The organism is Bacillus cereus group sp. MG9 (assembly GCF_040459995.1).
GTDB classification, from domain to species: Bacteria; Bacillota; Bacilli; order Bacillales; family Bacillaceae_G; genus Bacillus_A; species Bacillus_A mycoides.
Genome location: NZ_JARVHC010000001.1, coordinates 4,004,926 through 4,120,268 on the forward strand (window position 1 = coordinate 4,004,926; position 115,343 = coordinate 4,120,268).

Here is a 115,343-nt window from a genome sequence, read left to right on the forward strand (position 1 = left end):
TAACGCTGGTTTACTAGAATTACGCAAGGCAGCTTGTAACTTTGTAAAGGACAACTACAATTTACATTATTCACCTGAAAACGAAACCATTGTTACAATCGGTGCTAGTGAAGCGATCGATGTTGCATTCCGAACTATTTTAGAACCAGGAACGGAAGTAATTTTACCTGCTCCTATTTACCCTGGTTACGAGCCGATTATTCGACTATGTGGTGCAACTCCTATTTTTATAGATGTTCGTGAAACTGGATTTCGTTTAACAGCTGAAGCTCTGCGAAATGCAATTACAGAACGAACAAGATGCGTCGTTTTACCGTATCCTTCTAATCCAACTGGTGTTACCTTATCAAAAGAAGAATTAGAAGATATTGTATCTATCTTAAAAGATAAAAATATTTTCGTTCTTTCCGATGAAATTTATAGCGAACTTGTATATGAAGACAAACACACATCTATCGCTCATTTCCCAGAAATGCGTGATAAGACTATTGTCATTAACGGCTTATCAAAATCACATTCTATGACCGGTTGGCGTATCGGACTTTTATTTGCTCCAGAATATTTAGCAAAACACATATTAAAAGTTCATCAATACAATGTTACATGTGCTACTTCAATCGCTCAGTATGCTGCAATCGAAGCTTTAACAGCTGCTAAAGATGCACCGAAGATGATGCGCTATCAATACAAAAAACGCCGTGATTACGTGTATAATAGACTCATTCAAATGGGTTTAACGGTTGAGAAGCCAACAGGTGCATTTTATTTATTCCCATATGTTGGACATTTAACATCTTCATCATTTGATTTTGCACTTGATCTTGTAAAAGAAGCTGGGCTAGCCGTTGTTCCTGGAACCGCATTTTCCGAATACGGTGAAGGCTACCTTCGCCTTTCCTATGCTTACAGTATCGAAACTTTAAAAGAAGGCTGTGACCGTTTAGAAGCCTTTCTAAAGAAAAAAGCTAAGAGTTAAACTCTTAGCTTTTTGTTGCATAATGATCACAAGTTTGACGCTTCAATAATTTATGCGGAATAATAATGCATTTTGAAGTAGATTCAGAATGCTCCACCTTATCAACTAAAGCTTTTGCCGCTTCATACCCTAATTGATAAATATTCACATCAACTGTCGAAAGTGGTGGACTAGCAATTTCTGATAATAAAGCATTGTTAAAGCTTACAATCGAAACATCTTTCGGTACAACAAATCCTTTTTTAGAAAGCGCACTTAACACGCCAAGTCCAATTAAATCATCCGTTGCCATAATTGCCGTCGGTGGTTGCTTTAGTCCCATTAATTCCTCAACAGCCTGTTGACCACTCTCTCTTGAAAAATCAAAGTGTAAAATATACTCTTTCGGCAATAGAATATCTGCTAGTTTCAAAGCATCACTCATCCCCGCCAAACGATCTCTCGTTACAAGTAAATCTGATCCACCGCCGATGAATGCGATTTGTTTATGGCCTAATGAAATCAAATATTCCGCTACTTCTCTTGCAGCTGTATAATTGTCATTATCTACATATGTAATTTCATCTTTTCGATCATATGGTTTTCCAATTAAAACAAACGGGAAGTTTTGGTCATGCAAGTATTGAATAATCCGGTCATTTTCTCTTGAATATAAAAGAATAATACCACCGATTTGACGCCCTTGTACCATTTTTACAACACCATTAAAAATTTCATCTTCCGTTTCACCAGTCGACATATAAAGCGCATACCCTTCCACATGTGCAAATGAACTAATTCCTCTTATAACTTCTGGGAAAAATGGATTTTGAAAAGCTTTACTTGCAGAACTCGGCATAACAAGACCAAGTGTCTTCGTCGTTTGGTTCGCAAGGTTTCTTGCATTTAAATTTGGATGATATCCTAATTCACTCATTACTTTTCGAACACGGCGCTTTGTCTTTTCACTTATACTTGGATTATCAGCAATTACACGAGAAACAGTTGATGGTGCTACGTTCGCCTTCTTCGCCACATCTTTAATTGTAACTGTCATAAAAATCCCCTCCTTTCACTTCTCTGCCATTTTCATATATTTTATCTTGCACCCGTTGCAAGTCATAGGAAAAGTCATAAACTGTCATTTATTTATTCTATCTTGCAAAACTTATCATATTCTCCCTCTCCATGTATTGTAAGGGATATAGCTCTTTTTTCCTATACTATAATATACTATTTATTTCACTTCTTTTCATATGCGATGTCAAATCTCTTTTCATCTCTCTATAATTTTTTTATAGAGAGATGAAAAGAAAAATGGGACATAATGTCCCATTTCTCATCCTTTCGTACCTCCAGCTGTTAAACCAGAAATAAAGTATTTTTGTAGTGATAAGAATAAAATCGAAATCGGGATTGCAATTAATACGGAACCAGCCGCAAACGTCGTAAATTCATTACCAAATTTCTTCGCTACCATTTCATAGAGTCCAACTGCTAAAGTGTAATTTTCCGGCGTGCGTAAAATAATACTTGCTAAAATGAAATCTGTAAATGGACCGATGAAAGTGAATAATGCTACAACCGCTACGATTGGCTTTGCAAGCGGCATAATGATTTGCCAAAAAATACGGAAGTGTCCTGCTCCATCCATGCGGGCTGACTCATCCAACTCTTTCGGAATCGTATCAAAATACCCTTTCATAAGCCAAGTATTCATTGGAATTGCTCCACCTACATAAATTAAAATTAATGCAAGATGTGTATCAATTAATCCTGTTAACTGTGCTAATACATATAGTGCGATTAACGCTGCAAAGTTCGGAATCATTTGTAGAATTAAAAATGTTAATAAACCATTTTTTCTTCCGACAAAACGATATCTCGAAAATGCATAAGCAGTAAAGCTAATTGCTAACACCGAAAAAATCATCGTCATAACACTAACTTTTAACGTATTTTTATACCAAAGTAAGTAATTACTTGAATCAAGATCAAGTAGCTTACGATAATGATCTAACGTAGCATTTTTTGGAATAATGCTAGAACCAGACAAACTATCTCCTGGATTAAACGATGAACCAATAATCCATAGTAATGGATAGAAAATAATCGCACACATTATGAAGATAACCAAATAACTTAATGAAAGACGTAACATCTTTTGTCGTTTAATATTCATTTACATCATATCCTCTTCTTGGAATGATTTTGTTCTCTTAAATTGCCATAACGCAACTGTAATAACGATTAACGATAAAATCATTGTAAGAGCTGCTGCTTTTCCGTACTGCGCTGAAGTCATCGTTAACTTATAAATCCATGAAATTAAAATATCCGTTCCACCTGCATCTTGCCCCGCTACAGCAGGACCTCCGCCATTAAATAGATAAATGATACTAAAGTTATTAAAGTTAAACGTATATTGTGTAATTAAAATTGGTGCTGTTGCGTATAAAACAAGTGGCAATGTAATTTTACGGAACTGTTGCCAAGCAGTTGCTCCATCTACTGTAGCAGCTTCATATAATTCTCCTGGAATCGATTGCAATATACCTGTTGTCATTGCAAAGACGAATGGGAAACCGAGCCACGTTTGGATCATAATTAAAGCAATCTTCGCCCAAAACGGATCTGTCATCCAAGCAATCTTTTCAATCCCGAATAAAGCTAATACTTGATTATTAATTGCTCCAAATGTTTCATTAAACATACCCGAGAAGACAAGAATAGATACGAATGCTGGAACAGCCCACGGTAAAATGAAAATTGTTCGAATAATTGCCTTACCTTTAATACCAGGCTGATTTACGATAATCGCTAAGAAAATACCAAGTGCAACTTGTAATGTTGTTGCAACAAATGTCCAAATGACAGTCCAAGAAAATACACTTAAAAATGTCTCTCTCCACATTGGTAATGTGAAAATATCAATAAAGTTTTTAAAGCCCACCCAATCTACTAATTTAGCTGGAGGAGAGTGATATAAGTCATAGTTCGTAAATCCAATTAAAATTACAAAAATGATTGGAAATACAACTACAAAGATTAGTAATAGAAATCCTGGTGAAACCATTAAATATGGAAAACCTTGATCTAATAAGTTACGGTATTGCTCTTTTACAGAGTTTAATGGGGTTCCTATATCACGTTTCTTCCCGTTTTGATATGCATCATATAAATTAAATCCATATATTCCGAGTCCAAACACGATGACGATAAGTGCCAAGATCCCTTCCACTAATAGAAAGACAGAATGGTCACGTGGAACTTCTGTACCGAGTGTTACAATTCCCCATAATCCCATATTTAATAAATCAGTAAATGCTACAATAAATGAACCTGTTAATACTAGAAAAATAAGGCCTTTTACAAATTGTTTATTATACATTTGGCCTATGCCTGGAATGATTGATAACATGGTTGCCATTTTCCTATGTTTTGAACCTTTTAAGCCGTTTGCTGGTTCCATAGATGTTTGCATGTTCCTTCCCCCTTTTTTCTGGGAGAGAATTCGTGCCTCTTATAGTAGAGGCACGAATTTCACCTTATTTTTTATTGCTGTGGTTTGCCTCAATATTCCCTTTAATTTGCTTCACTGCATTATCAAGTGCTGCTTTTGGTGCTTCTTTATCTGTAACTACTAACTGAAGCGCGTCTCCAGCTGGTTTCCATACTTCTTGCATTTCTGGAATATTCGGCATTGGAATTCCATTTTCTGATTGAGTTGCAACTGCTTTTGCAGCTTCATTATCTTTAATAATTGGATCTTCCATTACTGATTTTACTGGAGGAATCTCTTTTGTCTTCTCAAATCTAATTTTTGCGTTTTCTTCATTTGTTACCCACTCAGTGAATTTTGTAGCTAAATCATTTTGTTTAGAGAAGCTTGTTACATGCCATCCTTTTACCCCAACAAATGTTTTCATCGGTTGACCATTTGGTAATTTTGGCATTGGAGCAACACCATAATCAATTCCGTTCTTTTCCATCGCTTGGAACGCCCACGGTCCGTTCATAATAGATGCTGCTTTTCCTTCATTGAATAATCCATCAGCAGCAGGTCCACCAGATTCACCGATAATACCTTTCGGGAATAACTTTTCTTTGTACCATTTTTGAAGATATTCAGCACCTTGTACTGCTCCGCTATTATTTAATCCAACATCACTTGCATTTGGCTTTCCGTCTTTCTCACCAAATACATATCCGCCCATACCTGCCATAAACGCGTTAGCAAAGTAGAAGTTATCTCCTAATGTTAAAAATCCGTACTTGCCATCCTTCGTAAAGTCTTTTGAGAAGTTAAATAGCTCGTCCATCGTTTCTGGAGCTTTTTGCATTAATTTTTTATTGTAAATAAAAATTGGTGTTTCAATTGCTTTTGGTAAACCATATAATTTCCCGTTGTATGTTTGTGCCTTTATTGATAAGTCAGTAAATTTACTCTTCACAGCATCATCTGCTTTTACTTCAGAAAGTAAGCCTTCTGTTACTGCATTTCCGATTTGATCGTGTGGCAATGTTACAACATCTGGTCCCGTCCCCGCTGGTCCATCAAGGCGTAACTTCTTCACTTGATCTGTCATTTGCATTTCAACAACTTTTACTTTTACTTTATATTTTTCCTCAAAGCTTTTCACTGCTGGTTCTAAACCAACACCTTTTTTATCATCTTCCCAAACGAGAAGATCATAGTCTTTCTTCGCTTTACTTTCCTCTTTTTTTCCTGAATCTTTCGGTCCACATGCAGATAACATGCCAATTGACAATGCTGAAATCGTTAATAGTGATAATGCTTTCTTCATCCCAAAAACCTCCCTAAATTGTCTATGTACCTCTTTAATTGAAAACGTTTGCATTTAATTGTTTAATAGAAGCGCAAACAATATCTAAATCTATGAAAACGTTTGCGCTATTTGTCTATCATTATACATCCTTTTATTCATTTTGCAAATATTAATTTTCAAAATAATCTTATCACACTCTTTATTCATTGACTTTACATAAAATGAATACTACTCTTATAAGCAATATTAAAGTTATGTGGAAGGCAATCGTTTGCAACATAATCTTTATTATTTCATTTACGGGAACTATATGTATAGAGATATTAAAGGGGGATTTTCTATATGCTCAAAGAAGCGATCTATCATAGGCCAAAAGATAATTATGCATACGCTTACGATGAAAAAACAATTCACATCCGAATACACACAAAAAGAGATGATGTTCACAACGCCGCTCTCATCTACGGGGACCCGTACGAATGGCAGGACGGGAAATGGATTACAGCAAGTACACCGATGAAAAAAACTGGATCTACTGAGTTATTTGATTATTGGTCCGTTTCAATCAAACCAAAATTTAAACGCTTACGTTATGGATTCGAATTAAAAAACGACGTAGAAACTTTTATTTATACAGAACGAGGATTTTTTTCTAATATTCCAAATGACGATGTCGGTAACTTTTTCTGCTTTCCATTTGTTCATGCAAAAGACGTTTTCAGGGCACCATCCTGGATTAAAGACACAGTATGGTATCAAATTTTCCCAGAACGATTCGCTAACGGGGATAACACATTAAATCCAGCAAACACACTCCCTTGGGGAAGTACCGAACCAACTCCAACTAATTTTTTCGGCGGAGATTTTGCTGGTATTATTCAAAACCTTGATTACCTTGTGAAGCTTGGAATTTCCGGAATATATTTCACTCCTATTTTCAAAGCTCATTCGAATCATAAATATGACACAATTGATTACATGGAAATCGATCCACAATTTGGGACGAAAGAAACTTTCAAAGAACTCGTTCAGGCGTGTCATAAACATGGTATAAAAGTAATGCTCGACGCTGTTTTTAATCATAGCGGGTACTTCTTTGATAAATTTCAAGACGTGCTGGAACAAGGTGAAAATTCCGCCTATAAAGATTGGTTCCATATTCATGAATTTCCAATCATAACCGAGCCACTTCCTAATTATGATACTTTCGCATTTACACCGTATATGCCTAAATTAAATACAGCACACCCAGATGTAAAAGAATATTTACTTGAAGTAGGGCGTTATTGGGTAAGAGAATTCAATATAGACGGTTGGCGCCTTGATGTAGCAAATGAAGTCGATCACAGTTTTTGGAGAGAATTCCGAAGTGAAATAAAAGCATTAAATCCTGAAGTATATATTTTAGGTGAAATTTGGCACGATGCACTCCCATGGCTACAAGGTGACCAATTTGATGCTGTAATGAGCTATCCTGTTACAAACGCTCTACTTTCTTACTTTGCTAACGAATCCATTCATGCAAGTGAATTTATGAAACAAATTACCGATTCTCTACATTCCTACTCTATGAATGTAAATGAAGCGGCATTTCATTTATTAGACAGTCATGACACACCTAGAATTTTAGCAACATGTAACGGGGATAAAAATAAGTTAAAGTTACTCTATGTATTTCACCTTTCTTTCATCGGTTCTCCTTGTATTTATTACGGCGATGAAATCGGTATGGATGGTGGAATGGACCCTGACTGCCGCAAATGTATGATATGGGATGAAAAAGAACAAGATACTCTTTTATTTACACATATACAAACATTAATTTCATTACGGAAACAACATAAAGCATTTGGAGGAAATGGTACTTTTCAATTCATTGAGGCAAATGATGAACATAATTATATTTCTTATACAAAAACATATGAAGATGAAACTATCTTTTTCGTTTTAAATCCTACTAACAGTGAAGTTACAACTTCACTCCCTCTTCATATTACCAGGAAGAAAATAATTAACATTTATACAAACGAAGAATTTTCAGCGGAAGCAAGTGTATTACAAGTTACACTTCCACCGTATGGATTCTCTATTTTAAAATGGTAATAGTAAAAGCCTTATGCCAGGGTGGCATAAGGCTTTTCTTATTTCAATTTAAATACCATTGCTTCATATGGTCGTAATGTAATGTTTTCTATCAATACATTTTCTACATCATAATTGTGTATTAATAACTCTGCTTCACTATAAATAATGTCCTCAGGCAATTCAAATACACATTCATCTGCAGTAAAGTTTGCAATCACCAGAAGCTTTTCTTCTCCATATGTTCTTACATAAGCAAAAATAGAAGGGTTATTTTCTAATATTAAATCATATGTTCCATACACAACTATTTCATTGTTTTTACGTAATTCAATCAATTTTTTATAGTAATAAAAAATCGATTCTTCATCTTGGATTGCCTGTTTCACATTAATCTCTTTGTAGTTAGGATTTACCGCAATCCAAGGCTCACCCGTTGTGAATCCAGCATGTTCTCTATCATCCCACTGCATCGGAGTTCTAGCATTATCTCGGCCCTTTATATATATAGACTGCATCACTTTATCTATATCTTCGCCGCGCTCTATAACTTTCTCTTTATACATATTTAGTGTTTCAATATCTCGGTATTCATCAATTGATTCAAATCGAACATTTGTCATTCCGATTTCTTCTCCTTGATAAATATATGGTGTCCCTTTCATCATATGAAGTACTGTCGCTAACATTTTCGCTGATTCAGTATGATAAGCTCCATCATTACCAAAACGAGATACAACGCGAGGCTGGTCATGGTTATTCCAATAAAGGCTATTCCATCCTGTTTGTTCTAATGCTTTTTGCCACTTTGTTAAATTTTGTTTCAAAGTAAGAAGTGAGCATGGTTTTACATCCCATTTCCCACCTTCTCCGGAATCTAAATCCATATGTTCAAATTGGAATACCATTTGTAGTTCTTTTCTAGCTTCCCCTGTATACAATTTAGCCTCTTCTGTCGTTACACCAGGCATTTCCCCAACCGTCATAATGTCATACTGAGACAATACGTCTTCATTCATTTCATGCAAATACTTATGAATGTTCGGACCGTTCATAAAATGTTTATGCCCTGAAACATATCCTTCTTCATCCGTTTCAACAGCTGGTAAGCCATCTTCTTTAGAAATAAAATTAATAACATCCATACGGAACCCATCAATTCCTTTTTCTAACCAAAACTTCATCATGTCATAAACATCTTGTCTTACCTTTTCATTATCCCAGTTTAAATCTGGCTGTTTTTTAGAAAACAGATGTAAATAATATTCATCTGTCATCTCATCATATTGCCATGCAGATCCACTAAATGCTGCTCCCCAGTTATTCGGCTCTTTCCCTTCTTTTCCAGGGCGCCATATATAATAGTCTCTATATTTATTATCTTTCGATTTACATGATTCAATAAACCAATTATGTTCATCTGAAGTATGATTAACAACTAAGTCCATCATAAGTTTCATATTACGTTTATGCATTTCATGTAATAGTTCATCCCAATCTTCCATTGTTCCGAACTCGTTCATAATTTTACAATAATCACTTATATCGTAACCATTATCATCGTTTGGAGATTCATAGACTGGTGATAACCAAATTACATCAATACCTAATTCTTTTAAGTAGTCTAGCTTCGCAAGAATACCACGAAGGTCACCTATACCATCACCATTACTATCCATAAAACTACGAGGATAAATTTGATATACTACACTTTCTTTCCACCATTGTTTTCCCATTATGCTACCCCATTTCATCTATACTATTGATTCTTTTTTCTTTTTTTTAAGGCGCAAACGTTTTCATTACTGAATGATAACAGATTCTATCCAAATTTAAAATAGCGCTTACAATATTTATTTTCTTTTTCTAATAAAACATGTGAAACTTATTATATATTCATAGGAATAATGAAAACGTTTTATTTTTTTATAGTGTTTTTATTTCTTTTTTGAATCTATTCGTTTATAATAAATTCAAAGAAAACGTTTGCATAAACTTTCTAGGGGGAAATATCATGGCAGAACTTAAATTAGAAAATATTTATAAAATATATGATAATAACGTAACAGCCGTAACAGATTTTAACTTACACATTCAAGATAAAGAATTTATCGTATTCGTTGGTCCTTCTGGATGCGGAAAATCTACAACACTACGAATGGTAGCTGGACTTGAAGATATTTCAAAAGGAGAATTTTCAATTGATGGTAAGCTAATGAACGATGTTCCTCCAAAAGATCGAGATATCGCAATGGTCTTCCAAAACTACGCTCTTTATCCACATATGAGTGTGTATGATAATATGGCATTTGGATTAAAACTTCGAAAAATACCGAAAGATGAAATCGACCGTCGAGTGAAACATGCAGCTCAAATTTTAGGACTTGAACAATATTTAGATAGAAAACCGAAAGCTTTATCAGGTGGACAACGTCAACGTGTTGCATTAGGTAGAGCAATTGTTCGAGACGCAAAAGTCTTCTTAATGGATGAACCATTATCAAACTTAGACGCTAAACTACGTGTTGCAATGCGATCAGAAATTTCTAAATTACACCACCGCCTTGGCACAACGACAATTTATGTAACACATGATCAAACTGAGGCAATGACAATGGCTTCACGCCTTGTTGTTATGAAAGACGGCAAAATCCAACAAATTGGAACTCCAAAAGAAGTATATGAAACACCTGAAAATATTTTCGTTGGTGGTTTTATCGGTTCACCTGCAATGAATTTCTTCCGTGGAAAATTAACTGAAACCGATTTCGTTATAGACAGTTCACTAAAGTTTAAAGTATCTGAAGGAAAAATGAAGTTATTACGCGAACAAGGCTATGTAAATAAAGAAATTGTTTTAGGTATTCGTCCAGAAGATATTCATGATGAACTATTATTTTTAGAAGCTTCACAAGCTACTACTTTCACAACGAAAATTGAAGTTGCAGAGTTGTTAGGGGCTGAATCCATTTTATATATGAAACTTGGAAATCAAGATTTTGCAGCACGTGTTGATGCAAGACATACTTTTTCACCTGGTGACCAAATTAAACTTGCTTTTGATATGAATAAAGCACATTTCTTTGATAGCCAAACCGAACAACGTATTCGTTAAAAAATAAAGTTCTATAATAGAACATACAAAAAAACCGTCCACATATATACTGGGGGCGGTTTTCCATTATTATACTAGGGCTTCTATTGTATGAAATGATTGTCCTCTCGTGCTAATAATACCAAAAACAGGTAAATCACTAAGCACCACTTCTTCTTGCTGTTTCATAAAAGATGACGTTAATTGTTTTATCTCTATCCAAACGTCATTAATACAAAGTACATTGGAATCGTTCTCTTGTTGGCGAGAAAAAATAGAATCTATTTTATATAGACCAGCATTTTGAAAAAGCATATCAATACGACTGTATGCCTCCATAGCAAAACTAATAACACGTTGCCAATCTCCTTGTTTCCCCATATCGTAGGATACAAAAAGTGCTTCTCCGCCTAAATCCGTAATTTCCTCGGCTGTTGCTTGTCCACTTTCTTGATCAATGTCCGTCACAATTACTTTTGCGCCTTGCTTAGCCAACAAAAGAGCTGTACTACGTCCAATACCGATGCCACCACCAGTTACAATGGCAACTTTTCCTGCAAGCTTCATTTTCATTACCCCTTCTATATGTCTTACCGTCATTCAGTATACTCCTTTATTAGATTAGTCCGCAAGCAGGAAAAGTTTACTCCACAACTTGTAAGCGATTACTTTTCTGTTTCTTTTTTTTTCTTACTATTATATTGATCGAAGGTTAAACCAATAAAAATAAGAATTCCCCAAAATATTAAGCTACCTCCAGTCATTCCAAATCCCCCTTTTTTATATAACGATATTATTTATATCCATTATATCATTCTCTTAATTTTCAATCTATTCAAAACGAAAATAGGATGTTTGAATTAGCTACAGCTTCTTTAAACATCCTTCCGTAATATGGAAGGTACTATATAGGAGATATCCACCCTATATCAATTCCATTTATCTAATTTTATGAAAAAATAAGAGAATGATGAAATTTTTCACGAAATTAAAAATAAGACTTTTTATATACAAACGATAAAAAGTCTTATTTCATTAGTAGCACGTATAATCTAAATATTAATTATACAAGACTCATCACTTTCGTCTTTGCAATTAAATCATGGAAGCCACAATTATCTTTGCGGAATAACATCATATATACATTGCATATTAATGGAACTCCAAGTAATAATATGCTTGGTAATAATAATACCAAAAATCGTATTATTAATGTTTGTAACGTTAGTTTTTCACTTGTTAACGAGATTATTTTTGTTCTTGTTACCTTTTTACCAAGTGTAGAACCGTTCCAAAGAAAAGGTAACAGAATAAAATTTATAGCCATTAATACGAAAACAAGTGTAAGGTCATATCTATAGTCACCTAAACTTATATTAAAACGATCAAAAATAGCACTATAGTTTCCTGTAATAATAGCTACTACTGCACCGTACGTAACCGAGATTAAAAACATGTCAATAAGGGAAGCACCTATGCGATTCATTACAAGCGCTGGACGATGCATCTTTAACTTCATTTTGTGTCGACTCCTTCATATCCTTCTTTACCCGTTTCATCGTACCACTTCTAAAAAACATTGTAAACTGGCGTTTCGCTTACTTTTCTTGTACAATGTGTTACAACAGCATTATAAAGGAGGTTCCCATATTGAAAAGATGGATAATCCTATTTGCCGCACTCTTATTAACAGGTTGTGCAGGCAATACAAACCATTTAACTTATACAATTAACGATGAATATGAACTCATCCATACTTCTGGAGATGCATTTGAACTTTTCCCCTCTCAGGATGCTGTATATGCTACACAATACATCCCTGCAAAGATTACAGAAATTGCTTGGGACGATAAATACATTATCACAAAACAAATTGAGGAAAAATCAGATCCAAATAATCCTGACGCAGCAATTACAAATAAAAAAAGTGAACATTATTGGATTATCGATGTAAAGCATAATAAACGATTCGGTCCTTATAATGAAAAACAATTTAACGAGCAAAAAGATGCTTTTAAAATTACAGTACCTTTTCAAAGTGTAGATTCATATGTGAAAGAACTAAAAAAACAGTCAGCATAACTTTTTATGCTGACTGTTTTCGTTTAAATACACACCTTACTTAGAAAATGAGATATTGAAAGTTTGTGGCTCTTTAACAGCTTCATGAGTATCTCCCACTGCTAAATCATCTGTCGTAAACTTAATATCCTTTACCTTCTCTTTTCCATCATCGAGTATTAAACCGATAATTCCTTCTCGTGTCTCACCAGGTTTATAATCTTCCCTTGATACACTCTTTGTGCCTACAAGTGTGTCTTCTTCATATAAAAAGTTTTGAGTCGCTACATTAAAATGCTGTTTGTCATTAATAATAACATCATTCATAGAGAAGAATTGCATGTTCTTATTTCCACTATTCTCTACCTTATATGTAATTTCAACATACCGAATCGTATCGCTAATCTCTGTTCCACTTAACGATGCATATAATTCAGCGTCTTCTTGACTCACTTTATCTCCCAATCTACGCTTTACTTCTTCAGGAGTTAATGCAGTATACACTTTCAATGTATTTTTTGCATCTTTGCTCATTTGTGATAATGAGATAACTTTAACGTCTTGTACGTGAATTTTCATTGGGGCTACTTCAAATGTCTGATTCACAGAATGCATCTGTTCTAATTCAAATGTCCCCCACCCTTTTTCTTTCACTTTTTGTCCTACTTTTTTAAGCTCACGCCCACCATACTCTTTTGTTTCTGGAATAGATTCTTTCTTTTTAGGTTCTGCCTTCTTTTCTTCTTGATGGAAGCAACCACTTAACATAAGAAGAAAACTACATAAAACAAAAATACTTTTCCATGCTTTCATGATTTAATTTCTCCTAACACTATCATTCATTAAAATATATTAGTCCCTTGATTTGTAAACTATAGAAACAATAAGAAGTCCACAAAACGAACTTGTCAGTCCAGATACTATTATACCTCCTATTTGGAAAATATGAAAATAGGGGTCTAATAACGCGTGCACGATAAATATAATGGCCGCCACAACGATAGATGAAGCCCAATATTTCTTTTTTTCCGAAGTTAAACTAGTATCTTGATCAGTTTCCCTTCTATATTTCCATAGCACATATATTAGTAATAGTAGACCAAAACACGTACTCCCATGCTGTAAAAATTTATAAATTGGAATACTATATACTTCTTGCTGTAACAACGGTATTTTCACAACAAAATAGCCTGTCTTATGAGTAAAGGCATCCCAAACGACATGCGTCACCATACCGAATAAAGCAGAATAGCAAAATACAAAAAAGTCCTTCCAAGTATATAGCCCCCACTTCGCATCTACTACATATTTATAGTAACTAGCAAAAGGCTTAGGTAAATGTGTTATAAACGGTCCTTTTAAAATACGATGATATGCATATGCTAATAAAAAAACGAGTGGTAAATTCAAATAGAAGAAACCAGCCCATGTATGGCCAATAATACCGTATGGCCTAAAATATAAAAAATATTCAAAATCAGGTGTCATACTACCTAATATAAGAGCCGTCACCGAAATATAACTAGAATGTTTCTTAGCAAAAGGGAGAACAGCTGCTGGATGTGCAAATGTAAACGGCATATTAATACTCCTCTTCATATTTCTAATAGAATATCATCTATCATAACGAGAGAATTAATCTTGATGCAATGTTTATTTTCACATTGGAATATGATAGTTTACGTGTTATAATCCACATAAAATATTCAGAAAATAGGAGGAGCTCACGTGTCGTTAACACTTGTATTTTTTCTTGTTCTGTCTACCTTTTTTTAAGTACATACATTGGCTTCTTTCTATGGAAGCACTTGAAAATTATAAAATATATGCCTGCTCTCTTTGGCTTTATGAGCGTTCTTTTCATTTTCATATGGAAGAGAATGACTTTCGGCTGGGAAGGGCTCGGTTTTGGCGCACTTCAATATACAATATTACTAGCAAGTTGTATTACATTTGTATTTGCTGCTTTTTTAGAAACAAAATCCCTTATGAATTGAGGTTTATATATTGATTGAAACACCCTTTTTAAAAAGCGTCTCATTACAAAAAGAAAATATCCCTAGCTTTTCCGCATATCCATACTGCTTACCGGCTATACGAACATTACAATCACTCCTTTTCCATCCGAATGTAACATTCATTATTGGAGAAAACGGAACGGGTAAATCAACATTACTCGAAGCGATTGCAGTTGCTTTAGGTTTTAATGCAGAAGGTGGAACGAAGAACTTCCGTTTTAACACGCACGATTCACATTCATCTTTACATGAATACATTCGAATTTCAAAAAGTTTCAATACACCAAAAGACGGTTTCTTTCTTCGCGCTGAATCATTTTATAACGTTGCTTCTTACATTGATGAAATGGATAACGATCGAGAAGGACTTGGGGAAAAAATTATTAATTCCTATGGTGGCATCTCACTACACAAACAATCACACGGCGAATCATTCTTCTCATTATTTATGAATCGTTTTTCAGGACAAGGTTTATACATTTTAGATGAGCCTGAGGCAGCTTTATCCCCAATGAGACAACTTTCAATGCTCATTCGCATGCACGAACTAGCTGAACAAGGTTCACAATTTGTTATCGCAACGCATTCTCCCATTTTAATGGCTTATCCTGAATCTACTATATACTCTTTAACTCAAGAAGGGATTCACGAATCGACATTAGAAGAAACGGAGCATTACCAAACGACGAAACTTTTCTTTGAAAATCGCGATCGATTATTTCATCACTTATTTGAGTCATAAAAAAAGAGGCAGCAATAGCTGCCTCTTTTTTATAATGCTTCTATAAATAAAGCTACTCCAATACCGCCTCCAACGCATAGAGAGGCAATACCTTTCTCTAATCCACGTCTTTTTAATTCGTGAATTAAACTTACAGTAATACGAGCTCCTGTACAACCAATTGGATGTCCAAGTCCTACACCACTACCGTTTACATTCACTTTCTCACGGTCTAACCCTAACTCTTTCTCTACAGCTAAATATTGTGCAGCGAAAGCTTCATTAATTTCAAGTAAATCTGCATCTTCTAATGACCAATCTACTTTTTCTAATCCTTTACGAATTGCTGGTGCTGGTCCAATACCCATAATTTTCGGATCTACACCCGCTACTGAGTATCCAACAATTCGAGCTAACGGTTGTAATCCCTTTTCTTTTGCTTTTTCTTCGCTCATTAATACTAGAACTGCACTTCCGTCATTAAGACCAGATGAATTCCCTGCAGTTACTGATCCGTCTTTACGGAAAGCTGGTTTTAATCCTGCTAATTTTTCCGCTGTAATATCTGCACGTGGATGTTCATCCTTCGCAAATACAACTTCTTTTCTACGTTCTTTTATTGTAATAGGAACAATTTGATCGTCAAAGTATCCAGACTCCATCGCTTGCAACGCTAATGTATGACTACGAAGCGCAACTTCATCTTGTTCCTCTCTTGTAATTTCATATTGTTCAACTAAATTTTCCGCTGTTTCACCCATCATAATATGGTGAATCGGATCTTCTAAAACTTCCCACACCGTATCACGAATTTCTCCGTGCTGTAGACGTTGTCCCCAGCGGTGTTGTTTTAATGCATAAGGGCTCGAGCTCATTGCTTCTACTCCACCTGCAACAACAATATCACTTACACCTAATTGGATTTGCATTGCAGCAGACATAATTGCTTGCATACCTGAAGAACATTGACGTTGAATTGTATAACCAGTAACTGTGTCAGGAAATCCTGCCGCTAATGCAGCTGTTCTTGCCGTATTTGCTTCATCAGTTCTTTGAATACAATGACCTAAAATTACTTCATCAACTTCATGTGGCTCTACTCCGCCTCTTTTTACAGCTTCCTGAAGTACAGGAACAGCTAATTCTACTGGTGTTATATTTTTTAGTGCTCCTCCGAAAGTTCCAATTGGTGAACGAACTGCAGCTGTAATGACAACATTATGCATTTTGTACTTGCCCCTCTCTTATGTACCCTAGTAAGTTTGTAGGTGAAATTCCATAAGTTGTATGTCTAAAATTATCATACTATAAACATACCAAAAAATCAAAATATTTAATATAATAAAAATAGAAGGAATTAACCTTCTATTCTGTCAATGCGTATAAGAATTTTTGTAATATCTTCTCTGTCGTTTCATTCAATTTTGGTAACTTATCTACTGGAAAATATTGAAGTTCTAACCCTTCATGATCGAGCTTTAATTCTCCGCTTACATGATGTGCCTGATACAGATGAATCACATTAAAAATTTCATCTCCATTTGGATAACGGAAATAAACTTCCTTTCCTGAAAGAACGCCAAGAAATTGCATAATTTTCGCGTTTAGTCCCGTCTCCTCGAATAATTCTCTACGAGCAGTTTCTTCTGTCGTTTCTCCCAGTTCCATTGCCCCACCAGGTACGCCCCAATCATATGTATCTGAACGATATTGAAGCAATACTTCTTGATTATCATTTAATATAATAATTGCTGATCCTACTAAAATAAGTGGTCTTGTACCAACTACTTTGCGTAACTCTTCAATATACCCCAATATGTAAACTCCCCTTTCCTCACCCTTCCTTATCATAACAAAATTCTCTTTCTTTTGTTGCTGTAATTTTCAATAAAAAAGGAAGCTTCCACTTCCTTTTTTTACCGTTATCCTGCTATTTGCGGGCGGTAAGACCCCTACCTCAAAATTCAGCGAAAGTAAAGAAGTTAGGTGGGGATCGGGCTGCCCATAAAAGCCCTATTGGTGAGGGCTGATAATCAGTGGGCGATGAACAAAACCCCCACTGATTAAAGTTTCACTTTATTTCTTAAAGCTTTCGTATTTTACAACTTCAAAAGCTTCTTCAATTTCCTCATTATGATAATGGACATATGTAAAACGCCCTAATTCTACTAACCTAGCTATTTCTTGCAATGCTTTATGCTGATCATATGTTTCTTCAATTGTAATATGTACATAAAACTTCATTAATGGATGTTCATATAAAGGTTCTCCCACCTCTACATATACATCTTCAATCCCTTGCACAACTCTTACATAGCTCGCAAATTGATACAGAGCTTCTCTGTCTGAAACGATTTTTAATGTATACATATATTCTCCCCCTTTTCTTTACTATATCAAAAAGCAGACCATACTACGTTATAGAACTATGAAATTTTTTCGACTTATAGTCTATATATTCGTGTAATAAACAAGGCGTTTATCCATACATAGGACCTTTCCCCCACATATATTATAGAAAGAATTTTTTCATTTGAGGTGTTCCTTATGAATTCATACGTTAATATATGTGTTTGCATTACTCCAGGCGCCGATATTTCTGACGACCGTATTGCAAAAGATTTAGCAGTTGCAGAATCAATTTGGCATCCCATTACATTTAAAATTAAAGAAGTAATTGTACTAAACGAGCTTTTCCGTTTTTCTAATCGGGAAATTAGTTATAAAAACTCCATTCAAAGTCAGGAAAAATTATCATCTTTTTTTCAAACTTGTGTTAACGAAGCTCCTGAATGCGACCTTTATATTTGTTATATTGGTAGTGATTATTTCAAAGAAACCGCAGTAATCGCTTGCGCTTACTCTTTAGCGAAACAACAACAACTTACTGGTTACATCGTTTTAACAAACTCAGCTGCTCCAATGAAAAATATATACACCCTCGCTCACGAAATTGGTCATATTTTATTTACAAGACGAATTCATGGAAAACTTACGCACGCAGATCCCCACTCTCCAACCGGTTCTGAACATCACCATTCACCATCGAACCTTATGTACCCTATAGTCCCTAGCCCTAATAACGTTCACATCAATTCATTATTAACAAATGAACAAAAAGCGCTCTCTTTACAAAGTCTCTTATTACAAAGAAAAAAACAGTAACGATCTTGTTACTGTTTAAAGCAATTTATTCCAATCAACAAACGATATACCGGCTGCAAAGGATACACTATACACCTAAACCGAATCCCTCTAAAAATCAAAATATAGTATTTCTTTGGAAATAATTTTTTGTATATCCAGAGCAGCCACTTTCCTATTAATTTAAAAAGATACATTCAGACTTATCCCCTAATAAAATATTAAAATAGTCATCATATATTTTTTTCATGAAAACAGTATAGTTGATCCTAGAAATCAAATCCCTCATATACATATAAATAACTGTCCCTCTTGTTTATTCGTATACTTCTTTTTTTTCTAATTTTATATGAATTTTTAAAAGCATATAAATAACAATGAAAAGAATTATTTGTTGTACATACATTCCAATAATACTCGATACATCTATCATTATAAATACATATTCTAATACAATTGGAACTAGTAAATACGACAAAGTAAACCAACCACCAAATTTAATATTTGTAACAGCCGCTAAAAGAACTACTATACCAACAAGCATGAAGCTTTCTGTACTAGTAAACTTAATAAATGTTGTACCATAAAACTTATTTAATAATGCAATACTAAAAATTAATAAAAACCATATCGCACCGCTTATATACATAATTAAAAATTCAGTTCTTTTACGCTTAAATGATGCTGTTCTCATCCCCCATATTAATACAATAATTCCTACAAAAATCATAATTGGATAGCCAATTAACTCAATTAAAGAATAAGACAAACGATGGTCGGCTGCACTAAAGAATACGCTCTTCATCATCGTGAAAGCCAATAAATTTACAATAAAGTAAAGTAATAATTTATAATTACCTTTTCTATCTATATCCATCTCTTTCGCAAGTTGATTAGCATATTCTTTTGGAGCATGACCGAATATATCACTTACCGTCTTACCGTTCTTCTCACCTTCTATTAGATGTAGTTCCGCATCTTCTAAAAAGAATTTAATATCCTTCTCACTTATTCCTTTTACTCTTAAATAGGCTCCTGTGTTTTCCAAAAAAGTTCGTGACTCATGAGAAAGCATCGCATTCCCTCCTTCCAAACTACTAGTTTACACTTTTTCTCTCTTCAATTTTTAAAGACCATCTCATTAATCCATATATACTTCCATACATAAGTAATATCTTTGCAATTCCCCAAAACACATTTTTTTCTTCTAATTCTTTAAATATAAACATAATCGCTAAAGGAACAATTAGCACCAAAACACCCATCCAACCAAGGACATACACTTCTCCAACAAAAAGTAATAAAAAGATACTTGCTGCTAATATATATGTTTGCATTGTCGATAATTGCAAAATAGGTGTACCGTACCATTTATCAACAAACATCAATAATACTAATAATAAAATGGGAACCATTACTATTATGTAAATAATCCCGAACTCTACAAATTTATTTTTAAAAGAAGACATTCTAAACGCAACAATGGTTCCAATAATCGTAATGATTAAAACGATAGGATAGCCAATTAACTGTATATTCGTTAGTGTAAATTGCTGATTCGGATTATTAAATAAAATATGAGTTAATATCCAATACCCGCCAATACCAATTATCATGGCAAGAATACTCTTTATACTCCCGCCTTTATCCTTCTCCATTTCTTTCGCTAATTCTTCCGCATATTCTTTTGGTGAATCACCGAATATATCGCTTACCGTCTTTCCCTCTTTCTCACCTTCTATTAAATGAAGTTCTGCATCCTCTATAAAAGCGTCCACATCTTCTTCTTTAATTCCTTTTGTTATTAAATACACTTTCGTATCAATTAAAAACTTTTCTCCCTCTTTAGAAACTTGCATTAAAGCCCCTCCCTTATTTAACCGTTTCTCTTCTATTCGCCTTCATCATAATTTCAAGGAAGATTAAAATAAACAAACTTCCGTATAAACATATAATTTGAAATAACATTGGCACGAGATCTTCTGATGTAAATGTTTTAAACACTAACATAATAGAAAGCGGAATGATTAAATATAAGTTTTTAAACCATCCTTCAAAATACATATTTATCGCTACTGTGATAATAAAAATCCCACCACCTAATATATAACTTTGCACTTGAGTGAATGTAACCATCTTTGTAGGATATAACACATCCAATATCGTAACCGCTCCTAATAAAAACATTGGCGCTATCATGACTAAAAACCACATTGAAAACCATGTTTTTGTAAAGCTTGTTACAAAGGTCATTTTACGAAGTAGAAAATTAGGACCCATTACAGCTACAATCAATGTAAAACTATAGCCAATACATTGAATAAGCGAAATCTGTAAAATCCCATTATTAACTATTAAAATAGAAGCAATAATCCAAAACGAAACGATATTCATAACCGTAAATCCAATTTGCTTCCACGTTTCCTGTCTATCTCTTTCCATCACTTTTACAAGTTCATTGGCATATTCTTTCGGTGAACTTCCGAAAATTTCTTCTACACTTTTTCCGTCACTCTCACCTTCTATTAAATGCAACTCTGCATCTTCTATAAAATTTTCAATATCGCTTTCTTTCACACTCTTTGCCGCTAAAAATAATCTCATTTCTAATAAAAAATTTCGCGCTTCATTTGATAACATTATTTTTTTCTCCCCTTCCCTTCAAGTAGACGCTCTACACTACTTTGCATCGCTTCCCAGCGATCCATAAATTCATCCAGTGCTTCCTCGCCTTTTTCTGTTAATGTATAATATTTTCGCTTTGGACCAGATGGAGATTCCTTCATTACACTTGTTATTAATCCTTCCTTTTGCATTCGTATTAATAACGGATAAATACTTCCCTCACTCGCCATTGTGAAACCATACTTCGCTAATCTTTCACTCATTTCATAACCGTATATTTCACCTTCAGAAATAATAGCAAGTAAGCATCCTTCTAAAATCCCTTTCAGCATTTGACTTGTCGACATATTTCAAATCCTCCCACTATCTTGTTTTACAAGATAGATAAGCGTAAGTATCTTGCTTTACAAAATAGTATAGCAAACGCTACTTTGCAAAACAAGATAGCTAGCAATATTTTTCCAAATGTTTGCAGGAATTTTATTATCACCTCTCTAAATAGAGCAATAAAAGAACTTTTATTATGAAGGAGTGTTTTTCATCATGGTTACAAATCGAGTTGTCTTTTTAACAGGTGCTGCGAGCGGTATTGGTTATGAAATGGGAAGTGCTTTTGCCAAAGAGGGTGCTAAAGTTGTGATTAGTGATCGCCTTGAAGATCGTGCAAAAGAAGCTGCTGAACAATTGCAAAAAGAAGGCTATCAAGCCATTGGTTTAAAATGTGACGTTACATCTGAAGAAGAAATTACAGCAGCACTTTCTCAAACAGTTCGTCATTTCGGTTCATTAGATGTATTAATTAACAACGCAGGAATGCAACATGTTTCACCGATTGAAGATTTTCCAACTGATAAATTTGAGCTTCTTATTAAAATTATGCAAATCGCTCCATTTATCGCCATCAAACATGCCTTTCCGATTATGAAAAAGCAAAAATATGGTCGTATTATTAATGTTGCTTCGATTAACGGACTTGTTGGATTCGCTGGAAAAGCTGCCTATAATAGTGCGAAACATGGTGTAATTGGATTAACAAAAGTTGCTGCTTTAGAGGGAGCAACTCATGGAATTACTGTAAATGCTCTTTGTCCCGGATATGTTGATACCCCTCTTGTACGAAATCAACTACAAGACTTAGCAACTACGCGAAATGTACCACTTGAAAATGTTTTAGAAGATGTCATTTATCCTCTTGTACCACAGAAACGTTTGCTACAAGTACAAGAAATTGCTGATTATGCTATGTTTTTAGCGAGTGAAAAAGCAAAAGGTATCACTGGTCAAGCAGTTGTTATCGATGGTGGCTATACTGCTCAATAAAAATAAAGTTTGCTCACGAAGAGCAAACTTTATTTTACTTTCTATCGCGAGGACCTTCCTACTTTAGTAATTGTTTAGGAAGTTTCTCGATTGCAACAATTACCCCATCTAATTTACTTTCAATACGATGAAGTAAATATAATGTTACAACAATCGGAAACCCTACATTACCTATCATCCTGATCCACTCTTCCATCTTTCTCTCCCCCTTTCATTATATAAATAAGAGTGAGAAATACATTTAGGCATAAAAAAACAAGCTATTATGTATTAGCTTGTCTTTCAAATAATGATGCAATTTCCCGTTTATAATCTCCACGTATGATGCCTTTTTCAGTAATAATCCCCGTAATTAATTCATGCGGTGTTACATCAAATGCAGGGTTAAATACAGGCGTTCCAAGTGGCGCCACTTGTTTCCCAAAAATTTTCGTAACTTCTGTTTCATCTCTTTCTTCAATGACAATTTCAGCACCTGTTTGTTTCGTAGTATCAAATGTAGATAACGGTGCTGCAACGTAAAATGGGATACCGAAATACTTTGCTAATATAGCTAAATTTAATGTTCCTATTTTATTGGCAGTATCACCGTTTTCAACGATTCGATCTGCCCCTACGATAATCGCATTAATTTCTTTCGTTCGAATTGCATGTGCTGCAGTATTATCCGTAATAAGCGTTACATCAATGTCTGCTTGTTTCAATTCCCATGTCGTTAAACGGCCACCTTGTAAAACCGGCCTCGTTTCACACGCATACGCATGTAAACGCACACCCTTCTCTTTCCCAATATAAAATGGGGCTAATGCTGTTCCATATCTAGCAGTTGCAATACTTCCAGCGTTACAAATTGTTAAAATTTTATCACCGTCTTTAAAACATGTTAAAGCATGTTCTCCAATACTTCGGCACACCATTTCATCCTCTTGCTGAATATGAAGCGCTTCTTCTTCTAATATTTTTTGAGCTTCTTTTATTGTAGTAATCTCTCGAATAGATTCTCTCATACGATCGATTGCCCAAAATAAATTGACTGCTGTCGGGCGTGATGTTCCTAAATAGTTACAATCTCTATTAAACTTCTTCTGAAACTCATAGATATTTATAGCATCGTATTTCTTTGCCGCAAGCGCCAAACCAAACGCAGCTACAATTCCAATTGCAGGCGCTCCTCGTACTTCTAACATAATGATACTTTTCCATACATCTTCAATATTCGTTAATGTTTTGTATTCAGTGACATGCGGCAACTTTGTTTGATTTAATACTGCAATTGCATCGCCTTTCCAACTTACAGATCTCGGAATAGTAATAATTGTACTCATGCTTTTACGCCTCCAACTGTCTGTTGAAATAATGTTCGAAACAGTTGAATATCAGCACACTTGGCTTCATATTTTATTAGTTCTCTACCTAAGGATAACGCTTGTTTTTTAGCTTGAATTCTATTTTCTTTATTTGCTATCCCATCTAAATCCGCTACATGAGCTAAGCCAATTGTTCTACGAATCAGTTCACATCCGGCAAATCCGACGGCATCAGTAAAGATATTTTGCAAAATAATTGGTAACCATTGTTTTTCTTTCGTATATGCTTCTACACCTTCTCCAATCCATAACTTCGTAAAGTTTTCTACAAAATAACTCCATGTCTTTTCTATATGGAAAAATAGTACATTTCTCTTTTCTTCTTCTCTAGATAAAGCATTTAATAATAGATTTGCAATAAATTGACCGATATCAAATCCAAATGGACCGTACGTTGCAAATTCTGGATCGATCACTTTCGTTTCAGAAGGTGATGAAAAAATACTACCAGTATGTAAATCACCATGAATAAGCGCTTCTTTTCTCGTTAAAAACTTATATTTATATTGTGCTACTTTTAGTTTTAAAGTTTTGTCACTCCAAAGTTCATCAATCACTGACTGTAAATCTGACTCATAATCATTCGTATCATAATGTCCAAATGGATCCGTAAAAACTAAATCTTCTGTAATTTTACTAAGGTCTGGATTTACAAATGTACCTTCTAGTACCCTTTTCTCTTCTGACTGTAAACCGAAATCTGAAGTATAAAACAAAACATGTGCTAGAAAACGACCGATATGCTGGGATAAAAGTGGATATCCTTCTCCATCTATTAATCCTTTTCTTGTAATTGTTAGTCTTGATAAGTCTTCTATTACTGTAACTGCTAACTCTTCATCATGACTGTACACTACCGGAACATAATCTGGCACATACTTCGCAAAAATTTGTAATGCTTTACTTTCAATCGTCGCTCTTTTTATAGACAGTGGCCAGCTCTCACCAACTACTTTCGCATATGGCAGTGCTTGTTTTATTATAATAGACTTCTCTCCATCATCTAATTTGAACACGTAATTTAAATTTCCATCTCCAATTTCATGACAAACTACATTTGCTTTCTTTTCAAAATAACCGTGTTCTTTCGCATATTGTATAGCTGTTGTTTCAGTTAATGAATAATATCCCATCGTCTTCTCCTCCTTTTCATTCAGAGGTTTTTCTAAAATAGAAAAACCCCTTTCCACAAAGAAAGAGGTTTGAAGTTTATCTTCTCCCCTCTTATCTGCCAGAAAGTTTACTTTCTGCTGGAATTAGCACCGTGCCTTTTGGCGTCATAAACGCCCCATTTCACAATGGTATTACGGTCGGTTGCTGGGCTTCATCGGGCCAAATCCCTCCACCTGCTCTTGATAAGAGTTTTATAATTTTTAGAATTTTTAACTTTATGATAAAGACTATACCAAGAATAAAAATCACTTGTCAACATTTTATTTGTATAATTCTGGACGACGATCTGCAAAAACCGGAATTCCTTTACGTACCTCTTTAATTTTCTCGAATTTAAGTTCTCCAAATAAAATTGATTCCTCTTCATTTGCCTCTACCACAACTTCACCCCAAGGATCCACAATTAGAGAATGACCTGCAAACTCATTATTCGGATCCTTTCCTGCTCTATTGCACGCAACAACATAACACTGATTTTCAACTGCTCTCGCCTGTAAAAGCAAACGCCAATGTGCTAAACGTACTAATGGCCATTCTGCTACAACAAATAAAACTTTTGCACCTTTAGCAGTATGAACGCGCATCCACTCTGGAAAACGAATATCATAACAAATTGTACCAGCACACTCTACATCATCTAACTTAAATTCACCTGTCTCATTACCAGCAACTAAATATTTATGTTCATCCATCAGCTGAAATAAATGTACTTTACTATATTCATTGACTAGATTCCCTTCATTGTTTACAACATACATTGTATTTGTAACCCCTTGCTCTGTTTGCTTTGCTATGGAACCACCAACAATATGTACACCATATTGCTTCGACCATTCTTTCAACTTTTCTTTCGTTTCTAATCCATCCGTATCTGCAATTTCAGAAAGTCTCGTTAAATCATATCCTGTTGTCCATAGTTCTGGTAAGACGATAACATCTGGTCTTTCTTTCATCGCTTCACTTATTTTTTTTTTAGCGTTCTCAATATTTTTTTCTACATCTCCAAAGACAATATCCATTTGAATACATGCGACTTTCATTTTTTCAGCCCCATTCTCATTTTTTTCTTTACAAAATACTGGAAAGATTATATCATTTGTCACTAGAATTGTAACAACTTTCAAAAGAGGTGGAAAGTATGAAATTATTTCAACCTTCTGAGATAGTAACATCATTGCCAACACAATTTTTCGCTTCACTTGTTGCAAAAGTTAACAAAGTCGTTGCAGCTGGTCACGATGTTATTAATCTAGGTCAAGGTAATCCAGATCAACCAACACCGCAGCATATCGTTAAAGCTTTACAAGATGCTGCTGAAAAGACCATTCATCATAAATATCCGCCATTTCGCGGACACGAAAGCTTAAAAGAAGCCGTGGCAACATTCTATCAACGTGAATATGATGTAGTAGTAAATCCAAAAACTGAAGTTGCTATTTTGTTTGGCGGAAAGGCTGGATTAGTAGAATTACCAGTTTGTTTTACAAACCCTGGTGACACTATTCTCGTTCCAGATCCAGGCTATCCAGATTATTTATCAGGAGTTGCTTTAGCAAAAGCACAATTTGAAACAATGCCGCTTATTGCAGAAAATAATTTTTTACCGGATTATACAAAAATTGATGACTCTGTTGCGGAGCGAGCAAAGTTAATGTTTTTAAACTATCCAAATAACCCTACCGGTGCTACTGCATCAAAAGATTTTTTTGATGAAACCATTCATTTTGCTAATAAACATAATATATTAGTTGTTCACGATTTTGCTTACGGTGCTATCGGATTCGATGGTCAAAAGCCTGTTAGTTTCTTGCAAGCAGACGGAGCTAAAGATACAGGTATTGAGATTTACACTTTATCGAAAACTTTCAATATGGCTGGATGGCGTATTGCTTTTGCAGTAGGAAATGAAAGTGTCATCGAAACTATTAACCTATTGCAAGATCATATGTATGTTAGTATTTTTGGTGCAGTTCAAGATGCTGCCCGCGAAGCACTATTAGGCTCGCAGTCTTGTGTGGTAGATCTTGTTAATAGTTATGAATCTCGGAGAAATGCTCTTATTTCAGCTTGTCACTCAATTGGTTGGAAAGTAAACATTCCAACAGGATCATTCTTTGCATGGCTTCCTGTTCCAAAAGGATATACATCTGAGCAATTTTCTGACATTTTACTAGAAAAAGCACACGTTGCAGTTGCTCCTGGTGTTGGATTTGGTGAGCACGGCGAAGGGTATGTCCGTGTTGGTCTCTTGCATACAGAAGATAGATTACGAGAAGCAATTAATCGAATTGATAAATTAAATTTTTTCAAAAAGTCATTGACAACATAAAAAATATCTGACAAAATTCAGTTATCTTAAAAATTTAAACATTTCTAAATACTTCTTATCAAGAGCAGGTGGAGGGACGAGCCCGACGAAACCCGGCAACCGATCTACAATTGTAGACACGGTGCTAATTCTCGCAGCGTTACGCTGACAGATAAGGAGCTGGTTGTAAAAAAACCTCTCCTTAGCTGAGAGGTTTTTTTATTTAACTAGGAGGGTATAACAATGAGCGGAATTATAGCGACATATTTAATCCACGATGATTCTCACAACTTAGAAAAGAAAGCAGAACAAATTGCAATCGGTTTAACAATTGGTTCATGGACTCATTTACCACACTTATTGCAAGAACAATTAAAACAACATAAAGGCAATGTCATTCATATTGAAGCGTTAGACGAACAAGAACATATTAACTCTTACCTTGGCAAAAAAGTATCACGTGGACTCATTAAAATTCATTATCCATCGCTGAACTTTAGCCCTGACTTACCAGCCATTTTGACAACAACATTTGGAAAACTTTCGTTAGATGGGGAAATTAAACTAATTGATTTAACATTCTCAGACGAATTAAAGAAACAGTTCCCTGGACCAAAATTTGGAATTGAAGGCATCCGAAACCTTTTACAAGTTCAAGATCGACCTCTTCTAATGAGTATTTTCAAAGGGATGATAGGACGGAATATTGGATATTTAAAAACTCAACTACGCGATCAGGCAATTGGAGGCGTAGATATTGTAAAAGATGATGAAATTTTATTCGAAAACTCATTAACACCACTTACAAAAAGAATTGAATCTGGGAAAGAAGTTTTACAATCTGTATACGAAACTTACGGGCATAAAACTTTATACGCAGTAAATTTAACAGGTCGAACTTATGATTTAAAAGAAAACGCGAAACGTGCGGTGGTAGCTGGAGCAGACATTCTTTTATTTAATGTATTTTCTTATGGATTAGATGTACTGCAAGCACTTGTAGAAGACGATGAAATTCCAATCCCTATTATGGCACACCCTGCTGTAAGTGGCGCATATTCATCATCGAAACTATACGGTTTCTCTTCTCCATTACTACTTGGAAAATTACTACGTTACGCTGGTGCTGATTTCTCTTTATTCCCATCACCATACGGCAACGTTGCATTAGAAAAAGAGGAAGCTCTTCTCATTACAGAAGCATTAACTGAGGAAGACCACTATTTCAAGAAAAGTTTTTCTGTTCCATCTGCTGGAATTCATCCTGGTTTCGTTCCCTTTATTTCACGAGATTTTGGTAAGGATGTTGTTATTAATGCCGGCGGCGGGATTCATGGGCATCCAAATGGAGCTCAAGGTGGTGGCAAAGCTTTCCGTGCTGCAATTGAAGCTACTTTACAAGGTAAACCACTCCATGAAGTGGATGAAATAAATTTGCATAGTGCACTACAAATATGGGGAAATCCTTCTCATGAGGTGAAATTATGAGTATTCAAGTATTTTGTGATTTCGATGGTACGATTACAAATAACGATAATATCATGTCCATTATGGAAAAGTTCGCACCACCAGAAGCAGAGGAAATAAAGCAAAAAATTTTATCGCAAGAACTTTCTATTCAAGAAGGTGTTTCTCAATTATTTCGATTAATACCTATTAATCTACACGATGATATTATTCAGTTTTTACAAGAAACTGCTGAAATCCGTACAGGTTTTCATGAATTCATACAATTTATTAATGAAAATAACATTTCCTTTTACGTTATATCAGGTGGAATGGATTTCTTCGTCTATCCACTCTTACAAGGAATCATTCCAAAAGAGCAAATTTACTGTAATGCAACTGACTTTTCAGGAGAATTTGTTGAAGTTAAATGGCCGCACCCTTGTGACGAGCAATGTCAGCATAGTTGCGGTCTCTGTAAATCATCATTAATTCGTAAACTAAGCTCTAAAGATGATTTTCATATTGTGATAGGAGATTCCATTACTGATTTACAAGCAGCAAAACAAGCAGATAAAGTATTCGCCCGTGACTTCCTTATTACAAAATGTGAAGAAAATCATATTGCTTATACATCCTTTAACACATTTCACGATATTCAAGTCGAATTACAACATTTGTTGGAGGTGAAATCATGAAACAACTTTTTCGTCAATGGTATGACTTAAGTGAAATAAAAAAAGAATTAACAACTCGGAATTGGTTTCCAGCAACGAGTGGAAATATTTCTATAAAAGTCAGTCATGATCCACTTACTTTTCTTATTACAGCAAGTGGTAAAGATAAAACAAAAACTACTCCAGATGATTTTCTATTAGTAGATCATCTAGGGGTTCCCGTATTAGAGACTGAATTACGCCCTTCAGCAGAAACAATATTGCATACACATATTTATAACAATACGAATGCCGGGTGCGTACTTCATGTTCATACAACTGATAATAATGTCATCACAAATTTATATAGTGATGCAGTCACCCTTCAAAATCAAGAAATTATTAAAGCTCTCGATATTTGGGAAGAAGGTGCAACGATTAACATTCCTATTATCGAAAACCATGCCCATATCCCAACGCTTGGAGAAAACTTCCGAAAGCATATACAAGGAGATTCGGGAGCAGTATTAATCCGTAACCATGGTATTACCGTATGGGGCCGAGATAGCTTTGATGCAAAGAAAAGATTAGAAGCTTATGAGTTTTTATTCCAATTTCATATAAAACTATTATCAATTCAAGGAGGCGTTTCTAATGGCGCAAATTCGTATTCATGAAGTAAATACTCGTATCGAAAATGAAGTGGAAGTATCTAAATTTCTACAAGAGGAAGGCGTTTTATATGAGAAATGGAACATCTCTAAGCTTCCTACTCATTTAAATGAAAATTATTCGTTAGCAGATGAAAACAAGGCTGAAATATTAGCTGTGTTTTCAAAAGAAATTGCTGATGTTTCAGAGCGCAGAGGTTATAAAGCATATGATGTGATTTCACTTTCAAATAGCACACCTAACCTTGACGAGTTATTAATTAATTTTCAAAAAGAACACCATCATACTGACGATGAAGTTCGCTTTATTGTCAGCGGTCATGGCATCTTCGCTATTGAAGGAAAAGATGGTCGATTCTTTGACGTTGAACTCGAGCCTGGTGATCTTATATCTGTGCCTGAAAATGCAAGACACTATTTCACCTTACAAGATGATCGCCAAGTTGTAGCTATTCGTATTTTTGTTACAACAGAAGGTTGGGTTCCAATTTATTAAGGTAGCTAGTTGAATAAAAGAACTTGGAACCCCTTTTCCAACCTTTTATTCACTCTACATATATACATCCTCCTATGGAACAGGCTTATTTCATAACATTGAAGTAAGCCTGATTTTTTATTTACTAAAATGATTTGTCCCTTTCGTTTGTTCAAATCAAATATCTCGAATCACAATTCCACTTTATCAAGTACATTCCGGAATATTTTTTGAACATTTATTGAACTTTTTTTGAATTTTTTCTGAAAATTCTGTTTTATGTATGATATACTACAACTAATAAGAAGGAAATGAATATTGCAAACAGAGGGGGATAATCATGAGTTTACTTATCGCACTTATACTAGGAGTTACATGCGGAGCTATTCCTGTCATTTTAGGAGCTATTATGGAAGAATTAGAAGTTGGTGTTTTAGGTTTTGCTGCATCATGTGTAAGCGCTTTATTTTTTGGTTTATATGGTGCTATTCCTGTTTCTATTCTGTGCGCATTTTATATACTACGCCATGCTCGCGCAAAACAGCTCGGCCCTAATCACATTGCCCAAGTTATTCCATTCCCAATTGAACGATGCCGCCGCGCTTCCAGCCTATAAAGTGAAACTTTAATCAGTGGGAGTTTTACTGCACACAAATAGCGGGATAAATTATCCAACTTAAATATTATGCCTGCCTAAATAAATAAAAAGTCCTCAAATGAGGACTTTTTATTTATTTTCTTCTAGAAATTGAAACAATTCTTGCAAATGAAGTGCATCTTCACTGTAGCTAACGGATACATGACATGTCCCTTCAATCTCAGCATGCATATAAAGGACAATTCCATCCCGATCATATTTCAATGCCAAATAAAACTCCATTTCCTCTAACATCTTTTTCGAGCTTCGGATAACATAATGTCCTTTCTCATCTCTTCCATATTCAAAATCTGGTCCAAAATCGTATTTTTGTTTAAAAGCTTCTTTTTGCTTATCATTAATCTGTACACAAGTTGCTCGCTGCACAGCATCAATCATCTCGTCAAACTTTTGGAGATCCATTCCATTTACCCCCTTATATACTTTTTGTATAATACTTGTGTTCCGCTATTCTCTTTTCCATCTGCGATTAGCTCTTCATACAATTCCTTCGCTAGGGTTAAACCCGGTACTGGTAATTGTAATTTTTCAGCTTCATCTAAAGCAATCTTCATATCTTTCATAAAATGCTTTACATAAAAGCCAGGTTCAAAATCTCCTTTTAACATTCGAGGAGCTAAATTACTTAATGACCAGCTACCTGCTGCTCCTGTCGAAATACTCTCTAATACTTTATCTGCATTAAGTCCAGCCTTTTTCGCATATGCTACCGCTTCACATACTCCTATCATGTTAGAAGCAATTGCTATTTGATTGCACATTTTTGTATGTTGTCCACTCCCAGCAGGGCCTTGCAACTGAATATTTGTTCCTAGTTTTTCAAATAGAGGTAAGCAAATATCATATATTCTGTTCTCTCCACCGACCATAATTGCTAGTCTTGCTTCTTTAGCCCCAATGTCCCCGCCAGATACTGGTGCATCTAATGTATATATATTCTTGCTTTTTGCAACTTCATTAATACGTTTTGCCAATGTTGGTGTAGATGTTGTAAAGTCAATTGCTATCGTACCTTCATTTGCATGTTCTAAAATTCCATCAATCCCAAAGTACACTTCTTCTACATCATGAGGATAACCAACCATCGTCATAACAATATCAACTTGCTTTACTAACGCTTTCGGTGTATCACACCAAGTCGCACCCTCTTGCACTAAAGAATCCGCTTTTTCCTTCGTTCTATTATATACATATACTTTATAACCACTTTGCATTAAATGGTTGACCATACTTTTTCCCATTACACCAATACCAATGAAACCTATTGATAAATTTTTATTTTCCATCTTCTCATCCCCTTTGTTCTAATAAATCATTTACCATCTTTCGGAACTCTTTATTAAAATCATCATCCATACTATTTTTCACATTTGAAAATAAAATAACAAAAGTTCCTTTTTCTTTATTAAAATTATTGAAAGTGTTCCAACCAGATAGTACACCATGGTTATGGAAATAATCTGGATATATGTAAAAGCTAAATGCATATTTTCTTTCTTGTGAAGGTGTAAACATCGCTTGTATACTTTGTTCAGAAAGAAGCTTTCCATTTATAATCGCTTCATCTAATTTTTTCATATCCCCTACTGTCGTATACATCTCACCCGATCCATATAACCAGTCCACCCCTAATTTTTGTGCTAGTACAAGCTCTTGATCTTTCTTCACATACCCCTTCGTGAAGTTTTTATCTCCAGGCACCATATTTCCCATACCTGATTCATGCATCTCGGCCTTTGTAAATATATTTTCTTTTACATAGTCTCCTAAAGGCTTTTTCGTTATATTTTCTATAATATAAGCGAGCACCATATAATTATAATCCGTATACTTCCAACCTGTTCCTGGTGGAAACTCTAATTTTTGACTTCCAATCCAAGTTACTAAATTTATACGTGAAGCTACATTAACCTTCCCTTTCCCATTTTCCGGTAAACCAGATGTATGCGTTAATAAGTGATATAACGTGATGTGTTTATCTGCTGGAAATGAAGGAATGTATTTATTTACATTATCTTGGATATTTAACTTCCCTTGTTCTTGTAACTGTAGAATGGATGTAGCAACAACTGTTTTCGTAATAGAACCGATACGATATTTTGTTTGAGGCGTATTTTCTATTTTATTTTGAACATCAGCATATCCATATCCTTTATTCAATATAACATGCTCTTTATCTGTCACCAAAACTGTCCCATTAAATTGCTTTCCTACTAAATACTGATCTAACTTTTGAGATATACTAGCATAATCAATTTTTTGTACTTCTTCTATATTATCCTGTACCTCTGACTCAATAGCAGGAGTTACCTTTGTTGTTAATACTGCTTGTTCCTTTGGATCGGGATAGAGAAAATAGTATACTCCGCCGCAAACTACAGCAGACAGTGAAGCCATAACCATTATTTTTTTTATCATATTGTTCCTCCGTAATTACTTCATGTGAACTACCCACCACTTAGTCTCTCTTGCGAGCTTACTTGAAGTGGGAGCTTCTCGGTTAAAATGGTCCCCCATATTCTATTATCAAGTAATAAAAAAAAATCGCAACAATTTGTTGCGAAAAATCACATTTTTTCTTTTCTATATATACATACTTGATTTTTCCCATTTTTTTTCGCTTCATATAACGCAATATCCGCTCTTTGCATTAACTCTTCTCTTGTAATCCCTTGCTCATATAACGCAACTCCAAAACTCGCTGTTAATTTCGAAATTCCAGAGAAATGCTTTGTTTCAATGAAAAATCGCAATGATTCCGCAACTTGAAATGCTTCTTTTTCTACCGTATTTGTCACTAATATTATAAATTCCTCTCCTCCCCATCTTGCAAATACATGTTGATCTTCAACTTTAGATTTCATAAGATCTGCAAGTTGTACTAATGCTAAATCGCCAAAATCATGACCATATGTGTCATTTACTGATTTAAAATTATCTATATCAAACAAAATAAGTGCAACTTTTTCATCATTACGTAATACATTCTCCCACTCTGTCTCCAATATTTGTTGGAATTTCAAGCGATTATATATTTCTGTCAATGAATCTATCATAGCCAATCTTTCTTGCTCTTGATAGATTTCATCTAATTCTGTAATCTCTGTGCATTTTACTATAAATCGCGATAAATCTTCTGGTAATGGTGTCGCACGTAATAGAAAAGTAAATGCTTCTCCTTCATAATTGTACATTTTAATTCTTCTTCCATTTGATAAAGTATCATCCAGCCATGTTATATCGTGAGTCGTCGAATAATATCCGTTCTCTCTAATAAGATGTTCTGCAAACACTAAATGTTGTTCACGATACGTAAATAAATTATCATGTCCGAAGAATTGTAAAAAATTCGTATTACAATCAACAATCTCATCATCTTCTACTATAAATAATAAATCATTTTGAAAATCAAACATCGTTTGAAGCAATTCTTGTTGTAAACCTACTTGCCGCACTAAAGAAAGTTGATATAAACTCTTATTCACTTCCTCTAGTACCACTTGTGGAGTTACTGGTGCTATAACAATATTACGTATTCCTAACAGTAGTAAATCTGCAAACTGATTGTCTATCTGTTGATCCCAAATGATAATGAATGTGCTCTGTGAATTATATATATTCTTTATATATTTTATTTGAGCAAAATCTGTTACATACATAATTACAATATGTGGTCTAGTTCTATGAAACAATATTTCTCCTTCTTCAAAACTATTTGCTATAAACATACATTTTGGATGGACGTTTTCTATCGTTTGTTGATGTGTACATCCATCTTCTATATAAAGGACATTCAACTGAAGATCTTGTAATACATTTTGGAAAACAGTATTCTCTAATAAAAAATGTAGTATGTTCATCACTAGTCTTCACTCACTTCATATATCTTGTTTTACTGAATTCCTCACAATCATTTTATAAAGAATTGTGAGGAACTCATATTAACAAGCTAATTGAGAATGTTATCTTCGCTTATCTGCTCTGGAAATTCCTTTTTTAGTGTATGATTATATGAATTGTATCGTTTGTATGAATGCCCTGCCTTACTATTTAAAACTTGACAATTAAAATAAAGGTATTATATTCTTAAATTCAATAACTTACAAAATGTAAGTAGAGTATATTACATTTATTTTATATTAAGTTGATATGTAATTTGGAGGATATATAATGACAAACAATGACTTTTTTAACGTTTTATATGAACGCACATCTACACGTGCATTCAACCCTGAAAAAGAAATTTCATCTACAGAGTTACATGAAATTTTAAAAGCAGCTGCGCAAGCACCTTCTGCTTGGAACTTGCAACACTGGAAATTCCTTGTTTTCCAAGGCGAAGATGTACAAAAACGATTACACCCAATTGCTTATAACCAACAACAAATTCTTGATGCTTCTGCCGTAGTCGCTATTTTAGGTGATTTAGAGGCATATAAAAATGTTGAACCTGTTTACGGTCCAATTGTAGAACAAGGATTTATGAAAGCAGACGCAAAAGAGCGCTTAGCTAAAAATATTGAATCTGCATATACTCGTGAGCAATACCCACGAGATGCTGCCTTTTCAAATGCTGCTTTAGCAGCAATGCAACTTATGCTTGCTGCTAAAGCAACTGGCTGGGATACTTGCGCAATTGGTGGTTTCAACCCACAAGCACTAATGGAAGAATTTAATGTTTCATCTCGTTACGTACCAATTATGCTTATTACAATTGGTGAATCAACTTTAAAAGGTCACCCTGCACCGCGCATGAACGTAGAACAAGTAAGTGAATGGGCGAAATAATAAAAACGAAGGTAATTTCATTACCTTCGTTTTTTTATATCCTGTCACACATCCGTAATATTACAATGTATTATTCGACATCTACACATAGAGAAATTGTAATTTTTACGCTATCACCATAAACAAATATGGCGTTTTGTGTCGAAATTTGTTAAAGCATTGAAATATAACCGTGTATTTTTGTTACAATTGTGATACAATGATAACAAATAGATAACAAGAGAGGGATTTTCATTGAGTTCATACGGAAGCTTTATCGCACTTTTGAGTTACATAGTAACTGTACTACTGCTATATTTTATTGGCGATGCTGCAAACATATCAGTGTTACAATTCCCTAAAGAAGAAGCGTTACAATTAGAAGCAGAAAAACATACTGCACGATCCATTGCACCACTACTCTTAGCTCTTCCTGTATATATCATCGTTTTATATAAAAGCAAAAAAGTGTAAAGGCTACCTAATTCATTCATTTCGGTGGTCTTTACATTTTTTTGTGACATTTCCCCTATTTTAAACATCATTCCATACTAAATACCCATCTAGTCATTTAAAATGAGAAAATCCCCTAGAAAAATTTCCATTATCTGTCCAGTCACTAACTACCGAACTTACATAGATTATAAGTGTGAAGGGGGTGATGAGGATTATGTTTGGATCATTTGGATGCTGTGATAACTTTAGAGACTGTCATCATCGTGAAAGAGAGTGTGACCATCGCGACCATCGCGATCATCGCGAGAAAGAGAAAGAGGTAAAACCACAACAAACAGCTGTATGTAACGTACTTGCTAGCATTTCAGTTGGAACAGAGCTTTCTCTTTTAAGCATTAGAGGTAACGGAACATTCAATAATGTAATTTTTGAAGGTTTCGCTAACGGTGTTGCTCTTTTCTCTGCTTTAGCTCGTAATGACAAAGACAACAAAGATAACAATAAAGACGATAAGAACAATCAAAATCGAAATACTTTTACTGGCATTTTACGTGTTTGCCCAACTGATATCGTTGCAATCGCTATCTAATTCTGTTCTTTATCCTCAATAGCCGCAAAATAAGATATACTTTTCTCATAGAAAAAACCTGAGACCGATTTCAAATCGACTCAGGTTTTTTTACTATTATATGCTTTTAACTAATTCAACAACTTCTTCAGCAGTTGACATTGTTAATGCTTTTTCTGCTAATGTTTCCATTTCTGCTTTTGACAACTTGCTTAGTTGTGTTCTTGCAGGAAGAATAGATGTTGCACTCATACTGAACTCATCTAAACCTAAGCCTAATAATAATGGGATAGCAAGTGCATCTCCCGCCATCTCACCACACATACCAGCCCATTTGCCTTCTTTATGAGCAGCATCGATAACCATTTTTACAAGACGTAAAATAGATGGGTTATATGGTTGGTATAAGTAAGCTACACGTTCGTTCATACGGTCTGCAGCCATTGTGTATTGGATTAAGTCATTTGTTCCGATAGAGAAGAAATCAACTTCTTTGGCGAATTGATCTGCTAATACTGCTGAAGCTGGAATTTCAACCATCATACCAACTTCAATAGAATCAGAAACAGTTGTACCCGCTTCTACAAGTTTTGCTTTCTCTTCTAATAAGATTGCTTTCGCTTGACGGAACTCATCAAGAGTTGCAATCATTGGGAACATAATTTTTAAGTTACCGTATACGCTAGCACGAAGTAATGCACGAAGTTGTGTACGGAACACATCTTGCTCATCAAGACATAAGCGAATTGCACGGTATCCTAAGAATGGGTTCATTTCTTTTGGTAAATGTAAGTATGGAAGTTCTTTATCTCCACCGATGTCAAGTGTACGAACAACGACTGGTTGATCTTCTTTTACACCTTCAAGAACTGCTTTATACGCTTCGAACTGCTCTTCTTCTGTTGGAAGATTGTCACGGCCCATGTATAAGAATTCTGTGCGGTATAAACCAACGCCTTCTCCGCCATTATCGATAATACCTTGTACATCATTTGGTGTTCCGATATTAGCAACAAGCTCAACGTGATGTCCATCACTTGTTACAGTTGCTTGGTCTTTTAATTTTGCCCATACAACTTTTTGCTCTTCAAATTTCGCTTTCTTTTCTTCAAAAGAACGAAGAGTTTCTTCAGATGGGTTTACAATTACTTCTCCATCTAAACCGTCAATGATTACGATATCGCCGTTTTGGATTTTCTCCATAACAACTTTCGTACCAACAACAGCTGGAATTTCCATAGAACGAGCCATAATTGCAGAGTGAGATGTACGTCCACCGATATCAGTTGTGAAACCTTTTGCATACTTACGGTTTAACTGAGCTGTATCAGATGGTGTTAAATCTTCAGCAATGATGATTACTTCTTCAGAAATTGTACCAGGGTTTGAGAAGTTAATTCCTAGTAAATGTGCAAGAACACGTTTTGTTACGTCGCGAATATCCGCAGCACGTTCTTTCATGTATTCGTTATCCATGTTTTCAAACATAGAAATAAACATTGATGCAACTTCATCCATTGCAAATTCAGCATTTACTTTTTCGCCATTTACTTTATCTTTTACTGGATTTACTAATTCTGGATCATTTAATACTAATAAATGTGCTTCAAAGATAGCAGCTTTATCAGCACCTAGCTCAGCAAAAGCATGGTCCTTAATAGCTTCTAGTTCAGATTTTGCTTTCTCAAGCGCAGCGTCTAAGCGTGCAATTTCAGCAGCTTCGTCTGTAATTGATTTCTTTTCAATGTTAAATTCAGGATTCTCAAGTCTGAAAGCCTTTGCAATAGCAATCCCACTTGATGCAGCGATCCCTTGAATGTTAAGAGTCATTATTCTCCTAATCCTTCGTTTTTCATAGTTTCTTCGATAGCTGCTAGTGCTTGAGCTGCATCATCACCATTTGCAGTGACCTTAATTTCCGCGCCTTGTTGAATTCCTAAAGACATAACACCCATGATTGATTTTAAGTTAACGTTTTTTCCGTTATACTCTAAGTTGATGTCAGAACCAAATTTGCTTGCAGTGTTTACAAGTAGAGTTGCTGGACGAGCATGAATTCCTGAGTCGCTAGTTACTTTAAAGATTTTTTCCATGATAATTTATCTCCTTCAAATACAGTATTTTTTTAGTTGTATAGACGTGAGTACTACATCATCTATTGTATATAATAGGCGATGTTCGGTCAACCACATCGCCTATTATAATTATAAACATTTTGCGTCAAATCCCTACTGAATGTCAATAATAGCGTTTTCGCCCTTCTTAACATTTCCATCTTTTTTCAATTCGACTTGTTGTCCTTGTTGTAAATTCGTAAAGACGATTGGTGTAATAATAGATGGTGCATTTTCTTTTACAAATGCAAGATCTACTTTTAATAATGGTTGTCCTTGCTTCACTTTATCACCTTGTGCTACAAGCGCTTCAAAGCCTTCACCATTTAATTTTACAGTATCAATACCGAAGTGGATTAAAATTTCTTTTCCGCCTTCAGACTGAATACCAATCGCATGTTTTGTAGGGAATACATTTACAATCTCACCATTAACCGGAGAAACTACTGTTCCTTCTGTTGGCTCAATCGCAAATCCATCTCCCATCATTTTCCCTGAGAATACTTGGTCAGGTACTTCTGTAATCGGTAAGATTTTCCCTTCAATTGGTGAAACGATTGTTTCATTTTCATCAACCTGTTGAGGAGCTTCTTCCACTTTTATAGGCGCTTCTTTTTCAACATGAGGTGTACGACCTGACATAATATCATGAATTTGTGATTTTAATGTGTCAGATTTCGGTCCGAAAATAGCTTGAATGTTATTTCCAACTTCAAGTACACCGGCTGCTCCAAGCTCTTTTAAGCGGTCTTTATTTACATTTTTTTGTTCGTTAACTTGAACGCGTAAACGAGTAATACAAGCATCTAACGAAGCAATGTTTTCTTTACCACCAAGTGCTACTAATACTTCACGTGGAAGTTCTCCTGCTTCTGTTTTCCCTGCGCCTTCATTAGCATTCGCTACTTCACGACCAGGTGTTTTTAAGTTCCATTTACGGATTGCGAAACGGAATCCGAAGTAGTAAATAACTGCTAGTACAAGACCAACAATAATTACCCACCACCATGCCGTACGACCTGGTAGTACACCGAATAATATGAAGTCAATTAAACCACCAGAGAATGTCATACCAATTTTAACACCTAAAATTTGCATTGTCATAAATGATAGACCAGCGAATACTGCATGAATTCCGAATAATACTGGTGCTACGAATAAGAATGAAAATTCAAGCGGTTCTGTAATACCTGTTAAGAAAGATGTTAATGCAGCAGATCCTAAAATACCAGCTGCTAATTTTTTATTTTCCGGACGTGCTTCATGGTACATTGCTAAAGCTGCTGCTGGAAGACCGAACATCATGAACGGATACTTACCAGTTGTAAATGTACCTGCTGTTAATTCTACGCCGTCTTTTAACTGTGCCATAAAGATTTTTTGGTCACCACGGATTAATTCGCCAGCTGCATTTGTATACTGACCGAATTCGAACCAGAACGGTGAATAGAAAATATGATGTAATCCAAATGGAATTAATGAACGTTCGATTAAACCGAATATAAATGCTGCTATCGTTCTATTTGCATCAATCATTTGATGTGAGAACGTATTTAAGCCACCCTGAATGTATGGCCAAATAAAGCACATGATAATACCTACCACTAAAGAGAATGTTGCAGTTGCGATTGGTACGAAACGCTTACCTGCAAAGAAACCTAAGTATGATGGTAATTCAATGTTAAAGTATTTATTATAACAATATGCCGCTACTATCCCGACGATAATACCACCAAACACTCCTGTTTGCAGCGTTGGAATTCCTAATACGTTTGCATATGCTGGATCTGAAAATCCAATTTTCACTGGATCTGTTCCAGTGCTTGTTACTTTCACTAGTTTATCTACTTCTAAGAACACACTCATCGTTTTGTTCATAATTAAGTATCCGACGAACGCTGCTAAACCAGCTACTCCGTCTCCACCAGCTAAACCGATCGCTACCCCAACTGCGAATAATAGCGCAAGGTTAGCGAAAATAATATCGCCAGATTGTTCCATAATTTTTGCAACCATTACGAACCAATCTGCTTTTAAAGCAGGGATAACATTTGTTAGTTGTGGATTTTGAAATGCATTACCAAATCCAAGTAAAATACCTGCTGCCGGTAAAATCGCTACTGGAAGCATAAGCGCTTTTCCGACTTTTTGAAGAACACCAAAGATCTTCTTAAACATGGAAACCCTTCCTCTCTTATCTATATTGATACTTTTCGACAAACGCCAAAAAGGCATGAGGAAAAAAAAGATAGAACGATAGCTATACAAAGGGTAGTATGTCCCTTTCTTTAGCTTACATTCCCAACTTTTCTCCACTCATGCCTGATCGAATCAGTAACACGTGTCAAAAATAGGATTACGTATAAGTTCACTATAATTAAAGCAAACGTTTTCGTTATTTACCTTAATGTGTTTGTCGAATTTTGTATAACTTTGCAATAGTTATTATACATAACTATTGTAAGCGATTCAATCATTTTTTTTAACGTTTTCATTTTAGACAAAAATATATGTCTTTTTACACATGTTCTGCTTTCACTAATCGTTGTAAATGCATCGTTAAATAAATACTCTCCGCTTCATAAACAGGAAGTTGTAATTCGTTCTGCATTACTTTGACTAGCTTCCATGCCAAATTGTAACAAACTGGATATTCTAATTTTAATAAATCAGCAAAACTTTGTGCTTCTTCTACTTTTTCTCCTTTTTTCACCCGTTCAATAGCATATTGTAAATGGCGAATAAGGCGTAAATAATGAATGCTTTCTTGGTCTAATGTAATTTGTAGGTTTGTCTCAATTAAAGACACAAGTTGTGCAATAAGACGAGAATTTTGATTAACAGAAGATAAATCAGAGTTTGTAAGCGAGCTATAAATATGGAGTGCGATAAAGCCAACTTCTCCTTCTGGCAATGTAATTTGCAAACGAGAATTTAAAAGTTTCACAACTCCTTCAGCAATTTCATATTCTTCTGGATATAGCATTTTCGTTTCAACTAAAAAAGGATTATCTATTGTAAGTCCTTGTTTCAGCCTTTTAATTGCAAAAGAAATATGATCTGTTAAAGCGATATGAATATGTTCATTTAATGGAGACTCCGCTTTTTCTTGAATGTATAACATAATATCATTCATCAATTCAATTAGCTTTTCACTCACATGCGGCACTAAAAGTTTGTATTGTTCTCGATCACGTTCATTTTTTAAAACAAACATTTTCTCAATTTGTTCTTGCTCCAACACATCTTCAGCCTTTTTTCCAAATCCAATTCCTTTACCGATCACTACTACTTCCTTGTGTTCAGGATGGCTAGCAATGATGACATTATTATTTAAAACTTTTTTAATTTCTAGATAATTACTCATATAACACCACCCTCGTACTTAAATAGCCTACTTTTATGTTACAGAACATTCTTCTTTGTCGTCAATGTAAAACATCTACCATTTGATAAAAATTCATTTTTTAGACATGTTTGTATATGATGCGTATAATGTAAGAGCAACTGTACATAGAAAGGAGATAGCAACATGATTAAAATGTTTGTAAGTGATATTGACGGTACAATGATGCAGCATGGAGGTCTGATTGATGAACAGGATGTTGCGGCACTTCGCAGTCTTGCTGAGCAAAATGTTATTCTTTGCTTCGCTTCTGGACGACTTGATAATGAAATCGCAGACTTAATGAAAGCTGTAAATACAAATTTCCATCGTATTAGTGTAAATGGTGTGTTTGTATACACTAATGAAAATAAGCAACTATTATCCGCAAATTTTGATTCCAGCATTCTTCCTGATTTACTAGCTATGACAAATCAAGACCCTTATTTCCGTTATGTAAGTGATGAGCATAATTACTATATTGAAGAAAAGACACCTTTTATTCATGAACTCGAAAAACAAGTAGCAATGACTTCTGTTGAAGAACCAAATTTATTACAGAAAATCGATGATACAATTTTTCCAAATAAAATTTCTATCGGTGGAACAAAGGAAAACTTACAACTCCTTCAAAAAAAGATCGATGAAAAATTCCATGGAAAAGTTAGTACTTTCATTTCAGCTGAACAATGTTTAGATGTAATGCCACCTAATATTAGTAAAGGTTCTGCTATTTCTATTTTATTAAAAGAATTTCAAATACAACCAGAGGAAATTGCTTGCATAGGGGATTCTTATAATGATATTCCAATGTTCTCTTTAACTCCTCACAGTTTTGCTATGTCTCAAGCAGATGACGCAGTAAAAGAGCACGCTCACTATGTAGTAAATACGGTTAAAGATGCTGTTAACCACGTAATTGCTCATAATAAAAATACGACTCACTCCTTATAAGGATGAGTCGTATTTTTATTTCTTTACATGTTGAAAACATCAAAGTTCACTGTACTTCACAAACTGAAATATATTACTTGTTACGTGCGATGTTCGTAATAAACTTGTAACGATCCCCACGATAAATACATTTCACATACTCTAACGGTAACTCACCTTCTGCATATGACCATTGACGCATTACAAGTACAGGCGCCTTTTTAGGAATATGCAGATGTTCAGCTTCATTATCCGTTGCAATTGAAGCTTCAATTGATTGAGTAGCGCGAACAAGCTTAAAGCCCAGTTTTTTCTCTAAATGTTCATATAAAGATTGTTGTAATATTTCTTCGTTAATATCTTTCACAAGAGTTGGCGACAAATATGTCGTCTCAAATGCAATCGGTTCGTCATCAGCTAAGCGCGTACGTCTCACTTCATAAACCGATTCTCCCTCTTGTATTCTCAGCCGGTCTGCTATTTTAGCAGTAGCTGGAACTAGGCGGAAACTTAATAACTGGCTGCTCGGTTTCATACCACGAGATATCATATCTTCTGTGAATCCCGTCATTCCTTGCAACTTTTGCTCCACTTTCGGAAGTTGGACGAACGTTCCAATCCCACGTTTCCGGTATAAATAACCTTGTTCCACTAAGTTATTAATCGCCTGTCTGATTGTCATACGACTCACTTCGAACTTATCACAAAGTTCATTCTCAGATGGAATTTTATCTCCCGGCTTCCATTCGCCTTCCTCAATTAGCTGTTTCACCCACTCTTGAATCTGATAATAAATCGGAAATGGTGAATACTTGTCGATGTTCATCAGCAATCGCCTCACTGCATAAAGATAGAGCTTCTGGATCTGCGATTACGGTTACATTCGGATGACGTTGTAAAACTGTAGCAGGACACGCCTCACTATATTCACCTTGCAATAATTCTTTAATAGCTTCTGCCTTTTTAGATCCCATAGCAACAAGAAGAATTTGTTTCGCTTTCATAATACTTCCAATTCCCATTGTAATCGCATGAGTCGGCACATCTTCTTCATTTTCAAAGAAGCGAAGGTTTGCTTGGCGTGTAGATTCTGTTAATTCTACAATGTTAGTTGGAGAATTAAATGGTGTTCCTGGCTCATTAAATCCGATGTGACCGTTTTCACCGATTCCAAGAATCTGTAAGTCAACTGGGTTAGCTACTAGAATGCCTTCATAACGCTTGCACTCTTCCTCTAAATCACTTGCCATCCCATTCGGTACATAAGTTTGTTTAAATGGAAGATGATCAAACAACTGTTCTTGCATGAAATAGTGATAGCTGTTTTTATCTTCGTGTGGTAAATTTACGTACTCATCTAAGTTTACAGTGGTTGCATGACTTGTATCAAGTTTATTTTTTCGCATTTCTGCATAAATACCTAATGGAGAGCTTCCTGTAGCCATTCCTAAAGTTGGATTTTCTTTTGATTTTACAACCTCTTTAATTAACTTATAACCTGCTTCTGCTAATTCTTCTGGAGTTTTTACAACTAGAATATTCATCTAATTACTTCCCTTCCTTCATATGAATTCCTAAACGAACCGTATCATATACATGTAATTCTTCAGTCATAACAACAAAGTCTGCATCTTTACCTACCGCTAACGCACCTTTATTATTTAATCCAAATTCTTCTGCTTGGTTAACTGATGTCATTAACACTGCCTCCTCGATTGAACATCCTGTAAATTCAATTACATTTCGGAAAGCTTGATCCATTTTTAAAATACTACCAGCTAACGTTCCATCTTCTAATCGGGCACTGCCATCTTTTACATGTACTGGCTGTCCGCCAAGCTCATATAATCCTTCTTCAAGACCTTTTGCACGCATTGCATCTGTAATGACACTTACTTTTTTCGGTCCTTTTAATTTATATGCTAATTTCACCATATCAGGGTGAATGTGAATACCATCTGTAATTACTTCAACCATTACATCTGGATTTAATAACACATGACCAACAACTCCTGGTTCACGATGATGTAATCCACGCATTTGATTGTATAAATGTGTTGCATGTGTAATTTTTCTATTTTTCAGTTGTGCATCAATTGCATCTGTATGCCCCATTGTGCCAACAACACCTGTTTCAGCAAGATACTGTTCAAACTCTAACGCACCTTCTTCTTCCGGTGCATATGTTACTAATTTAATTAGATTGCCGCTTGCTTCCTGCCATTGTTTAAATTGCTCGATACTCGCAGGAACAATATGTTCAAGTGGTTGTGCACCCGCACGTTTTTTTGAAACATATGGTCCTTCTAAGTGAATATATTCGAAATGTGCTCCTTTGTCTTTCGCTTCCTTCGCAGCACTTAGCGCCGCTTCAATCGCTTCTGGAGCTTGTGTCATTGTTGTTGGGAAGTAAGTTGTAACTCCTTCTTTTAACATTTCTTTACCAAGAGTTACTAATCCATCGCTATTTGCATCCATCGCATCAATATCGTATCCACCATGAATATGAACATCAATCATACCTGGAATCACAATCTTTCCTGCCACATCTAACACAGTTTCATTTTCTTGTGATACATATTGAGCCATCAAACCAATTTCTTTAACTGTTTCTGTGTAACGAATAAACCCGTTTTCCACTACTTCTTTACCTGTATAAATTTCGGCATTGATGACAACTTGCGTTTTCATTTTCATCGACCCTTTCCCATGAAATACCTACTTATTATTATTACCTTATTCGCCTAATTCCATCTTAATATACACACAAGTAGTTGTCTATACATTCTAATGAAATTTCCTCTTCGTTCAGTGAAAAAAGGAAATTGATTTCTTTTTCATTCTAATATATATTATCCATTTTTACCAAAATGGATAATAACCTCTTATATAATTAGTTACTTAAGTAATGGCATAAGACCGCTTGCCCCCATAGTAATATGTTCACCATCTGTTTCTATTTCCACAGTTCGCTTGTTTGTTCCATATATCATTATACCACGCTGTTTTAATCGTCTTACTACACTCTGATGAGGATGCCCATACGGATTTCTACTCCCGTACGAAAGAATAGCGAATTGTGGATCTACTTTTTTTAAGAATGTTTCACTCGTTGAAGTATACGAGCCATGATGCCCAACTTTTAATACATCTGCATGTACATCAAATTGCTTTAATATTTCATTTTCCGTCCGTATATCAGCATCACCCATTAATAAAAAGTCCGCTTTACCATATCGAATCTTTAACACAATTGAGGACTCGTTATTCTCGTCTTTCGATTTACCATTGTTTAATACTTGTATAGAAACATGTGGATCTAACGGTATGTATTGTCCTTCCTTCACTGAAATGAAAGGTATGCCCCTTTTTTTAATATTATTCCGATACGTATGATAAGTAAATGAACTATATGTTTTTCCACTATCTAATACGAGTGAAACCGGCATTTGTTCTACAATTGGAATAAGCCCCCCTATATGGTCCATATCAGGATGAGTACTTACAATCACATCTAAATGATTAATTCCTTTTTCAATTAGTTTTTGAATAATAACCTCTCCCGCTTCATAAGGGCCCCCATCTATTAACATCGTTTGACCATTTGGCAATGTAATAAGTGTCGCATCACCTTGTCCAACTTTTAAAAAACTCACTTTCATTTTACCAAAATGTTGCCGATGCATATGTATAGAAGACGCAGTATGAATAGACATCATATATCTTTTAGCCGATGCGCTGTTTAACGAAAAACATAATAAAACAGAAACCAACAATAGAATACTCCGTACACCTTTCATAACTCGTCTCCTTTTTTCATTTAGTATGGCACGCTCTGTAATTGATATACAAAAAAAGCTTAGCAAAATGCTAAGCTTTTATTTTGATAATTCCTGTAAAGAACCAAAGAATAAATCTGCTTCATTCATTTGTTCATTTTCTTCCGAAAGAGGTGGTAAATCATCTAATGTTTTCAATCCAAACGTATCTAAAAATTCTTTCGTCGTTCCGTATAAAATAGGGCGCCCTGGTCCTTCCGCTCTTCCCGTTTCTTTTATAAGTAAGTGTGAAACTAACGTTTGTAATGCCTTGTCCGTTTTCACACCTCTAATCTCTTCCATTTCTGTCCTTGTAATCGGTTGACGGTACGCAACGATTGCCAACGTTTCAAGAGCTGCTTGAGAAAGTGAAGCCGCGGTTGGAGTATCTATTAATTTTTGATAGTACGAAGCATGTTCTTTCTTTGTTGCAAAACGATACACTTTTGCATATTGTACAATTTGCAAACCGCGATTCGATCCTTCGCATTCTTTTTGCATTTCCTCTATACTGTTTAGTACTTCTTCCACTTCAACTTCCAGAACTTTAGCTATCTGTTCCGGATAAATCCCTTCGTCACCTGCAACAAATAAAAGCCCTTCAATAATCGCTTTTTGTTCTTTTCTATCCATTTTACGAACTCCTTCCTCCTATTTCCCATAAAAAACACACATAAAAAAACCGAATCACAGTAAATGCGTTCGGTTCAATATTTCTTCTCTCGTTCCAAACGATACATTAAAACCTAACATGAGATAAAATATTTCTATCCCATCTTCACATCAACTCTATACGGATTTATTAGAGCTTGATACGAAAATTTCATCAAAATTATGTTCCTGCTCAATTATGATTTGTTGATTTTTCATTAGCTCAAGAACCGCTAAAAATGTTACAACCATTATTTCACGTTCTTCATCAGCAAACAAATCATAAAAGCTTTGACGACCGCCTCTTACTTCTAATTGTTGTAGAATATCAGTCATTCGCTGTGCAATTGGTATTTCTTGACGAGTAATTCGCGTTGTTACGGGGTTTTTTGCTTTTTTACGACGCATTAGCTTTTGAAATGCCGCTAACATATCATATAACGTAACATCAAGAGGTAAGCTTGTCTCCTCTTCTTGTTGAAATGATGTAAAATCAATTGGCGGACGTGTATATAGCTGTGCTCTTTCTTGTTCTCTTTCTTTTAACTCAGTAGCAACTTGCTTATATTTCTTATATTCAATTAACCTCTCCATCAATTCTTGACGAGGATCATCTATAAAGTCTTCACCGTTATCAGGTACATCTTCTTCTTGTTTCGGTAACAACATTTTACTTTTAATTTGTAATAACGTTGCAGCCATTACTAAATACTCACTGGCAACATCTAATTGTAATTCTTTCATCGTATGGACATAAGATAGATATTGCTCTGTAATTTTCGCTACAGGAATATTATATATATCAATTTCGTAACGATTTATTAAGTGTAACAATAGATCTAAAGGCCCTTCAAAAGCCTCTACTTTAAAATTATACTGCACAAAGCATCCCACCACATTTTTTCTATAACACCATAAGTATAGAGCATACTCATGTTCTATCCAACCTTTTTAAGAAATTTAATTAAAAATAGACCTATGCCCATGTCATAATGCCCACCGCTTCATATGATAACAATGTAGTAAGAACAATGTAGGAGGTCAAAAAACTATGGGTCACGTTGATTGCGGTTTTAGCGGTGGGTTCGCATTACTTGTTGTACTGTTCATTTTACTAATCATTGTAGGGGCAGCTTGCTTCTGCTAATAGGACGCAATAAAGCGACTAGGGATATTTCCCTAGTCGCTTATTGTTAATATTTCTATGATAAACTGTACATATAACCGTTAGACAGGAGCGAATAAAATGTATCCTACCGAGTACGTACAATTTTTAATTCATTTTCACGGAGACTATGATTATTTTGAATGTCATGAAATATTAGAAGAGTATTGGAAATTAAAACCTAGAGGCGAACGCGACAATTACTTAGTCGGTCTCATTCAAATTGCTGTTTCCTTATACCATCACAGACGATCCAACTGGAATGGTGCAGAGAAGATGATGAAAAGCGCAATAGCACTTTTAGAAAAGAACAGTACATCTTTACATCAATTAGGAATAGATCATAAACAACTTATGTTCTTATTAAATGAAAGATTACACTCTATCCACAAAAAGGAAATTTTTGCGCCGTTATTTTTACCCTTATTAGACGTATCGTTAGAAAAACAATGCATACAGTTATGTAAGAAACAAAACCTCTCTTGGAAAGATGTGAACGTCATTCCTGGTGAATACATCATAAGTAAGCACACATTGCGTGATCGAACAGAAGTCATTTCTGAGCGACACGAGCAACTACAAAAAAGAAAGCAGAGATAATAAACTACTTATCCCTGCTTTCATGAATGTATATTTTGTTCAAGCTCTTTACACTTTTTGCAAAAACTTGCTGTTTGCTCATTTCCGCAAATTGTAAACTCAAGAAATTTACTCTTAAGCTCTTGAACCATCTTCGTCCCAATCCCCATATGACGGTGAGACGGATTCACGCTCAAATGCTGAATTTCCAATACCTGATCTTCTTTTTTTATAATCCCCATTATCCCAACAAAATCTTCATTTTGTTTCCACAAATACAATTGCCAATCCTCTTTCGCTTCATATTCTTTCATTGTCAATTGTAATGTTTTCACATCTTTTTCAGTTGGCATAAATGAAAGAAGCCCCATTGCAATTTTTTCATAACTTTTTTTAAAACGAATTAACATAACCCTTATCCCTTCTTACAAAAGTTACAAACTATTTATCCCCTCAATCACTCTTTTCATATCACATTCATTCTACAATATTTTTACCAGAGTGAGAAGGGGCTGAAACAACTTGATAATCATACAAAGCGTTAAGAAGAAAGTCAAATATATGTTTCCACGCTATTTCTTTCTATTACACCGCTCAAAAAAGAGACAATACTATATAGGAACTAAAAGGAAAATCCCTTTCTCATCACATTTCACTTATTAACCATTTTTGAACAAAGTAGTTCTACTAAAAGCAATATGTTAAGAGAAATACATTTATTGAAGCATATAATTCGTACTCCATCCTATGTATTTTGTTAAAAGTTTGTTCTCATGAACAATATAATTTAACGTTAGTAGCCGTCCTATTTGTGTCATATACTTTAAAATATATACCAATCCCTGTTTATAGGAAATAAAAAAAGAGAGCAAAATCGCTCTCTTTTTCTCGTAACTTATTCTTCCCAAACTTTAACTTCTTTCATTGCATCGCCTTGACGCATGTTTAATACCGTTTCAATACCGCTTGTTGCTTTACCGAATACAGTATGTACGCCATCTAAATGCGGTTGTGGCTCATGAACAACAAAAAATTGGCTACCACCTGTATTACGACCAGCATGTGCCATAGAAAGTGATCCAACAAGATGTCTATGAGGATTTCCATCAGTTTCACATGGGATAGAGTAACCTGGGCCACCTGCACCTGTGCCTGTTGGGTCTCCACCTTGGCTTACGAAGCCAGGAATAACGCGGTGGAATGTCACACCATCATAAAATCCTTGCTCTGCTAATTTTTTAAAGTTTTCTACTGTTTTTGGTGCCTCTTCTGGGAAAAATTCTAAATCGATTTTTTCGCCATTTTCCATTAATATGTATCCTAAAGTTTTCATATGTATATGTCTCCTTTCAACTATCTCAGCACTATATTACCATATTCATGACGAGAAACAAAAAGAATCCGACAATCTGCATACTTCTTTTTTGAAATGTGGAAGAAGCTAGGTGACAAATAAGAAAAATATACTATAATAACTGTGTTGCCCGAAAATTTAAGAAAGAGAAAGGGAGCGATTTTTCGTGAAAACGAAATTACTAGCTCTGCTATTAGCTGTAGCCGTATTTATTATGCCAACAGCTTCATTTGCAGACATCATTGAGGGAGAATCAATTGTTACACTAGGAGAAAACTTATCTGAACAACAGAAACAAGATCTTTTGAAAGAAATGAAAGCACCAAAAGATGCACAAATTATTACTGTATCTAATGCGGAAGAACATAAATTTCTAGAGGGCATCGTTCCAAAAGCGCAAATTGGTACGAGAGCAATTTCCTCTTCTATGATTACATACACAAAACCAGGGTCAGGTCTCATTGTACGCTCAAAAAACATTAATTCGATAACAGATGCAATGTACACAAATGCACTTATTACAGCAGGTGTGAAAGATGCAGAGATTCAAATTACTGCACCATTTAAAGTTTCAGGAACTGCTGCTTTAACAGGTTTAATGAAGGCCTATGAAACAACATCAAACAAAGCCATTCCTGAAGAAGTAAAAAAAGTAGCCAATGAAGAAATGGTACAAACAGCCCAGCTTGGTGATAAAATCGGCGAAGAAAAAGCAGTTCAACTTGTTGCAAAAATTAAAGAAGAAATTGCAAAAGAACAGCCCAAAACCACTGAAGATTTACGTTCATTAATTAAAAAAATTGCTGATCAACTTGGCATTACATTAACAGATGAACAGTTGGATAACTTAGTATCGTTATTTGATAAAATGAAAAATCTTAATATCGATTGGAACCAAGTTGGTAGCCAATTAGAAAAAGCAAAAGACCATGTGTCTGCCTTCTTAGGATCTGATGAAGGGCAAAGTTTCCTAGATAAAGTAAAAGATTTCTTCTCTAGTATCATTGATTTCGTTAAATCTTTATTCAAGTAAAAAAGAAGCTCGCCAATGACGAGCTTCTTTTTTATACAAGTAACGGTAATTTCATAATAGCTTCTTCAACCGAACGGACAACATAATTTGCTTTCTCCTTCACATACGGATGAGCATGATGGAGGGTGAAGGAGTGCGGGGTTACTTCAAACATAGAAATATCATTGAAAGAATCTCCAATACATGCAACTTCATTTGCTTCAATTTGTAAATGTTCCATTAATCGCTTCAGAGCGCTTCCTTTACTTACACCTCTTGGCATAATGTCAACATATCGCTTACCCGATATAAAGACTTCCGCTTCGCTATGAAATGTATCTCTCAACTCTTGATCTAATGCTACAATTTTTTCTTCTTCGCCAAAAACAAATAATTTCGCAGGATGTACAGTCTTCCCAAATTCCTCTTCTAACTCTTCGATTTCAGCAATATGCACTCCCATATACTCTTCAAAAGTATGGTGATGTTCATTCTTCCTTTTTGTATATCGCTGCTCATTTGCACAAACAATATCTGCTAGTCCCTTTTTATGTATATATCGATATATTTCCTGGGCAACCCCATCTTCAAAACTCGATTCATGAAATACTTTTCCATCCGGTAGTATCACTGTCGCTCCATTTAAACTAGTTGTGTAATACGGGAACGAAAACCTTTTTACCGCCTCATCAATTCGGTGAGTAAAACGGCCAGAGGCAAAACAAATATTTGTCCCATTTTCAGCTAGCCAACAAAGCGCTCGTTCATCTTCTTTTTGCATATCATTCATATTGTAAACGAGTGTATCATCTAAATCACTTACAAATAGTTTAATCATGTCCTCTTCCCCTTCCATACACAATATCTACTCTAATTGTACAAAAAAAATGTTTGATTTTTGTTAAAAAAACAATAAATTTTCAATAAAAAATAAGCGGAGCATAATCCCGCTTATTTTTGTCTTCGCACATTTTGAGGTCTTACAATACTTGGACGAACCTTTAAACTAGACATAGTTGGACGAAGTAAAATTTTCGTTAACGCGCCCCAATCAAACGGTAAAAACGGCCATAAATACGGTGTTTGCAAGCTTTTTATAGATGTTAAAAATAGAATCAATATCGTCATTCCAATGACAAATCCCATTTCATGAAATATGCCTGTTAAAATAATGACAAACAATTTCCCAATCTTATTCCCAAGCCCTAACTCATAACTTGGTGTAGCGTATGCTCCAATCATAGAAACTGCTACGTACAAAATAACTTCTGGTACAAACAAACCTACATCAATTGCAATTTGACCAATTAATATAGCTGAAATTAATCCTGCTGCCGACGACAATGATGTCGGTGTATGAATGGCGGCCATTCTTAAAAATTCGAGTCCGACTTCCGCCATCAAAATTTGTAATAAAATCGGTAAATGCGTCATCTTATTTGGTCCAATGAAAGCAAGACTTTCCGGTAAAAGAGTCGGATCAAAAACGAAAACTAGCCAAAATGGCAGTAAGAATAGCGAAAATATAACACCTACAAAACGTACCCAACGTAAAAATGTACCTACAGCTGGATTTTGTCTAAACTCTTCTGCATGCTGTAAATGGTGAAAATATGTTGTTGGAGTGATCATAGCACTTGGTGATGTATCAACGAGTACTAACACATGTCCTTCTAACAGATGATTTGCTGCTACATCTGGTCTCTCTGTGTATCGGATAAGCGGGAATGGATTATAACCTTGTTTCACTACAAATTCTTCTACCGTTTTATCCGCCATCGTAATCCCATCTACTTCAATATTATTTAATTCTTGTTTTATAATCTTCACTAAATCTGGATTTGCAACATCTTGTACGTATGTAATACAAATATCCGTTTGCGATCTATCCCCTACTCGAATCATTTCATTTCGAAGACGTGGATCGCGTATTCTTCTACGAATTAACGCTGTATTTACAACGATATTTTCAACAAAGCCATCCCTTGCACCACGCACTACCTTTTCTGTATCTGGTTCTGTCGGTGTCCGGCCCGGATAACTACGAACATCTATTGCGAACGCTTCAGTTTCACCTTCCACAAATATAACAATGAGTCCTGATAATACTTGGAGCATTACATCATCCATCGTTTTTACTTTACTTACTTGTTGATGAATTAAACGATTCTCTAAAAGCTTTACTGTATCTTCTTCTACATCCCTTATTTCATTTGTATCCACCGCTTCTTCTAAAATAGGGATAATATAATTCGTATCACAAAGTCCATTTACAAATAACACACCAATTTCTTTATTTAAAATTTGAAATTTACGAATACCAACATCGTATGTAACACCAAGTCCAACTGTTTGCTTTAAATAATTTTCATTATCACTTAAAAAAGATGAAATCGGGATATTCACTTTTTTAGGCTTCGTCATAAAAGCCACTCCTTTCCAAAATTAATTGAATCGCTTTTCTAGTAATAGGTGATCCTCTCTCCCATTCATCATTTCCGCACATCTTGCCAATATCACCGACCCCCACTATGACAGGAACATTCAGACCATCTAAACAATAAATCGTATCCCCACTAATCCTGCCAATTTCACCATCTGGGAGTCCAAATTTATCAACGCCATATTCTGTCAAATTCCCATTCCGATCTACACTTACATCTACACGCGCCCATTCCCAATGATGTGTATTAGATGCTACTGCTAAAATACCGAGTACATCAACTTGTTTATGTGTTGCGACATACTTTAACGCCTTTTCACCAGATCCTTCTCCTATAAATCCGCTGTCATCAAACATGACAAATACAGGGTCATATGGCGTTTGCATAATAAGCTCAACAACTTTCTTCCCTGTCAATTTGGTCGGATTACTTTGCGATGCTGAAATACACCTCCCCCCAAATTCCTTTGTTAACAGCTCAATTGTCCGCTTTGCATATTCATCTCCATCTGTGACCAAAACAACCCTTCGTCTCATTTGATTTATCCTTTCGGTTTACATATAAGTGCAACAAAAAATGAAAATAATATCGCTGCTGAAATCCCCGCAGACGTTAAGCTAAACATACCGATTCCAATTCCTAAATATCCATGTTTTTCTGCCGCATGCATTGCCCCGTGCAATAGTGAGTGTCCAAAACTTGTAATAGGGACTGTTGCCCCAGCACCTGCAAATTTTATAAGTTTATCGTACAATCCGAATCCGTCTAAAATAGCTCCGGCGACTACAAAAGTTGCCATTAAATGTGCCGGTGTTAACTTTGCGAAATCTAGCAACACTTGTCCAATTACACAAATAGCTCCTCCTACAAGAAATGCATATATAAAATCCACAATTCACTCTCCTTTAACGCTTTCAAACACAACACCATGCGCAATCGTTGGAATCGTTTCCTTCTGTTGTATCATCATGGGGCTTAATAGAGCTCCAGTTGCAACGACAAAAATTCTTTGTAAATTCCCTTTTTGCATTTCACGCAATAAATGGCCGTATGTTACAACAGCTGAACAAGCACAACCACTGCCCCCTGCAAACACTTCTTCTTGATTTGAATTGTAAATCATTAATCCACAATCATTGTATACATTCCCCAAATCATACCCTTCCTCAAGTAAAAGTTGTTTCGCAATTGGTGTCCCAACAGCCGATAAATCACCAGTAACAATAAGATCATAATCAGCTGCACTTCTTCTCAAATCTTCAAAATGTTGTTGAATTGTATGAGCAGCAGCTGGTGCCATCGCTGATCCCATATCTAAAGGATTAGCAATTCCTAAATCTTGCACTTTACCAATTGTTGCTGCTGTTATTTTAATTGCACTCTCCTCATTGCTAATTAATATTGACCCTGCTCCGGTAACAGTTGAGTTTGCTGTCCCTGGCTTTTGTCCTCCGTATTCTGTTGGGGAACGAAATTGCCTTTCAGCCGTCGCATTATGACTACTTACTGTAGCTAAAATACGATTCGCAAATCCACCATCTATAAAAGCTGATCCAATCGCCAAAGTTTCCATTGACGTCGCACAAGCGCTGAACATCCCTAAAAAAGGAATACCATACTCACGAGCAACATAATTTGCTGTCACTGTTTGGTTTAATAAATCTCCCGCTAAAAAGAAATCAATTTGCGATTTTTTTATATTCCCTTTTTGCATCGCTTGTTGAATTGAGTCTGACATTAACCTTCGTTCAGCAAGTTCCCAGTTTTCCTCTCCGCAATGTAAGTCAGAATATGAAATATCAAAATCCTTTCCAAGAGGGCCTTCAGCTTCTTTCGGACCGACAGCAGTACCAGTTGCATTCACGAAGATATCATTTTGAAATACCCACGTTTGCTTTCCTGTCAATCTCATACCCACCCCTCCTTTAAGACATTAAAATTTGAAATGTATATCTTATTAATCCGATAATGTATGCACCGACGACTCCAAATACAATGACACTTCCTGCAAGCTTAAAAATGTTAGTAGCGATTCCTAGAACAATCCCTTCACTCCTATGTTCTAGTGCGGCACTCGCCATAGAATTCGCAAATCCAGTAACTGGTACTGCTGATCCCGCTCCAGAAAACTGCCCGATTTTATCATATACACCACACCCTGTTAAAATCGCCGACAATAAAACAAGCGTTGCAACTGTCGGATTTCCTGCCTCTTGTTCACTAAAGTGAAAATAATGTATATAAAATTTCATCAATATTTCTCCGACTGTACAAATGAGCCCACCTACAAGAAATGCCTTCACACAATTTAGCAAATAGTTTGGCTTTGGATGGTACTCCTTCACTTTATTTATGTAATCATCTTTCAGTTTTCGCCTTGTCATATATATTGCCTCCTACTTTACGAAATAAATCCAGTGAAACAATGAGCCTATTACTTTTCCAAGTACAAGAGCAACGAGTAAAACAACAATTTTCCCCTCTACCCCGACTCGTTTCGCTAAAATAGGTAAAACATTTAATACTTCTGTTAATGCCGCAGCAAGCATTCCAATGAATGTGCCACAAAATAACCCTAATATTACAAGCCAATATTGCGATGTTTGAAATGTAATGTTTTTCAAACTACACCAAGCCCCAGTTAAAGTACCCGCAATGACAGCCCACTCAAAATATTGAATATGCTTTCCACTTCTCGTTAATTGAGCTAAGCGCGGGATAATACCGAGAACAGCTAAAAAGGCAACATATCCGCTACCTACTGCAATCCCGCCAGCTAAACCAATTAATATAACAAACCCACATTCAATCATCGGCAAGCTGTTTCGTGTTATCCTTGTTTTCATTAACAATTACATATTGATCAAGCGACTGCTGATATTGAAACATCTCAACTTCTAACGGACTAGGCTCTTCATTAATTCGCTTTTGAAATACATGATTAAAAAATAAAACCATACCTAATCCAAGACCTACTGAATATGGAACTTGAAATAATAGTGGTTGCTCCTTAAACTCTCCAGTAATCATGTAATATAACCGTTGATGTACTTGTTGCATACTTACATCTTCATGGAAATAAATGATCGCAAGGGCCGCTCCAATGAAAAGTAACAACCATACAAGTCCGAAGAAAACCGGATGCACTTTCTTTTTTTCGTATATAATTTCAACAAGAGTTTGTCCAGAACCAAGTAAATTAATTTGTATGTGAGCCGCTTTTTGTTGAATAATCTCAATCACTTTCATAACATCAATTACAACATGCGTCTTATCATGTGCTGTTATTTTGTAGACTATCTCATTTTGTAACGACTCAACTACAAAAGAATCTCCGGCAAGTTGAGCAACATCGCTCAGCTTTACTTCATACGTAGGAGACACTTTTAAGCGATTGCGCATTTTAATATAAATTGTTCCTTCCAATTTCCATTCACCCCTTCACTCTTCCTCGTAGTTGTAGTATGGTTATTGAATTTTTTTCTAATACAATTTTTTCATAAAAAAACATCTGTACCGCTTCGGTACAGATGTTTTTAGCTTATGCCTTTTTCTTAAATAAATTTGCAATACTTAATGCAAGTCCTCCCCAAATGACTACCATACCTATAACCATCATCATAATCGCTGATCCACTCATCATGAAACACCTCGGTCCTTCCATTCTTTTTCAAGCTGGACAGAGTCTGAATGTATTTGTGCATTCCATTTTTTCAGACCAATAACTAACGCGACTAGAAGGAATGCTGCCGCTATCGACCAACCATACGTTACAACAAACTCTGTTGGATAACCTCCGTAGTTCTTTTTAATGTTTTGGATTGTACCATCAATTAACATATACCCTAACATAAGTGGAGTAATAACGAGTAAACTCACTCTCCAAAACGTTCCTAACTTTATATCAGATACAAAGTTTGCATGATTTTGATAAACTGGTAAACGGCGCAAGATTAGTCCTATTGTAACTACTTCAACGAGTGCAATTGTAATCAATCCAAAATTGTTAGCGAAGTAATCAACAACATCTAGGAACATAAGTCCACCACGTGTTGCAAAAACAAGAGAAACTAATACTAATAGCGTTCCCATAATTCCAATCGTCTTTTGACGACTCAAGCTGAATTTTTCAGATACAGCGGCAAAGCATACTTCTGCAAGTGAAATGAGTGATGTAATTCCAGCAACAGTTAGAGATAAGAAGAATAATACACCAAATAACGGCGACATCGGTAACTCATTAATAATTTGCGGGAATACTACAAATGCAAGTCCTACACCAGCACTAGCTACTTTATCAACCGGTACCCCCATGTTATTCGCCATAAATCCAAGAGCTGCAAAGACACCAATACCTGCCAATAATTCAAATCCTGAATTTGCAAATCCTGTAATAAAAGCATTATTTGTTGTATCTGAGTTTTTCGGTAAATAACTAGAATACGTAATCATAATTCCGAATGCTAAAGATAAACTAAAGAAAATTTGACCGTAAGCAGCAAGCCATACTTTCCCATCAAAAATACGACTCCAATCTGGTTTAAAAAATGCATCTAGCCCCTGCATCGCACCTTCCATCGTCACTGCACGAACAACGATAATAAGGAACATAACAACTAGTAAAGGAATAAAAATACGGTTAACAACTTCGATTCCTTTTTTAACTCCTTTAAACGCAACACCAAGCACAATAATCCAAACGAGAGCTAACGGAATTAATACTTCTGGTACGAGCCCCCCGAATTGTCCTGGCTTATCTGCAACATGTAAATATTCTTTAAATAAAAATGATTGCGTGTCTTTCCCCCATGCTCCAGTAATTGCAAAGTACGTATACGAAATAGACCAAGCAATGATTACAGCGTAATATGTTGAAACAATAAATGTCACACACATTTGCCACCACCCAATAAATTCAGCACGTCGATGAATACGGAAGAATGTAAGTGGCGCCGAACCACGATGACGATGCCCAAGAGCAAACTCGAAAGCTAACAATGAAATACCAGTCGTTAATAATGCAAATAAGTACGGTAAAAAGAATGCGCCTCCCCCGTTTTCATACGCTGTATAAGGAAAACGCCATATATTCCCTAGTCCAACAGCGGAACCGATTGCTGCAAAAATAAATCCAGCCCTAGTTCCCCATTGTTGCCTCGTTTCCATGTTTCCTTCCCCCTTTGTGACAAGTTCATACTTGGATTATAGTTTAAATTAACTAAATTATCAATAAATTCTGTAAATTTTTAGCGATAGTTGGAATCTTCTCCTTTTCGTGACAATAAAAAAAATCGAATAGATAGCTATTCATCTATTCGATCTTTCATCTGTTTTAATATTTTCTTTTCAAGTCTTGAAACTTGTACTTGCGAAATGCCTATGCGCTCCGCTACTTCTGATTGGGTTTGGTCTTTATAATAGCGCAAATACACAATTAGCCTTTCTCGTTCATCCAATTCTCTAATTGCTTCTTTTAAAGCAATTTTATCAAACCATTTCGTTTCCGATTGATCTGCAATTTGATCTAAAATAGTAATTGGATCTCCGTCGTTTTCATACACAGTTTCATGTATCGACGAAGGAGCACGACTCGCTTCTTGCGCCAGAACAACTTCTTCCGGCGTTAGTTCAAGAGCCTGTGCTACCTCATTAATCGTTGGAGCCCTTCCAAATTCTTTCGAAAGCTCGTCTCTCATCTTTCGGACTTTGTTTCCTGTTTCTTTTAAAGATCTACTTACTTTCACTGATCCATCGTCACGTAAAAATCGTTGTATTTCACCGATAATCATTGGAACTGCATATGTTGAAAATTTCACGTCGAAAGATAAATCAAATTTATCTACCGATTTTAAGAGTCCAATACATCCAATTTGAAATAAATCGTCTGGTTCGTATCCTCGATTAAGAAATCGCTGTACAACCGACCATACGAGACGCATATTACTTTGAACGATTGTATCTCTCGCTTGTTGATCTCCATCTTGACTTTTTTGAATTAACGCTTTTAGCTCGTGGTCCTTTAACTGAGGTTTCTTCTTCTCATTTCTGACCTCTATGTCCATTGGCTATTCTCCTTAATTGCATAGAGCGTTACTATTTGATAAGTATTTTGTCAAATGGATTGTTGTCCCGAAAGATTCGTTTGAAATAACTTCTACTTCATCCATAAAATTTTCCATGATAGTAAATCCCATTCCGGAACGCTCTAATTCAGGTTTAGTTGTAAAAAGGGGTTGTCTTGCTTCATCTAAGTTAAAGATACCAATCCCTTCATCTCGAATCGTGAGTTTCACCATCGCTTCTTCCAAAATCACTGAAATATAAACAACACCTTCTGCATTTCCTTCATACCCATGAATAATTGCATTTGTAACCGCTTCTGACACAACTGTTTTAATCTCTGTTAGTTCTTCCATCGTCGGGTCTAATTGCGCAATAAAAGCAGCTACCGTAACACGAGCGAATGATTCATTCTGACTTAACGCTGAAAATTGAAGGTTCATTTCATTTCTCATCTACGCCACCCCCAACGTCGCGAGCGCATGCGCTTCACTTTCTTCTAAACGAACAATTTTGAATAGACCTGACATTTCAAATAAACGTTTAACGGGCGGTGAAATTGCACAGACAACCATCTCTCCACCTAATCCCTTTACATGTTTATATCGGCCTAATATAACGCCTAAACCAGAACTATCCATAAATGTTAAGTTCTCTAGGCTCAAAATAATATGATGAACACCATGTGTCTCAATCATATCTGTGACTTTCGTTCGCAACTCTTCAGCAGTATGATGATCTAACTCGCCCTCTAGCCTCACACATAAGACGTCACGTTTTACTTCTAAATGCATGGAAAGACTCACACGATTTCCTCCTTATGCTCAAACTTTACTCATTAACATAAGATTTTCGTGATATAAAATCAGAATCCTTCCTACTGACAAAAGAAGAACTATTTCGTCATAAAGTGAAACCTTTCAGCAATTATTTCAGTAAATACGAACAGAAAAACATCAAAATTCCCGCCGCTATTTTGATGTTGAAAACATCCCAAAACTTCTTTTAAATAACTCCCACCAGCTCGCTGCCTCAACATCTTCTTTCGCTACAATTGTTTGTTTTAATAAAACATCTTTATCTCTTTTAATAACAAGTGTGCCAAGTGCATCACCTTTTTTAATCGGTGCCTTCACTTTCTTTTCAGCAATCACTTCTTGTTTAACTTTGTCCATATTTTCGCCCTTCTTCATAAGAAGAGACACATTGTCTGACGCAACTAAATCTACTTTTTCTTCCTTACCTTTTCCTACTTGTACAGTCTTAATTTTCTCACCACGTGTATACAATTTCTTTGTCATGTATTGTCCAAATGCATAATCAAGAAGCTTCGTTACTTGATTGTTCCGCTCTTTTGATGTAGGTGCTCCCATTACAACTGAAATAACACGCATACCATTTTTCTCAGCCGATGCCGTTAAACAATATTTCGCTTCTGTCGTAAAGCCTGTTTTCACTCCATCTACTCCAGGATAAAAACGTACTAGCTTATTCGTATTAACAAGCCAAAACTTCTTATCCGTATTTTCACGTAAATAGTCTTCATATTTACCTGTGTATTTTCGAATAAGTGGATACTTCATCAACTCTTTCGCCATAATAGCCATATCATTCGCTGTAGAATAATGATCTTTGGCCGGAAGACCTGTCGGATTTTGAAAATGTGTATTTTTCAATCCTAGATCTTTCGCTTTTTTGTTCATCATATTTACGAAACCTTCTTCTGAACCAGCGATATGCTCAGCTACTGCAACAGATGCATCATTTCCAGATGCAATTGCAATGCCCTTTAACATTTCATTTACAGTCATCTCTTCCCCAGGTTCTAGAAAAATTTGTGATCCGCCCATTGAAGCTGCGTGTTCACTCGCTCTAACTTTATCGTTTAGTTTTAGTTTTCCTTTTTCAACTTGTTCCATAATTAATAGCATTGTCATAATCTTTGTCATACTAGCAGGTGGTAACTTTTCATTCGGATTTTTATCAAACAAAACTTTACCTGTATCTTGCTCAATTACGATCGCTGACGACGCTTGTTCCGCTAACTTCGGCGCGGCTTCTTCTGTTTTCTCCTGCTTCGTTTTCTCAGATTGTGCGAAACTAACTGAAGTACCAGAAAGCAATAACATGAAACAAACAAGTATTCCAAAAACTCGCTTCATGACTAACCCTCCATTCTATATCAAACTTATTTTTTCCAATTTATACATTTTTAATACCATATTTTTCTATTATTTTCAGTTGACAAATAAATTCATTGCCTATATTGTATTAAGTGTATTACACGTAGTAGTACACTTAATACTCATCAGGAAGGAGACATTGCTCTTGCATATTCAACTTGATCCAAGAAGCAACACTCCGATATGGGAACAAATTGTTCAAAATATAAAAGAGCTCGTACTAAAAAATATGTTAGCTCCAAGTGATAAACTTCCTTCTGTACGCGAGCTTGCTTCTTTACTCGTTATAAATCCAAATACAGTAAGTAAAGCTTATCAAGAATTAGAGCGACAAGGGATTATTGAAACATTACGAGGAAAAGGAACATTTGTAGCCCAATCGATTACCCCAACATTAGACGAAAGGAAAATCGCTATGGTTGAAAAGCAATTTCATCAATTATTACTAGAAGCCTCTTATCTTGGGATTACGAAAGATAAAATTCATGATTGGATAGATTCATACTACAAGGAGATTGGAGGAACTACAGATGTTGAAAGTGACAAGCTTGAAGAAAACAATTGATAACCAAACGATTTTAGAAGATGTTTCTTTCACATTACAAAAAGGTAGTATCGTCGGATTGCTCGGAAGAAATGGCGCAGGGAAAACAACTTTATTACGAACGATGGTCGGCATTTTAGACCCCGATGAAGGAACTGTTACATATGAGGGTACAGATGTTCATATGCATCCTGAAATTAAACAAAGAGTTGTATACGTTCCAGATTCTACTAACATACTGAACGGATATACAGTGAAGGAAATCGTAAAGTTTTATAAAGCGGTTTATACAGCATTCGATGAACAGTATTTTTATGAAATATTAGAACGTTTTAATTTACCAAACAAACGTATTCGTAGTTACTCAAAAGGAATGAAAGCACTGCTTGCGATCATTTTAGCTTTCGCTGCAAAAGCAGAATATGTCATTTTAGATGAACCGACAAACGGACTTGATCCTATCGTTAAAAGACAGATTCTACAATTTCTCGTTGAAGAAGTAGCAGAAAAAGAAATTACAATTTTCATCTCCACTCACCATTTAGATGAAGTTGAAAAAATTGCCGATACAATCATTATTTTAAAAGGACATACAGTAGATTCTATTACATCACTAGATGATGCAAAATCACGATTTGCCAAAATACAAGTTGCTTATGAACGTTCATTACCTCAAAAACTAGAAAACTTAAGCAATATTAAAATATTAAACCAAACAGGAAAAGTATATACAATCTTAATTGAGGAAAATGTGGCTACAACACTGGAGAAGTTTTATAAAGAGCAACCAATACTCATTGAAGAATTATCAATGTCACTTGAAGATGTCTTCGTTACGACACTTGAGGAGGATGGGTATGTTTCATAAGGCGTTGTGGATGTGGAATTGGAAGCGTGGAAAATACGCTGCGTTACTATTTTTCTTTAGTTCACTTTATTTTTTATCTTTCAGATACTATAGGGAAGCTCAACTACAACTTGCTAATTATTATAAATTGCAAGAAAAGGGAACGTTCTATTACTATTATGCTTTTTTGTCAAATACAGGTAATAGTTTTTGGCTAACTATTCTTATTATTTGTTTAGCTTGTCTATTAATAGGATGGGAACGTAGCAACCAGTCTAATACCCTACTTATGGAAATGCCATTTACAAGAAAAAATATTTTCTTCTCTAAATGGGCTTTCGGTTCATTCTGGATTATAGGGTCTCTCCTTATGAACTGGATCCTTATGTACATTATTTATAGAACAACAATTCATTTTGAGTATCAAACATTCAGTCCATTTCATCGATACTTTCTTTATGCGATTGTTTCTTATGTTGCAGTCTATACAGCTGCATTATGTATCGGTACTTTTACTGGGAGCATTGTTTCGCAAATCTTTTTTTGTATTCCATGGCTGCTAATGGGACTTACATTTACTTCATTATTGTACAATTTTACAATAAACCATTTACAGGCTACAGATAATAGAAATACCAACTTGTATCAACAGCTTGATGAAATCAATCGAAAGACAAATATAGTTGCACCGATATATAACTTCACAATCTATTACCAATATAATCCAGAATCGCACAAAAAAGAAAATGACCCAACTACTTTAAGAGATCCAGCATCTTATACGTATTATTCGGCTAAATCAGTGTTAGTCCCTATTTTGTATACAATATTTTACTTACTACTTGGCGCATATTTATATACACGATCGCCTAATGAAAACACTCAAAAGATATTTATTTTCCAAAAACATTTACGAATATGGATATGGGGAACAACCATTTACTTTGCATTACTAGGTGGCTATAAAATAAATCAATTTAGTTTCTTATTTAACTACTATATCGGTTTGTTTCTCGCTGGAATCATTACTTATGTTGTATTATCACGCCTAACAAATTATAAAGTTTTTTAAAGGAGAGATCCTATGTTTCAAAAAGCACTATGGCTAAGAACGTATCAACAAAGTAAATATGTTGTATGGTTATTTTGGCTCGTCAGCTTCTATACTTTGTCATACAAATACTATATAACATCGATTGAACAAGAATACCTTCTGAAGATGCCAAAAGAAGGGGAATATGTATATCATTACAATTTTGGTTTATCACTTATGGACCCTGTCATCTTTCAAGGTAGCGCACTTATCATTCTGGCCTGTACGTTAATCGGTTGGGAAAGGCAAAATAACTCCATTGATTTCCTTTGGTCTATGCCTTTTAAACGTTCCCACCTTTTTATGACAAAATGGTTGTTTGGTACTTATAACATTGTAGCAGCTGTTAGTATAAACTGGGGACTATTTGCTATTATGAAAAAGTTGACTTTTCATAATAAATATCAAGTATTTTCCCCATTTCATTCTTATTTTATATACATGTTAATTGTATTAATTGCTATTTATACACTTGCCTTGTGTATAGGAACAATAACTGGGAATGTTATTTCGCAAGGATTTCTCACTGCAGCTATATTCATGTTCCCATTATTACTTCCACCACTTATCTCGGGAGTCATCGCTGTTCACTCAAATGTTGACTTTCATGAGAACAATGGCAATATGCATCGTGTTATGGAAAACATACGGATTTCTGGTCCAGTAGAAGAGTTTACTATTCGCTTTAATTACGATCCTCAAAGCGCTTTTACTGATGAGGATGGAGTGCGTCATAATGAACCAAACTTTACAAAAATCCCTTCAGCAAAATTATTGATTGCACCTATCACATATATCATTATTTTATTACCACTCGGTATATATTTATATGTTCGTTCAGTCAATGAGCTAAATGGAAACTTCCTCCTATATCCGAAGTTACAAAAAATAATTATGAGCATTGGTATTTTCGTTATAGGAATAGTTGGTGGTTTAGTCTTAAGTGGAGACAAATCATTACTTAATTTTTACATTGGACTTTTTGGATCAAGCATAATTAGCTATTTTCTTCTATCCAAACTATTGAAATGGAAGTTCTCTTGGAACGCTAAATAAACTCATCATTATCACAATTTTGTACTGGAGGGATTACATGTTTCATAAAGCTTTATGGCTCCATCATTACAAGCAAAGTAAGTACATTCTTTTACTCTTTTCTTGTAGTAGTTTTTGGTTTTTACCTATTAGCTACTTTAATGATTTACAGGTTCAACCAAACGAAGATGGCTATTTCTACTATAGTTTAAATGGGGATACTCTTATCATCCCCTTCATTCCAATTTTCATATTACTCGCCTGTTCATTAATCAGTTGGAAAAGACAAAATCAAACAGACTATCTGTTATTTGCAATGCCATTCACGAGAAAAGAGCTTTTTCTTTCTAAGTGGCTGTTCGGGACAATCGCAATTCTATTCATAATGAGTCTTAATGGCATCTTAATTTATTTCATCCTAAAGATTAATCTTTTTAGCCAATACCAATCTTTCGGGCCAATGCGTACATTATTATGGTATGTTACCATTACATGGATTGCGATTTTTACAATAGCTATTTTTATCGGAACAATTGCTGGGAATGTTATTTCACATAGTATATTAAGCTTAGTTTTCATTATATTACCATCTGGATTAGGCATGTTACTTTTTCATTTTGCTTGGATTCACACAAATGTATCTACAACTGAATTTTCCCTTAAGAAAGCGAATTATGCATCATATATAGAGAATATTGAAGTTTTTGCACCTACTAATAATACTTATATATCTTATACATTTAATCCAAAAGTAAAAGAAGTAGACATTAATAATTTAAAAGAATCAGTTAAGGAGCACCATCAATTTCAACCTATCTGGAAGCTTATCACTCCGATTCTATATATTCTCATCCTTTTACCATTAGGAGTATTTTTATATGATCGGACCCCAAATGAAAATAACGGTAAAATATTACTATTCACTAAACTAAATGGTTTATTTATACCGTGTGTTACAATATGTTTTGCTCTATTAGGAGGCCGGATAACAGGTGGAAAAAGTGATCCGCTATTAAGTTATTACGCTGGGTTCATAATAATAGGACTATTTAGCTATATAATACTTCACTATTTGATAAATAAAAAATTTTTACTTCATACGAAATAACCTCCTCACTAAAAGGAGGTTATTTCACATTCTCTCTCCTATCTCCATACACCCTCTCTTCTTTCATCCCAAATCCATCACCATTTTGCACAATTTGCTCTGTCGGCGCGACTACACTTTCAGCAATTTTCCATTCGCCGCGCTCTTTCACAAATACTTGCAGAAAATAGTTCATACCATTTAATTGATATGCATTTTCTTTTTTCACATTATAGTGCACCGCAATGTAATACACTTGAATATTTTCTTTTCCTGCTTTTGATACGTATTGCGATAATCTTGGAATATACATTGATGCTTTCTGAAATGGCAAGTGCTTCGCTTTAATGAGCGATGAACTTGTTACGTTACGCAATGTGTCTTGATTACGAACATTATCGCTATGATGAAATAATACTGCGTTTTGCATAGAACGAACCCATAATTTCGAATATAAGACAGTATTATCGTTTTCAATGTATTTCACTTCTTTTTGCACGACTTGAATTGGAGTTTCAGCGTATAAAAATGTATTAAAACAAAAAAAACTTCTTAATAAAATGGTAAGTCCAGCAATATATTTCATAATCTTTCCTCCGATCTGTTTAATTAAAGTATCGGAGTTTCAAAATATTTTTATTCAAAAGAAAAAGGATAGGAAAGCTCTCGCTTCCTATCCTCATTTATTATAATACGCGGCCAAATAGTTCTAAAACCATTTCTATCTCTTGGTCGCTCCAACCTTTAAATTTCTCTTTATAATATTCTTTACGCACAGCTTCAAGCTTTTCAGTTACTTCTCGTCCGTTTTCAGTAATTTCTAAGTATACGATACGACGGTCCGAATTTGAACGTTTTCTTTCAACAAACCCTTTTCGCACGAGACGATCTGTTACAGCTGTAATATGACTGGAGGTTACGTTTACTTCACTCGCAATTTGCGAAGCCATCTGTGGACTTTTTAAAAATAACGCACGTAATACAGAAAATTCATTATATGGCATATGCTCTGAAAAACGTGTATTAATATCATTTTGTAATAAACGTATCATCTTTCGAAATGATGCAGATAAATCTAAAATCAGTGTTTCTCTATTTTCGTTCACTAGCCTCGTCCCTTTTTTATCATATTTACACATATTATAATCTATAAATACCTATATTGTATATGCTTTCTTCCCTCAACATTCTCATTTATGTAACTTTTTTCATAAGATTTTCTTTTTTGTTCACACATATACATATAAAAAAGGATGGTGAGCATAAATGCAAAGTGGAATGAATCCGTATTTACATAATATCCGTACGACAAATACTGGTAAAGAAGCTACTATTACTGTACAAGGAGAAGGCATTATAAAGGCAAAACCAAATGTTGTCATATTAACACTGGGCATTCGAACCGATAGTAAAAATGTAAAACAAGCGCAAGAAGAAAATGCAGTGCAATCGAAACAATTGCTTGATGCACTCAAACAGCTAGGTATTGCCGATAAAGATATAGAAACTATTTCTTATACGATTACTCCTCAATACGAATATGTAAATGATAAAGCATTACTACAAGGATACCGTGTGGAGCATTTGTATGAAATTACCGTTTTAAATGTGCAAAAAGCAGGGGAAGTATATGATATAGCCGTTACGAATGGTGCAAACGTAGCAAAAGGATTACGTTTTCGAATATCTCATCCAAATAAATATTATGAGCAAGCTCTCATTCAAGCTCTGCAACAAGCAGTAGACAAAGCTCGTACAATTGCGAGTACCTACAATTTAAATATTAATCCTGTTCCCCTCTCATTCGTTGAAGAATCTGTCCAATTACCACGGGAGATCGCATCATATGCTACTTTGCATGCGCAAGCAGCTCCGCCCATTCAATCAGGAGAACTAGAAATCATTTCATCTATCCGGGCAATTTTTACGTATTTATAAATAAATTCATTTATAAGTAACCGTTATCATTTTCGTTGTTGTAAAAACATGATGTTCTGATATAATAAAGGACGGTGAGCTCTTACATAAGAGATATCACGGGTGGGAGAGGGATATGAAAAAGAAGGTTTAACATGAAAGGAATACTTGAAAGAACATTTAAATTAGACTTACACCAAACATCACCAAAACAAGAAGTTTTAGCTGGAGTCACGTCATTTTTCACAATTGTTTATATTATGATTGTAAATGCGTCAATCTTATCAGATGCCGGCATTCCTCTTGAAGCAGGAATTTTGGCAACTGTTTTCAGTTCATTTGTCGGATGTCTACTTATGGCATTTTGGGCAAATGCACCTGCTATTCTTGTCCCTGGTATGGGTGTAAATGCATTCTTCACGTACACTGCTGTGCATACGCTCGGTTTAGCTTGGCAAGAAGCATTGGCAGCTGTTTTTATCGCCGGTATTATTTTTGCAATTGCTGCTTTTACACCAATTGCTCGCGTGCTTTCGGTATCGATTCCAAAGTCATTAAAGGAAGCGATCACTGTCGGTATCGGGTTGTTTTTAGCTTTCATCGGCTTGCAAAAAGGTGGTTTAGTCGTTTCGCATCCTAATACTGCTGTTGCAATGGGGAAATTAAGTAGTCCTGTCGTTCTTGCAACACTACTTACTCTTATTGTCGCACTTGTGCTATTTGTTCGTAACGTACGTGGAAACTTTTTATGGACGATTGCAATTGGAACTGGTATTGCATGGCTGTTTGGTCTTGTTGATACGAGTCAAATGGGAAATAGTTCGTTTTCATTCGCTAATTATGGCGATGTGTTTGGAGCTATGTCATTTGGAAAACTTTCTTCCTTACCATTTTGGATTGCAACATTCTCCTTAAGCATGGTGCTTATTTTTGAGAACATGGGACTACTGCACGGTTTATTAGAAGATGATCGTAAATTCCCACGTGCTTACCAAGCAAATGCAATTTCAGCAATGACATGTGGTCTATTTGGCACAAGCCCTACCGTTTCAACAGTAGAGAGTGCCGCAGGTATTACTGCAGGCGGAAAAACAGGTCTGACGTCTATCGTTACAGGGTTGTTATTCTTCGCATCACTGTTTGCGCTTCCGTTTGTCAAAATAATTCCTGACAGTGCCATTGCACCAATCTTAATTATTATTGGCGGTCTGATGATTACAAGCATTCAACAAATTCCTCTGAACGACTTTTCAGAAGGATTTCCAGCGTTTTTAATTATCGTTATGATCCCGCTCACATATAGTATCGCTGATGGCATTGCGTTCGGATTTATTGCTTATCCTATCTTGAAAGTTGCTCTTGGAAAGCGTAAAGAAGTCGCACCGTCCATGTATATTATTACATGCTTATTCTTAGCCATGTTCGTATTACACGCTATTGGCTAAGAAACAAACACCGAGGAAATCCTCGGTGTTTGTTTACTTAAACCAACCTTTTTTATAAAACCAAGCCATCATTCCGCCGCCAATTAACGCCATTAAAATTAAGCAAATAAAATAACTATACTTCCCGCCAAGCTCTGGCATATGTGCGAAGTTCATGCCGTATACCCCTGCAATAAATGTTAACGGCATGAAAATAGTTGAGAAAACAGTTAATGTTTTCATAATATTGTTCATATGGTGGGAATTCAATGAAAAGTAACTATCTCGAATATCTGCTGTCAATTCACGGCTCGCTTCAATCATCTCTGTCAGTTTAAGCAAATGATCATGTATATCTTTAAAATAAATTTCATGATCGCTTATACCGTAAAAACGAGTTGAATTTAAAATGCGATACAATAAATCACGCATCGGAATAATCGTACGCCTTAGCTTAGATAAATCTGTCCGAATATCAAATACCTCTTCTAGCACACTTCCTGCTGTCTCACCCGTTAAATTATCATCAATTGCATTTAAATGGTCTTCAATGTAATATACAGGTGCGAAATAATCATCTACAATTTGGTCAATAATTGTATGTGCTACATTTAAAGGACTCTTCTTAATACGTTTCTTCTCACCGAGCGTTTTCCATACTCTTTCAATCGCATTGTTATGAGAGAAGTGAAAAGAGACTATATATCGATCACTAACAAATAAATCGATTTCATGCGGTTCTAATCCGTCTTCTCCGAATGCATGGAGAACTAAAAAGTTATATCCATCATAAAAATCTACCTTTGGCCTCTGTACATACTCTACACAATCTTCAATTGCAAGGGGATGGAATTTGAAGTGATCTTGTAAAATATATGTATACTCTTCTTTCGTCGGCTTATATAAATCAAGCCAATACCATACGATGTTTTCTTGTCTCGTTTCTTCTAGCGACACATCATATAAAACTTCATTTTTTTTCGTTATTGCACAAATTCTAATCATAATTTCACCCTTTACTATTATAAACAAAAAATAGTAAAAAAAGCCAAGGAGAAATCTCCTCAGCTTTTTTTATTACTTCGTTACAATACCGTGTACTAAAGTTGGTGCATCTACGTGGTCTTTAGCGATTTTCATGTTCTCATAAATTTTCGCTTTTACGTCTTCAACATTTTCGCGGTTTGCGTAAATTGTAACAAGAGAGTCACCTTTTTTCACGCTATCGCCTACTTTTTTGCGAAGCATTAGACCAACTGCTAAATCAATTTCAGATTCTTTCGTTGCACGCCCTGCTCCTAAAAGCATTGCTGCTGTTCCGATTTCATCTGCAACGATTTCCGATACGTAACCGTCTTCTTTCGCTTCCACTTCAATTTTAAATTGTGCTTGTGGCAATTTAGAAGGATCATCAACAACAGATGCATCGCCGCCTTGCGCGGATAAGAACGTTTTAAATGATTCTAGCGCTTTACCATTGTTCATTACTTCAATTAACTTTTCACGTGCATCTTCTAAAGATGAAGCTTGTCCAGCAAGGTACACCATCTGACTTCCAAGTGTTAAACATAACTCTTCTAAATCTTTCGGTCCCTTACCTTGTAATGTATCAATTGCTTCTTGTACTTCTAATGCATTACCAATTGCTTCACCAAGCGGCTGACTCATATCAGAAATAACCGCCATCGTATTACGACCAACGTTATTACCGATGCGTACCATTGCTTCTGCTAAACGCTTTGCATCTTCATCCGTTTTCATAAACGCGCCTGCTCCAGTTTTTACATCAAGAACAATTGCATCTGCACCAGCAGCAATTTTCTTACTCATAATTGAGCTAGCGATAAGAGGAATTGAATTTACTGTTGCAGTTACATCACGAAGCGCATATAACTTTTTATCAGCAGGTGTTAAGTTTCCACTTTGACCAATAACAGCGATTTTATTTTCATTTACAAGACGCATGAATTCATCATTTTCAATTTCCACATGGAATCCTGGTACTGCTTCTAATTTATCAATTGTACCACCCGTATGTCCTAGACCTCGTCCAGACATTTTCGCAACTGGTACACCTAAAGCAGCTACTAATGGACCTAATACAAGTGTCGTTGTATCACCAACTCCACCCGTTGAATGCTTATCTACTTTTACCCCTTCAATGGCTGATAAGTCAATTGTATCACCGCTATTTACCATTGCCATCGTTAAATCTGCACGTTCTTGATCATTCATATCTTGGAAGAAAATTGCCATTGCAAATGAACTCATTTGATAATCTGGAATACTACCATTTGTATATCCTTCAACGATAAAGTTAATTTCTTCTGTCGTTAATGCATGTCCATCACGTTTTTTTGCAATTAGGTCCACCATTCTCATTGTGAAGTCACCCCTTCATTTGTTTTACAATTGCTTTTACTAATGCTAAGAAATTAGCTTTAACACGTTCTGTCGTTTCAATTACTTCATCGTGGTGAAGTGGTTGATCTAAAATACCAGCTGCCATATTTGAAATACAAGAAATACCTAGTACTTTCATACCTGCATGACGAGCTACAATTACTTCTGGTACTGTTGACATACCAACTGCATCTCCGCCAAGTGTACGAAGCATACGAATTTCAGCAGGTGTTTCATATACAGGACCTGTCATTCCAACATATACACCTTCTTGTACTTTAATATTTAAATCTGCTGCAACTTGTTTCGCCATTTCGCGAAGTTCTGGCGTATATGATGTAGACATATCAGGGAAACGTACACCCATTTCAGAATCATTTGGTCCGATTAATGGGTTCGTACCCATGAAATTAATATGGTCTGAAATTAACATAAGATCGCCTGGTTCAAATGATGTATTTACACCACCAGCTGCGTTCGTTACAACAACTGTTTCTACACCTAGTTCTTTCATAACACGAACTGGGAATGTTACTTTTTGCATATCGTATCCTTCATAGAAATGGAAACGTCCTTGCATTGCTACTACTGTTACACCTTGAAGTGTACCGAATACAAGTTGACCTGCATGTCCTTCTACAGTTGAAACTGGGAATTCAGGGATTTCACTGTATGGTACTGTTACTGCGTTCTCGATTTCATCTGCTAATACACCTAGTCCAGATCCAAGGATTAGTCCTACTTGTGGTGTCTCTTGAAATTTCTCTTTTAAGTATGAAGCTGATTTTGTAATTAGTTCACGATTCATCTGTTTATCCCCCTATTTCTTTAGCTCGTTTAAGAAGCTTGTTCCATGTTCTGGCATTTTAACATTAAAGTTTTCTGCTACAGTTGCACCAATATCAGCAAATGTTTGACGAAGTGATAACTCTTGTCCGCCTTCTTTCATGCTTGGGCTATATGCTAATAACGGTACATATTCACGTGTATGATCAGTACCAGGATGTACTGGATCATTACCATGGTCTGCTGTAATTAATAATAGATCATCTTCTTTTAGTTTTTCGAATACTTCTGGAAGACGTGCGTCATATTCTTGCAAGGCTTCTCCGTACCCTTGTGGGTCACGACGATGACCAAATAAGGCATCAAAGTCAACTAAGTTTAAGAAGCTAATACCTGTAAAGTCCATATTTAATGTATCTACAAGCTTGTCCATTCCATCCATATTTGATTTCGTACGAAGTGATTCAGTTACACCTTCTCCATCATAAATGTCAGCAATTTTACCAATAGCAATTACATCATAATCGCTATCTTTAAGTTCATTCATTACTGTGCGACCAAATGGTTTTAATGCATAGTCATGACGATTTGGTGTACGTGTGAAGTTTCCTGGCTCTCCAACGAACGGACGAGCGATAACACGTCCTACCATGTACTTCTCATCTAATGTTAATTCACGTGCGATTTTACAAATTTTATATAGCTCTTCAAGTGGTACTACTTCTTCATGAGCTGCGATCTGTAATACACTATCAGCAGAAGTGTAAACAATTAAAGAACCTGTTTCCATTTGTTCTTGACCAAGCTCATCAAGAATCTCAGTTCCAGAGGCTGGTTTATTACCGATAATTTTACGACCTGTCTTTTCTTCTAATTCATCAAGTAATTCTTTCGGGAATCCTTCAGGAAACACTTGGAATGGTGTATCAATGTAAAGGCCCATGATTTCCCAGTGACCTGTCATTGTATCTTTACCTGTAGATTTCTCTTGCATTTTTGTATAATATCCAAGCGGTTTCTCTACTTTAGAGATTCCTTTCATTTCACGAATATTACCAAGGCCTAATTTCACCATATTTGGCATGTGTAATCCATTCATATGTTCAGCGATATGACCAATTGTATCAGAACCTAAATCACCAAACTGCTCAGCATCCGGTGCTTCACCGATTCCCACAGAGTCCATTACGACTAGGAAAATACGTTTATATTTATTCATAACTGCAACCTCCTATATGTTCAGTTCTACTTCTTGTAGTATGTTCAAAACGCTATAAAGTGAAACTGTTATCAATGGGAATTATCTTTCGTCCTCATTATTAAACAGTACTGCTTTAAATCATTCTCTAACTTTTTCGTTTTACTTTCAAACGAACCAAAAAACTTCTAGGTTTTTCCAAGTCAGATGTCAGACATCTGATATTGATATCATAACATGTTTACGCTTTCTTTTTAATACATTTTCGTAGAATTTCTCATTTTCTTTACCCTTCTATTGTAATCCATTCTGCAAAGAAGTGCTAATCATTTCATGACTTATTTCCTAAAATAAAAAGCAGCTCTAAAGAGCTACTTTTTATTTTACTTCTACTGTTTCTTCTTTATGTTCATGTAGTTCACCTTTTCTTACATGAACTTTCACTTTATAAGCACCATTCTCTTTGAAAGTATGTTTACTTTCATACTCCCCTTTATTCCCTTCTTTCGCCGGAATAAATTCGTGTTTTTCAACGCCGTCTTTCCAAATCTCAAGTTGTACTTCAGCACCAGTTAACGCTTCTTCTTTTTGTTTTAAATGAACTTTCATTGTTGACTCAGCATTTGCTTTAATATCACCAGCCATAAGATGTATCATCGTATCACTTTTATGATCCCCATGACCTTCTTCTTTTTTCGCATCTTCAACTTTTGCATTTCCCACAGCCACTTTTACTTCTGGCATAACATGCATTTCACGTGCATTTGTATGAGCAATAACATGATATACTCCATCCGTTTCGAATGTTTTTTCTACAGCATAAACACCTTTCCCTTTATGCTTACCATCTAGCATCTCGCGCTTCTCGTCGCCATCTTTCCAAATTTCAAACTTTACATCATCAGCATCTGTTACTTTTTCTTTTCCTTGTGTAACAAGTGCTTGTACTTCTGTTTTTTCACCTGGTTTAATTTCTTTCGGATTCGTTTGAACTGCTACTTTTACAGCTTCAAGTTTTTGTTCTTTTTTCGGTTCTTCTTTGTTTGTATTACAGCCAGCCAATGCTAGCATCGCGATAAATAATGTAATAATAAGTTTTTTCATCTTCATTTCCTCCTTCATACTTTCCTTAGTATAGAGGAAATACATTGTAATATTCTAGTCTTCTGCTGAAAACAATGTACGAAATGTTTGTGAAGTTTCTGTGAAATGGTTCACTCTTCTTAATCTATGAAAAAAGAGCATAGTGACTATGCTCTCGGGTGAAACTGTTTATATACATCTTTTAATCTAGTTTTTGAAACGTGCGTATAAATTTGTGTCGTCGAAATATCTGCATGTCCAAGCATTTCCTGTACAGCACGTAAGTCTGCCCCATTTTCTAATAGATGCGTAGCAAAAGAGTGACGCAACGTATGCGGTGTAAGCTCTTTTGCAATATTCGCTTCTTTCGCTAGCCGTTTTAAAATTTTCCAAAATCCCTGTCTCGATAATCGATTACCATGATGGTTTAAAAAGAGCGCATCTACTGCTTTTTTACCCATCAATTCTCTTCTTCCTTTTTCAATATACTTTTGAATCGCTTCTGTCGCTAAGCTTCCTAGTGGAATAATTCTTTCTTTGTTCCCTTTCCCGATACAGCGAACAAATCCCATCGTTAAGTGCACATCTTCTAAATTTAATGCAATTAATTCTGAAACACGAAGTCCTGTTGCATACAACAACTCTAACATTGCCTTATCACGAATCCCAAAAGCACTTGCAGTTTTCGGTGTTTGAAGCAATGCTTCCACTTCGTCGATTGATAATACTTTTGGTAATTTTCGTTCCCCTTGTGGCGTTTCAATATGTACCGATGGGTCATGCTCCACTGCTCGTTCACGAAGTAAAAATTGATGAAACGAACGAATCGATGCAATATGACGCGCCAATGTTTTTGAAGATTTCCCGTTTTCTTTTAAATGCTGCAAAAAGTTAACAATATGCAAGCGTGTCACTTCATGAAACGTCTTCGTTTGTTCTACATTTTGCAAATACTTCACATAGCTTTTTAAATCGCGTTCATAAGATACAACTGTATTTTTCGCTAAACCTTTTTCAACAATCATATAATGAATAAAATCTTTTAATTGATCTTCCAATCTACACTACTCCCCATTTTCATAGAAAAACATCATTCTATTTACGAAAGCATCCTTTTCCGGCTCCTCATTCCCTGATACTTTTTCTACAGTCTCTTCTTTTGGCTTTTCATAACGATGGTAACTTTCATATTCTTCATTTATCCATAGTATAGCGAAATAAAACAAAATCGTACAACTTGTAAATAATAAAAATACTTTCATCCCATCAAAAGTTAATTTTAAAGCTCGGCGCATTGTAAATTCCTCCAAAATATAAGTTATTACAACATATGCCAAGCTTTCATCAATTTATACCTTATTCAAATAAAAAACCTCTTCCTAGTTAAATAGGAAAAGGTTATTTTTCATCCGTTTCATTTTCTTGACAATTTTTACAAATCCCATGGAATGTTAAACGATGATCTTTCACCTTAAAGCTCCAGTCTCGTTCCACTTTACTCTCCACTTCACCAAGTAAATCTTCTTGTATTTCTTGTACAGCACCGCATTGTGTACAGATTAAATGATGATGGAAACGCTGTGCACCTTCTTGGCGTAAGTCATAACGCGAAACACCGTCTCCAAAGTTAATTTTATCGACAACTTTCAACTCAGACAATAACTCTAAAGTTCGATAAACGGTTGCTAATCCGATCTCTGGCGACTTTTCTTTTACAAGGAGGTATACATCTTCTGCGCTTAAATGATCTTCTTCATTTTCTAGCAGCACACGAACTGTTGCTTCACGTTGTGGTGTCAATTTATAGCTCGCTGCATGTAATTGCTTCTTAATTCGTTCAATTCTTTCTTCCATTCGGTACTACTCCCTCCTCGCCACTCTTACACCATTATATCAGAAGAAGGGCTCCTGTCAAAAGAAAAACAATAAAAACAAATTGATAATTATTCTCAAAAAGTATTTATTGTTTGTTAATAGCCTCCACAACTTCTTTCATTAAAACTGGTGATGCATACACTTCGACACTGGAAGCAATAGCTAATACCGCTCCAATCACGAGAAAAAAGCATGTATAGCGAATTAATAACGGTAATAGTGGCTCAGTTATTTTCCGAATAAATTGATGCCTAATCATGCGTAAGGAAAAGCTTGCAGCAATTGTTGTCATTACGAGAAATACAGGAATTATAATTAAATTTTGTGGCAATACAGATACAAATGCTAATAATAGTCCATTCCATCCGTGCTGACTTACTAAAAAACCTACTGTAAATCCAACAACTACCCCTTTTAAAAATAGTAAGATAAAAATGAGCGGCAACCCAATAATTGAAATCCCCAAAATCCAAATAAAGCCGATATATTTTAATTGCGAAAAGTAACTTTCTCGAAACATTTCGCCCGCGACAGCAAATTCTCCTTTAGAAACTTGTCCAAAAAAACGCTGTAAATAAAATGATAAATCTTGCTTTTGGTTTATTTGTAAACTATTCACAAGAATCGCTCCAAATATTACTCCCATCAGTAATAAAACCGCATTAAATATATATAGTGAAGAATTTTCCTGTATGTGAGACATTACACGGTCTTGCCACGTTTTTCGCCACATTTTCCTTCCCTCCGTTCACACTCTTACTAAAAATGTATGAAAGAAAGAAAAAAAGTATGACGAATTAGCATTGAAATTCCGCTCTACTTTGCTAAACTAAAAAGTAGAGAATAGGAGGGATTTCTCTTGAAACCATTATTATTAGATTTTCCAACATTATTTCAAACTGAGCGCTTGCAAGTACGTAAGCCGTTTCCAGGTGATGGCACAGAAGTATATGAAGCAATCCAAGCTTCGCTAGAAGACTTATTACCATGGATGCCAATTACAGCTGAAACAGAAGAACGTGCTGAAGAAATTGTTCGCGAAGCTCACGGACAGTTTTTACTTCGTGAAACACTTGATTTCCACTTATACGATAAAGTATCTGGTACATTCATCGGAGCTATTACGCTCAAGCCTGAAAACTGGGATATTCCAAAGTTTTCACTTCACTTTTGGCTACATAGCGCTTATACAAAGCATGGCTATATGACAGAAGCCATTAAAGGTGCGATTCAATTTGCATTTGATAAACTAGGTGCTAGAAGAATTGAAATTCGTACTGATGCAACAAATATAAACGCATGTAACTTAGCAGAACGTCTAGAATTTATTTTAGAAGGTACAATGGAAAATGATTTCCTAGCACCCGATGGCAGCTTACGCGATGCACGTGTATATGCAAAAATCAACTAAAAACACTCGCCTTAGGCGAGTGTTTATTTTTGTAATTGTAAATATTGTACTGCAAACATCGTCTTAGCATCATGTATACGAAGGTCTTTCATAAGATCAATCGCTTCTTCTAATGACACTTCCATTAATTCCACAAATTCATCTTCATCTAAAGCTGCTTTATTTTCTTTTTGTTTTAATCCTGTCGCTTTATATACATATAAAATCTCATCTGCAAAACCAGGTGATGTATAGAAAGATGTAATAAGCTCCATATTTTCACATACATATCCTGTTTCTTCTTCTAATTCACGAACTGCTGTTACCTCTGGCTTTTCCCCAGGTTCTAACTTCCCAGCAGGAATTTCCACAATTGCCTTTTCGAGAGCTTTACGATACTGCTCAACGAGTACAATTTTCCCCTCATCAGTAATAGCAATAATAGCAACTGCCCCAGGGTGATTTACGATTTCACGTTTACTCATTTCTCCATTTGGTAATACTACATCATCAACACGAACTTTTATAACTCTACCATCAAAAATCGGTTCAGTTTTTACTGTTCTTTCTGCAAGATTACTCATACTACTTCATCTCCCTGTTCTATTTCCTAATCGTTCTTCATACATTTTACCACATTGAAAGGAGCGTGATAGAAATGAAAGTTTACATTTTACCAAATCGCGTCACTTTAGTCGGCAAAGCATGGCAAATTCGTCATAAGCTAAAACAATATGGCAAAGAGTATACAACTGTACAAGAGTGGATTACAGCAAATAAAAAGTAAACGTTTGTCAACCTTCTTCCCCTTTCGTACAATAAAGGTAAGGAGGTTGACCTATGAAAAAACGTCAATTAGGAAACTCAGATTTATATGTTACGGAAATTGGATTTGGCTGTATGTCTCTCGGTGCATCTGAGGCTGAAGCTATGCGTATTATCGATGAGGCAATCGATTTAGGAATTAATTTTTTTGATACAGCGGACTTATACGATTATGGATTAAATGAAGAATTTGTTGGAAAAGCTCTGAAAGGAAAACGCGACCAAATTGTTCTTACAACAAAGGTTGGAAATCGATGGACAGAAGAAAAAAACGGTTGGTCTTGGGATCCTTCTAAAGCTTATATAAAGGCCGAAGTAAAAGAGAGTTTACGTAGACTTCAAACAGATTATATTGATTTATATCAACTGCATGGCGGGACGATTGAAGATCCTATAGATGAAACAGTTGAAGCCTTTGAAGAATTAAAAAAAGAAGGGATTATTCGTCATTATGGTATCTCTTCTATACGTCCAAATGTCATTCGTGAGTATGCAAAACGATCAAATATCGTTAGCATATTAATGGAATACAGCCTTTTAAATCGTCGCCCTGAAGAATGGTTCCCGCTTCTTAATGAACAGCAAATTAGCGTTATTGCTCGCGGACCACTTGCAAAAGGGATTTTAACTAACAATAATGCAAGAAAGATAGAAAGAGTAAAAGAAAAAGATTACCTCTCTTATTCTTACGATGAGTTATATTCGACACTCGCGAGTGTAAAAGAAATAATCGGAGAAAGCTCTTTAACAGGAACAGCTATTCAATATTGCTTACATAACGAAACTGTTGCAGCTGTTATACCTGGTGCAAGCTCTATTCAACAATTGCAAGAAAATATACAAGCTAGCCAACAGTTATCTTTAACAAAAGAAGAATATGTACAACTTCAAAAGATTGTTAAGTATGATTCATATGCTTTGCATCGCTAAAATATTGATACCGATAAAAGCAAAAGACTGCCCCCCAACACTAGGCGGCAGTCTTTTTTTATAACGTATCATATTTATCAGGATTCGTTCCTACATGTAAATTACGATTTAACGTATTAATTTGATCCATCTCTTCTTCAGTTAATGAGAAATCAAAAATAGTAAAGTTCTCTTTAATACGAGATGGCGTAACAGATTTAGGAATAGTCACAATCCCACTTTGAATATCCCACCTTAATATAACTTGTGCAGGTGTCTTTTCATATTTTTTGGCAATATCTCGAATAATTGGATGCTGGAATACTTCGCCGCCTCTCATTAAAGGACTCCAAGCTTCCATTTGAATTTGCTCACCTTGACAGAAATCACGCAATTCAAATTGCGCTAACATCGGATGAAGTTCCACTTGGTTGACCATCGGCTTCACTTTACAATTTGGTAATAACAGTTCTAAATGATGTTTATGAAAATTAGAAACACCAATCGCGCGCACTTTACCTTCTTCATATAGCTTTTCTAAAGCACGGTACGTATCAACATACTTCCCTCTTATCGGCCAATGGATTAAATATAAATCTACATACTCCATTTGTAATTTCTTTAAACTTTTTTCAAACGCCTCGAGCGTCTCCTCATACCCTTGATCGTCGTTCCAAACTTTTGTTGTAATAAACAAGTCTTCTCGCGGGATTCCAGATTCACGAACCGCTTCTCCGACACCGCTTTCATTTTCATATACAGTTGCTGTATCAATCGAACGGTATCCAACTTCTAACGCTGTTTTTACTGCTTGTTTAACTTCGTCGCCTTCTTTCGCTTTATAAACGCCTAGACCAATCATCGGCATTTTCACGCCATTATGAAGTGTAGTTGTTGGAATATGCACAGTCGTTCTCCCTTTCATTGTTACATTTTTATAAGCCACTACTTTATTTCAACAAGATTCATCCAAAAAGTCAAAACATACGTACAGTTTACATAATACTTTTATACACATTAAAAAAAATAACGTGAACTCAGTCATTCACGTTATTTCCTTTCCATTCTTTCGCTTTTTCATCAACCTTACGTACAAATTCATTTTTTCCTTCTGTATACAACGTGCCATCATATGTATATTTTTCAGCTAGTTCTTTCTTTAAAGTCGCATACGCCTCTGCTTCTTCACAATGAGCCATCATATAATCACGAAATGCTAAATGCCTTACTATCTCAGGATTTTCTTTTTCAAACACGTGTAAGTGATACGAGCGTTTCTCCTCAGTTCCATGAATAAAAAAACGACGACCTGAAATACCATTTTCTCCTTTCACAATGTAACCAAGCTCATCAAACTTTTCATTCCAATGATCTACTCTTTCAATATTATCTACTTCCATTATCATATCAATGATAGGCTTTGCCGCAAGTCCTGGCACTGATGTACTTCCAATATGATGGATTTTTACCGTTTCTGGCATCGCCGATTTTAATCTTTCGGCCTCCATTTGAAATTTCTCACTCCAATGATTTTCATACGGAACGACTACAATTTTCCTCATTCTAACTCCCCTTTTCTTACAAACTCGTCAAAAAGATGATCAGTGGCATTTCACTGATCATCTTTTTATTATTTAAAGTCTTTCCAAGTAAGGCTACTTTCACTTAAGAGTTCTTCAAATGATTTATTCTTTTCACGTTCTTTTTGTTCTTTACGCTTTCTTTCTTGTTCTGCTGCCTCTTTTTTCTCTTCTCTCACTTGCAACTCTTTTTTCTTATTCTTTAATTGTTGCATTAACGAATCGTTCAATTGATCACCTAGTGTAAGTGATTCTTTCTCTGGTTGATTCATTTGAGAGTGTCTTTGTGTTTGTCTTTGCTTCTTTTTCTTCATACTATTCACCTTTTACTTTTTTCTCCATTATAGAGGATACACGGCGAAATCGACAATAAAAAAGGTTCCCTACTCTATTATTTATCTTTTGTAAATATGTTAATTTTTCGAAAAAACTAAATTTTTATATAGATATAATCCTAGTAATCTATTAAAATTATGTCGTATGATGTCAGATTATAAAAAAAGGAGAAATTAATTATGTGGAAAAAAATTATTCCTGCTGTTGCTGTTTTAAGTACTATTACTTTTTCAAGCGTATTCGCCGCTCCTCCATCTCAGACTCCTGCCGAACAAAACCGATACATAGACGTACAAATGCTTGGTATTAATGATTTACATGGTCAACTAGATACTGTAAAAAAAGTTAACAATAAAGAAGCTGGTGGCGCTGATTATTTAGCTACTTATTTAAAAGAACGCAAAAAACAAAACCCTAATACACTTCTCGTACATGCCGGTGATATTGTCGGAGCCAGCCCACCAGTTTCCGCATTATTACAAGACGAACCAACAATTGAATTTTTAAATGACTTAAAGTTTGATGTTGGTACAATCGGAAACCATGAATTTGATGAAGGTATCGATGAAATGAAACGCCTCATTTACGGTGGATATCACGAAAAAACAGGGAATTTCAAAGGAGCAAACTTCCCTTATGTCGCTGCAAACTTCTATAATAAATCAACTGGCCGCTTATTTTTACCACCATTCACTGTAAAAATGGTTGACGGAGTTCCTGTAGGGTTCATTGGAGTTGTTACAACGGATACACCAAATGTCGTTATGCCTACTATGCTTAAAAATGTAGAAATCACTGATGAAGTAGAGGCTATTAATAAATCCACACAACAATTAAAGCGTCTCGGCGTTAAATCTATCGTAGTCCTTGCACATGTCGGCGGAACAACTGATGAGTCTGGTGTAACAAATGGAGACCTCACTCGAATTGCAAATGAAACAGATCCAGAAGTCGATGTTATTTTTGGTGGACATAGTCATACGTATGTAAATGGTACAGTTAATAATAAACTTATCGTCCAAGCGAACTCTTACGGAACGGCTTTCTCAGATGTAGATGTAACAATTGATCGTAAAACAAAAGATATTGTAAAGAAAAAAGCTGAAGTTATTACAACATATCATGAAGGTGTAGAGCCTGATAAACAAGTACAACAAAAGTTAAATCAATATAAAGAAAAAATTGCACCGCTTGTAAATGAAGTTGTCGGAAAATCTACAGCACCTATCGACCGTAAACAAAACGATGCTGGTGAGTCTACTCTTGGAAATTTAATTGCCGATGCACAGCGCCAAATAATGCAAACACAAATCGCTCTTATGAATCCTGGTGGAATTCGTAATGATCTAGACGCTGGAGATATTACATGGGGCGAATTATACGGCATTCAGCCTTTCGGAAACCAATTAATTAAAGTAGATCTAACAGGTCAAGATATTCGTGATATATTAAATCAACAATGGCAAAAAGGAGCAACGAGAATGCTTCAAATTTCAGGTATTCAATACACTTGGGATGCAAACAAACCAAATAACGAAAAGGTTACGAATATCCGTTTAACAAATGGGGAAGAATTAGTTCCCTCTAAAACGTATAGCGTAGTTGCAAATGCTTTCCTAGCTTCTGGCGGTGATGGATTCGTATCCTTTAAAAATGGAAAAAATGCTGAAACTGGTCCAAACGATTTTGAAGCATTAGTCGATTATGTAAAACAAGTGAAAGAACCAATTCAGCCGATTATTGATGGACGTATTCAAAAAAACAATTAAATACTATTCAAACTAGTGCGTGACACTCGAAAGAAGAAGCTCCTTTTATATGCAAGGAGCTTCTTCTTTTAGAGTCATACGTATTGTCATTCTTCTAGTGCAGTAAAGGATACGCACATAGCCCCTTGTTTCTTCGTAGTATATAGAAAACTATAATGGGAAGATTTGTATGTATTTCTATCAAACAATGACGATACATTGTATCGACAAACACATTCGTAGTATTGAGAAAGCAATTAATGGAGAATATAGCGCCATTCATTTTTATGCTAGATTAGCTACTTTATCTCCAGACATAAATGAACGAACTCAAATCCTTGAAATTCGGCAAGATGAGCAACGAACAGTTGATTTTCACTTAGAAATTGCTGACGAAACGACAAATCAACAAGTGAAAGAAACATTTCGGCGCGCAGCAGCTGATGAACAAAATCATGCCGTTTGGTTCCTATATTACTTTTCGAAACAAAACAAAAAATGAAATAAAAGAAAGGATACACGCTCTTATATGGAACATAGTATCCTTTCTTTTATTTCTCTGGATACGTTTCATGATTAACATCATACCGTTGCAAAAATTCCTGTAGTGCTTCTTCTACAATTTTAGACTTTTGAATCCCTTTTGATTCCGATATAACATCTAGTCTTGCTAATACTTCTATATTAATCGAAAAGGTTCGTTTCTTTTTCTCTGTGCTCTTACTTATAATTTGAACACTTACTTCTTCTCTTTTTCTTAGCAATTCATAAATGCTTTGTAATTGTTCATAAATTAGTAATTGATAGTCTGTTTTTGCATATTGAAGGGCAGTAGCTTCTTGTATTTGCAAATGACGTGGCTCTTCACCATCACCTATAAAGATACGTTTTTTCTGCTCTCCATCATATTCATATCCAATCACCCTTAATTTCTTTGATAATGTATATGGGCTCATTTCAAGCCGTTTCGCTATAATAGCGATTGATTCGCGTCTATTTAAAGAATCAATAATTTCTCCAATCGTCATATTCTCCCTCCTCTCTTAATCGCCTAAACTTGAAATCAAACCAGTATGTTATGATACAATGATTTTCTAGTAGTATATGCAAAAGAAAGAGCCTGTGCGATTCATACCATTTAAGAAAAGGAGGTTTACATATGCTTTTTCGTAGCCATACCCCTCAGTTTTACAACGAAAAGAAGCAACTAATCCCTAACAGTATCGCTACGATAGAAAGCGTTATGATTAATGACCGGAAACAATCTCTCCTTATACGCGGCCAAAACGTGGACCAGCCTATTTTATTATGCTGTCACGGCGGCCCTGGTATGGCACAAATCGGCTTTATTCGCCATTTTCAAAAAGAGTTAGAAAAGCACTTTATCGTTATTAATTGGGATCAGCGAGGGGCAGGTAAATCCTTTTTATGGCGGGACATCCAAACAAATCTTACGATTGATCAATTTTTTTCAGATGCAAAAAAGGTTATTCAATATCTTCTCAAACGCTTTAATAAGCAAAAACTATTTCTCGCTGGTCATTCTTGGGGAAGTATTATCGGACTACAAATCGCTAATCAATGTCCCGAATATATAGAAGCATACATCGGCATCGGTCAAATCGTACATATGAAGCAAAATGAAGAATTACTATATCAACATTTAATTAGCTCTGCCAAAAAACATGACCATAAAAAGGCATTAGCTTCTCTTTTAAAATTAGGGAAACCACCCTTTTTAGATACGAGACGCCTCATTATTCAAAGAAAGTGGCTTGGTACATTTGGAGGAGCAATCCAAAATGGATCTTCCTTTTCTTTCATACGAAAAGGCTTCTTTTCTCCTGAATATACGCTATTAGATTGGTTCAAATTTCTCGCAGGAAATTTAAAATCCGGAGTTTTATGGGAAGAGATGCTGACAATCGATTTCTTTTCATCTATTTCAAGTTTATCTATTCCTGTTTATTTTTGTTCTGGTCGCTATGATTATCAAACTCCTTATGCACTCGTTCAACAATATTGCGATATCATTCAAGCTCCTATTAAAAAGATGATTTGGTTTCCAAACTCGGCACATTCTCCAGATTTAGAAGAGCCTGAGTTATTCGCTAAATCTTTACAATCAATTAAACAAGAACTATCTTTTCAACATTAATAACAAAAGGCGCTTTTACATTTCATAGAAAACATTTTATAATGATATGTCGCAAGTATATGTCACTACAAACACTTGCTTGCCTTAACAGAATAAAAATTAGGGAGATTACATTTATTATGAACGCTGTACTCATCGCAGTAGCAGTCATGCTACTGCTTAGTTTGTTACGTGTCCAAGTCATTGTCGCCATTATCGTTGGAGCTTTAACAGGCGGACTTATCGGCGGACTCGGTATTTCAGAAACAATCAGTACTTTTACAGCCGGTCTTGGGAACAGTGCTCCTATCGCATTAAGCTACGCAATGCTCGGTGGATTTGCTATTTCCCTTTCAAAAACAGGACTTCCTGATGCAATGATCCAATCAGCTTTAAAATGGATCGGCAACGAACAAGACACGAAAAAACAAGTCTATTCTAAAATACTTATATTATTTATCATTTTAACAATGGCTTGTTTCTCACAAAATATTATCCCTGTTCATATCGCCTTCATCCCAATCTTAATTCCAGCACTTTTAAAAGTATTAAATGAGCTGAGGGTGGATCGTAGGCTTGTAACATGTCTTATTACATTTGGGTTAATTACCCCTTACATGTGGGTTCCAGCAGGGTTCGGAAAAATTTATCATGACGTATTGCAAACAAATGCTGCGCAAAGCGGTCTTACATTTGATGTCGCACTTATTCCAAAAGCGATGACTATTCCAGCAATCGGTATGATTATCGGATTATGTGTAGCGGTTTTCATTACATACCGAAAACCACGTACATATGAAACAGAACAAATTCATTCTGCACAGAATGAAATCGTTCCCTATACGAAAAGAAGCATTACTTTGGGTTTATTATCAATACTCGCTACATTAACTGTGCAATTAGCAACAGAATCAATGATTTTTGGTGCTTTAGCAGGTATTATCGTCTTATCAGTTAGCGGTAGCCTCCCTCTTAAAGAAGCCGATGCTATTTTAACGAGTGGAATGCGTATGATGTCCTTTATCGGATTTGTTATGATTTCTGCCGCTGGATTTGGCGCTGTTCTTCGAAAAACTGGACATGTTGAATCTCTTGTGCAAACGAGTGCACATATAATCGGAAATAATAAACCGCTTGCTGCATTTCTTATGCTCATTATTGGACTTCTCGTTACGATGGGAATTGGCTCTTCCTTTTCAACCATCCCAATCTTAACAACAATTTTCGTACCATTATGCGTCCAGCTCGGATTTAGTCCCATGGCTACAATCGCAATTATCGGTACAGCTGGTGCACTTGGTGATGCAGGTTCTCCAGCATCTGATAGTACACTTGGACCAACGTCCGGTTTAAATGCTGATGGTCAGCACCATCATATATGGGATACATGTGTCCCAACATTTCTACACTATAATATACCGTTACTTATATTCGGCTTTATTGCCGCAATTACACTATAAAAGGTGCGTTTTAAAAACGCACCTTTTACTTTGTTGTTTCTCTCTCAATGCACCTAAATTCTGTTTCCACTTCTTCTTGTCGCACTTGTTTCTTCTTTATTTTTCCTATTAACTGTTGAAAAGCTATTTCCCCATTTTCTTCGATATAACTTCCAATCGTCGTTAATGATGGACTTATCCATTCACCCTCTACACTCCCGTTAAATCCAATGATTTGTAACTTACCTGGTATATGAATATTAAGAGTTTTCGCCGCCCTGATTAGCTCAATAGCGACCTTATCACTTGAAGCTACAACCCCATCTATGTATGGATGCTTTTGTAACAATTCAAGAAACTGTTGATTCGTATACCCTTGTACAATTTCCTCTCGATAAGAAAGTCCTTCTTTCCAAGCAGTATCTAGAAATCCTGCCACATGCTCTTCCATTTCTTCACTCTCTACTCCCTCACCGATATAAGCAAGAAACTGGCAGCCTTTCTCTTTTAATAAAGAAACAGCTTTCTGTCCACTTTCATAATAGCTCATAAGAGATTGTCGTTCTTCAAGCACAGCGAAAGGAAGTGAGATTTCTCCTATACTTCGAAAAACAGATTTCGTCATTATAACGCCTGCAATGTTATTTTGTTCCAACATATCTATGTATCTATTCTTATTTTCTATATTACAAACTATTACTTGATACCCTTCTTTGTATGCTATTTCCTCAACGAAACGGAGCAAAGTGATGTATGATGGATTATGCAAATTATGTACAAGTAATGCAATCACCGTTGAAGGCTGTTTAAATAAAGGCTTTGCTGTAGCATTCGGTCTATAATGTAATTCTTCAATTGCTTTTTTTACTTGTTTCACCGTATCTTCATGGACATATCCTTTTTCGTTAATGACTCTTGAAACGGTTGCGACTGAAACACCGGCCAATTTTGCAACATCACGTATAGTTGCCACATCGTCACCCCTTAATATGGTAATAGATTACAATTTTAAATTAAACCAAAATATAACATTCGTCAAGGTTATTGTTTTATATTTCTGAAAATTGTTACACAATTTCCACTCTACTCAGAAAATATACTCCAGCTGAATTTCATGTGAAATCGCGATATTATCATAACCAATAAACGGAATTTCTTTCTTTATTTTTCGTGCTTCCTTTACCGCATCAATATACAAGTTCGTCATCATGAAGTTACGTTTTTGATAAAAACGAAGTGCGTTCATATTATCATTCGTCGTAATAAGCCACACTTTTTTACATTCGTTCTCTTTTGCCACTTGCAACACACAATCCACCAGTTTTGTACCAATCCCCTTCCCTTCCTCAAAACTATTTAACGATACAATTTCACACATGTTTTCTATCACTTTATATGTTACAATTCCCACTATTCTGTTATTTCTAAGGGCAATAAAACCAGGTAATTCTTCTAATTGATGTACTCTGCCTCGCGAGACCATCATTGAGCTTCCCCAGTTTTCACACATAAAATCCTGAATTGCTTCTTTCATTTCTGGTGTGATTTTTTGTATATGAACCATACACGATTTCTCCCCTTTTCACATCATTGTGATACAATGTTAGTGTATCACATGTAGAGGTATTTGGAGGATGAGGTAAAGTATGAAACGTTTTTTTACAGCATTGTTTACTATACTAGGTGCACTAACTGCGATTGGGATTTTCTTTACAAATAAAGTTATGTACTTGAAGAAAAAAACAGAGGAAGAAGTTTTAGAACGCGAAACGAAAAAGCATTTTCATTTGGACGATTTTAAGGCTATTCAAAAAGAAGAGGTTCACATCCCTTCTCAATTCGGATACGAACTTCACGGATATTACATGCCAGCTGGTCATTCCAATAAATTTATGATTTTTTGCCACGGTGTGACTGTAAATAAAATGAATTCCGTTAAATATGCAAACTTATTTTTAAATAGAGGATATAACGTATTTATTTATGATCATCGCCGTCATGGTAAAACCGGTGGTAAAACAACAAGTTATGGCTATTATGAAAAACATGATTTAAAGTCAGTAGTTGACTGGCTAAAAGATCGTTTCGGAACGAATATTACACTCGGAATTCATGGTGAATCTATGGGCGCTGCAACTCTTCTTCAATATGCAGGACTTGTAGAAGATGGTGCTGATTTTTATATTGCTGATTGTCCTTTCTCTGATTTTTATGGACAGTTACAACATCGTTTGAAAGTTGAGTTTCATTTGCCAAAATGGCCTTTATTACCTTTAGCAAATGCCTTTTTAAAAGTTCGTGATGGCTATACAATTCGTGAAGTTTCACCAATTGATTGTATAAAAAATATTAACAATCCGGTTCTCTTTATTCATAGTAAAGATGATGACTATATTTTATCTGATATGACGAAATCACTTTATGAAGCGAAAGAAAATAATAAACAGCTTTATATTGCAGAACATGGTGCACACGCTTGCTCTTATAATGAAAATAAAGAAGAGTACGAAGATGCCATCGATCAATTTTTAAACACATATGTAAAAGAAACAAAAAACAGGCTTGCATAAGCCTGTTTTTTTACTGCGCTAAAACGTCTGTAACTTGTTCCATATTTTCAGAAATCCACTTTACTGCCTCGTCTAGCGTTGGGAATTCCGTCGTTTGAAAAGTTACCTCATCTTGAAGTAACCAAACATCTTTCGGTTCTTGTCCTACACCTGCGATTGACCAATGAAGTAAACTATATGGATGATTATCATTCAAAAATGATGCCCATGTGCGCTCATTTGCAATATTTTGTAGTGTGTGTAATTTTTTATCCATCTTTCGTCACCTTACTCTAGTCAGTTATAAAAACTATTATAACACTCTCTTCTCTCTCAAACAAAGTGCTCTTTTTATCCCGCATTAACGGGCAGTAAGACTCCCACCTCAAAATTCAGCTTAGGCAAAGAAGTAAGGTGGGAGATTAACTGCCCGTAAACGCCCGATTGGTTCAACTAATAATCAGTGGGGATGCCCCCACTGATTAAAGTTTCACTTTATATTGTCAAGTACTCTCCCTAATTATATGATTAGAGTAAGCGTTTGGAAAGGAGGGATAACGTTGGCAAAAGTACAAATTAAAGTGAATGATAATGGCTCTTTTCGCGTTACAGGGGACGTGGAATTAGTTGACTCACAAGGGAATGTATTCCCAGCAAAACCAGCATTTTCTTTATGTCGTTGTGGTTTATCAAAAAATATGCCTTATTGCGATGCTTCGCATAAAGGAAAATTCGAGTCTGTTGTTAGAGCACCAGAGGCAGAATAAATATTTAAAGAGCATGCACATTTATTTGTGTATGTTTTTTCTTTTGATCAAAGCCTATACAGCCCTTCCCCTTTCCACATTTTTATTACTTTCTTCCCCATTCAAATCGGCATATATTTTCAAACAATTCTTCACATTCGAACATTTTTTACTATGCTTTTTTCTTTTTTGTGCTATAATGTGAGCAAACAACATCCTTCGGGGTCGGGTGAAATTCCCAACCGGCGGTGATGAAGCGATAGCTTCTAAGTCCGTGACCCGTTTTCAACGCGAAAACGGTGGATCTAGTGAAACTCTAGGGCCGACAGTATAGTCTGGATGGGAGAAGGATATGTTTTCTAGTAATTTTATATAGCGAATACACTTTTATTTCAGTATGCATATTTTTAAAGTTTCATTTTGAATCTTTATATATGTTTTATTTTGTATAGTTATGTTTCTATACTGAAATAAAAAGATACGACTAGCGTTGAAAGAATTTGATATTTTGCTAGGTTTTTTCCTTATGCCAAAATATCAGTCATCGTTAGGTTTCTTTCCTATACTTTCGTATTCGAACTATATTTCTAGAAATCACGTCTCCCAAACCCCAAGGATATAAAATCCTTGGGGTTTTTTGATTTTTTCAGGAGAGGTGAAAAGAATGACAGATCAAGAATATATGAGGATTGCCTTGCAGTTAGCACAAGGAACATCGGGACAAACAAGCCCAAATCCTATGGTTGGTGCCGTTGTTGTTAAAGATGGGGAAATTGTTGGAATGGGTGCCCACATGCGTGCCGGTGAAGAACATGCTGAAGTTCATGCTCTTCACATGGCTGGTGAAAGAGCAAAAGACGCTACCGTTTATGTAACACTTGAACCGTGTAGCCATTTTGGAAAAACACCCCCTTGCTGTGAATTACTCATTGAAAAAGGAGTTCAGCGTGTTGTAATTGCTACTCTTGATTGCAATCCCCTCGTTTCCGGAAATGGAAAAAGGAGATTGGAAGAAGTTGGAATCGAGGTAACTACTGGTGTTCTTGAGGCGGAAGCCACTTTATTAAATCGATACTTTTTTCACTATATGAAAACGAAACGTCCCTTTGTAACAATAAAAACAGCAATGAGCTTAGATGGAAAAACAGCAACTATAACCGGTGAAAGTAAGTGGATTACAGGCGAAGAAGCACGCGCTGACGTTCACCAATATCGTCATATACATGATGCTATTCTAGTCGGTGTGAATACAGTTCTAACTGATAATCCACACTTAACAACACGAATTCCAAACGGAGGTAAACATCCTATACGCGTTATTTTAGATACCCACTTACGAACGCCGCCATCTTCTCATGTCATAACAGATGGCTTAACTCCGACATGGATTATTGTCGGTAAGGATGTAAACAAAGAGAAAATAGCGTCTTATGAATCTAACAATATAGCTGTATTCCAAATGAAAACACAGCAAATTGAAATACAAGATGTCCTATCCCTACTCGGTGAGAAACAAATTCTTTCTCTGTTCGTTGAAGGTGGTCAAACGGTGCATGCAAACTTCTTAAAAACAAATAGTTTTAATGAAATCGTGACCTATATAAGCTCGAAATTAATTGGTGGAAAAGATGCACCCACCTTATTTGGCGGAGCTGGTTTTTCGAAGTTACAAGATGCACTTTCCTTAACAATTCAAGAGATGAAACAAATCGGTAATGATATAAAAATTGTTGCAACCTTAAAAAGCGAGGTGACGGAATGTTTACAGGAATCGTAGAAGAGTTAGGAACGATATCAAGCATGACTCAAAGTGGTGAAGCAATGAAGCTAACTATTAGCGCAAAGCAAATTTTATCGGATGTCAAATTAGGTGATAGTATCGCAGTTAACGGCATTTGCTTAACAGTAACTACTTTTACGACTACTTCATTCACTGTCGACGCAATGCCTGAAACAATGAAAGCAACATCACTTCGTATGCTAAAGCCAAGTGCCAAAGTGAATTTAGAACGGGCGATGGCTGCAAACGGACGATTCGGTGGACATTTCGTCACCGGACATATCGATGGCATCGGCACGATTTTAACTAAAAAACAACATTACAATGCCATCTATTACAAAATAGCAATTTCTGATGAATTACTACGCTATTGTTTGCATAAAGGATCCGTTGCTGTTGATGGCACTAGCTTAACAATATTTGATATAGACGAATCTTCAATTACAATTTCACTCATCCCCCACACAGTAAGCGAGTCTATAATCGGAGAAAAAAAAGCCGGGGACATCGTAAACATTGAGTGTGACATGATTGGAAAATATATTGAACGCTTTATCTCAAAGCCCGCAAAAAGAACTGGTTCAATGACCGAAAGCTTTTTACAAGAAAACGGATTTCTATAAGGAGGAAGCACAATGTTTCATCGTATTGAAGAAGCTCTAGAAGATTTAAAACAAGGAAAAGTTGTTATCGTATGTGATGATGAAAACCGAGAAAATGAAGGCGATTTTATTGCTTTAGCAGAGTACATTACACCAGAAACGATTAATTTTATGATTACACACGGTCGTGGTCTCGTTTGTGTACCCATTACGGAGGAGTACGCAGAACGTCTACAGTTAGAACCAATGGTATCTCATAATACAGATTCACATCACACTGCGTTTACAGTGAGCATTGATCATGTTTCTACAACAACAGGGATTAGTGCTCATGAACGTGCAACTACGATACAAGAATTGTTAAACCCTGCATCAAAAGGCTCTGATTTCAATCGCCCTGGACATATCTTTCCATTAATTGCGAAAGAAGGCGGTGTACTGCGCCGTGCTGGTCATACAGAAGCCGCTGTCGATTTAGCCAAACTTTGCGGAGCAGAACCAGCTGGAGTCATTTGCGAAATTATAAATGAGGACGGTACGATGGCACGTGTACCTGATTTACTAGAGTGCGCAAAACAATTTGATATAAAAATGATTACAATAGAAGATTTAATTGCTTATCGCCGCCATCACGAAACACTTGTGACAAGAGAAGTGGAAATTACATTACCTACAGATTTCGGTACTTTCCATGCAATTGGCTATTCTAACTCATTAGATATGAAAGAACATATCGCGCTCGTAAAAGGTGATATTTCAACAGGCGAACCTGTACTTGTACGCGTTCATTCAGAATGCTTAACAGGAGATGTATTTGGTTCGTGCCGCTGTGATTGCGGACCACAGCTACATGCTGCACTTGCTCAAATTGAGCGTGAAGGAAAAGGTGTTCTTCTCTATATGAGACAAGAAGGACGAGGCATTGGCCTTCTGAATAAGCTTCGCGCTTATAAGTTACAAGAAGAAGGGTTAGATACTGTAGAAGCAAATGAAAAACTTGGGTTCCCAGCTGATCTTCGTGATTACGGTATTGGCGCTCAAATTTTAAAAGATTTAGGCTTACAAAGTTTACGATTATTAACGAATAATCCACGAAAAATTGCTGGCTTACAAGGTTACGATTTAGAAGTAACCGAGCGTGTACCGTTACAAATGCCAACAAAAGAAGAAAATAAAACGTATTTACAAACGAAAGCAAGCAAATTAGGACATTTACTAAACTTATAATTAAGGGAGAGATACATTATGGTATTCGAAGGTCATTTAGTTGGTACAGGATTAAAAGTTGGGGTTGTTGTTGGACGTTTTAATGAGTTTATTACAAGTAAGTTACTTGGCGGAGCTTTAGATGGATTAAAGCGTCACGGTGTAGAAGAGAATGATATTGATGTTGCATGGGTTCCTGGTGCATTTGAAATTCCTTTAATCGCTAAAAAGATGGCCAATAGCGGAAAATATGATGCTGTTATTACATTAGGTACAGTAATTCGCGGTGCTACAACACATTACGATTACGTTTGTAATGAAGTAGCAAAAGGTGTTGCGTCTTTATCACTACAAACGGACATTCCAGTTATTTTCGGTGTATTAACGACAGAAACAATTGAACAAGCGATTGAACGTGCAGGTACAAAAGCTGGTAATAAAGGATATGAATCGGCAGTTGCTGCGATTGAAATGGCTCATTTATCAAAACAATGGGCATAAAAAATAAAAAAGAGGCTGCGGCCTCTTTTTTATTTTTTTACTTTTTTCCGTACATCTTTTATTAATTCATCCATTGTTTTTCCTTCTGTTTGTATACGAAGCGTTTGTGCTGTTCTCCATACATTCTCTCTTTTCTTCGCTTCTTCTATAATAGTAATTTCTTTTCGCACTTCCTTTAAATCTTTCCCTTCTGTTTTCAATCCAAAATGTTCAGCTTTCGTTCGAAAATGTTGTTCAATTCGTTGTTGCATTTCTTTTTGTTCAGGATTTTCGGCAGCCTTAACTGGATCAGCACTTATTGCTTTTAGTAAAATTAGACAAGTCATAATCGCTAATATATATTTGTGCATGTAAAATCCTCCAACCCAATATAAATTACATATTTACTATGTACAATTGGGGCTTGGAAAATTCGTCTACAAAATTATTTTTCTCGTCCAAAAGTGACTACTATCAAGCGTTAATGGACTTTTATTACATTTTATTTACAAAAAAAAGCAACCCCTTTAAAGAGTTTGCTTTTCATCTATCTTATAGCGCACATTCTTCAATCTCAAATCCTAAATCTTCAATCATACCCCAGTCCGCAGTCGGCTCTTGTCCAGCTGTTGTTAAATAGTCCCCGACAAAGATAGAGTTTGCTGCAAATAAACCAAGTGGCTGTACAGAACGTAAATTAAGTTCTCGACCACCTGAAATACGAATTTCTTTTGTTGGATTTACAAAACGCATCATCGCCAACACTTTTAAACATTCTACAGGTGTTAATTCTTTTTGTCCTTCAAGCGGAGTACCCTTTACAGCAACAAGGAAATTACATGGAATAGAATCCGCATCTAAACGTTGTAATTCAAATGCAATTTCAGCGCGCTGTTCAATCGTTTCTCCCATTCCGAAAATTGCTCCAGAGCATGGAGAAATACCGGCTTGCTTCGCTTTTTGGACTGTATCAACACGATCGTCATACGTATGCGTTGAACAAATGCTATCATAATTGTTGGCATGCGTATTTAAATTGTGATTATAACGATGCACACCAGCTTCTGCTAACTGACCTGCTTGATCTTCATTTAAAAATCCTAAACAACAGCAAATTTTTAAATCTGTCGTTTCACGAATTTCCTTAACTGCTCCAATAACGTGATTTACTTCTTTATTCGTCGGACGACGACCAGATGCAACAATACAATATGTACCTGCTTTACGACGAATTGCTTCGTGCGCTCCTTCAACAATTTTCTCTTGTGTTAACCATGCATACTTATCAATCGGTGCTTCTGAAATAATAGACTGTGAACAATACCCGCAATCTTCAGGACATAATCCAGATTTCGTATTTATAATCATGTTCAACTTTACTTTCTTACCAAAATGATGATGGCGAATGATGTAAGCTGCATTCATAATTTCTAAAACCTCTGTATCATCAGCTTCTAATATTGCAATTGCATCTTCTTTCGTAATCATTTTCTCTTCTACTACGTCGTATGCAAGTTTTTTCCAATCCCTTTTTGTTTGTACTTGTTTCATTTCATCTCTTCCCCTCTTTTGTTATATACGTAAATAAAGCATGATATGTTGCCATTATCCCTTCTTTTCCCGTGAAGTCTCTTTCGTATATACGAAGCATCGTACGAAAGAGTGAAGGGCTTTGACAGTAAGACTCTTCATTACTATTGGTTGCCCCTACTTTTCGAATAGAATGTAGAAACTTCCTAACTTCTGTAAAGCTTTCTATGTAACACGTTTCAGAAACATGTACATTTCCTAATGGATTTTTGCATATATTCACTAACTGTTCTTTCGAAACGAATCGTTGTCCTATTGAAGTACAATTGTGTATCCCCTTTTCTTTCTTAGCACGCTGAAAAGACGTATGCAATTCTTGAAAAGTCGTATTACCAAACGTGGAAAATAATAATATTCCTTCTTCAGACAAATAGTTAAATAAATTTTTCACTGTCTCTTTTAAATCATTAAGCCATTGAAATGTAGCATTTGAAATGATGACATCATATGGATTTTCTAATTTTAATTGTTCAATATCTTCACATCGAAACATCACATTTCCCAAACTTTTTCTAGTTTTCGCGACTGCAATCATCTCATCAGCAAAATCCACAGCTGTAATATGAGCTTTCGGAAATAAATTTGATAATTGCTCTGTTACATATCCTGTCCCGCATCCAAGTTCTAAAATACGTATCGATGATGTTTCACTATATCGTTCCTTCAATGTAGAAAGTAACGAATGCGCCATCTTTTTTTGTACATTTGCATATTGATCGTAGGATACAGCCGCCCCGTTAAACCGTTTTTGCAGTAACGTTTTGTTGATCATGTCGTATCCCCTCTACAAATTGAATAATTTCATTTGCGCAATATTCAAAATTCGTTACACATAATGCATGCCCAGCACCGCTTACTACTTTTAGATTGGCATTCGTATTATTCGCCATACTATGGGCTGCAGACAATGGACATATTACATCCTGCTCTCCATGAAGGAGTAACAGCGGGGCTTTCATATCTATTACTTCATTTCTCATATCTGTTTCTATTAAATAATCTAAGCCTAATTGTAAAGACTGAATCGAGTCTCCTTTAAACTTCTGCGCAATCTCTTCAAAACTCGTATTCTCCCTCAGCTCACTTTTTGTAAACATATTTTCATAGAAACGCTTCAAAGTATCTTCTTTTTTTCTCGTTAAATTCTTTTTCATACGTTCTACATGCAAGGAATTCCATCCACTTGTATAGTCACTTGTATTGGTAAATTTAGCGGTACCACCAATTAGTACGATACCTTTTGCCTTAACCTTTTTATGAGCTTGAACTGCTGCTAACGCTCCTAGTGACCATCCAACTAAAATTACATTTTCATCTTTTGCTACATCTATTATTCGCCCCGCAAATTCACTTTGTTCTTTCACATTACGCCAATCTATACATTGAACAGAATATCCTTTAAAATACGGCAGAACTAAAGTCCAAACACCTTCTTCCATTCCCCATCCAGGAATAAAAATAACCTTTAGCTCTTTCATACGAATAACCCCTCTTCTTTACCAATGCGTATAATATGCTGAATAGCCCATTTCAAATCAGCTATTGTATGTTGGGACGTAACTGCAAAACGGACCCGTGAACTATTAACTGGAACCGTTGGTGGACGAATTGCAATTGCTGCAATACCTACCTCTTGCAGCCTTCTACTAAACCGTAAAGCTGCTTCATTTGAACCGACTACAATCGGTACAATATGAGTTGAGCTATTCCCAATATCAAAACCAGCTTCTTGCAAATGTGTCCTAAAATATGCTCCATTCTCTATAAGTCTCTCTCTTCTTTCATTATCTTCTTTCACAATTTCAATTGCTTTTTGCACTGCTCCTAACGTTCCTGGTGGTAAAGCTGTTGTAAAAATAAAGCTTCTCATCATATTTTGTAAATACTCTATATACATTGCATCACCTGTCAAATACGCACCATAACACCCTAGAGCTTTGCTAAACGTCCCCATATGTATATCAATTTTTTGAGCAATATCTTTTTCTATATGAGACAACCCTGCTCCATCAATTCCATATATTCCACTCGCATGTGCTTCATCGACTATAATCATTGCTCCATATTTCTCTTTCATTTGCACTAAATCTCTTAGATATGCAGTATCACCATCCATACTAAAAACAGTATCTGTTACGATTAATTTTTTCTTTTTTGGCGGTGCTACTTGCAACAGCTTCTCTAAATGATCTAAATCATTATGACGATACCTTTTATGCTCTGCTCCGCTTAATATAATCCCATCAACGATGCTTGCGTGATTTAATTTGTCACTAAACACAATATCGTGACGACAGGCTAATGAAGAAATCACTCCAACATTTGCGGTATATCCACTATTTACAACTAAGGCTTTTTCAGTACCTTTCCAATCACATATACTTCTCTCAACCTCTTCATACAGTGGATAATTTCCTACAACGAGACGAGATGCTGTCGCTCCAGTTCCATATTTTCTTGTGCAGGCAATAGCAGCTTCTTTCAACCTTTCATCTCCAGCTAACCCTAAATAATTATTTGATGCTAAATTTAGCATCCTTTTCTCATTTCGAATAAGCCATGTCTCTTCCGCTTTCTCTGTTACATGTAAATTACGATACTGCCCTTGCTCCTTTAATTGTTCTACTTTAGATTGAAGATGCGTGCGCCACATTTGATTCATTTTGGATGAGCTCCTCTAATTTTGAAATCATAATATGTTCTTTTACCGATTCCAATAATTCTTCCCTTGTAAACTCACCTTCAAGGAATGGTAATAAACCTAAAACAGGTACTCCACTTAACTCCTCAATCATTTCTTTGTTTTCTTGCACTCTTTCTTTTTCACATTCTTTACAACCAGACAAAATTACACCTGCTACTGTTAAACCGTGTGCCTTTGCATAAGAAATTGTTAAGACAGTATGATTAACTGTCCCTAGTGTCGGACGCGCTACTACAATAAGAGGGAGCTGTAATTCTTTTGCAAAATCAATCACTAAAGCGTCTTCTGTATATGGGACGGCAAGCCCACCAGCTCCTTCTACCAATAGGCTATTAAACTCTTTTAGTAGTTCATTATAGTGAGCAGTAATTTCTTTTAACATTACCGTCCTTCCAGCTCTTTTCATAGCAAGTCTCGGAGCAAGTGGTTCTTCAATGGAATAAGGACAAATTTTATCTTCTTTTGTCGGTACACCCGATAATGCTTTTAATCTTGCTGCATCACCCTCAGGATTTAATGCAACATGTCCACTTTGCAACGGTTTATATACACCAACATTATGTCCACGCTCTCGAAATATACCTGCCAATGCTCCTGTCACTACCGTTTTGCCAACTTCTGTATCCGTTGCTGTTATAAAGAAACCACTCATTACTCTCCCTCCGTAACATCCGAGATTGCTTTATATAAAATGCGTAACATCTCATCAATCTCAGCCACCGTAGATGCAAGAGGAGGCATAAATACAATCGTATTACCGAGTGGTCGCAAAATCATGCCCAGCTCTCTTGAACGTTTACATACTTGAACGCCTACTCTTTCAGTCCATTCAAACGATTCTTTCATTTCCTTATTCTTCACAAGTTCAATACCAACCATTAGCCCACACTGACGAATATCTCCTACGTGCTTATATTCATTAAGAGCTTCTAATTGTGCCGCTACATATTCTGCTTTATACGCAACATCTTCTATTAAATTAGTTTTTTCATATAGTTCTAAATTTGCAATTGCTACGGCACACCCTAACGGATTCCCTGTATAACTATGACCATGGAAAAACGTTTTTTGTTCTTCATAGCCTCCTAAAAAGGCATTATAAATTTCATCTGTCGTTACCGTAATTGCCACTGGTAAATAACCACCTGTTAAACCTTTTCCGGCTGTTAAAATGTCTGGCGTTACATCCTCGTGTTCACATGCAAACATTTTCCCGGTACGCCCAAATCCAGTCGCTACCTCATCTGTAATAAATAATACATTGTATTTTGTACATAAATCGCGAAGCCCTTTTAAGTATCCTTTTGGCATTGTAATCATCCCACCAGCACCTTGCATTAATGGCTCCACAATAATAGCTGCTACTTCTTCATGTTTTTCTTGTAGCATTTCTTCCATTTCTTCTAAATGTTTCTTTACAATTTGTTCCTTATTATCTCCATAAGGAGAACGATATGTATATGGATACGGCATTTTAATTGCCTCAAATAATAGTGAACTATACACTTGGTGAAACAAGTCTATTGCTCCTACTGAAACAGCACCTATCGTATCACCGTGATATGCTTCTTTTAATGTAACAAATCTTTGTTTTTTCGGTTTTCCTTTATGCTGCCAATATTGAAAGGCCATCTTAATTGCAATTTCAACGGCGCTAGAACCAGAGTCTGAATAGAATACTTTCTTCAAACCTTCTGGTACAACTTCAATTATTTTTTCTGCTAATAAAATAGATGGAACGTTAGCAAGTCCTAGCATAGTAGAATGAGCAATTTTATTTAATTGCTCACGAATTGCCTCATCTAGTTCCGGTACTTGATGCCCATGAACATTTAACCAAATAGACGAAACACCGTCCCAATATTCATTTCCATTTACATCGTATAGCTTTCTTCCCTCTCCACGTTCAATAATGACAGGATCTTCTTCTAAATAATCTTTCATTTGTGTAAATGGGTGCCATACGTAATCTTTATTCTTCTTCGATAATTCTTCATATGTATAAGACGATTTTTCACTCGTGTTACTATTAACAGCCACAATTGTCACCCCTAATGTTAACTCATTTATAAATATAGTTAACATTAAAAACAAATGACTGTCAATTATTTTTAAATCAAACAGTTCTCAAAAAAGAACAACTTATCATACGATAAGTTGTTCTACTTTCCATGTTGTATCTTTCCAATTTCTAAAATAATCTCTTCATCTTTTTTTCCTTCTGTATCAATTCCAAGTTGCTTAGCATGCTCAATTAACAAATCATGGCGCTGCTCAAATCTAGCGGTATCTACTTCTTTTGTAACCTCTTCTTTTGTTTTCCCCTCAGTAGAAACTCCTAGTTTAGTAGCTGCTTTTTCCATCGATTTCTTCTCTTCAGTTTCTTTCACTTTCTTCACTTCTGACTGCTGTATTTGCTTTTGTTTCGACTTCTCTGATTCAGCTGCAAAAGCTGTGTAAATTCCAGCACTTCCGCCAACGACTAGTAAGGTGGTAAAAAGAATTATTTTTTTCTTCACTCTTTCCTCCCCTTTCAAATTCATTATAACGCACATTTTTACAGTATGAAAAACATTTTTCCTTTATTCCCCTAAAAAAATATCGAATGTTTTTATTGACATGTATGATGAATATATGATAAAAATTTAACTAACATCATATGAATCGGCGTTGATAGGATTTAGTAGTATTTCGTTTTCTGATTTCAGAGAGCTGGTGGTCGGTGCGAACCAGTACAGAGCGATTTATGAATTACCCCCTGGAGCTTCTTTTACGAAACGTGAGGAGTAGTGAAAGACGGTTTAGACCGTTATGTCTAAAGAGTGGTGAAATGAAACTGTTTCACAATTTAGGGTGGTACCGCGAATTTTTCGTCCCTGCATATATTGCAGGGGCGTTTTTATTTTATGAGCGCATATCATATGACCCTTTATTTTGTGATACACTCCTTTCACAAGCTAGGGTGGTACCGCGATTTCTTCGTCCCTGCATAATTATATGCAGGGGCGTTTTTTTATCCAATCATTTCCGTATCATATTGAGATGTTGACAATTACCGGTAATTTGTCACAAAATTCTAAATTTTAGAAGGAAATATACAATATTGGCGAATTTTATATAAAAAAGAGCTATTTTAAATTACTTAGGAGGGAAAAACAATGGTTTCAAAAATTGAATCTGTTCTTTTAACATTATTTATCTTTTTCTGTATTGGCTTTAGTGTTATCCAATTAGAAGTTTCACCACACATCCCAATTTTATTTGGTATCGTTCTTTTATTAGCATTTGGATTTATGAAAAAAATCTCTTGGTCTACTATGGAAAAAGGGATGATCAGTAGTATTTCAGCTGGTATTCCATCTATTTTTATTTTCTTACTTGTAGGCGTATTAATTAGTGTTTGGATCGCAGCTGGAACAATTCCAACTTTAATGGTATACGGATTCCAGCTTGTATCTCCTAAAATTTTCGTCCCAACTGTTTTTGTTGTTTGTGCAATTGTTGGAACGAGTATCGGTAGTGCATTTACAACTGCCGCAACTGTAGGACTTGCCTTTATGGGAATGGGTAGTGCTCTCGGATACGATCCAGCTCTGATCGCTGGTGCAATTATTTCTGGTGCATTCTTTGGAGATAAAATGTCTCCTTTATCTGATACAACAAACTTAGCTCCTGCTGTAACAGGTGTAGATTTATTTGAGCATATTCGCAACATGCTTTGGACAACAGTTCCTGCTTTCATTATTGCTTTTATCGCATTTTTCATTTTAGGAAGCGGTACTAGTGGAGACGTTGACTTCACAAACTTTATTAGCACGTTAGAAAAAAACACAACGATTTCTATCGTTACACTTATTCCAATTTTATTACTGTTCCTATTCGCATTTAAAAAGGTTCCAGCAGTTCCAACATTGCTCGCAGGAATTGTGGTAGGAATTATTATTCTCTTTATTTTTAAACCTAGCACTTCTTTAGCTGATTTAATGAAAATTATGCAAGACGGTTACGTTTCTAAAACTGGTATTAAAGACATTGATAGCTTACTATCTCGTGGTGGTCTACAAAGTATGATGATGTCGATTGCACTTATTTTCCTAGCTCTTTGTATGGGAGGATTACTACAAGGAATGGGCATTATCACGCAGCTGATGAATATCATCTCTAGCTTCGTAAAAAATAGCACACGCTTAATTATTTCTACTGCTTCAACTGCAATTGGTGTAAACTTCTTACTTGGCGAACAATACTTATCAATCGTTTTAACAGGACAAGCATTCGCTAACAAATACGATGAAGTCGGTTTAGAACGTCGTAATTTATCACGAGTATTAGAAGATGCAGGTACAGTTATTAACCCGCTCGTACCATGGGGAGTAAGTGGCGTATTCTTATCGAACGTCCTTGGCGTTCCGACATTTGATTACGTTCCATTCGCAATCTTCTGTTTAGCTTGCCCGGTCTTAACAATTATTGTTGGTTTCACTGGATTTGGTCTTTCATGGAAGAAAGAAAAAGCAGTACCAGTTTCATAATATAATAAAAAGGATTACCTTAATCGGTAATCCTTTTTATATTTCTCCGCTATCTATTCGCTTTCTTTCTTCTAAATAACATAAGTAATCCCGCTCCAACAAACGCCAGACCTGCTCCAATTGTAGAAGCAACACTTGTACCTGTTTTCGGTAAATCACGTTCTTCTTTACCTTCACTTACTTTCGTTGTTTCTTTTTCATTTTGATTATCTGTTATAGTTTGTCCAGATCCCGCGTTGTTTCCATCTTGTTTTGGTTCATTAACAGTATTACCTTCATCCGTTGGTGGTGTCGTTGGATTTCCTCCGTTATTGCCTTCACCTGTTGGCGGTGCCGTTGGATTCTCTCCATTATTGCCTTCACCTGTTGGTGGTGTCGTTGGATTTTCTCCGTTATTGCCTTCACCTGTTGGCGGTGTTGTTGGATTCTCTCCACCAGTTTCCTTATCATCATTCTTCTTCGTTATATCAATTGCATATTTAGCAAATTCATTTTCAGATGGTCCAACATATGATATTTTTCCATCTTTCTTTATATACTTTTGTGCATTTGGTGAAGAATCAAATGTTGTATTTAATTTATCTGCAACAATCGGCTTAAACGTCCAATTTTGATCTGCTGCTGGATCAATAATTGGAGTTTCTTGCATATATTTCACAATGATTTGACGTGTTTCATCTTGTGATTGGTATACAACTTCCCCTTTACTTACACCAGGGAACGTTTGGCTACTTCCACGATAGTTATTTGTAGCTACGATGAACTCTTGATTGTCAGCTACAGGCTTACCTTCATACGTCATATTTACAATACGATTCGTATTTCCATTTACAACATTTCCATCTTTATCGTATTTCGCCGGTTGTGTTACATCAATTTCGTATTTTAAGCCATCTAAAATATCAAAGTTATATGTAGGATAGCCTATATTTACTAACGGCTGTTCTTCTGTTTTCTTTGAATCAATTTGATTAAACTGACCAGCAGACATTTCAAGCCATTCTTTTACTTGTGCCCCGTTTACTTTTACAGCATATAACGTATTTGGATATACATATAAATCCGCTACGTTTTTAATTGCTAATGTGCCTGCTGGAATATCCGTATAATATGTAGCACCGTTTCGGCCACCCGCTTTAAATGGTGCTCCTGCAGATAATACTGGAATTCCTTTATATTTACTATATTGTCCGTTTTCAGCGAATAGCTTTTCTACATACCATTTTTGTGCATTTGTCACAAGTTGTACAGAAGGATCATCTTGTACTAATGAGAAATAACTATTAATTGGCGCTGTCGTTTTTCCTACAGCTGTATTCACATAATCAATTGTCGCTTGATGATCATCCTTAATTTCATTAACTAATCTTTGATCAGATTCTACTAATGGGTTCCCTTTACTATCAGCAATCGGACGAAGTTGCGGCTTCGATTGCTCTTTTTGTACTTCCCATTTTCCGTTTACCTTTTTCAATTGCATATCAATAATACCCAGGTTACTTCCAAAGACACCAGGCATTACAACAGGAACACCATTAAATACATCCTTCACTTCAGTATGTGAATGTCCCATTAATACTGCATCTACACCAGGAACCTCTGTTAAATAATATGAAGCATTTTCCATTTTGGGGCTACGGCCGCTCTTATCGACACCTGAATGGGCTAATGCAACAATAACGTCCGCACCTTGCGCCTTCATTTCTGGAACTAACTTTTCCGCTGTATCAACAATATCTTTCGCTTTTACTTTTCCTTCTAAATTCGCTTTATCCCAATTCATAACTTGAGGTGGAACAAATCCCATTACACCAATTTTCACCTTTTGTTTTTGACCTGATTCATCCACTACTTCTTTCTCAAAAATATGATATGGTTTATCAAAGTAATGCTTGTCATTCTCATCATTACCATCATGATCATCTATATAAACATTTGAGTTAATAACAGGGAACTTAGTTTTTTTAATCACTGACTTTAAATAATCTAAACCGTAGTTAAATTCATGATTCCCAAGAGAGATGACGTCATACTTCATTAAATTCATTACACGATATAATGGATGAACATAGTTAGGATCAACAGAATTCTCCTTCTCCTGATCTTTTATTTTATTCGCTACATAATCTCCAAGCGGTGTCCCTTGTAATGCATCCCCATCATCAAATAGGACAGAGTTCTTCGCTTCTTCACGTGCTTTATTAACAAGTGTTGCAGTTTGCACGAGGCCTACTTTATTATCTGTTTTCGTTTGATAATAATCGTAATTCATTAAGTTAACGTGAATATCTGATGTTTCTAAAATTCGTAAGTTAACTGTACTCTCCCCAGCTTTTTCCTCTGCTTGAGCTGTTGTTGGCAACACTTGCGGTGCTATAACGCCAATAGCAAGTGTTGCTCCAGCTAGCATTTTTTTTGACTTTTTCACAAAAAATCCCCCTTATACAATTACCCCAAAATAATGAAGTGAATCTCTATCAGTCTCTAACCACATACCTTTTTTCTTCTATTAGAGCGATAATCTTCACCTTATCTGACATTATCATATCTAAAGTGCTTTCATATCGTCAATATTTTTTGACACACTTCTACAAATTTTCTGTAAAGTTTTCATAAATATATAATATGCCCTTACATTGCTTATACTGCTGAATATGATACAATTACCAATTACAAGGAGGATGAATTTATGAAAAAAGTCATCTTAACAATTGTTTGTCTCCTCCTTCTAATCATTTCTTATTCTTATTTTGAAAAGAACGATGAGACAAAACAAAAAGAAATTGAAAGAAAAACAGAAAAAACATCTGCTCCCAGTTGGATTGATAAGCAAACGAATGATTCCTTTTATCACCTCGTATTAGGTGATTCACTTGCAAAAGGATATGGATCTACACAAGGGGGATTTGCCGAATTAGCTTCTAAACAATTAGAAGGACAAATTCATAAACCAATTAGGGTAGAAAACCTCGGTGTAAATGGTCTCACTACAGATCGTCTCGTTAAAAAAGTCCAGTCAGAAGAAGTTCAACAAAAAATTAGGGAAGCAAATATAATTACTATTAATATTGGAGCAAATAATTTATTCCGCTTAAATCGTGATGTAGGTGTTATAGATGGTATTAAAATGTTAAATAAAGAAAAAGCCCGTTTTGAAACGGATGTAAAAAACATTGTAAAGACCGTTCGAGATCAAAATCCGAATGCTTTACTCATTCTATCTGAACTCTATAACCCTTTACAACTAGATGACTCCATCGCAAGTTATGCAGATATGTTTTTAGATGGTTGGAATGATTCTATTTATTCTATTTCAAAAGCACATCAACCGTCGATTGTTTTACCAATTCGCAAATTAATATCGAAGGATAAAAAAGATTTACTATTTGACCAAGTACACCCAAATGATAACGGTTATACGATTATTGCCAATACATTTACAAAGCAAGTGTTATCCTACAAATATTAAGGCTACCATGAAACAATTCTATTTTTATACCTTGTCTTTTTTGTTACAATGATAGTAGAAGGGGGCCGTTATATGGAATCACGCGAGTGGGAACGTATTGTTGATCATCTTCTTTCGCTAGTGCCTCTTTTTTATCGCAAATTTATGCTTCCTGGAGAGTTTTCTTCTCAAAGACATATGCCGCCATCACATACGCAAGTGTTACTGCTTTTGCATGAAAATGGTACATTAGCAGTTTCAGAAATTGGCAAGCGGCTAGCGATTTCACGGCCTAACATGACCCCTCTATTAAACAAACTTATTCAAGAAGAGCTAATAGAGCGTCATTATAGCGAAAAAGATCGAAGGGTCATTTTAATTTCCCTAACAACTGAAGGGAAAATGTTAGTAAGTCAGTATCAGCAATTCATTTTAGGAAAACTAAAAGAAAATTTTCAAACATTATCTGAGGAAGAGCGTGAAAAGCTCATTTATTCTCTTAAAACCATTCAAAATTTAATTTTGAAAACAAACGCATAAAGCTGCTTCTAAATAGAAGCAGCTTTATGATTCGTAATAATTACCATAGTATACATTTGAATACGGCCATGTCATTAAATACGGTTTTCGTTCTTGAACAAGTTGCTGCTCAGGCTGTTGCATTTGCTGCATTTGCTGCATTTGCTGCATTTGCTGCATTTGCTGCATTTGCTGTATTTGTTGCTGCGGATATACTCCGAATTGCTGTCTCACTCCAGTTACAGGATAATAATTTGTATATGGATATACTTGAGGTACATAGTAATAATACATTCATTCTCTCCCCCTTTTTCTTAAACATATTCAATGGAGAAAATGAATGTGACATTCTTTATATTTGCACAAGTGGTTCTCTCACTTGTTTCTTTCTTTTCTTCAAACGTAACTTACGATTTTTTTCATATAAATAATGAACAACGAAATATGAAATTACCCCAAACACAATCCCTATTATCGTCATACCAATTAATACATACACTTCACTTTGCAATAAACTCTTTAACATCGTAAAAATATGGCTCGAAAACAAATCTGATATCGTAAATGGTTCATGATGTATTTTCTGTACATCAAATGGATAAATCATTTTCCCTAACGCATAAGCAAACGGAAATAAAAATACTGGGAGAAACGATATTTTCCCAATAATATTACCAATGACTGCGGCTGGAAAAGATCCCTTTGCTAACCTGACAATTGGATAAAATATTAAATATACGAGCGATGCCGTATAAATTACCAACATTTCTAAACCAAATCCAATCGCAAAACCTAACGACACTTTCTTTGCTCCTTCTGGTGATCGAAGCAACTTATAATATTGAAACTTTAATATTCTCCACATCCGCTGAAAAAACGAATATGTTTTCTTAGTTGTTTTCAAATTCATCATCTCTTTAACTATATTTTTTCTATCTAGTATGTCCTTACATGATATGAAAAACAAATGTAGTTTACTCTTTTTATTATAAATGATATAGAGATGGTTAACCAAATATACATACGACATTTCAATATAAAAAAGCACCCCTCCAATTGTTATTCGTGTCTAACAATTGGAGGGGTATTTCAGTTTGGCGACTTTTTTCTTATTTATTCTCCTAATGTTTGTCCCATGTCATTTATTTTTATATCAAGACGAAAAAAGCACTTGTTGCCTTTAATCGACAACCCAGTGCTTTAAGTTCATCTGTTTTTAAGTAGCATAGATTTCTAAGTTTTGTAGTAACAGTTTGACAGCCTTTATATGTTGTGACAACTACTACGTTAAAACTTACGAGTTTGTACGAGTTCATTAGTTTTATGTCCATTCCATGTGTTTATATTCATCATCCAGTAAAATGTCATCTCGCCTAAGCTCGTACTTCGTTTTTCTATTCTATCATTGCACACAGTACTCCATGATGGTACAACCATCATGGAGTATGTACTTTTTAATAGCTTATTCTTATTCTTATTCTTATTCTTTTTCTTTCCACTCCAATAATAAATTCTTTTCTGTTAGCTTGCCTTATGTGCTTATATATCGTTTCAACTTTAAACATTAGATGGTTAGATGCTCTTAATTACCTCATTAACAGATTCACTAAACATATCAGGGTCTTCATTTTTTATATCAATCAATAATTCTTTAATACTAATCGTAATTGATGGATCAAATCCCGAAAGTACTTTTCCATATGCTAATCTTACTTGAGGGTGATTAAGAATTCTATAATGTAAAATTTCTACCCATTCTTTAGCTGAGTTAATCATCTTTGGAAAAGCTTTAACAATACATACAAGTCCTTCTTCTATGTTATTTTTATATAAGCTCTCTATTCCATGAATCAAACCAAACATAACCTCAAATTGCTCAGTCTCATCATCCAGAACTAAACATAAATCTGTAATAACAGAGACGTCATTGTACTCTATTACTTCCATTAATGACTCATTAAAATCTCGTATCTCATTTTCATTTTCTAATAAACGATTATCATATAGTCTTTTTAAATGACTCTTAATATCCAAAGGTAATCATCCTTTCCATGTTTTATTTATCAAATAAATGCGGATACAGCTCTTTGTTTCTTTTAATAACTTCTCTTAAACCTTCTCTTATCTCAGCAGTATATAAACCATCTTTTATATAAATTTTTCGAGCATCCAAGATATCATGAGATAAGGCCTCACGAAAGCTAAGGTTTAAATACGCCTGCGATTTTTCTCCTGATAGACCATATGTATATGTTTCACGATGTCTCCCACCAGTTCCAGGATGAGGTCGTTCCATATTCATACTCACACCATCATTCCTTTTTATACCAGCTTGTTTCATTTTCTGTGCAGAAGGCATATGATGTGGAGTAATATTATCAAAAGCAGTTCCTTGTTTCACAAGTTGTTTATAGGTTCCAACTTTTCCTTCATTAGTCAATAGAGCTTTATCCGCACCATTAACTCCATTGACTTTCTCCACAGGTACTTTTTTAGCTTTATTCACAGCCTCAGTAGCCTTAGCAGTCATTTTAACTCCTTTTCCTACTTTAGCTATCTTTCCAAAGGGTGTAAGGCCGGCTACAGCCATGACACCTGCCCCAGCACGTTCCCACCCCGAAAGTTTTTCGCCAGTAGATGGATCAATACCATCCCAAACACGACGAACATCATACTCCCCACTTATTTCACCCGCTATATCCCTAGCTAGTTTTTTACCATCAAAACCCTCTTTTTCTGATGATAGTGGTCCACACATTGCACCTTTTTCCATTGTAACATCTTGATTATCTGTATTGCGGAATTTCTCAGCAATTCGTTTCAAATCTTCTTCTACTTTTACAAGTGAATGAATAGATGTAAAAGCTTTTGGTCGCGCATCATTGAACATTTGAATGAACTGTTGATTGGAGGCACCAATCCACTGAAAACACAATTGATCTATTTCATTACATAATTTATTATGTATAGATTCTAATGCGATTCGAGTATTACTTGCACGATTAGCAACTTCTTCTAGCATTTCAGGTGTTACTTTAATTTGAACCATTTTTTTCCTCCCTCTCCCAATTAAAATTATGAGATAAAAAGAAAAAATGTAAATACGGAAACTTCAGGCTAACCAAAAGTCTTTATATAACATAAAACCTGCTTAACAACAAATGAAGCCTATGTGTATGTGAAGTAAAGGAAAGAGCCTTCCTGGTGAACAGGGCCCAAAAGGTTAGATAAAAAATTAAGTAGCTATTTCTCTAATGGATATCCCTCGTCTATCCATATAATTAAGTACATTCAGTGTATACTGAAGGGAATATGTTTTTATTTCATTTACTTTTTCTTCTAGTAAGAATTTAACCATAAAAAAATACACCTCCAATTGTTATTCGTGTCTAACAATTGGGGTGCACATCATTTAGGAAGGCTCTTCTACATTTTTAAATAAACTTACTAATAATGCTTTTTGCGCATGTAATCGATTACCAGCTTGCTCAAATACGATAGACTGTGGTCCATCTATAATTTCTCCTGTTACCTCTTCTTCACGATGGGCAGGTAAACAGTGTAAGAAACGATATGTTTGCTTCGCATGCATAACAAGCTCTTTATTTACTTGGAAAGGCTGGAATAAAGTATATTTTTCTGCTTCTCCTTCTTGGCCCATACTCATCCAAACGTCAGTATAAATAAAATCTGCTCCACTTACCGCTAATTCAGGATTATGCAAAATTTCAATTTCAGCCCCTGTTTCATCAGCAATCGCTAATGCTTTTTTAACAATTTCTTCATTCGGCTCATACCCCACAGGCGTTGCCACAGTCATATTCATTCCGACTTTTACACTCGCTAGCAATAGTGAATGACATACATTATTCCCATCACCTACATAAGCTAATTTAACTCCTTTAAACGTATGAACTTCTTCATATATCGTCATTAAATCTGCCAATGCTTGGCAAGGATGATGATCATCAGTTAAACCGTTAATAACTGGGATACTGGACTCTTTTGCAAGCTCCTCTACATCCGCATGCGAAAATGTGCGTATCATAATTCCATCAATATAATGAGATAGTACTTTCGCAGTATCTGACACCGTTTCTCCTCTGCCAATTTGCATCTCTTTTCCACTTAAAAACATTCCATGTCCTCCGAGCTGTACCATTCCTGCTTCAAAAGAAACGCGAGTACGGGTTGAATGTTTATCAAAAATGAGACCTAATATTTTCCCTTGTAATAAAGGCTCCTGCTTATTCTTTTTTAAATATATAGCGAACTCAATTAAAGAAATGATTTCTTCTTGCGTCAATTCTTCTAACGTTAAAAGATCTTTCGTATTTAATTTCGGTACTTGTACAGTTGACATGAAATTTCCCCCTTATATGATTGATGCATTTTTTGTACAAACCACTCTTTTTATCATATATATTGCCTGTTCTAGCTCTTCATTCGTTACAATAAGTGGTGGTAATAGTCTTATAACATTAGGCCCTGCTTGTAATACGAGAAGTCCTGCTTTTTCTAGTTGTTCTATGACATTTGCAACCTCATGCTTGCATTCGATTCCAATCATAAGTCCCTTACCACGAATATTTTGAACACATTCAACGTGTCGTAATTCTTCTTGCAATTTCTTTAATACGTACTCGCCCTTTTCCTGTACCTCTTTAAAAAACGATTGTTCCTTAATGCATTGCAATACTTCTTTCGCTGCAGTCATAGCAATATAATTCCCACCGAAAGTTGAACCGTGTGACCCGGCAGTAAAAGAAGAACCTAGTTCTTTTCGGCCAATCATCGCTCCAACTGGAATACCATTCCCAAGCGCCTTTGCGATGGTAACGATATCAGGAACTATTCCCATTTGCTCATAAGCGAATAGTGTTCCTGTTCTGCCTATTCCAGTTTGTACTTCATCTATAATAAAAAGAGCATTGTACTGATTACATAGTTTTTCAATTTCCTTCAAAAAGGATGGATCAGCTAATATTACTCCTCCTTCTCCTTGAATAACTTCTACCATTACCGCCGCAACTTCTTCATTCATTACTTCCTCTAATGCTCGTATGTCGTTAAATGGTATATGTAAAAAAGACGGAAGTAATGGACCGAATCCTTCTTTCACTTTATCTTGCCCTGTTGCACTCATCGTTCCAAATGTTCTCCCGTGGAAAGATTGCTCACATGTTACTACGAGAGATTTTCCAGTATGCTTACGCGCTAGTTTTAAAGCCGCTTCATTTGCCTCCGCCCCGCTATTACAAAAAAACACATGATCTAATGCTGTATCTTCTGTTAATAATGATGCGACCTCTTCTTGTAAGGAGTTCGTAAATAAGTTAGATATATGCCATATATTTCTAATTTGCTTTTCTACTGCCTTTACAACCGTAGGATGACAATGTCCTAAGTTACATACTCCAATACCAGAAGTGAAATCTAAATATTGCTCACCACTTTTATCAATAACTTTCGCCCCATTGCCCTTTAGAAATTCAATTTCTCTTCTTCCATATGTTTGAAAAAGATGGCTTGTCATACGATACTCACTCCTTTTGTTACCGTAGTTCCAACACACTCTCCTGTAACCTCAGTAAAATCCTTTGTACCATTTACGATACTAGCCTTTTTCACTCCCATTTTTAACGATGTAAGTGCCGCCTGTACTTTCGGAATCATTCCACCTGTGATGACGCCTTGTTCTATAAAAGTAAGAATTTCATATTCATCCGTTTTCTTTACCAATCTTCCTTCGTGTAATACTCCATCTACGTCCGTTATAAAAATGAGTTCTTTTGCAGATAATGCTGCCGCAATTCCAGCTGCAGCGGTATCTGCATTTATGTTATAAACCTCATTACCATTTATCCCAATTGGGGCAATGACAGGAATATAATTCATATCTATCAACCCTTTCAATAGGGCTGTTTCTACATAACTTACTTCTCCTACATATCCTATCGCTTCGCCAACAGGTTGAACTTGAAGTAAATTACCGTCACATCCTGAAAGCCCCACCGCAAGTAAATCATGTTTTTGTAAATTCATTACGAGTTTTTTATTCGTACTTCCACATAGCACCATTTGAACAATATCCATAACTTCTCTTGGTGTTACTCGTAACCCATCTCTTTTCTCTACTTTGATGTTACAATCTTTTAATTTGGCATCAATTTCTGGACCACCACCATGAACAATCACTACCTTATACTTTTGTTGCAATTTCTTTATACAATCAAAAAACACATCATTTAATTGATCCAACATACTACCGCCGCATTTCACTACAATATAATCGCTCATCTTCCCTCTCCTTATGTACGATAACAAGCGTTTATTTTCACATATTCATAGCTTAAGTCACAGCCCCAAGCTGATCCGTTCTCTTCTCCTAAATGTAAATACACATCAATAATAATTTCATGTTCTTGTAATCTCTTTTTCATTTCCTCTTCAGAAAACATTTGAGGTTCACTATTTT

Annotated in this window: 130 protein-coding genes, 2 pseudogenes, 3 riboswitches and 1 other annotated feature (2 of these 136 only partly in view); of the genes and pseudogenes, 44 read left to right on the plus strand and 88 right to left on the minus strand. The window is 35.6% G+C overall.

From position 1 onward, the window contains the following. Window positions 1-976: the 3' portion of an aminotransferase A gene (locus QCI77_RS20415; RefSeq protein ID WP_002142986.1), read on the plus strand. It extends 188 nt beyond the left edge of the window; only the last 976 of its 1,164 coding nucleotides appear in the window; the start codon falls outside the window, past its left edge; the stop codon is at window positions 974-976. A gap of 4 nt (window positions 977-980) precedes the next feature. Here QCI77_RS20415 and malR read toward each other — a convergent pair whose 3' ends face one another. From malR to QCI77_RS20435, 4 genes are all read right to left on the minus strand, one after another. After that, window positions 981-2,012 (minus strand): maltose operon transcriptional repressor MalR, encoded by a 1,032-nt coding sequence (malR, locus tag QCI77_RS20420; RefSeq protein ID WP_002014809.1) that lies wholly within the window; start codon window positions 2,010-2,012, stop codon window positions 981-983. Between the two features lie 282 nt (window positions 2,013-2,294). Further along, complete coding sequence (gene malD / locus QCI77_RS20425) at window positions 2,295-3,137, minus strand: maltosaccharide ABC transporter permease MalD (protein WP_002088365.1); 843 nt, start codon at window positions 3,135-3,137, stop codon at window positions 2,295-2,297. After that, a complete protein-coding gene (malC, locus tag QCI77_RS20430; protein WP_002033812.1) occupies window positions 3,138-4,439 on the minus strand; it encodes a maltosaccharide ABC transporter permease MalC in 1,302 nt (433 codons plus the stop codon). Window positions 4,440-4,503: 64 nt separating this feature from the next. Next, window positions 4,504-5,763, minus strand: a complete 1,260-nt coding sequence (locus tag QCI77_RS20435; protein WP_002142987.1) for an extracellular solute-binding protein — start codon at window positions 5,761-5,763, stop codon at window positions 4,504-4,506. Between the two features lie 324 nt (window positions 5,764-6,087). Between QCI77_RS20435 and QCI77_RS20440 the strand changes: the two genes are divergently transcribed. Beyond that, complete coding sequence (locus tag QCI77_RS20440) at window positions 6,088-7,848, plus strand: alpha-glycosidase (RefSeq protein WP_113769786.1); 1,761 nt, start codon at window positions 6,088-6,090, stop codon at window positions 7,846-7,848. A gap of 38 nt (window positions 7,849-7,886) precedes the next feature. Here the strand turns inward: QCI77_RS20440 and malL are convergent, their stop codons facing one another. Beyond that, on the minus strand, window positions 7,887-9,563 hold the full coding sequence (gene malL, locus QCI77_RS20445) for an oligo-1,6-glucosidase (RefSeq protein WP_087955296.1): 1,677 nt from the start codon (window positions 9,561-9,563) through the stop codon (window positions 7,887-7,889). A 278-nt stretch (window positions 9,564-9,841) separates the two neighbouring features. Between malL and QCI77_RS20450 the strand changes: the two genes are divergently transcribed. Next, window positions 9,842-10,942, plus strand: coding sequence for an ABC transporter ATP-binding protein (locus tag QCI77_RS20450; protein ID WP_002066938.1), 1,101 nt, complete (start codon window positions 9,842-9,844; stop codon window positions 10,940-10,942). A 69-nt stretch (window positions 10,943-11,011) separates the two neighbouring features. On the opposite strand, the gene QCI77_RS20455 is transcribed toward QCI77_RS20450, so the two are convergent. The 3 genes from QCI77_RS20455 to QCI77_RS20465 form a co-directional block, all read right to left on the minus strand. Next, the gene (locus tag QCI77_RS20455) at window positions 11,012-11,521 is read right to left on the minus strand and encodes an SDR family NAD(P)-dependent oxidoreductase (RefSeq protein ID WP_002033807.1); all 510 of its coding nucleotides are present in this window, start codon (window positions 11,519-11,521) and stop codon (window positions 11,012-11,014) included. Window positions 11,522-11,586: 65 nt separating this feature from the next. Beyond that, the gene (locus QCI77_RS20460) at window positions 11,587-11,685 is read right to left on the minus strand and encodes a hypothetical protein (protein WP_002142992.1); all 99 of its coding nucleotides are present in this window, start codon (window positions 11,683-11,685) and stop codon (window positions 11,587-11,589) included. Between the two features lie 299 nt (window positions 11,686-11,984). Beyond that, on the minus strand, window positions 11,985-12,440 hold the full coding sequence (locus QCI77_RS20465; protein ID WP_002033806.1) for an RDD family protein: 456 nt from the start codon (window positions 12,438-12,440) through the stop codon (window positions 11,985-11,987). 131 nt (window positions 12,441-12,571) lie between these two features. On the opposite strand from QCI77_RS20465, the gene QCI77_RS20470 reads away from it, so the two are divergent. Next, a complete protein-coding gene (locus QCI77_RS20470) occupies window positions 12,572-13,003 on the plus strand; it encodes a DUF3997 domain-containing protein (protein ID WP_353825407.1) in 432 nt (143 codons plus the stop codon). Window positions 13,004-13,039: 36 nt separating this feature from the next. Here QCI77_RS20470 and QCI77_RS20475 read toward each other — a convergent pair whose 3' ends face one another. Together QCI77_RS20475 and QCI77_RS20480 are read right to left on the minus strand one after the other, a co-directional pair. Next, on the minus strand, window positions 13,040-13,798 hold the full coding sequence (locus QCI77_RS20475) for a hypothetical protein (RefSeq protein WP_033715007.1): 759 nt from the start codon (window positions 13,796-13,798) through the stop codon (window positions 13,040-13,042). 36 nt (window positions 13,799-13,834) lie between these two features. Beyond that, the gene (locus tag QCI77_RS20480) at window positions 13,835-14,563 is read right to left on the minus strand and encodes a DUF4184 family protein (RefSeq protein ID WP_353825408.1); all 729 of its coding nucleotides are present in this window, start codon (window positions 14,561-14,563) and stop codon (window positions 13,835-13,837) included. A gap of 147 nt (window positions 14,564-14,710) precedes the next feature. Between QCI77_RS20480 and QCI77_RS20485 the strand changes: the two are divergent. After that, a pseudogene (locus tag QCI77_RS20485) lies at window positions 14,711-14,979 on the plus strand (hypothetical protein). Window positions 14,980-14,989: 10 nt separating this feature from the next. Beyond that, window positions 14,990-15,742 carry an AAA family ATPase gene (locus QCI77_RS20490; RefSeq protein WP_002142997.1) on the plus strand — a complete coding sequence of 251 codons (753 nt, stop codon included), beginning with the start codon at window positions 14,990-14,992 and terminating at the stop codon, window positions 15,740-15,742. A 29-nt stretch (window positions 15,743-15,771) separates the two neighbouring features. Here the strand turns inward: QCI77_RS20490 and QCI77_RS20495 are convergent, their stop codons facing one another. The 3 genes from QCI77_RS20495 to QCI77_RS20505 all read right to left on the minus strand — a co-directional run bounded on the left by QCI77_RS20495 (window position 15,772) and on the right by QCI77_RS20505 (window position 18,091). Continuing rightward, the gene (locus QCI77_RS20495) at window positions 15,772-16,947 is read right to left on the minus strand and encodes an acetyl-CoA C-acetyltransferase (protein WP_002128911.1); all 1,176 of its coding nucleotides are present in this window, start codon (window positions 16,945-16,947) and stop codon (window positions 15,772-15,774) included. Between the two features lie 139 nt (window positions 16,948-17,086). After that, a complete protein-coding gene (locus QCI77_RS20500; RefSeq protein ID WP_012261633.1) occupies window positions 17,087-17,536 on the minus strand; it encodes an NUDIX hydrolase in 450 nt (149 codons plus the stop codon). A 261-nt stretch (window positions 17,537-17,797) separates the two neighbouring features. Next, entirely contained in the window at window positions 17,798-18,091 is a 294-nt protein-coding gene (locus QCI77_RS20505) for a DUF3928 family protein (RefSeq protein WP_002143000.1), read from the minus strand. Between the two features lie 177 nt (window positions 18,092-18,268). Between QCI77_RS20505 and QCI77_RS20510 the strand changes: the two genes are divergently transcribed. Continuing rightward, window positions 18,269-18,886 carry an ImmA/IrrE family metallo-endopeptidase gene (locus QCI77_RS20510; protein WP_002033939.1) on the plus strand — a complete coding sequence of 206 codons (618 nt, stop codon included), beginning with the start codon at window positions 18,269-18,271 and terminating at the stop codon, window positions 18,884-18,886. Window positions 18,887-18,901: 15 nt separating this feature from the next. Here the strand turns inward: QCI77_RS20510 and QCI77_RS20515 are convergent. From QCI77_RS20515 to QCI77_RS20535, 5 genes and pseudogenes are all read right to left on the minus strand, one after another. Continuing rightward, window positions 18,902-19,160 (minus strand): annotated as a pseudogene (locus QCI77_RS20515) (DNA-binding protein). 21 nt (window positions 19,161-19,181) lie between these two features. Beyond that, window positions 19,182-19,940: a DUF1129 domain-containing protein gene (locus tag QCI77_RS20520; protein ID WP_353825409.1), complete on the minus strand. Its 759-nt coding sequence runs from the start codon at window positions 19,938-19,940 to the stop codon at window positions 19,182-19,184. A gap of 22 nt (window positions 19,941-19,962) precedes the next feature. Next, a complete protein-coding gene (locus tag QCI77_RS20525; protein WP_353825410.1) occupies window positions 19,963-20,724 on the minus strand; it encodes a DUF1129 domain-containing protein in 762 nt (253 codons plus the stop codon). Window positions 20,725-20,737: 13 nt separating this feature from the next. Next, window positions 20,738-21,505: a DUF1129 domain-containing protein gene (locus QCI77_RS20530; protein WP_353825411.1), complete on the minus strand. Its 768-nt coding sequence runs from the start codon at window positions 21,503-21,505 to the stop codon at window positions 20,738-20,740. Continuing rightward, on the minus strand, window positions 21,505-21,837 hold the full coding sequence (locus QCI77_RS20535) for a PadR family transcriptional regulator (protein WP_002014879.1): 333 nt from the start codon (window positions 21,835-21,837) through the stop codon (window positions 21,505-21,507). The genes QCI77_RS20530 and QCI77_RS20535 overlap by 1 nt, the downstream gene beginning before the upstream one ends. A 196-nt stretch (window positions 21,838-22,033) precedes the next feature. Between QCI77_RS20535 and QCI77_RS20540 the strand changes: the two genes are divergently transcribed. Then, a complete protein-coding gene (locus QCI77_RS20540; RefSeq protein WP_002128918.1) occupies window positions 22,034-22,810 on the plus strand; it encodes a 3-hydroxybutyrate dehydrogenase in 777 nt (258 codons plus the stop codon). Window positions 22,811-22,868: 58 nt separating this feature from the next. On the opposite strand, the gene QCI77_RS20545 is transcribed toward QCI77_RS20540, so the two are convergent. From QCI77_RS20545 to QCI77_RS20560, 4 genes are all read right to left on the minus strand, one after another. Then, window positions 22,869-23,006, minus strand: coding sequence for a YvrJ family protein (locus QCI77_RS20545; RefSeq protein WP_000393342.1), 138 nt, complete (start codon window positions 23,004-23,006; stop codon window positions 22,869-22,871). A 67-nt stretch (window positions 23,007-23,073) separates the two neighbouring features. Next, a complete protein-coding gene (gene mtnA / locus QCI77_RS20550; RefSeq protein ID WP_353825412.1) occupies window positions 23,074-24,135 on the minus strand; it encodes an S-methyl-5-thioribose-1-phosphate isomerase in 1,062 nt (353 codons plus the stop codon). Further along, window positions 24,132-25,310, minus strand: a complete 1,179-nt coding sequence (mtnK, locus tag QCI77_RS20555; protein WP_353825414.1) for an S-methyl-5-thioribose kinase — start codon at window positions 25,308-25,310, stop codon at window positions 24,132-24,134. Before mtnK ends, mtnA begins: the two co-directional genes overlap by 4 nt. 88 nt (window positions 25,311-25,398) lie before the next feature. Beyond that, window positions 25,399-25,539, minus strand: a riboswitch (SAM riboswitch). Between the two features lie 71 nt (window positions 25,540-25,610). Next, window positions 25,611-26,474, minus strand: coding sequence for a carbon-nitrogen family hydrolase (locus QCI77_RS20560; protein WP_002131202.1), 864 nt, complete (start codon window positions 26,472-26,474; stop codon window positions 25,611-25,613). A 14-nt stretch (window positions 26,475-26,488) separates the two neighbouring features. On the opposite strand from QCI77_RS20560, the gene QCI77_RS20565 reads away from it, so the two are divergent. From QCI77_RS20565 to QCI77_RS20590, 6 genes are all read left to right on the plus strand, one after another. Further along, on the plus strand, window positions 26,489-27,679 hold the full coding sequence (locus tag QCI77_RS20565; RefSeq protein ID WP_353825415.1) for a pyridoxal phosphate-dependent aminotransferase: 1,191 nt from the start codon (window positions 26,489-26,491) through the stop codon (window positions 27,677-27,679). Window positions 27,680-27,731: 52 nt separating this feature from the next. Next, window positions 27,732-27,837, plus strand: a riboswitch (SAM riboswitch). 64 nt (window positions 27,838-27,901) lie between these two features. Beyond that, the gene (gene mtnW / locus QCI77_RS20570) at window positions 27,902-29,146 is read left to right on the plus strand and encodes a 2,3-diketo-5-methylthiopentyl-1-phosphate enolase (protein ID WP_113769790.1); all 1,245 of its coding nucleotides are present in this window, start codon (window positions 27,902-27,904) and stop codon (window positions 29,144-29,146) included. Next, complete coding sequence (locus tag QCI77_RS20575; protein ID WP_044442768.1) at window positions 29,143-29,802, plus strand: 2-hydroxy-3-keto-5-methylthiopentenyl-1-phosphate phosphatase; 660 nt, start codon at window positions 29,143-29,145, stop codon at window positions 29,800-29,802. Before mtnW ends, QCI77_RS20575 begins: the two co-directional genes overlap by 4 nt. Continuing rightward, window positions 29,799-30,437, plus strand: coding sequence for a methylthioribulose 1-phosphate dehydratase (locus QCI77_RS20580; protein ID WP_044442765.1), 639 nt, complete (start codon window positions 29,799-29,801; stop codon window positions 30,435-30,437). Before QCI77_RS20575 ends, QCI77_RS20580 begins: the two co-directional genes overlap by 4 nt. Then, window positions 30,415-30,927: a 1,2-dihydroxy-3-keto-5-methylthiopentene dioxygenase gene (locus QCI77_RS20585; protein ID WP_016100676.1), complete on the plus strand. Its 513-nt coding sequence runs from the start codon at window positions 30,415-30,417 to the stop codon at window positions 30,925-30,927. The genes QCI77_RS20580 and QCI77_RS20585 overlap by 23 nt, the downstream gene beginning before the upstream one ends. A 319-nt stretch (window positions 30,928-31,246) precedes the next feature. Then, entirely contained in the window at window positions 31,247-31,522 is a 276-nt protein-coding gene (locus QCI77_RS20590; RefSeq protein ID WP_002033923.1) for a hypothetical protein, read from the plus strand. Between the two features lie 111 nt (window positions 31,523-31,633). Here the strand turns inward: QCI77_RS20590 and QCI77_RS20595 are convergent, their stop codons facing one another. The 4 genes from QCI77_RS20595 to QCI77_RS20610 all read right to left on the minus strand — a co-directional run bounded on the left by QCI77_RS20595 (window position 31,634) and on the right by QCI77_RS20610 (window position 35,424). Then, window positions 31,634-31,966, minus strand: a complete 333-nt coding sequence (locus tag QCI77_RS20595) for a DUF3909 family protein (protein WP_002014892.1) — start codon at window positions 31,964-31,966, stop codon at window positions 31,634-31,636. Window positions 31,967-31,971: 5 nt separating this feature from the next. After that, window positions 31,972-32,850, minus strand: a complete 879-nt coding sequence (locus tag QCI77_RS20600; RefSeq protein ID WP_002192619.1) for an NAD(P)-dependent oxidoreductase — start codon at window positions 32,848-32,850, stop codon at window positions 31,972-31,974. 4 nt (window positions 32,851-32,854) lie between these two features. Next, complete coding sequence (locus QCI77_RS20605) at window positions 32,855-33,982, minus strand: serine hydrolase domain-containing protein (RefSeq protein ID WP_078175417.1); 1,128 nt, start codon at window positions 33,980-33,982, stop codon at window positions 32,855-32,857. A 149-nt stretch (window positions 33,983-34,131) separates the two neighbouring features. Next, window positions 34,132-35,424 (minus strand): GGDEF domain-containing protein, encoded by a 1,293-nt coding sequence (locus QCI77_RS20610; protein WP_002128934.1) that lies wholly within the window; start codon window positions 35,422-35,424, stop codon window positions 34,132-34,134. Between the two features lie 310 nt (window positions 35,425-35,734). Between QCI77_RS20610 and QCI77_RS20615 the strand changes: the two genes are divergently transcribed. The 3 genes from QCI77_RS20615 (at window position 35,735) to QCI77_RS20625 (ending at window position 37,376) form a co-directional block, all read left to right on the plus strand. Next, the gene (locus QCI77_RS20615) at window positions 35,735-36,352 is read left to right on the plus strand and encodes a nitroreductase family protein (protein ID WP_061674462.1); all 618 of its coding nucleotides are present in this window, start codon (window positions 35,735-35,737) and stop codon (window positions 36,350-36,352) included. Between the two features lie 234 nt (window positions 36,353-36,586). After that, window positions 36,587-36,805: a hypothetical protein gene (locus tag QCI77_RS20620; RefSeq protein ID WP_002088422.1), complete on the plus strand. Its 219-nt coding sequence runs from the start codon at window positions 36,587-36,589 to the stop codon at window positions 36,803-36,805. Window positions 36,806-37,001: 196 nt separating this feature from the next. After that, on the plus strand, window positions 37,002-37,376 hold the full coding sequence (locus QCI77_RS20625) for a DUF3915 domain-containing protein (protein ID WP_113769792.1): 375 nt from the start codon (window positions 37,002-37,004) through the stop codon (window positions 37,374-37,376). Between the two features lie 96 nt (window positions 37,377-37,472). On the opposite strand, the gene ptsP is transcribed toward QCI77_RS20625, so the two are convergent. The 4 genes from ptsP to glcT form a co-directional block, all read right to left on the minus strand. Beyond that, on the minus strand, window positions 37,473-39,185 hold the full coding sequence (gene ptsP / locus QCI77_RS20630; protein ID WP_113769793.1) for a phosphoenolpyruvate--protein phosphotransferase: 1,713 nt from the start codon (window positions 39,183-39,185) through the stop codon (window positions 37,473-37,475). Then, complete coding sequence (gene ptsH, locus QCI77_RS20635) at window positions 39,185-39,448, minus strand: phosphocarrier protein HPr (protein WP_002033915.1); 264 nt, start codon at window positions 39,446-39,448, stop codon at window positions 39,185-39,187. The genes ptsP and ptsH overlap by 1 nt, the downstream gene beginning before the upstream one ends. Window positions 39,449-39,583: 135 nt before the next feature. Beyond that, on the minus strand, window positions 39,584-41,647 hold the full coding sequence (gene ptsG / locus QCI77_RS20640) for a PTS glucose transporter subunit IIABC (protein ID WP_113769794.1): 2,064 nt from the start codon (window positions 41,645-41,647) through the stop codon (window positions 39,584-39,586). Window positions 41,648-41,987: 340 nt separating this feature from the next. After that, window positions 41,988-42,836 (minus strand): glucose PTS transporter transcription antiterminator GlcT, encoded by an 849-nt coding sequence (gene glcT / locus QCI77_RS20645; RefSeq protein WP_353825416.1) that lies wholly within the window; start codon window positions 42,834-42,836, stop codon window positions 41,988-41,990. Window positions 42,837-43,001: 165 nt separating this feature from the next. On the opposite strand from glcT, the gene QCI77_RS20650 reads away from it, so the two are divergent. Further along, the gene (locus QCI77_RS20650; protein ID WP_002088430.1) at window positions 43,002-43,808 is read left to right on the plus strand and encodes a Cof-type HAD-IIB family hydrolase; all 807 of its coding nucleotides are present in this window, start codon (window positions 43,002-43,004) and stop codon (window positions 43,806-43,808) included. A 73-nt stretch (window positions 43,809-43,881) separates the two neighbouring features. On the opposite strand, the gene phnF is transcribed toward QCI77_RS20650, so the two are convergent. The 6 genes from phnF to QCI77_RS20680 all read right to left on the minus strand — a co-directional run bounded on the left by phnF (window position 43,882) and on the right by QCI77_RS20680 (window position 49,138). Continuing rightward, a complete protein-coding gene (gene phnF, locus QCI77_RS20655) occupies window positions 43,882-44,613 on the minus strand; it encodes a phosphonate metabolism transcriptional regulator PhnF (protein WP_012261644.1) in 732 nt (243 codons plus the stop codon). Beyond that, window positions 44,543-45,331 carry a glucosamine-6-phosphate deaminase gene (gene nagB / locus QCI77_RS20660; protein WP_002033913.1) on the minus strand — a complete coding sequence of 263 codons (789 nt, stop codon included), beginning with the start codon at window positions 45,329-45,331 and terminating at the stop codon, window positions 44,543-44,545. Before nagB ends, phnF begins: the two co-directional genes overlap by 71 nt. 4 nt (window positions 45,332-45,335) lie before the next feature. Beyond that, on the minus strand, window positions 45,336-46,478 hold the full coding sequence (gene nagA / locus QCI77_RS20665; RefSeq protein WP_002088433.1) for an N-acetylglucosamine-6-phosphate deacetylase: 1,143 nt from the start codon (window positions 46,476-46,478) through the stop codon (window positions 45,336-45,338). Window positions 46,479-46,684: 206 nt separating this feature from the next. Continuing rightward, window positions 46,685-47,587 carry a ComEC/Rec2 family competence protein gene (locus QCI77_RS20670; protein ID WP_002143023.1) on the minus strand — a complete coding sequence of 301 codons (903 nt, stop codon included), beginning with the start codon at window positions 47,585-47,587 and terminating at the stop codon, window positions 46,685-46,687. 78 nt (window positions 47,588-47,665) lie between these two features. Next, entirely contained in the window at window positions 47,666-48,238 is a 573-nt protein-coding gene (gene scpB, locus QCI77_RS20675; protein WP_012261645.1) for an SMC-Scp complex subunit ScpB, read from the minus strand. Between the two features lie 156 nt (window positions 48,239-48,394). Next, window positions 48,395-49,138, minus strand: coding sequence for a segregation/condensation protein A (locus tag QCI77_RS20680; protein ID WP_353825417.1), 744 nt, complete (start codon window positions 49,136-49,138; stop codon window positions 48,395-48,397). Window positions 49,139-49,307: 169 nt separating this feature from the next. On the opposite strand from QCI77_RS20680, the gene QCI77_RS20685 reads away from it, so the two are divergent. Together QCI77_RS20685 and QCI77_RS20690 are read left to right on the plus strand one after the other, a co-directional pair. After that, entirely contained in the window at window positions 49,308-49,403 is a 96-nt protein-coding gene (locus tag QCI77_RS20685) for a YjcZ family sporulation protein (protein WP_000510194.1), read from the plus strand. Between the two features lie 99 nt (window positions 49,404-49,502). After that, window positions 49,503-50,021, plus strand: a complete 519-nt coding sequence (locus QCI77_RS20690; protein ID WP_353825418.1) for a DUF309 domain-containing protein — start codon at window positions 49,503-49,505, stop codon at window positions 50,019-50,021. 20 nt (window positions 50,022-50,041) lie between these two features. Here QCI77_RS20690 and ribT read toward each other — a convergent pair whose 3' ends face one another. Next, on the minus strand, window positions 50,042-50,410 hold the full coding sequence (gene ribT / locus QCI77_RS20695) for a GNAT family N-acetyltransferase RibT (RefSeq protein WP_000908403.1): 369 nt from the start codon (window positions 50,408-50,410) through the stop codon (window positions 50,042-50,044). Between the two features lie 485 nt (window positions 50,411-50,895). Beyond that, a complete protein-coding gene (locus tag QCI77_RS20700) occupies window positions 50,896-51,333 on the minus strand; it encodes a peptidylprolyl isomerase (RefSeq protein WP_002190570.1) in 438 nt (145 codons plus the stop codon). Window positions 51,334-51,520: 187 nt separating this feature from the next. Between QCI77_RS20700 and QCI77_RS20705 the strand changes: the two genes are divergently transcribed. Then, window positions 51,521-52,387, plus strand: a complete 867-nt coding sequence (locus tag QCI77_RS20705; RefSeq protein WP_002143030.1) for a DUF1002 domain-containing protein — start codon at window positions 51,521-51,523, stop codon at window positions 52,385-52,387. A gap of 31 nt (window positions 52,388-52,418) precedes the next feature. On the opposite strand, the gene QCI77_RS20710 is transcribed toward QCI77_RS20705, so the two are convergent. The 14 genes from QCI77_RS20710 to dacF form a co-directional block, all read right to left on the minus strand. After that, window positions 52,419-53,222, minus strand: coding sequence for a Cof-type HAD-IIB family hydrolase (locus QCI77_RS20710; protein ID WP_353825420.1), 804 nt, complete (start codon window positions 53,220-53,222; stop codon window positions 52,419-52,421). Between the two features lie 95 nt (window positions 53,223-53,317). Then, entirely contained in the window at window positions 53,318-54,790 is a 1,473-nt protein-coding gene (spoVAF, locus tag QCI77_RS20715) for a spore germination protein SpoVAF (RefSeq protein WP_113769795.1), read from the minus strand. Continuing rightward, complete coding sequence (gene spoVAEA, locus QCI77_RS20720; RefSeq protein WP_002088445.1) at window positions 54,777-55,346, minus strand: stage V sporulation protein SpoVABEA; 570 nt, start codon at window positions 55,344-55,346, stop codon at window positions 54,777-54,779. Before spoVAEA ends, spoVAF begins: the two co-directional genes overlap by 14 nt. Window positions 55,347-55,351: 5 nt before the next feature. After that, the gene (gene spoVAE / locus QCI77_RS20725; RefSeq protein ID WP_002014916.1) at window positions 55,352-55,702 is read right to left on the minus strand and encodes a stage V sporulation protein AE; all 351 of its coding nucleotides are present in this window, start codon (window positions 55,700-55,702) and stop codon (window positions 55,352-55,354) included. A 3-nt stretch (window positions 55,703-55,705) separates the two neighbouring features. Further along, window positions 55,706-56,722: a stage V sporulation protein AD gene (gene spoVAD / locus QCI77_RS20730; RefSeq protein WP_002165116.1), complete on the minus strand. Its 1,017-nt coding sequence runs from the start codon at window positions 56,720-56,722 to the stop codon at window positions 55,706-55,708. A gap of 13 nt (window positions 56,723-56,735) precedes the next feature. Further along, window positions 56,736-57,194, minus strand: a complete 459-nt coding sequence (gene spoVAC / locus QCI77_RS20735; protein WP_353825421.1) for a stage V sporulation protein AC — start codon at window positions 57,192-57,194, stop codon at window positions 56,736-56,738. Between the two features lie 12 nt (window positions 57,195-57,206). After that, entirely contained in the window at window positions 57,207-57,623 is a 417-nt protein-coding gene (spoVAB, locus tag QCI77_RS20740; RefSeq protein WP_000568664.1) for a stage V sporulation protein SpoVAB, read from the minus strand. Beyond that, on the minus strand, window positions 57,616-58,236 hold the full coding sequence (locus tag QCI77_RS20745; RefSeq protein WP_044442736.1) for a stage V sporulation protein AA: 621 nt from the start codon (window positions 58,234-58,236) through the stop codon (window positions 57,616-57,618). Before QCI77_RS20745 ends, spoVAB begins: the two co-directional genes overlap by 8 nt. Window positions 58,237-58,351: 115 nt before the next feature. Then, window positions 58,352-58,453, minus strand: a complete 102-nt coding sequence (locus QCI77_RS20750) for a methionine/alanine import family NSS transporter small subunit (RefSeq protein ID WP_002094424.1) — start codon at window positions 58,451-58,453, stop codon at window positions 58,352-58,354. Continuing rightward, entirely contained in the window at window positions 58,450-59,976 is a 1,527-nt protein-coding gene (locus QCI77_RS20755; protein WP_002143036.1) for a sodium-dependent transporter, read from the minus strand. The genes QCI77_RS20750 and QCI77_RS20755 overlap by 4 nt, the downstream gene beginning before the upstream one ends. Window positions 59,977-60,113: 137 nt before the next feature. Then, window positions 60,114-60,872, minus strand: a complete 759-nt coding sequence (sigF, locus tag QCI77_RS20760) for an RNA polymerase sporulation sigma factor SigF (RefSeq protein ID WP_002014922.1) — start codon at window positions 60,870-60,872, stop codon at window positions 60,114-60,116. 12 nt (window positions 60,873-60,884) lie between these two features. After that, window positions 60,885-61,325 carry an anti-sigma F factor gene (spoIIAB, locus tag QCI77_RS20765; protein ID WP_001243400.1) on the minus strand — a complete coding sequence of 147 codons (441 nt, stop codon included), beginning with the start codon at window positions 61,323-61,325 and terminating at the stop codon, window positions 60,885-60,887. Continuing rightward, a complete protein-coding gene (spoIIAA, locus tag QCI77_RS20770) occupies window positions 61,326-61,676 on the minus strand; it encodes an anti-sigma F factor antagonist (protein ID WP_002128957.1) in 351 nt (116 codons plus the stop codon). A 165-nt stretch (window positions 61,677-61,841) separates the two neighbouring features. Then, on the minus strand, window positions 61,842-63,032 hold the full coding sequence (gene dacF / locus QCI77_RS20775; RefSeq protein WP_113769796.1) for a serine-type D-Ala-D-Ala carboxypeptidase DacF: 1,191 nt from the start codon (window positions 63,030-63,032) through the stop codon (window positions 61,842-61,844). 166 nt (window positions 63,033-63,198) lie between these two features. On the opposite strand from dacF, the gene QCI77_RS20780 reads away from it, so the two are divergent. From QCI77_RS20780 to QCI77_RS20800, 5 genes are read left to right on the plus strand one after another with little or no spacing between them, the layout of a single operon-like run. Then, entirely contained in the window at window positions 63,199-63,618 is a 420-nt protein-coding gene (locus QCI77_RS20780) for a GntR family transcriptional regulator (RefSeq protein ID WP_105589648.1), read from the plus strand. Further along, on the plus strand, window positions 63,584-64,465 hold the full coding sequence (locus tag QCI77_RS20785) for an ABC transporter ATP-binding protein (RefSeq protein WP_113769797.1): 882 nt from the start codon (window positions 63,584-63,586) through the stop codon (window positions 64,463-64,465). Before QCI77_RS20780 ends, QCI77_RS20785 begins: the two co-directional genes overlap by 35 nt. Next, the gene (locus QCI77_RS20790; RefSeq protein ID WP_113769798.1) at window positions 64,455-65,516 is read left to right on the plus strand and encodes an ABC-2 transporter permease; all 1,062 of its coding nucleotides are present in this window, start codon (window positions 64,455-64,457) and stop codon (window positions 65,514-65,516) included. Before QCI77_RS20785 ends, QCI77_RS20790 begins: the two co-directional genes overlap by 11 nt. 12 nt (window positions 65,517-65,528) lie before the next feature. Continuing rightward, entirely contained in the window at window positions 65,529-66,593 is a 1,065-nt protein-coding gene (locus tag QCI77_RS20795) for an ABC transporter permease subunit (RefSeq protein ID WP_113769799.1), read from the plus strand. 37 nt (window positions 66,594-66,630) lie between these two features. Continuing rightward, window positions 66,631-67,680: an ABC-2 transporter permease gene (locus QCI77_RS20800; protein WP_241875755.1), complete on the plus strand. Its 1,050-nt coding sequence runs from the start codon at window positions 66,631-66,633 to the stop codon at window positions 67,678-67,680. A gap of 19 nt (window positions 67,681-67,699) precedes the next feature. On the opposite strand, the gene QCI77_RS20805 is transcribed toward QCI77_RS20800, so the two are convergent. Together QCI77_RS20805 and QCI77_RS20810 are read right to left on the minus strand one after the other, a co-directional pair. Then, on the minus strand, window positions 67,700-68,245 hold the full coding sequence (locus tag QCI77_RS20805; protein ID WP_113769801.1) for a hypothetical protein: 546 nt from the start codon (window positions 68,243-68,245) through the stop codon (window positions 67,700-67,702). 100 nt (window positions 68,246-68,345) lie between these two features. Further along, the gene (locus tag QCI77_RS20810) at window positions 68,346-68,765 is read right to left on the minus strand and encodes a MarR family winged helix-turn-helix transcriptional regulator (RefSeq protein WP_002088468.1); all 420 of its coding nucleotides are present in this window, start codon (window positions 68,763-68,765) and stop codon (window positions 68,346-68,348) included. A 160-nt stretch (window positions 68,766-68,925) separates the two neighbouring features. Here QCI77_RS20810 and QCI77_RS20815 point away from each other — a divergent pair, with 160 nt between their 5' ends. Both QCI77_RS20815 and QCI77_RS20820 read left to right on the plus strand, forming a co-directional pair. After that, the gene (locus QCI77_RS20815; protein ID WP_002014931.1) at window positions 68,926-69,597 is read left to right on the plus strand and encodes an SIMPL domain-containing protein; all 672 of its coding nucleotides are present in this window, start codon (window positions 68,926-68,928) and stop codon (window positions 69,595-69,597) included. 134 nt (window positions 69,598-69,731) lie between these two features. After that, the gene (locus QCI77_RS20820) at window positions 69,732-71,021 is read left to right on the plus strand and encodes an NCS2 family permease (protein ID WP_002192601.1); all 1,290 of its coding nucleotides are present in this window, start codon (window positions 69,732-69,734) and stop codon (window positions 71,019-71,021) included. Window positions 71,022-71,054: 33 nt separating this feature from the next. Here the strand turns inward: QCI77_RS20820 and corA are convergent, their stop codons facing one another. From corA to spoIIM, 9 genes are all read right to left on the minus strand, one after another. Continuing rightward, window positions 71,055-72,005 (minus strand): magnesium/cobalt transporter CorA, encoded by a 951-nt coding sequence (corA, locus tag QCI77_RS20825; protein WP_002033891.1) that lies wholly within the window; start codon window positions 72,003-72,005, stop codon window positions 71,055-71,057. Window positions 72,006-72,077: 72 nt separating this feature from the next. After that, window positions 72,078-73,382: a pyrimidine-nucleoside phosphorylase gene (locus QCI77_RS20830; protein WP_002192600.1), complete on the minus strand. Its 1,305-nt coding sequence runs from the start codon at window positions 73,380-73,382 to the stop codon at window positions 72,078-72,080. A gap of 7 nt (window positions 73,383-73,389) precedes the next feature. Continuing rightward, the gene (locus QCI77_RS20835; RefSeq protein WP_001078443.1) at window positions 73,390-74,211 is read right to left on the minus strand and encodes a purine-nucleoside phosphorylase; all 822 of its coding nucleotides are present in this window, start codon (window positions 74,209-74,211) and stop codon (window positions 73,390-73,392) included. Window positions 74,212-74,223: 12 nt separating this feature from the next. After that, a complete protein-coding gene (gene deoB, locus QCI77_RS20840) occupies window positions 74,224-75,408 on the minus strand; it encodes a phosphopentomutase (RefSeq protein WP_002192599.1) in 1,185 nt (394 codons plus the stop codon). A 357-nt stretch (window positions 75,409-75,765) separates the two neighbouring features. After that, window positions 75,766-76,497 (minus strand): FixH family protein, encoded by a 732-nt coding sequence (locus tag QCI77_RS20845; protein WP_087945154.1) that lies wholly within the window; start codon window positions 76,495-76,497, stop codon window positions 75,766-75,768. Window positions 76,498-76,637: 140 nt separating this feature from the next. After that, a complete protein-coding gene (gene xerD / locus QCI77_RS20850; RefSeq protein ID WP_002067028.1) occupies window positions 76,638-77,528 on the minus strand; it encodes a site-specific tyrosine recombinase XerD in 891 nt (296 codons plus the stop codon). Window positions 77,529-77,534: 6 nt separating this feature from the next. Continuing rightward, window positions 77,535-77,765: a YqzK family protein gene (locus QCI77_RS20855; RefSeq protein WP_002088473.1), complete on the minus strand. Its 231-nt coding sequence runs from the start codon at window positions 77,763-77,765 to the stop codon at window positions 77,535-77,537. 103 nt (window positions 77,766-77,868) lie between these two features. Continuing rightward, a complete protein-coding gene (gene fur / locus QCI77_RS20860) occupies window positions 77,869-78,324 on the minus strand; it encodes a ferric iron uptake transcriptional regulator (RefSeq protein ID WP_113769802.1) in 456 nt (151 codons plus the stop codon). A gap of 106 nt (window positions 78,325-78,430) precedes the next feature. Continuing rightward, complete coding sequence (gene spoIIM, locus QCI77_RS20865; protein WP_002014939.1) at window positions 78,431-79,078, minus strand: stage II sporulation protein M; 648 nt, start codon at window positions 79,076-79,078, stop codon at window positions 78,431-78,433. A 126-nt stretch (window positions 79,079-79,204) separates the two neighbouring features. Between spoIIM and QCI77_RS20870 the strand changes: the two genes are divergently transcribed. Then, window positions 79,205-79,756, plus strand: coding sequence for a GNAT family N-acetyltransferase (locus tag QCI77_RS20870; RefSeq protein ID WP_002033881.1), 552 nt, complete (start codon window positions 79,205-79,207; stop codon window positions 79,754-79,756). A gap of 23 nt (window positions 79,757-79,779) precedes the next feature. Here the strand turns inward: QCI77_RS20870 and QCI77_RS20875 are convergent, their stop codons facing one another. Beyond that, window positions 79,780-80,319 carry an NUDIX domain-containing protein gene (locus QCI77_RS20875; RefSeq protein WP_002014941.1) on the minus strand — a complete coding sequence of 180 codons (540 nt, stop codon included), beginning with the start codon at window positions 80,317-80,319 and terminating at the stop codon, window positions 79,780-79,782. A 74-nt stretch (window positions 80,320-80,393) separates the two neighbouring features. Between QCI77_RS20875 and mciZ the strand changes: the two genes are divergently transcribed. After that, complete coding sequence (gene mciZ, locus QCI77_RS20880; protein ID WP_000870295.1) at window positions 80,394-80,522, plus strand: Z-ring formation inhibitor MciZ; 129 nt, start codon at window positions 80,394-80,396, stop codon at window positions 80,520-80,522. Window positions 80,523-80,575: 53 nt separating this feature from the next. Next, window positions 80,576-81,490, plus strand: coding sequence for an aldo/keto reductase (locus QCI77_RS20885; protein WP_002088476.1), 915 nt, complete (start codon window positions 80,576-80,578; stop codon window positions 81,488-81,490). Between the two features lie 58 nt (window positions 81,491-81,548). Here the strand turns inward: QCI77_RS20885 and QCI77_RS20890 are convergent, their stop codons facing one another. The 3 genes from QCI77_RS20890 to QCI77_RS20900 form a co-directional block, all read right to left on the minus strand. Then, a complete protein-coding gene (locus QCI77_RS20890) occupies window positions 81,549-82,376 on the minus strand; it encodes an aldo/keto reductase (protein ID WP_113769803.1) in 828 nt (275 codons plus the stop codon). 130 nt (window positions 82,377-82,506) lie between these two features. Continuing rightward, the gene (locus QCI77_RS20895; protein ID WP_113769804.1) at window positions 82,507-83,031 is read right to left on the minus strand and encodes a GrpB family protein; all 525 of its coding nucleotides are present in this window, start codon (window positions 83,029-83,031) and stop codon (window positions 82,507-82,509) included. A 68-nt stretch (window positions 83,032-83,099) separates the two neighbouring features. Further along, the gene (locus tag QCI77_RS20900) at window positions 83,100-83,363 is read right to left on the minus strand and encodes a YqkE family protein (RefSeq protein WP_002014945.1); all 264 of its coding nucleotides are present in this window, start codon (window positions 83,361-83,363) and stop codon (window positions 83,100-83,102) included. A 201-nt stretch (window positions 83,364-83,564) separates the two neighbouring features. Between QCI77_RS20900 and QCI77_RS20905 the strand changes: the two genes are divergently transcribed. Then, a complete protein-coding gene (locus QCI77_RS20905; RefSeq protein WP_353825422.1) occupies window positions 83,565-85,154 on the plus strand; it encodes a bifunctional metallophosphatase/5'-nucleotidase in 1,590 nt (529 codons plus the stop codon). Window positions 85,155-85,323: 169 nt separating this feature from the next. Next, window positions 85,324-85,635, plus strand: coding sequence for a ferritin-like domain-containing protein (locus QCI77_RS20910; RefSeq protein ID WP_353825423.1), 312 nt, complete (start codon window positions 85,324-85,326; stop codon window positions 85,633-85,635). Between the two features lie 49 nt (window positions 85,636-85,684). Here QCI77_RS20910 and QCI77_RS20915 read toward each other — a convergent pair whose 3' ends face one another. Continuing rightward, window positions 85,685-86,161 carry a ribbon-helix-helix domain-containing protein gene (locus QCI77_RS20915; RefSeq protein ID WP_002014948.1) on the minus strand — a complete coding sequence of 159 codons (477 nt, stop codon included), beginning with the start codon at window positions 86,159-86,161 and terminating at the stop codon, window positions 85,685-85,687. A gap of 131 nt (window positions 86,162-86,292) precedes the next feature. Between QCI77_RS20915 and QCI77_RS20920 the strand changes: the two genes are divergently transcribed. Next, on the plus strand, window positions 86,293-87,291 hold the full coding sequence (locus tag QCI77_RS20920; protein ID WP_002143051.1) for an alpha/beta fold hydrolase: 999 nt from the start codon (window positions 86,293-86,295) through the stop codon (window positions 87,289-87,291). A 119-nt stretch (window positions 87,292-87,410) separates the two neighbouring features. Further along, a complete protein-coding gene (locus QCI77_RS20925) occupies window positions 87,411-88,730 on the plus strand; it encodes a Na+/H+ antiporter family protein (protein ID WP_002014950.1) in 1,320 nt (439 codons plus the stop codon). 25 nt (window positions 88,731-88,755) lie between these two features. Here QCI77_RS20925 and QCI77_RS20930 read toward each other — a convergent pair whose 3' ends face one another. Beyond that, entirely contained in the window at window positions 88,756-89,682 is a 927-nt protein-coding gene (locus QCI77_RS20930) for a LacI family DNA-binding transcriptional regulator (RefSeq protein WP_353825424.1), read from the minus strand. 114 nt (window positions 89,683-89,796) lie between these two features. After that, complete coding sequence (locus QCI77_RS20935) at window positions 89,797-90,273, minus strand: GNAT family N-acetyltransferase (protein WP_353825425.1); 477 nt, start codon at window positions 90,271-90,273, stop codon at window positions 89,797-89,799. Window positions 90,274-90,355: 82 nt separating this feature from the next. Here QCI77_RS20935 and QCI77_RS20940 point away from each other — a divergent pair, with 82 nt between their 5' ends. Next, window positions 90,356-91,279: an alpha/beta hydrolase gene (locus QCI77_RS20940; protein ID WP_002014993.1), complete on the plus strand. Its 924-nt coding sequence runs from the start codon at window positions 90,356-90,358 to the stop codon at window positions 91,277-91,279. Window positions 91,280-91,289: 10 nt separating this feature from the next. Here the strand turns inward: QCI77_RS20940 and QCI77_RS20945 are convergent, their stop codons facing one another. Next, window positions 91,290-91,535, minus strand: coding sequence for a DUF2552 family protein (locus tag QCI77_RS20945; RefSeq protein ID WP_002014992.1), 246 nt, complete (start codon window positions 91,533-91,535; stop codon window positions 91,290-91,292). A gap of 283 nt (window positions 91,536-91,818) precedes the next feature. Here QCI77_RS20945 and QCI77_RS20950 point away from each other — a divergent pair, with 283 nt between their 5' ends. The 5 genes from QCI77_RS20950 (at window position 91,819) to ribH (ending at window position 96,093) form a co-directional block, all read left to right on the plus strand. Then, the gene (locus tag QCI77_RS20950) at window positions 91,819-92,025 is read left to right on the plus strand and encodes a CDGSH iron-sulfur domain-containing protein (RefSeq protein WP_001151582.1); all 207 of its coding nucleotides are present in this window, start codon (window positions 91,819-91,821) and stop codon (window positions 92,023-92,025) included. A gap of 190 nt (window positions 92,026-92,215) precedes the next feature. Next, window positions 92,216-92,359: riboswitch (FMN riboswitch) on the plus strand. A gap of 309 nt (window positions 92,360-92,668) precedes the next feature. Continuing rightward, window positions 92,669-93,781, plus strand: coding sequence for a bifunctional diaminohydroxyphosphoribosylaminopyrimidine deaminase/5-amino-6-(5-phosphoribosylamino)uracil reductase RibD (gene ribD, locus QCI77_RS20955; RefSeq protein ID WP_353825426.1), 1,113 nt, complete (start codon window positions 92,669-92,671; stop codon window positions 93,779-93,781). Continuing rightward, the gene (ribE, locus tag QCI77_RS20960; RefSeq protein ID WP_002088492.1) at window positions 93,763-94,407 is read left to right on the plus strand and encodes a riboflavin synthase; all 645 of its coding nucleotides are present in this window, start codon (window positions 93,763-93,765) and stop codon (window positions 94,405-94,407) included. Before ribD ends, ribE begins: the two co-directional genes overlap by 19 nt. A gap of 12 nt (window positions 94,408-94,419) precedes the next feature. After that, on the plus strand, window positions 94,420-95,613 hold the full coding sequence (gene ribBA, locus QCI77_RS20965) for a bifunctional 3,4-dihydroxy-2-butanone 4-phosphate synthase/GTP cyclohydrolase II (protein ID WP_002033864.1): 1,194 nt from the start codon (window positions 94,420-94,422) through the stop codon (window positions 95,611-95,613). Between the two features lie 18 nt (window positions 95,614-95,631). Then, window positions 95,632-96,093 carry a 6,7-dimethyl-8-ribityllumazine synthase gene (gene ribH / locus QCI77_RS20970; protein ID WP_000230892.1) on the plus strand — a complete coding sequence of 154 codons (462 nt, stop codon included), beginning with the start codon at window positions 95,632-95,634 and terminating at the stop codon, window positions 96,091-96,093. 29 nt (window positions 96,094-96,122) lie between these two features. Here the strand turns inward: ribH and QCI77_RS20975 are convergent, their stop codons facing one another. The 8 genes from QCI77_RS20975 to QCI77_RS21010 form a co-directional block, all read right to left on the minus strand. Beyond that, on the minus strand, window positions 96,123-96,443 hold the full coding sequence (locus QCI77_RS20975) for a hypothetical protein (RefSeq protein ID WP_000549778.1): 321 nt from the start codon (window positions 96,441-96,443) through the stop codon (window positions 96,123-96,125). A 181-nt stretch (window positions 96,444-96,624) separates the two neighbouring features. Then, window positions 96,625-97,623: a biotin synthase gene (bioB, locus tag QCI77_RS20980; protein ID WP_002014986.1), complete on the minus strand. Its 999-nt coding sequence runs from the start codon at window positions 97,621-97,623 to the stop codon at window positions 96,625-96,627. A 1-nt stretch (window position 97,624) separates the two neighbouring features. Beyond that, window positions 97,625-98,434, minus strand: coding sequence for a malonyl-ACP O-methyltransferase BioC (gene bioC / locus QCI77_RS20985; protein ID WP_353825427.1), 810 nt, complete (start codon window positions 98,432-98,434; stop codon window positions 97,625-97,627). Continuing rightward, the gene (locus QCI77_RS20990) at window positions 98,400-99,140 is read right to left on the minus strand and encodes an alpha/beta fold hydrolase (RefSeq protein ID WP_353825428.1); all 741 of its coding nucleotides are present in this window, start codon (window positions 99,138-99,140) and stop codon (window positions 98,400-98,402) included. The genes bioC and QCI77_RS20990 overlap by 35 nt, the downstream gene beginning before the upstream one ends. Continuing rightward, window positions 99,137-100,324 carry an 8-amino-7-oxononanoate synthase gene (gene bioF / locus QCI77_RS20995; protein ID WP_353825429.1) on the minus strand — a complete coding sequence of 396 codons (1,188 nt, stop codon included), beginning with the start codon at window positions 100,322-100,324 and terminating at the stop codon, window positions 99,137-99,139. The genes QCI77_RS20990 and bioF overlap by 4 nt, the downstream gene beginning before the upstream one ends. Then, window positions 100,290-101,018 (minus strand): dethiobiotin synthase, encoded by a 729-nt coding sequence (gene bioD / locus QCI77_RS21000; protein WP_353825430.1) that lies wholly within the window; start codon window positions 101,016-101,018, stop codon window positions 100,290-100,292. The genes bioF and bioD overlap by 35 nt, the downstream gene beginning before the upstream one ends. Then, complete coding sequence (bioA, locus tag QCI77_RS21005) at window positions 101,018-102,451, minus strand: adenosylmethionine--8-amino-7-oxononanoate transaminase (RefSeq protein WP_353825431.1); 1,434 nt, start codon at window positions 102,449-102,451, stop codon at window positions 101,018-101,020. The genes bioD and bioA overlap by 1 nt, the downstream gene beginning before the upstream one ends. 77 nt (window positions 102,452-102,528) lie before the next feature. Continuing rightward, window positions 102,529-102,885, minus strand: a complete 357-nt coding sequence (locus tag QCI77_RS21010; protein ID WP_002143066.1) for a hypothetical protein — start codon at window positions 102,883-102,885, stop codon at window positions 102,529-102,531. A 142-nt stretch (window positions 102,886-103,027) separates the two neighbouring features. Continuing rightward, window positions 103,028-103,247: a binding site (T-box leader), on the plus strand. Between the two features lie 277 nt (window positions 103,248-103,524). Here QCI77_RS21010 and nhaC point away from each other — a divergent pair. Next, window positions 103,525-104,898, plus strand: coding sequence for a Na+/H+ antiporter NhaC (gene nhaC, locus QCI77_RS21015; RefSeq protein ID WP_353825432.1), 1,374 nt, complete (start codon window positions 103,525-103,527; stop codon window positions 104,896-104,898). A 49-nt stretch (window positions 104,899-104,947) separates the two neighbouring features. Here the strand turns inward: nhaC and cpdB are convergent, their stop codons facing one another. Continuing rightward, the gene (gene cpdB / locus QCI77_RS21020; RefSeq protein ID WP_353825433.1) at window positions 104,948-107,326 is read right to left on the minus strand and encodes a bifunctional 2',3'-cyclic-nucleotide 2'-phosphodiesterase/3'-nucleotidase; all 2,379 of its coding nucleotides are present in this window, start codon (window positions 107,324-107,326) and stop codon (window positions 104,948-104,950) included. 261 nt (window positions 107,327-107,587) lie between these two features. Here cpdB and QCI77_RS21025 point away from each other — a divergent pair, with 261 nt between their 5' ends. Next, window positions 107,588-108,367 carry a GDSL-type esterase/lipase family protein gene (locus QCI77_RS21025; RefSeq protein WP_159147054.1) on the plus strand — a complete coding sequence of 260 codons (780 nt, stop codon included), beginning with the start codon at window positions 107,588-107,590 and terminating at the stop codon, window positions 108,365-108,367. Window positions 108,368-108,439: 72 nt separating this feature from the next. Next, the gene (locus QCI77_RS21030; protein WP_002088507.1) at window positions 108,440-108,886 is read left to right on the plus strand and encodes a MarR family winged helix-turn-helix transcriptional regulator; all 447 of its coding nucleotides are present in this window, start codon (window positions 108,440-108,442) and stop codon (window positions 108,884-108,886) included. A gap of 24 nt (window positions 108,887-108,910) precedes the next feature. On the opposite strand, the gene QCI77_RS21035 is transcribed toward QCI77_RS21030, so the two are convergent. The 8 genes from QCI77_RS21035 to argJ all read right to left on the minus strand — a co-directional run. Next, complete coding sequence (locus QCI77_RS21035) at window positions 108,911-109,159, minus strand: hypothetical protein (protein WP_353825434.1); 249 nt, start codon at window positions 109,157-109,159, stop codon at window positions 108,911-108,913. A gap of 58 nt (window positions 109,160-109,217) precedes the next feature. Continuing rightward, a complete protein-coding gene (locus QCI77_RS21040; protein WP_000858888.1) occupies window positions 109,218-109,769 on the minus strand; it encodes a DUF2062 domain-containing protein in 552 nt (183 codons plus the stop codon). A gap of 668 nt (window positions 109,770-110,437) precedes the next feature. After that, window positions 110,438-110,899 carry an Imm30 family immunity protein gene (locus QCI77_RS21045; RefSeq protein ID WP_002190613.1) on the minus strand — a complete coding sequence of 154 codons (462 nt, stop codon included), beginning with the start codon at window positions 110,897-110,899 and terminating at the stop codon, window positions 110,438-110,440. A 22-nt stretch (window positions 110,900-110,921) separates the two neighbouring features. Further along, entirely contained in the window at window positions 110,922-111,914 is a 993-nt protein-coding gene (locus QCI77_RS21050) for a WXG100 family type VII secretion target (protein ID WP_353825435.1), read from the minus strand. A gap of 363 nt (window positions 111,915-112,277) precedes the next feature. Next, entirely contained in the window at window positions 112,278-113,228 is a 951-nt protein-coding gene (gene argF, locus QCI77_RS21055; RefSeq protein ID WP_353825436.1) for an ornithine carbamoyltransferase, read from the minus strand. A 12-nt stretch (window positions 113,229-113,240) separates the two neighbouring features. Then, window positions 113,241-114,401 carry an acetylornithine transaminase gene (locus QCI77_RS21060; protein WP_113709270.1) on the minus strand — a complete coding sequence of 387 codons (1,161 nt, stop codon included), beginning with the start codon at window positions 114,399-114,401 and terminating at the stop codon, window positions 113,241-113,243. Further along, window positions 114,398-115,165 carry an acetylglutamate kinase gene (gene argB, locus QCI77_RS21065; protein ID WP_353825437.1) on the minus strand — a complete coding sequence of 256 codons (768 nt, stop codon included), beginning with the start codon at window positions 115,163-115,165 and terminating at the stop codon, window positions 114,398-114,400. The genes QCI77_RS21060 and argB overlap by 4 nt, the downstream gene beginning before the upstream one ends. A gap of 11 nt (window positions 115,166-115,176) precedes the next feature. Next, window positions 115,177-115,343, minus strand: the end of a protein-coding gene (gene argJ / locus QCI77_RS21070; protein WP_353825438.1) for a bifunctional glutamate N-acetyltransferase/amino-acid acetyltransferase ArgJ. The gene runs 1,057 nt beyond the window's last position; only the last 167 of its 1,224 coding nucleotides appear in the window; its start codon lies beyond the right edge, outside the window; the stop codon is at window positions 115,177-115,179.

Coding starts and splice junctions, on each gene's coding strand:
- QCI77_RS20615 (WP_061674462.1), top strand. CDS start 35,735: ATGACAAACAATGACTTTTTTAACGTTTTATATGAACGCACATCTACA.
- QCI77_RS20605 (WP_078175417.1), bottom strand. CDS start 33,982: ATGATAAAAAAAATAATGGTTATGGCTTCACTGTCTGCTGTAGTTTGC.
- QCI77_RS20895 (WP_113769804.1), bottom strand. CDS start 83,031: ATGAGGAAAATTGTAGTCGTTCCGTATGAAAATCATTGGAGTGAGAAA.
- QCI77_RS20610 (WP_002128934.1), bottom strand. CDS start 35,424: ATGAACATACTACATTTTTTATTAGAGAATACTGTTTTCCAAAATGTA.
- spoVAF (WP_113769795.1), bottom strand. CDS start 54,790: ATGACGAAGCCTAAAAAAGTGAATATCCCGATTTCATCTTTTTTAAGT.
- QCI77_RS20925 (WP_002014950.1), top strand. CDS start 87,411: ATGAACGCTGTACTCATCGCAGTAGCAGTCATGCTACTGCTTAGTTTG.
- nagA (WP_002088433.1), bottom strand. CDS start 46,478: ATGAAAACGCAAGTTGTCATCAATGCCGAAATTTATACAGGTAAAGAA.
- bioF (WP_353825429.1), bottom strand. CDS start 100,324: ATGAATCAAATGTGGCGCACGCATCTTCAATCTAAAGTAGAACAATTA.
- malD (WP_002088365.1), bottom strand. CDS start 3,137: ATGAATATTAAACGACAAAAGATGTTACGTCTTTCATTAAGTTATTTG.
- spoIIAB (WP_001243400.1), bottom strand. CDS start 61,325: ATGAGAAATGAAATGAACCTTCAATTTTCAGCGTTAAGTCAGAATGAA.
- QCI77_RS20700 (WP_002190570.1), bottom strand. CDS start 51,333: ATGAAAACTTTAGGATACATATTAATGGAAAATGGCGAAAAAATCGAT.
- QCI77_RS20785 (WP_113769797.1), top strand. CDS start 63,584: ATGTTGAAAGTGACAAGCTTGAAGAAAACAATTGATAACCAAACGATT.
- QCI77_RS20600 (WP_002192619.1), bottom strand. CDS start 32,850: ATGGAAAATAAAAATTTATCAATAGGTTTCATTGGTATTGGTGTAATG.
- QCI77_RS20460 (WP_002142992.1), bottom strand. CDS start 11,685: ATGACTGGAGGTAGCTTAATATTTTGGGGAATTCTTATTTTTATTGGT.
- QCI77_RS20750 (WP_002094424.1), bottom strand. CDS start 58,453: ATGATGAGTGGATCAGCGATTATGATGATGGTTATAGGTATGGTAGTC.
- QCI77_RS20875 (WP_002014941.1), bottom strand. CDS start 80,319: ATGAGTAATCTTGCAGAAAGAACAGTAAAAACTGAACCGATTTTTGAT.
- malR (WP_002014809.1), bottom strand. CDS start 2,012: ATGACAGTTACAATTAAAGATGTGGCGAAGAAGGCGAACGTAGCACCA.
- QCI77_RS20595 (WP_002014892.1), bottom strand. CDS start 31,966: ATGGATCTCCAAAAGTTTGACGAGATGATTGATGCTGTGCAGCGAGCA.
- QCI77_RS20590 (WP_002033923.1), top strand. CDS start 31,247: ATGAGTTTACTTATCGCACTTATACTAGGAGTTACATGCGGAGCTATT.
- QCI77_RS20945 (WP_002014992.1), bottom strand. CDS start 91,535: ATGGATAAAAAATTACACACACTACAAAATATTGCAAATGAGCGCACA.
- QCI77_RS20455 (WP_002033807.1), bottom strand. CDS start 11,521: ATGACGGTAAGACATATAGAAGGGGTAATGAAAATGAAGCTTGCAGGA.
- QCI77_RS20450 (WP_002066938.1), top strand. CDS start 9,842: ATGGCAGAACTTAAATTAGAAAATATTTATAAAATATATGATAATAAC.
- phnF (WP_012261644.1), bottom strand. CDS start 44,613: ATGAACATCGACAAGTATTCACCATTTCCGATTTATTATCAGATTCAA.
- QCI77_RS20935 (WP_353825425.1), bottom strand. CDS start 90,273: ATGGTTCATATACAAAAAATCACACCAGAAATGAAAGAAGCAATTCAG.
- nhaC (WP_353825432.1), top strand. CDS start 103,525: ATGGTTTCAAAAATTGAATCTGTTCTTTTAACATTATTTATCTTTTTC.
- fur (WP_113769802.1), bottom strand. CDS start 78,324: ATGGAAGAAAGAATTGAACGAATTAAGAAGCAATTACATGCAGCGAGC.
- spoVAD (WP_002165116.1), bottom strand. CDS start 56,722: ATGAGATTGACAGGAAAGCAAACGTGGGTATTTCAAAATGATATCTTC.
- QCI77_RS20710 (WP_353825420.1), bottom strand. CDS start 53,222: ATGGAAGGGGAAGAGGACATGATTAAACTATTTGTAAGTGATTTAGAT.
- QCI77_RS20670 (WP_002143023.1), bottom strand. CDS start 47,587: ATGAAAGGTGTACGGAGTATTCTATTGTTGGTTTCTGTTTTATTATGT.
- bioD (WP_353825430.1), bottom strand. CDS start 101,018: ATGAGTGGTTTCTTTATAACAGCAACGGATACAGAAGTTGGCAAAACG.
- spoVAC (WP_353825421.1), bottom strand. CDS start 57,194: ATGACAAGGCGAAAACTGAAAGATGATTACATAAATAAAGTGAAGGAG.
- QCI77_RS20805 (WP_113769801.1), bottom strand. CDS start 68,245: ATGAAATATATTGCTGGACTTACCATTTTATTAAGAAGTTTTTTTTGT.
- bioA (WP_353825431.1), bottom strand. CDS start 102,451: ATGTTAACTATATTTATAAATGAGTTAACATTAGGGGTGACAATTGTG.
- corA (WP_002033891.1), bottom strand. CDS start 72,005: ATGATTAGAATTTGTGCAATAACGAAAAAAAATGAAGTTTTATATGAT.
- QCI77_RS20815 (WP_002014931.1), top strand. CDS start 68,926: ATGCAAAGTGGAATGAATCCGTATTTACATAATATCCGTACGACAAAT.
- glcT (WP_353825416.1), bottom strand. CDS start 42,836: ATGAGTAATTATCTAGAAATTAAAAAAGTTTTAAATAATAATGTCATC.
- QCI77_RS20790 (WP_113769798.1), top strand. CDS start 64,455: ATGTTTCATAAGGCGTTGTGGATGTGGAATTGGAAGCGTGGAAAATAC.
- QCI77_RS20650 (WP_002088430.1), top strand. CDS start 43,002: ATGATTAAAATGTTTGTAAGTGATATTGACGGTACAATGATGCAGCAT.
- QCI77_RS20440 (WP_113769786.1), top strand. CDS start 6,088: ATGCTCAAAGAAGCGATCTATCATAGGCCAAAAGATAATTATGCATAC.
- QCI77_RS20480 (WP_353825408.1), bottom strand. CDS start 14,563: ATGCCGTTTACATTTGCACATCCAGCAGCTGTTCTCCCTTTTGCTAAG.
- mtnW (WP_113769790.1), top strand. CDS start 27,902: ATGAGCGGAATTATAGCGACATATTTAATCCACGATGATTCTCACAAC.
- ribD (WP_353825426.1), top strand. CDS start 92,669: ATGACAGATCAAGAATATATGAGGATTGCCTTGCAGTTAGCACAAGGA.
- QCI77_RS20845 (WP_087945154.1), bottom strand. CDS start 76,497: ATGAAGATGAAAAAACTTATTATTACATTATTTATCGCGATGCTAGCA.
- QCI77_RS20545 (WP_000393342.1), bottom strand. CDS start 23,006: ATGGAAGAGTGGATCAGGATGATAGGTAATGTAGGGTTTCCGATTGTT.
- QCI77_RS21050 (WP_353825435.1), bottom strand. CDS start 111,914: ATGGTTCAAATTAAAGTAACACCTGAAATGCTAGAAGAAGTTGCTAAT.
- QCI77_RS21025 (WP_159147054.1), top strand. CDS start 107,588: ATGAAAAAAGTCATCTTAACAATTGTTTGTCTCCTCCTTCTAATCATT.
- QCI77_RS20990 (WP_353825428.1), bottom strand. CDS start 99,140: ATGAAAGAGCTAAAGGTTATTTTTATTCCTGGATGGGGAATGGAAGAA.
- argF (WP_353825436.1), bottom strand. CDS start 113,228: ATGTCAACTGTACAAGTACCGAAATTAAATACGAAAGATCTTTTAACG.
- nagB (WP_002033913.1), bottom strand. CDS start 45,331: ATGAATATTCTAGTTGTAAAAACTCCAGAAGAATTAGCAGAAGCAGGT.
- ptsP (WP_113769793.1), bottom strand. CDS start 39,185: ATGACTCTTAACATTCAAGGGATCGCTGCATCAAGTGGGATTGCTATT.
- QCI77_RS20625 (WP_113769792.1), top strand. CDS start 37,002: ATGTTTGGATCATTTGGATGCTGTGATAACTTTAGAGACTGTCATCAT.
- QCI77_RS20940 (WP_002014993.1), top strand. CDS start 90,356: ATGAAACGTTTTTTTACAGCATTGTTTACTATACTAGGTGCACTAACT.
- spoVAEA (WP_002088445.1), bottom strand. CDS start 55,346: ATGAGACGAAGGGTTGTTTTGGTCACAGATGGAGATGAATATGCAAAG.
- QCI77_RS20830 (WP_002192600.1), bottom strand. CDS start 73,382: ATGAGAATGGTGGACCTAATTGCAAAAAAACGTGATGGACATGCATTA.
- QCI77_RS20910 (WP_353825423.1), top strand. CDS start 85,324: ATGTATTTCTATCAAACAATGACGATACATTGTATCGACAAACACATT.
- mtnK (WP_353825414.1), bottom strand. CDS start 25,310: ATGGGATATTATTCATTAACTGAAACAACAGCTATACAATATGCGAAA.
- malC (WP_002033812.1), bottom strand. CDS start 4,439: ATGCAAACATCTATGGAACCAGCAAACGGCTTAAAAGGTTCAAAACAT.
- QCI77_RS21030 (WP_002088507.1), top strand. CDS start 108,440: ATGGAATCACGCGAGTGGGAACGTATTGTTGATCATCTTCTTTCGCTA.
- QCI77_RS20575 (WP_044442768.1), top strand. CDS start 29,143: ATGAGTATTCAAGTATTTTGTGATTTCGATGGTACGATTACAAATAAC.
- QCI77_RS20565 (WP_353825415.1), top strand. CDS start 26,489: ATGAAATTATTTCAACCTTCTGAGATAGTAACATCATTGCCAACACAA.
- spoVAB (WP_000568664.1), bottom strand. CDS start 57,623: ATGATTGAATGTGGGTTTGTTATATTAATTGGTTTAGCTGGCGGGATT.
- mtnA (WP_353825412.1), bottom strand. CDS start 24,135: ATGAGTACAATTATTACTATTCCGAGATCTGTAAGTTGGAAAGGCGAT.
- QCI77_RS20495 (WP_002128911.1), bottom strand. CDS start 16,947: ATGCATAATGTTGTCATTACAGCTGCAGTTCGTTCACCAATTGGAACT.
- QCI77_RS20690 (WP_353825418.1), top strand. CDS start 49,503: ATGTATCCTACCGAGTACGTACAATTTTTAATTCATTTTCACGGAGAC.
- ribT (WP_000908403.1), bottom strand. CDS start 50,410: ATGTTAATTCGTTTTAAAAAAAGTTATGAAAAAATTGCAATGGGGCTT.
- QCI77_RS21060 (WP_113709270.1), bottom strand. CDS start 114,401: ATGACAAGCCATCTTTTTCAAACATATGGAAGAAGAGAAATTGAATTT.
- QCI77_RS20465 (WP_002033806.1), bottom strand. CDS start 12,440: ATGAAGTTAAAGATGCATCGTCCAGCGCTTGTAATGAATCGCATAGGT.
- spoIIM (WP_002014939.1), bottom strand. CDS start 79,078: ATGTGGCGAAAAACGTGGCAAGACCGTGTAATGTCTCACATACAGGAA.
- QCI77_RS20685 (WP_000510194.1), top strand. CDS start 49,308: ATGGGTCACGTTGATTGCGGTTTTAGCGGTGGGTTCGCATTACTTGTT.
- QCI77_RS20510 (WP_002033939.1), top strand. CDS start 18,269: ATGAATTCATACGTTAATATATGTGTTTGCATTACTCCAGGCGCCGAT.
- QCI77_RS20900 (WP_002014945.1), bottom strand. CDS start 83,363: ATGAAGAAAAAGAAGCAAAGACAAACACAAAGACACTCTCAAATGAAT.
- ribBA (WP_002033864.1), top strand. CDS start 94,420: ATGTTTCATCGTATTGAAGAAGCTCTAGAAGATTTAAAACAAGGAAAA.
- QCI77_RS20540 (WP_002128918.1), top strand. CDS start 22,034: ATGGTTACAAATCGAGTTGTCTTTTTAACAGGTGCTGCGAGCGGTATT.
- bioB (WP_002014986.1), bottom strand. CDS start 97,623: ATGAAACAAGTACAAACAAAAAGGGATTGGAAAAAACTTGCATACGAC.
- ribH (WP_000230892.1), top strand. CDS start 95,632: ATGGTATTCGAAGGTCATTTAGTTGGTACAGGATTAAAAGTTGGGGTT.
- QCI77_RS20820 (WP_002192601.1), top strand. CDS start 69,732: ATGAAAGGAATACTTGAAAGAACATTTAAATTAGACTTACACCAAACA.
- QCI77_RS20535 (WP_002014879.1), bottom strand. CDS start 21,837: ATGTCGACAAGTCAAATGCTGAAAGGGATTTTAGAAGGATGCTTACTT.
- QCI77_RS20520 (WP_353825409.1), bottom strand. CDS start 19,940: ATGCTTTCTCATGAGTCACGAACTTTTTTGGAAAACACAGGAGCCTAT.
- dacF (WP_113769796.1), bottom strand. CDS start 63,032: ATGAAGCGAGTTTTTGGAATACTTGTTTGTTTCATGTTATTGCTTTCT.
- malL (WP_087955296.1), bottom strand. CDS start 9,563: ATGGGAAAACAATGGTGGAAAGAAAGTGTAGTATATCAAATTTATCCT.
- QCI77_RS20580 (WP_044442765.1), top strand. CDS start 29,799: ATGAAACAACTTTTTCGTCAATGGTATGACTTAAGTGAAATAAAAAAA.
- QCI77_RS20800 (WP_241875755.1), top strand. CDS start 66,631: ATGTTTCATAAAGCTTTATGGCTCCATCATTACAAGCAAAGTAAGTAC.
- QCI77_RS20835 (WP_001078443.1), bottom strand. CDS start 74,211: ATGAATCGTGAACTAATTACAAAATCAGCTTCATACTTAAAAGAGAAA.
- ribE (WP_002088492.1), top strand. CDS start 93,763: ATGTTTACAGGAATCGTAGAAGAGTTAGGAACGATATCAAGCATGACT.
- QCI77_RS21035 (WP_353825434.1), bottom strand. CDS start 109,159: ATGTATTATTACTATGTACCTCAAGTATATCCATATACAAATTATTAT.
- QCI77_RS20505 (WP_002143000.1), bottom strand. CDS start 18,091: ATGTATACATTAAAAATCGTTTCAGACAGAGAAGCTCTGTATCAATTT.
- ptsG (WP_113769794.1), bottom strand. CDS start 41,647: ATGTTTAAGAAGATCTTTGGTGTTCTTCAAAAAGTCGGAAAAGCGCTT.
- sigF (WP_002014922.1), bottom strand. CDS start 60,872: ATGGACATAGAGGTCAGAAATGAGAAGAAGAAACCTCAGTTAAAGGAC.
- QCI77_RS20885 (WP_002088476.1), top strand. CDS start 80,576: ATGAAAAAACGTCAATTAGGAAACTCAGATTTATATGTTACGGAAATT.
- QCI77_RS20585 (WP_016100676.1), top strand. CDS start 30,415: ATGGCGCAAATTCGTATTCATGAAGTAAATACTCGTATCGAAAATGAA.
- QCI77_RS20530 (WP_353825411.1), bottom strand. CDS start 21,505: ATGTTATCAAATGAAGCGCGAAATTTTTTATTAGAAATGAGATTATTT.
- ptsH (WP_002033915.1), bottom strand. CDS start 39,448: ATGGAAAAAATCTTTAAAGTAACTAGCGACTCAGGAATTCATGCTCGT.
- bioC (WP_353825427.1), bottom strand. CDS start 98,434: ATGATCAACAAAACGTTACTGCAAAAACGGTTTAACGGGGCGGCTGTA.
- QCI77_RS20855 (WP_002088473.1), bottom strand. CDS start 77,765: ATGCGCCGAGCTTTAAAATTAACTTTTGATGGGATGAAAGTATTTTTA.
- scpB (WP_012261645.1), bottom strand. CDS start 48,238: ATGGATAGAAAAGAACAAAAAGCGATTATTGAAGGGCTTTTATTTGTT.
- QCI77_RS20905 (WP_353825422.1), top strand. CDS start 83,565: ATGTGGAAAAAAATTATTCCTGCTGTTGCTGTTTTAAGTACTATTACT.
- QCI77_RS20525 (WP_353825410.1), bottom strand. CDS start 20,724: ATGCAAGTTTCTAAAGAGGGAGAAAAGTTTTTAATTGATACGAAAGTG.
- QCI77_RS20975 (WP_000549778.1), bottom strand. CDS start 96,443: ATGCACAAATATATATTAGCGATTATGACTTGTCTAATTTTACTAAAA.
- QCI77_RS20915 (WP_002014948.1), bottom strand. CDS start 86,161: ATGACGATTGGAGAAATTATTGATTCTTTAAATAGACGCGAATCAATC.
- QCI77_RS20755 (WP_002143036.1), bottom strand. CDS start 59,976: ATGGAAACGAGGCAACAATGGGGAACTAGGGCTGGATTTATTTTTGCA.
- QCI77_RS20920 (WP_002143051.1), top strand. CDS start 86,293: ATGCTTTTTCGTAGCCATACCCCTCAGTTTTACAACGAAAAGAAGCAA.
- argB (WP_353825437.1), bottom strand. CDS start 115,165: ATGAGCGATTATATTGTAGTGAAATGCGGCGGTAGTATGTTGGATCAA.
- QCI77_RS20435 (WP_002142987.1), bottom strand. CDS start 5,763: ATGAAGAAAGCATTATCACTATTAACGATTTCAGCATTGTCAATTGGC.
- deoB (WP_002192599.1), bottom strand. CDS start 75,408: ATGAATAAATATAAACGTATTTTCCTAGTCGTAATGGACTCTGTGGGA.
- QCI77_RS20795 (WP_113769799.1), top strand. CDS start 65,529: ATGTTTCAAAAAGCACTATGGCTAAGAACGTATCAACAAAGTAAATAT.
- mciZ (WP_000870295.1), top strand. CDS start 80,394: ATGAAAGTTTACATTTTACCAAATCGCGTCACTTTAGTCGGCAAAGCA.